81 protein-coding genes (2 of these 81 only partly in view) are annotated in these 115343 nt (G+C 69.4%); 29 read left to right on the plus strand and 52 right to left on the minus strand.

Going from position 1 to position 115343, the window contains the following annotated elements; translation table 11 throughout:
- Together J5226_RS17910 and cueR are read left to right on the plus strand one after the other, a co-directional pair.
- Positions 1–1588: the 3' portion of a heavy metal translocating P-type ATPase gene (locus J5226_RS17910; RefSeq protein ID WP_215835782.1), read on the plus strand. It extends 893 nt beyond the left edge of the window; only the last 1588 of its 2481 coding nucleotides appear in the window; its start codon lies off the left edge, out of view; the stop codon is at positions 1586–1588.
- A 35-nt stretch (positions 1589–1623) separates the two neighbouring features.
- Complete coding sequence (cueR, locus tag J5226_RS17915; RefSeq protein WP_215835783.1) at positions 1624–2088, plus strand: Cu(I)-responsive transcriptional regulator; 465 nt, start codon at positions 1624–1626, stop codon at positions 2086–2088.
- Between the two features lie 165 nt (positions 2089–2253).
- On the opposite strand, the gene J5226_RS17920 is transcribed toward cueR, so the two are convergent.
- The 5 genes from J5226_RS17920 to J5226_RS17940 are packed head-to-tail and all read right to left on the minus strand — an operon-like array spanning position 2254 to position 6894.
- Positions 2254–3009, minus strand: coding sequence for an SDR family oxidoreductase (locus J5226_RS17920; RefSeq protein WP_215835784.1), 756 nt, complete (start codon positions 3007–3009; stop codon positions 2254–2256).
- 12 nt (positions 3010–3021) lie between these two features.
- A complete protein-coding gene (locus tag J5226_RS17925) occupies positions 3022–3747 on the minus strand; it encodes a histidine phosphatase family protein (RefSeq protein WP_215835785.1) in 726 nt (241 codons plus the stop codon).
- Positions 3744–4823 (minus strand): phosphotransferase family protein, encoded by a 1080-nt coding sequence (locus tag J5226_RS17930; protein WP_215835786.1) that lies wholly within the window; start codon positions 4821–4823, stop codon positions 3744–3746. Before J5226_RS17930 ends, J5226_RS17925 begins: the two co-directional genes overlap by 4 nt.
- Positions 4820–5653 carry an SDR family oxidoreductase gene (locus J5226_RS17935; protein WP_215835787.1) on the minus strand — a complete coding sequence of 278 codons (834 nt, stop codon included), beginning with the start codon at positions 5651–5653 and terminating at the stop codon, positions 4820–4822. The genes J5226_RS17930 and J5226_RS17935 overlap by 4 nt, the downstream gene beginning before the upstream one ends.
- Positions 5650–6894, minus strand: coding sequence for an acyl-CoA dehydrogenase family protein (locus tag J5226_RS17940; protein WP_215835788.1), 1245 nt, complete (start codon positions 6892–6894; stop codon positions 5650–5652). Before J5226_RS17940 ends, J5226_RS17935 begins: the two co-directional genes overlap by 4 nt.
- Positions 6895–6987: 93 nt before the next feature.
- On the opposite strand from J5226_RS17940, the gene J5226_RS17945 reads away from it, so the two are divergent.
- The gene (locus J5226_RS17945) at positions 6988–7914 is read left to right on the plus strand and encodes a LysR family transcriptional regulator (protein WP_215835789.1); all 927 of its coding nucleotides are present in this window, start codon (positions 6988–6990) and stop codon (positions 7912–7914) included.
- A 393-nt stretch (positions 7915–8307) separates the two neighbouring features.
- Here J5226_RS17945 and J5226_RS17950 read toward each other — a convergent pair whose 3' ends face one another.
- A complete protein-coding gene (locus J5226_RS17950; RefSeq protein WP_215835790.1) occupies positions 8308–9090 on the minus strand; it encodes a TorF family putative porin in 783 nt (260 codons plus the stop codon).
- Between the two features lie 381 nt (positions 9091–9471).
- On the opposite strand from J5226_RS17950, the gene J5226_RS17955 reads away from it, so the two are divergent.
- The 5 genes from J5226_RS17955 (at position 9472) to J5226_RS17975 (ending at position 14425) form a co-directional block, all read left to right on the plus strand.
- The gene (locus J5226_RS17955; protein ID WP_215835791.1) at positions 9472–10623 is read left to right on the plus strand and encodes a polyamine ABC transporter substrate-binding protein; all 1152 of its coding nucleotides are present in this window, start codon (positions 9472–9474) and stop codon (positions 10621–10623) included.
- A 4-nt stretch (positions 10624–10627) separates the two neighbouring features.
- On the plus strand, positions 10628–11782 hold the full coding sequence (locus tag J5226_RS17960) for an ABC transporter ATP-binding protein (RefSeq protein ID WP_215835792.1): 1155 nt from the start codon (positions 10628–10630) through the stop codon (positions 11780–11782).
- A gap of 196 nt (positions 11783–11978) precedes the next feature.
- Positions 11979–12836, plus strand: coding sequence for an ABC transporter permease subunit (locus J5226_RS17965; protein ID WP_215840485.1), 858 nt, complete (start codon positions 11979–11981; stop codon positions 12834–12836).
- Positions 12833–13648, plus strand: a complete 816-nt coding sequence (locus J5226_RS17970; RefSeq protein ID WP_255322842.1) for an ABC transporter permease subunit — start codon at positions 12833–12835, stop codon at positions 13646–13648. The genes J5226_RS17965 and J5226_RS17970 overlap by 4 nt, the downstream gene beginning before the upstream one ends.
- Before the next feature lie 291 nt (positions 13649–13939).
- The gene (locus tag J5226_RS17975) at positions 13940–14425 is read left to right on the plus strand and encodes a hypothetical protein (protein WP_215835793.1); all 486 of its coding nucleotides are present in this window, start codon (positions 13940–13942) and stop codon (positions 14423–14425) included.
- 130 nt (positions 14426–14555) lie between these two features.
- On the opposite strand, the gene J5226_RS17980 is transcribed toward J5226_RS17975, so the two are convergent.
- The 11 genes from J5226_RS17980 to J5226_RS18030 all read right to left on the minus strand — a co-directional run bounded on the left by J5226_RS17980 (position 14556) and on the right by J5226_RS18030 (position 37961).
- Positions 14556–15923, minus strand: a complete 1368-nt coding sequence (locus J5226_RS17980) for a substrate-binding domain-containing protein (RefSeq protein ID WP_215835794.1) — start codon at positions 15921–15923, stop codon at positions 14556–14558.
- An 815-nt stretch (positions 15924–16738) separates the two neighbouring features.
- Positions 16739–28705 (minus strand): filamentous haemagglutinin family protein, encoded by an 11967-nt coding sequence (locus J5226_RS17985; protein WP_215835795.1) that lies wholly within the window; start codon positions 28703–28705, stop codon positions 16739–16741.
- 227 nt (positions 28706–28932) lie between these two features.
- Positions 28933–29364: a hypothetical protein gene (locus tag J5226_RS17990; RefSeq protein ID WP_215835796.1), complete on the minus strand. Its 432-nt coding sequence runs from the start codon at positions 29362–29364 to the stop codon at positions 28933–28935.
- The gene (locus J5226_RS17995) at positions 29361–30041 is read right to left on the minus strand and encodes a hypothetical protein (RefSeq protein WP_215835797.1); all 681 of its coding nucleotides are present in this window, start codon (positions 30039–30041) and stop codon (positions 29361–29363) included. The genes J5226_RS17990 and J5226_RS17995 overlap by 4 nt, the downstream gene beginning before the upstream one ends.
- A 15-nt stretch (positions 30042–30056) precedes the next feature.
- A complete protein-coding gene (locus J5226_RS18000; RefSeq protein WP_215835798.1) occupies positions 30057–31778 on the minus strand; it encodes a putative porin in 1722 nt (573 codons plus the stop codon).
- A 57-nt stretch (positions 31779–31835) separates the two neighbouring features.
- Positions 31836–32504, minus strand: a complete 669-nt coding sequence (locus J5226_RS18005) for a TonB family protein (protein ID WP_215835799.1) — start codon at positions 32502–32504, stop codon at positions 31836–31838.
- A 19-nt stretch (positions 32505–32523) separates the two neighbouring features.
- Positions 32524–32928, minus strand: a complete 405-nt coding sequence (locus tag J5226_RS18010) for a biopolymer transporter ExbD (RefSeq protein ID WP_206413124.1) — start codon at positions 32926–32928, stop codon at positions 32524–32526.
- Positions 32925–34745, minus strand: a complete 1821-nt coding sequence (locus J5226_RS18015; RefSeq protein ID WP_215835800.1) for a DUF2341 domain-containing protein — start codon at positions 34743–34745, stop codon at positions 32925–32927. Before J5226_RS18015 ends, J5226_RS18010 begins: the two co-directional genes overlap by 4 nt.
- A 154-nt stretch (positions 34746–34899) precedes the next feature.
- Entirely contained in the window at positions 34900–36495 is a 1596-nt protein-coding gene (locus tag J5226_RS18020) for a ShlB/FhaC/HecB family hemolysin secretion/activation protein (RefSeq protein WP_255322843.1), read from the minus strand.
- A gap of 489 nt (positions 36496–36984) precedes the next feature.
- Positions 36985–37134, minus strand: a complete 150-nt coding sequence (locus J5226_RS18025; RefSeq protein ID WP_215835801.1) for a hypothetical protein — start codon at positions 37132–37134, stop codon at positions 36985–36987.
- 83 nt (positions 37135–37217) lie between these two features.
- Complete coding sequence (locus J5226_RS18030) at positions 37218–37961, minus strand: SapC family protein (protein WP_215835802.1); 744 nt, start codon at positions 37959–37961, stop codon at positions 37218–37220.
- Positions 37962–38252: 291 nt separating this feature from the next.
- On the opposite strand from J5226_RS18030, the gene J5226_RS18035 reads away from it, so the two are divergent.
- Positions 38253–38516: a hypothetical protein gene (locus J5226_RS18035; RefSeq protein ID WP_215835803.1), complete on the plus strand. Its 264-nt coding sequence runs from the start codon at positions 38253–38255 to the stop codon at positions 38514–38516.
- A gap of 125 nt (positions 38517–38641) precedes the next feature.
- Here the strand turns inward: J5226_RS18035 and J5226_RS18040 are convergent, their stop codons facing one another.
- Complete coding sequence (locus J5226_RS18040; protein WP_215835804.1) at positions 38642–39043, minus strand: CrcB family protein; 402 nt, start codon at positions 39041–39043, stop codon at positions 38642–38644.
- A 226-nt stretch (positions 39044–39269) separates the two neighbouring features.
- A complete protein-coding gene (locus J5226_RS18045) occupies positions 39270–40562 on the minus strand; it encodes a replication-associated recombination protein A (protein ID WP_215840488.1) in 1293 nt (430 codons plus the stop codon).
- Positions 40563–40964: 402 nt separating this feature from the next.
- Between J5226_RS18045 and J5226_RS18050 the strand changes: the two genes are divergently transcribed.
- From J5226_RS18050 to J5226_RS18060, 3 genes are all read left to right on the plus strand, one after another.
- A complete protein-coding gene (locus tag J5226_RS18050; RefSeq protein ID WP_215835805.1) occupies positions 40965–41489 on the plus strand; it encodes a glycosyl hydrolase 108 family protein in 525 nt (174 codons plus the stop codon).
- Positions 41490–41642: 153 nt separating this feature from the next.
- Positions 41643–42116, plus strand: coding sequence for a GNAT family N-acetyltransferase (locus J5226_RS18055; protein WP_215835806.1), 474 nt, complete (start codon positions 41643–41645; stop codon positions 42114–42116).
- A gap of 604 nt (positions 42117–42720) precedes the next feature.
- Positions 42721–43107 carry a hypothetical protein gene (locus J5226_RS18060; RefSeq protein ID WP_215835807.1) on the plus strand — a complete coding sequence of 129 codons (387 nt, stop codon included), beginning with the start codon at positions 42721–42723 and terminating at the stop codon, positions 43105–43107.
- A gap of 71 nt (positions 43108–43178) precedes the next feature.
- On the opposite strand, the gene lolA is transcribed toward J5226_RS18060, so the two are convergent.
- Complete coding sequence (gene lolA / locus J5226_RS18065; protein WP_255322844.1) at positions 43179–43814, minus strand: outer membrane lipoprotein chaperone LolA; 636 nt, start codon at positions 43812–43814, stop codon at positions 43179–43181.
- A gap of 166 nt (positions 43815–43980) precedes the next feature.
- Between lolA and J5226_RS18070 the strand changes: the two genes are divergently transcribed.
- The gene (locus tag J5226_RS18070; protein WP_215835809.1) at positions 43981–44211 is read left to right on the plus strand and encodes a DUF6289 family protein; all 231 of its coding nucleotides are present in this window, start codon (positions 43981–43983) and stop codon (positions 44209–44211) included.
- Positions 44212–44310: 99 nt separating this feature from the next.
- On the opposite strand, the gene J5226_RS18075 is transcribed toward J5226_RS18070, so the two are convergent.
- Together J5226_RS18075 and J5226_RS18080 are read right to left on the minus strand one after the other, a co-directional pair.
- Positions 44311–46695: a DNA translocase FtsK gene (locus J5226_RS18075; RefSeq protein ID WP_215835810.1), complete on the minus strand. Its 2385-nt coding sequence runs from the start codon at positions 46693–46695 to the stop codon at positions 44311–44313.
- A gap of 282 nt (positions 46696–46977) precedes the next feature.
- Positions 46978–48048, minus strand: a complete 1071-nt coding sequence (locus J5226_RS18080) for an alanine dehydrogenase (protein WP_215835811.1) — start codon at positions 48046–48048, stop codon at positions 46978–46980.
- Positions 48049–48511: 463 nt separating this feature from the next.
- Between J5226_RS18080 and trxB the strand changes: the two genes are divergently transcribed.
- From trxB to infA, 5 genes are all read left to right on the plus strand, one after another.
- Positions 48512–49465 (plus strand): thioredoxin-disulfide reductase, encoded by a 954-nt coding sequence (trxB, locus tag J5226_RS18085; RefSeq protein ID WP_215835812.1) that lies wholly within the window; start codon positions 48512–48514, stop codon positions 49463–49465.
- 105 nt (positions 49466–49570) lie between these two features.
- On the plus strand, positions 49571–50026 hold the full coding sequence (locus J5226_RS18090) for a GNAT family N-acetyltransferase (RefSeq protein WP_255322845.1): 456 nt from the start codon (positions 49571–49573) through the stop codon (positions 50024–50026).
- Positions 50027–50049: 23 nt separating this feature from the next.
- Positions 50050–51249, plus strand: a complete 1200-nt coding sequence (locus tag J5226_RS18095; RefSeq protein WP_215840490.1) for a GNAT family N-acetyltransferase — start codon at positions 50050–50052, stop codon at positions 51247–51249.
- Positions 51246–52013, plus strand: coding sequence for a leucyl/phenylalanyl-tRNA--protein transferase (gene aat, locus J5226_RS18100; RefSeq protein ID WP_215835813.1), 768 nt, complete (start codon positions 51246–51248; stop codon positions 52011–52013). The genes J5226_RS18095 and aat overlap by 4 nt, the downstream gene beginning before the upstream one ends.
- A gap of 144 nt (positions 52014–52157) precedes the next feature.
- Positions 52158–52376, plus strand: coding sequence for a translation initiation factor IF-1 (infA, locus tag J5226_RS18105; protein WP_031372296.1), 219 nt, complete (start codon positions 52158–52160; stop codon positions 52374–52376).
- Between the two features lie 238 nt (positions 52377–52614).
- Here infA and J5226_RS18110 read toward each other — a convergent pair whose 3' ends face one another.
- Together J5226_RS18110 and J5226_RS18115 are read right to left on the minus strand one after the other, a co-directional pair.
- Positions 52615–52833, minus strand: coding sequence for a hypothetical protein (locus J5226_RS18110; RefSeq protein ID WP_215835814.1), 219 nt, complete (start codon positions 52831–52833; stop codon positions 52615–52617).
- Between the two features lie 165 nt (positions 52834–52998).
- On the minus strand, positions 52999–53205 hold the full coding sequence (locus J5226_RS18115; protein ID WP_215835815.1) for a hypothetical protein: 207 nt from the start codon (positions 53203–53205) through the stop codon (positions 52999–53001).
- Positions 53206–53922: 717 nt separating this feature from the next.
- On the opposite strand from J5226_RS18115, the gene J5226_RS18120 reads away from it, so the two are divergent.
- Positions 53923–54279 (plus strand): DUF6491 family protein, encoded by a 357-nt coding sequence (locus J5226_RS18120; protein WP_215835816.1) that lies wholly within the window; start codon positions 53923–53925, stop codon positions 54277–54279.
- Positions 54280–54518: 239 nt separating this feature from the next.
- Here J5226_RS18120 and clpA read toward each other — a convergent pair whose 3' ends face one another.
- Positions 54519–56801 carry an ATP-dependent Clp protease ATP-binding subunit ClpA gene (gene clpA, locus J5226_RS18125; RefSeq protein WP_215835817.1) on the minus strand — a complete coding sequence of 761 codons (2283 nt, stop codon included), beginning with the start codon at positions 56799–56801 and terminating at the stop codon, positions 54519–54521.
- Between the two features lie 91 nt (positions 56802–56892).
- Entirely contained in the window at positions 56893–57213 is a 321-nt protein-coding gene (gene clpS, locus J5226_RS18130; RefSeq protein WP_215835818.1) for an ATP-dependent Clp protease adapter ClpS, read from the minus strand.
- Between the two features lie 161 nt (positions 57214–57374).
- On the opposite strand from clpS, the gene J5226_RS18135 reads away from it, so the two are divergent.
- From J5226_RS18135 to hflD, 4 genes are read left to right on the plus strand one after another with little or no spacing between them, the layout of a single operon-like run.
- The gene (locus J5226_RS18135; protein ID WP_215835819.1) at positions 57375–58031 is read left to right on the plus strand and encodes a hypothetical protein; all 657 of its coding nucleotides are present in this window, start codon (positions 57375–57377) and stop codon (positions 58029–58031) included.
- 1 nt (position 58032) lies between these two features.
- The gene (locus J5226_RS18140) at positions 58033–58530 is read left to right on the plus strand and encodes an NUDIX hydrolase (protein WP_255322846.1); all 498 of its coding nucleotides are present in this window, start codon (positions 58033–58035) and stop codon (positions 58528–58530) included.
- 5 nt (positions 58531–58535) lie between these two features.
- Positions 58536–59672 carry a tRNA 2-thiouridine(34) synthase MnmA gene (gene mnmA, locus J5226_RS18145; protein WP_215835821.1) on the plus strand — a complete coding sequence of 379 codons (1137 nt, stop codon included), beginning with the start codon at positions 58536–58538 and terminating at the stop codon, positions 59670–59672.
- Complete coding sequence (gene hflD / locus J5226_RS18150) at positions 59672–60280, plus strand: high frequency lysogenization protein HflD (RefSeq protein ID WP_215835822.1); 609 nt, start codon at positions 59672–59674, stop codon at positions 60278–60280. The genes mnmA and hflD overlap by 1 nt, the downstream gene beginning before the upstream one ends.
- Positions 60281–60820: 540 nt before the next feature.
- Here the strand turns inward: hflD and J5226_RS18155 are convergent.
- From J5226_RS18155 to J5226_RS18170, 4 genes are all read right to left on the minus strand, one after another.
- Positions 60821–61378, minus strand: a complete 558-nt coding sequence (locus tag J5226_RS18155; RefSeq protein ID WP_215835823.1) for a hypothetical protein — start codon at positions 61376–61378, stop codon at positions 60821–60823.
- Between the two features lie 174 nt (positions 61379–61552).
- The gene (gene acnB / locus J5226_RS18160; RefSeq protein WP_215835824.1) at positions 61553–64138 is read right to left on the minus strand and encodes a bifunctional aconitate hydratase 2/2-methylisocitrate dehydratase; all 2586 of its coding nucleotides are present in this window, start codon (positions 64136–64138) and stop codon (positions 61553–61555) included.
- A gap of 92 nt (positions 64139–64230) precedes the next feature.
- Complete coding sequence (locus J5226_RS18165) at positions 64231–64629, minus strand: type II toxin-antitoxin system VapC family toxin (RefSeq protein WP_215835825.1); 399 nt, start codon at positions 64627–64629, stop codon at positions 64231–64233.
- A 4-nt stretch (positions 64630–64633) separates the two neighbouring features.
- Complete coding sequence (locus J5226_RS18170) at positions 64634–64858, minus strand: AbrB/MazE/SpoVT family DNA-binding domain-containing protein (protein WP_215835826.1); 225 nt, start codon at positions 64856–64858, stop codon at positions 64634–64636.
- An 808-nt stretch (positions 64859–65666) separates the two neighbouring features.
- On the opposite strand from J5226_RS18170, the gene acnA reads away from it, so the two are divergent.
- A complete protein-coding gene (gene acnA, locus J5226_RS18175; RefSeq protein ID WP_215835827.1) occupies positions 65667–68435 on the plus strand; it encodes an aconitate hydratase AcnA in 2769 nt (922 codons plus the stop codon).
- 375 nt (positions 68436–68810) lie between these two features.
- Positions 68811–69404 carry a hypothetical protein gene (locus J5226_RS18180; protein WP_215835828.1) on the plus strand — a complete coding sequence of 198 codons (594 nt, stop codon included), beginning with the start codon at positions 68811–68813 and terminating at the stop codon, positions 69402–69404.
- A 73-nt stretch (positions 69405–69477) separates the two neighbouring features.
- Here the strand turns inward: J5226_RS18180 and J5226_RS18185 are convergent, their stop codons facing one another.
- The 6 genes from J5226_RS18185 to J5226_RS18210 form a co-directional block, all read right to left on the minus strand.
- Positions 69478–70677, minus strand: a complete 1200-nt coding sequence (locus tag J5226_RS18185; RefSeq protein WP_215835829.1) for a VWA domain-containing protein — start codon at positions 70675–70677, stop codon at positions 69478–69480.
- On the minus strand, positions 70667–73057 hold the full coding sequence (locus J5226_RS18190) for a DUF5682 family protein (protein ID WP_215835830.1): 2391 nt from the start codon (positions 73055–73057) through the stop codon (positions 70667–70669). The genes J5226_RS18185 and J5226_RS18190 overlap by 11 nt, the downstream gene beginning before the upstream one ends.
- Before the next feature lie 7 nt (positions 73058–73064).
- Positions 73065–74147 carry an AAA family ATPase gene (locus J5226_RS18195; RefSeq protein ID WP_215835831.1) on the minus strand — a complete coding sequence of 361 codons (1083 nt, stop codon included), beginning with the start codon at positions 74145–74147 and terminating at the stop codon, positions 73065–73067.
- A 40-nt stretch (positions 74148–74187) separates the two neighbouring features.
- Positions 74188–75702 (minus strand): DUF5691 domain-containing protein, encoded by a 1515-nt coding sequence (locus J5226_RS18200; protein WP_215835832.1) that lies wholly within the window; start codon positions 75700–75702, stop codon positions 74188–74190.
- Positions 75699–77039, minus strand: coding sequence for an SWIM zinc finger family protein (locus J5226_RS18205; RefSeq protein ID WP_215835833.1), 1341 nt, complete (start codon positions 77037–77039; stop codon positions 75699–75701). The genes J5226_RS18200 and J5226_RS18205 overlap by 4 nt, the downstream gene beginning before the upstream one ends.
- A 163-nt stretch (positions 77040–77202) precedes the next feature.
- Entirely contained in the window at positions 77203–77727 is a 525-nt protein-coding gene (locus J5226_RS18210; protein ID WP_215835834.1) for a nuclear transport factor 2 family protein, read from the minus strand.
- Between the two features lie 222 nt (positions 77728–77949).
- Here J5226_RS18210 and J5226_RS18215 point away from each other — a divergent pair, with 222 nt between their 5' ends.
- Together J5226_RS18215 and J5226_RS18220 are read left to right on the plus strand one after the other, a co-directional pair.
- Entirely contained in the window at positions 77950–79629 is a 1680-nt protein-coding gene (locus J5226_RS18215) for a long-chain fatty acid--CoA ligase (protein ID WP_215835835.1), read from the plus strand.
- Positions 79630–79829: 200 nt separating this feature from the next.
- The gene (locus J5226_RS18220) at positions 79830–80693 is read left to right on the plus strand and encodes a crotonase/enoyl-CoA hydratase family protein (protein WP_215835837.1); all 864 of its coding nucleotides are present in this window, start codon (positions 79830–79832) and stop codon (positions 80691–80693) included.
- Positions 80694–80718: 25 nt separating this feature from the next.
- Here the strand turns inward: J5226_RS18220 and J5226_RS18225 are convergent, their stop codons facing one another.
- The 16 genes from J5226_RS18225 to J5226_RS18300 all read right to left on the minus strand — a co-directional run bounded on the left by J5226_RS18225 (position 80719) and on the right by J5226_RS18300 (position 113253).
- Positions 80719–82917: an ATP-binding protein gene (locus J5226_RS18225; protein WP_215835839.1), complete on the minus strand. Its 2199-nt coding sequence runs from the start codon at positions 82915–82917 to the stop codon at positions 80719–80721.
- Between the two features lie 7 nt (positions 82918–82924).
- Positions 82925–83983, minus strand: a complete 1059-nt coding sequence (locus J5226_RS18230) for a two-component system response regulator (RefSeq protein WP_215835840.1) — start codon at positions 83981–83983, stop codon at positions 82925–82927.
- Positions 83984–84378: 395 nt separating this feature from the next.
- A complete protein-coding gene (gene lysS, locus J5226_RS18235; protein WP_215835842.1) occupies positions 84379–85896 on the minus strand; it encodes a lysine--tRNA ligase in 1518 nt (505 codons plus the stop codon).
- Positions 85897–86191: 295 nt separating this feature from the next.
- A protein-coding gene (gene prfB / locus J5226_RS18240; protein ID WP_215835849.1) for a peptide chain release factor 2 occupies positions 86192–87320 on the minus strand; the annotation gives its coding sequence in 2 pieces (ribosomal slippage) (positions 86192–87244 and positions 87246–87320; 1128 coding nt in all).
- Positions 87321–87610: 290 nt separating this feature from the next.
- Entirely contained in the window at positions 87611–90592 is a 2982-nt protein-coding gene (locus tag J5226_RS18245) for a VIT domain-containing protein (RefSeq protein ID WP_255322847.1), read from the minus strand.
- A gap of 293 nt (positions 90593–90885) precedes the next feature.
- The gene (locus J5226_RS18250) at positions 90886–93495 is read right to left on the minus strand and encodes a glycoside hydrolase family 2 protein (protein WP_215835851.1); all 2610 of its coding nucleotides are present in this window, start codon (positions 93493–93495) and stop codon (positions 90886–90888) included.
- Positions 93496–93869: 374 nt separating this feature from the next.
- Positions 93870–96737, minus strand: a complete 2868-nt coding sequence (locus J5226_RS18255; protein WP_215835853.1) for a TonB-dependent receptor — start codon at positions 96735–96737, stop codon at positions 93870–93872.
- 188 nt (positions 96738–96925) lie between these two features.
- Positions 96926–99319: a family 20 glycosylhydrolase gene (locus tag J5226_RS18260; RefSeq protein ID WP_215835855.1), complete on the minus strand. Its 2394-nt coding sequence runs from the start codon at positions 99317–99319 to the stop codon at positions 96926–96928.
- Positions 99320–99435: 116 nt separating this feature from the next.
- The gene (locus tag J5226_RS18265) at positions 99436–101910 is read right to left on the minus strand and encodes a GH92 family glycosyl hydrolase (protein WP_215835857.1); all 2475 of its coding nucleotides are present in this window, start codon (positions 101908–101910) and stop codon (positions 99436–99438) included.
- Positions 101911–101979: 69 nt separating this feature from the next.
- Positions 101980–104904, minus strand: a complete 2925-nt coding sequence (locus tag J5226_RS18270) for a TonB-dependent receptor (RefSeq protein ID WP_215835874.1) — start codon at positions 104902–104904, stop codon at positions 101980–101982.
- Between the two features lie 443 nt (positions 104905–105347).
- On the minus strand, positions 105348–105659 hold the full coding sequence (locus tag J5226_RS18275) for a hypothetical protein (protein WP_215835876.1): 312 nt from the start codon (positions 105657–105659) through the stop codon (positions 105348–105350).
- 4 nt (positions 105660–105663) lie between these two features.
- Complete coding sequence (locus J5226_RS18280; protein WP_215835878.1) at positions 105664–106401, minus strand: copper homeostasis protein CutC; 738 nt, start codon at positions 106399–106401, stop codon at positions 105664–105666.
- A gap of 182 nt (positions 106402–106583) precedes the next feature.
- Complete coding sequence (locus tag J5226_RS18285) at positions 106584–107618, minus strand: N(4)-(beta-N-acetylglucosaminyl)-L-asparaginase (protein WP_215835880.1); 1035 nt, start codon at positions 107616–107618, stop codon at positions 106584–106586.
- Between the two features lie 173 nt (positions 107619–107791).
- Positions 107792–110086 (minus strand): hypothetical protein, encoded by a 2295-nt coding sequence (locus J5226_RS18290; RefSeq protein ID WP_215835881.1) that lies wholly within the window; start codon positions 110084–110086, stop codon positions 107792–107794.
- Between the two features lie 96 nt (positions 110087–110182).
- Positions 110183–112018, minus strand: a complete 1836-nt coding sequence (locus tag J5226_RS18295; RefSeq protein ID WP_255322848.1) for an ATP-binding protein — start codon at positions 112016–112018, stop codon at positions 110183–110185.
- 137 nt (positions 112019–112155) lie between these two features.
- Positions 112156–113253, minus strand: coding sequence for a polysaccharide biosynthesis/export family protein (locus J5226_RS18300; RefSeq protein WP_215835890.1), 1098 nt, complete (start codon positions 113251–113253; stop codon positions 112156–112158).
- 658 nt (positions 113254–113911) lie between these two features.
- Here J5226_RS18300 and J5226_RS18305 point away from each other — a divergent pair.
- Positions 113912–114340, plus strand: coding sequence for a low molecular weight protein-tyrosine-phosphatase (locus tag J5226_RS18305; protein ID WP_215835907.1), 429 nt, complete (start codon positions 113912–113914; stop codon positions 114338–114340).
- A 97-nt stretch (positions 114341–114437) separates the two neighbouring features.
- Positions 114438–115343, plus strand: the beginning of a protein-coding gene (locus tag J5226_RS18310; protein ID WP_215835919.1) for a polysaccharide biosynthesis tyrosine autokinase. Its footprint extends 1314 nt past the window's final position; 906 of the gene's 2220 nt are visible here — the first part of the coding sequence; it begins with the start codon at positions 114438–114440; its stop codon lies off the right edge, out of view.

The following is a 115343-nucleotide window of genomic DNA, read 5'->3' on the forward strand; positions in this document are numbered from 1 at the left end:
GCTGGAAGCGCGGGCCAAGCGCCAGACCACGGCCGCGATCCGCGCGCTGCAGGCGCTGCGGCCGGCGCGGGCGCGGGTGCTGCAAGACGGCGTCGAACGCGAGATCGCCATCGCCCAGTTGCGCGTCGGCGATCTGGTCGTGGTGCTGCCGGGCGAGCGCATTCCCGCCGACGGCCGCATCCGCGAGGGCCGCACCCACGCCGACGAATCGCTGATCACCGGCGAATCGCTGCCGGTGGCGCGCGGCGAAGGCGACAAGGTCACCGGCGGCGCGGTCAACGGCGAAGGCCGGATCGTGGTGGAAACCCTCGCCGTCGGCGCGGAAAGCGCGCTGGCGCGGATCATCCGGCTGGTCGAGGACGCGCAGGCCAAGAAGGCGCCGATCCAGCGTCTGGTCGACCGGGTCAGCGCGGTGTTCGTGCCGGTGGTGATCGGCCTGGCCTTGCTGACCTTGATCGGCTGGGGCGTCTACAGCGGCGATTGGAGCCAAGCGCTGCTGCACGCGGTCGCGGTGCTGGTGATCGCCTGCCCCTGCGCGCTCGGGCTGGCCACGCCGACCGCGATCATGGCCGGCACCGGCGTGGCCGCGCGCCACGGCATTCTGATCAAGGACGCCGAAGCGCTGGAGAACGCGCACCGCATCGGCATCGTCGCCTTCGACAAGACCGGCACGCTGACCGAGGGCAAGCCGGTGCTGGCCGAATGGATCGCCGGCGACGGCGACCGCGGCGGCCTGCTGGCGCGCGCCGCCGCGCTGCAATCGGGCAGCGAACATCCGCTGGCCCAGGCGGTGTTGAACGCGGCCGCGAGCGAAAACGTCGTCGTCGCCTCCGCCGCGCAGGTGCGCGCGGTGCCGGGACGCGGCGTGCGCGGCAACGTCGCCGGCGAGGCGCTGGCGCTGGGCAGCACGCGCATGCTCGAAGAGGCCAGCGCCGAGTTCGGCGCGCTGCGCGCGCAGGCGCAGGAGCTGGCCGGACGCGGCCACAGCGTGTCGTGGCTGGCGCGCGAGCGCCTGGGCGCGGCGCCGCAAGTGCTCGGCCTGCTCGCCTTCCGCGACGCCCCGCGCCCCGGCGCGCGCGCCGCGATCGCGCGCTTGCACGCGCTCGGCCTGCGCACGGCGATGATCTCCGGCGACCACGCCGGCGCCGCCAACGCGGTGGCGCAACAGCTCGGCATCGACGACGTGCGTTCGGACGTGTTGCCCGAGCAAAAGGCCGCCGCGGTGACCGATCTCGCCCAGGGCGGCGCGGTGGCGATGGTCGGCGACGGCGTCAACGACGCGCCCGCGCTGGCCGCGGCCGACGTCGGCATCGCCATGGGCAGCGGCACGGATGTCGCGATGCAGGCCGCCGGCATCACCTTGATGCGTACGGAGCCGGCCTTGGTCGCCGACGCCATCGCCATTTCCCGCCGCACCACGCGCAAGATCCGCCAGAATCTGTTCTGGGCCTTCGGCTACAACGTCGTCGGCATCCCGCTGGCCGCGTTCGGCCTGCTCGATCCGGTGTTCGCCGCCGCGGCGATGGCGTTTTCCAGCGTCAGCGTGCTCGGCAATACCTTGTTGCTGCGTCGCTGGAGGCCGGCATGAACGCCGCCGCGCCCACCTTCAGGAGTTCCAAGCCGATGAACCGCCCTCTGTCCGCCCCCGAACTGGCCCAGGCCAAGGCCGAAGGCCTGCACAACATCGGCGAGGCCGCGCAGCTCAGCGGCGTCAGCGCGAAGATGATCCGCCATTACGAGAGCATCCGCCTGATTCCCGAAGCCGGCCGCAGCGTCGCCGGCTACCGCCTCTACAGCGACGCCGACCTGCACCGGCTGCGCTTCATCAAGCGCTCGCGCTCGCTGGGGTTTTCGATCAAGCAGATCGAAACCTTGCTGGGCTTGTGGGACAACCGCTCGCGCGAGAGCGCCGAGGTCAAGCGGCTGGCGCTGGATCACGCCGCGGAGCTGGCCGAGAAGGTGCGCGAGATGCAGACCATGCAGCGCACGCTGGAGGAGTTGGCGCGCAAATGCCATGGCGACGATCGGCCGGATTGTCCGATTTTGGAGGATTTGGCGGCGGAGTGTTGCGGCAGCGGGAAGGCGTAAGGACGCAGTTCGCGCGGGCGCCGAGCGTTGGAAAGATTCGCCGTAGTTGGGTTGTCGCGGTCGCGGCTCGCGCCGCTCTACAGGGGCTGCGGATGGTTCGTTTCCGACTGTAGGAGCGGCGCGAGCCGCGACCGCGACAACGCAACTACGACGCTACCCCCGTCGTCAGTTGAGCTTAGCCACCCAACTCAACGGCGCCCGCTTCATCCACCACCCCACCAGCGCCCACGGCCACCACGGCACGTAGGCCTTGTTCTTCTCCGTCTCGATCGCCCGCGCCAGCAAGCGGCAGCCGGTCGCCTCGTCGATGATGAAAGGCGTGTGCGCCGCCGGCGCGCCGTCGTTCATTTCGGTGCGGATGTAGCCGGGGAAGATCGTGCTGACCCGGATCGAAGGCTTGCGCAGCATGTCGGTGCGGATGCCCTCGGCCAGCGCGGCGACGCCGGCCTTGCTCGCGGCGTAGGCGGTCAAGCCGCCGCGCAGGCCGCGCATCGCGCTCATCGAGGAAATCAGCACCAGGTGGCCCTGGCCCGCGGCGCGGAAGATCTCCATCGCCGCTTCGCACTGCGCCAACGCGGCGAGGAAGTTGGTTTCGACGATGGCGCGGTTCAGCGCGAACTGCCCCTTGCCCACCGGCGCGCCCTGGCCGATGCCGGCGTTGACCACGACCCGGTCGAGGCCGCCGAGTTCGTCGCGCAGTTCGCCGAACACGCGGAACACCGCGGCGTGATCGGTCACGTCCAGGCTGCGCAGGGCGACGCGGATGCCGGGGTGTTCGGCTTCGAGTTCGGCCTTGAGCGCCTCGAGCCGGTCGACGCGCCGCGCGCACAGCGCCAGATCGCGGCCGGCGCGGGCGAATTCGCGGGCCATGCCGCGGCCCAGGCCCGAGCTGGCGCCGGTGATGAGGATGCGCTTGCGCATGACGGACGGCCCTCAGCGGTAAGTGATCAGGCCGTCGCGCGCGTACAGGTGCGCGTGGCCGTTGAAGGTGGACAGGCGCAGGCCGCCGCGGGCGGCGTGCACCTGGGTGTGGCTGGCGTTGACCAGGGTCCAGCTCAGGCGCAGCGCCTGCGCTTGCGGCGCGTCGAGCAGCGCTTGGGTTATCGCCGCGATGGGACCGCCGGAGGTGAAGATCCAGACGTTGCGCGCGCCGCCGGCGGCATCGGCCGCGGCCTGCGCGGCGGCGAGGCAGCGCGCGCGGAACGCGGGCCAGGGCTCGTCGTAGTCGCGGTCGAATTCGCCGCCGGCCCAACGCTGCATCGCCGCGGCGAACAGGGTTTGGAAGGCGCGGTGCGGATCGTTTTCGGCCTTGAGGTCGGCGCGCAGGCGCGCGTGGTCGGCGTATTCGGGACGATGACGGGCGAGGATCTGGACGTGGTCGAATTCGTTCCAGCGTTCGTCGCAAGTCGGGGCCATCGCGCCGCTCGCCCTCGCGGCGGACTCCGCCTGCGGCGACGCCATCGCGCCCAGACATTCCTCGGCGGTTTCGCGATGACGGCGCATGCCACCGCAAATAGCCAGATCGCCCTCGCCCGCCAACGGCGCCAGCGCCGCACCGAGCAGGCGCGACTGTTCGCGGCCGAGCTCGCTCAAGCGGTCGTAATCGTCGGAACCGAACGCGGCTTGGCCGTGGCGGATCAGATGCAGCGTCGTGGTCATGCGCCGCGCCCCTCGCGCGCGATCGCGCGGCGGCAGCGCCAATGCAGGTAGTTCACCGATAGCCAGAAGCGCTTGAACGCCGGGTTGCGGGTCTGGCCGTGGTGATAGCGGTAATAGATTTGCTGGGCGATGGCCGAGAGCCGGAACAGCCCGTACACCTCGTAAAACGCCCAGCTGCGCGGCCGCCAGCCGGTGCGCTCGCTGTAGTAGTCCATCGCCTCGCGCCGGGTCGGCATGCCGGGCAAATGGGTGGGCTGGCGGCGGGTGTCGCGGGCGATGAAGTCGTCGTCGGCCTGGACCCAGTAGGCCAGCAAATTGCCCACGTCCATCAGCGGATCGCCGAGCGTGGCCAGTTCCCAGTCGAGCACGCCGATCACCCGGGTCGGATCGGCGCGGTCGAGCACCACGTTGTCGAAGCGGAAATCGTTGTGGGTCAGGCGGATGGTTTCTTCGCGCGGCAGGTTCTCGCGCAGCCAGGCCATGATCTTGTCGCCGCGCGGAACGTTCCAGGTGCGCGCGTCGCTGTAGCGCTTGCTCCAGCCCTCGATCTGCCGCTGCGCGTAGCCGGCGCCCGGCGCGAGCCCGTCCAGACCGGCGGCGCGGTAATCCACCCGGTGCAGCGCGATCAAGGTGTCGAGCACGTTGTGGGCGAGCGTGGCGACGCGCTCGCGCGACAACTCGAAATCGGGCGGCGGGTTCTTGCGCAGGATCAGCCCATCCAGCCGCTGCATCACGTAGAACTCCGCGCCGATCACCGCCTCGTCGGCGCAGTGCGCGTACATCCGCGGCACGAACGCGAACACCGGCCGCAGCGCTTGCTGGATGCGGAACTCGCGGCCCATGTCGTGCGCCGACTTGGCCTTCTTGCCGGCCGGCGGGCGGCGCAGGATCAGATCGTCGTTGGCGTAATGCAGGCGATACGTCCAGTTCGACGCGCCTCCAGCGTATTGGGTGATTTCCGGCAGCCCTTGCAGATGCGGCAGACGCGGCTTGAGCCACGCGTCGACCGCGGCCGCGTCGAGTTCCTCGCCCGCGCGCACCGGCCGCGCGTCGTCGCGCGCGCCCGCCGCGCTCATGCGGGCCCGCTCGCCGGCTGCGAGCGCGTGCGCCCGCGCCCGCCCGCGCGGCGCATCGCCGCTTCGAACGCGCGGTACGGCAGGAAGCGCTTGAGCAGCCAGAACCGCTTGGCGTCGGGATGGGTGAGGATGCGGAACTCGCCGCGCGCCACGCCCTCGCGGATGCGCGCGGCGACCCAATCGGCGTCGACCTTGGCCTCGGCCACCAGCTTCTTCATCCAGCGCGCGAAACGCGGATCGCGGGTGCGCAGGCTTTCGCCGAGATTGGTGCGGAAGAACGCCGGACAGGCGACGCTGACCTGCACGCCGTCGGGTTCCAGCTCGGCCTTGAGCGTTTCCGACAGCGCCACCACCGCGGCCTTGGTCGCGTTGTAGGCGCCGGCGAACGGCGGATGCACCAGCCCGGCCATCGAGGCGATGTTGAGCAAAGCGCCGCCGCGCTGGCGCTTGAACATCGGGATGAAGGCCTTGCAGCCGCGCACCACGCCGAGCAGGTTGATCTCGACCATCCACTGCCAGTCGGCCAGCGGCATCGATTCGACCGGCCCCATGTCGGCGACGCCGGCGTTGTTGATCACCAGATCGGCGCCGGCCCAGTTCGCCTGCATCCATTCGGCCGCGGCTTGCAGGTCTTCCTCGCGGGTCACGTCGCAATGCAGGTAATAGGCTTCGGCGTTCAGCGCGCGCAACGCCGCCAGGGTTTCCTCGCCGCGCGCGGCGTTGACGTCGCCGATCAGCACCCGCGCGCCGTCGCGCGCATAGCCTTCGGCCAGCGCGCGGCCCAGGCCCGAAGCGCCGCCGGTGACGAAGACCCGTGGCCGCGCGCTCATGCCGCCTCCTGCTTGCGGCCGAAGCCGTACTTCGCCAGTTCCACCCGCGCCACCATCGCCCGATGCACTTCGTCGGGGCCGTCGGCGATGCGCAGCGCGCGCGCCAGCACGAACAGGCCGGTCAACGGCGCGTCGTGGGACACGCCGGCGCCGCCGTGGATCTGGATCGCCTGATCGACGATCTCCTGCAGCATGTTCGGCGCGACCACCTTGATCGCGGAGATTTCGCTCATCGCCTGTTTCACCCCGAAGCGCTCGATTTTCCAGGCAGCGTACAAGGTCAGCAGGCGCGCCTGATCGATCGCCATGCGCGCCTGCGCCACCCGTTCCAGATTGCCGCCCAGGCGCAGGATCGGTTGGCCGAAGGCCTCGCGCCCGGCGCCGCGGCGGATCATCAGTTCCAGCGCCCGCTCGGCCGCGCCGATCGCGCGCATGCAGTGGTGGATGCGGCCCGGGCCGAGCCGGCCCTGGGCGATGGCGAAGCCCTGCCCCGGGCCTTGGATCAAGTGGTCCAGCGGCAGGCGCACGTGGTCGAAACTGACCTCGCCGTGGCCGTACGGCGGGTCGTATTCGCCGAAGGTCGGCAGCATGCGTTCGATCCGCACGCCCGGCGCGTCGAGCGGCACCAGCGCCATGCCGTGGCGCGCGTGCGGCGCCGCATTGGGATCGGTCAGGCCCATGAAGATCGCCACCCGCGCGTCGGGATGGCCGATGCCGGTGGACCACCATTTGCGGCCTTCCACGACGATTTCGTCGCCCTCGATGCGGATCTGCGCGCGCATGTTGGTCGCGTCCGACGAGGCCACGTCCGGCTCGGTCATGCAGAACACCGAGCGGATCTCGCCGTCCAGCAGCGGCTTCAGCCAGCGCGCTTTCTGCTGTTCGCTGCCGTAGTGGTAGAGCACTTCCATGTTGCCGGTGTCGGGCGCGTTGCAGTTGAAGAGTTCGGCGCAGAACTCGTAGCGGCCCATCGCTTCGGCCAGCGGCGCGTAGTCGAGCACCGACAGGCCGGCGCCGAGTTCGGCGTCGGGCAGGAACAGATTCCACAGCCCGGCCTCGCGCGCCAACGCCTTGAGTTCGGCGATGCGCGGATGCACGCGCCAGCGGCGCCAGTCGGCGCCGGCGTTGAGTTCGGCGTTCTCGCGCCGGTAGTGCGCGTCGAACGGGGCGACGTGTTCGTCGATGAAGGCTTGCAGGCGGCGCAGATAGTCCTGGCTGCGCGCGCTGGGGGCGAAGTCCATGGCGGAGGGCTTCCGGGCGCCGGGACGCTCCGGCCGCCTTCATCCTAGGCGCGCGGCCGGCATGAATGAAGTGATCTTTGCTAACGTTCGCCTATGAACCAGATTCATGCCCGTAGCGAGCAGCTCGACCTCAACCTGCTCAAGGTGTTCGAGGCGGTCTCCCGCGAGCGCAATCTCAGCCTCGCCGCGCAGGCGCTGTATCTGACGCCGTCGGCGGTCAGCCATGCGCTGGCGCGGCTGCGGCGCCAGTTCGACGACCCGCTGTTCGTGCGCGACGGCCGCCGCATGAGCCCGACCGCGGCCTGCCAGCGCCTCGCGCCGCCGCTGCTGGAAACGCTGGCGCGGCTGCGCGAACTGCTGCAGCACCGCGACCGTTTCGAGCCGGCGTCGAGCCGGCAGTCGTTCCGTATCGGCATGCCCGAGGCGACCGAGACCGTGCTGCTGCCCGCGCTGATGCGGGCGCTGCGCGCGCAGGCGCCGGGCGCGACCTTGGCCAGCGTGGCGCTGCCGCGCCGCGACCTCGGCCGCGAACTGGCCGCCGGGCAAGTCGATCTGGCGGTGGACGTGGCTCTGCCTGTGCGCGATCCGGTGCGGCATCGGCCGCTGTTCCAGGACGGGTTCTGCGTGGTCCTGCGCGCCGATCATCCGCTGGCGCGGCGCTTGAGCCTGAAGCAGTACCTGCAAGCGCGCCACGTCGCGGTGTCGGCGCGCGCGACCGGACAGGTGATCGAGGATCTGGCCCTGCTCAACCTCGGCCTGCAGCGCGACATCGCGCTGCGCTGCCGCAGCTATCACGCCGCCTGCGCGGTGGCCGCGCACTCCGACGCGCTGCTGACCTTGCCCGAAAGCCTCGCCGCGCGGATCGCGCCGGACGGCGGGCTGGCGCGGGTCAAGCTGCCGTTCGCGCTGCCGGCGGCGCAGTTGCATTTGTATTGGCACGCGAACAGCGAGGCGGACCCAGCGAATGCGTGGTTGCGCGGGTTGGTGAGCGCGGCGTGCGCGGATGCGTTGGGAGAGTGAAGCGCTGGCTGCGGCTTCGTTCGCTGCGCGTAGGAGCGGCGTGAGCCGCGACTGCGGCATGACGGCTGCGACGGGCTTTCGACGTGATCGCGATGGCGCGGTCGCAGCTTGCGCCGCTCCTACAAGGGGCTGCGGCTGGAATCGTTTGCGGCTGTAGGAGCGGCGTGAGCCGCGATTGCGGCAACAAAGCTACGGCGAAACTTTCGTCGTGACCGCGATGGCGCGGTCGCAGCTTGCGCAGCTCCTACAGGGGCTTCGGTTAGTTTCGTATCCGACTGTAGGAGCTGCGCGAGCTGCGACCGCGGCAATCGGCTACGACGCAACTTTCGCAGTCGTCGTTTTGGCGCGGTCGCGGCTTACGCCGCTCCTACCCACGTCGAAAGCCGCGCGGGCTCAGAACTTCCACCCCACCGACACCGCGACCTTGTCGTCGGCCAGCTTCTTGTCGTCCAGGCCTTCGGAAATATTCGGGCCGTAGCTGGAGGTGGTGGTGTATTGCAGCTCGGCGTGGAACGGGCCGAAATCGCGGGTCACCGCCAGCAGGTAGTCGTTGTAGCTGTCGCCGAGCGGGTCTTGCAGGTCGTAGTAGCCGACCTGCACCTTGAGCCCGAAGCCGCTCTCGCCCAGCGGCCATTCGCCGCCGACGTTCCAGTAATAGCCCTTGCCGCCGAGGCCGAAGATGTCCGGCGAATAGGCCAGACCGACGTGGTAGTGCTCGGCGAAGCTCAGCGTGCCTTCCAGTTCGGTGTAGTCGTAGTCGAAGCCGCGCTTGGCGCCAGGATAGGCGGCGCGGGTCAGGACCACGTCGAGGTCCAGGCCCGGGCGCAGTTCGCCGGCCCAGCCGACATAGCCGTCGAGTTCGTAGTGGACGCCGTCGTTTTCCTCGCCGGGCGCGGTGAAGTCGATGCTCGAACCCCACAGGCCGGCGTAGAAGCCGCTGCGGTGCTCCAGGTTGATTTCGGCCTGCAGCGCCGGGTCTTCCTGCGTCTGGGAGACGCCGCGCCAGATGTAGTCGCTCATCAAGGTGACGCCGCCGCGCACGTTCCAGTCGCGCTCGCTCTCGCTGGCCCGGTCGCCAGCGTCCTGCGCGGCGGCCCAAGGCGCGGTGACGGCCAAAACGGCGGCCAGCAGCAGTCGGCAGGCGCGCGGGCGCGGGTGGAGGCGGCGGTCGGACATGGGGAATCTCCCTGAAAAAACGCTGGTTGCGGCGAAGCGGCGGCGGCGGATGAGGCGGCTGGAACGGCCGGCGGCCCGGGCGGGGCCGGCGGGTCGGAGCGCGACGATACAGCATGGGGCCAGGAGATAGCGGATAGGAGGTAGGAGATAGCCAAAGCCGCGCTTCCGCTACCTTCTACCTCCTACCTCCTACCTCCTACCTCCTATCCGCTATCTCCCAGCCCCAAAACCGTCGCGGCCGCGTGAAGGCCCACGCCGCCCGCGACGAAAACGCCGTGAAAATCCCCCGACGCGTTGACACCGCGCGGCCCGCCTTCGAACATTCCCGCCTACGCCCTGCCCCGCGCTCCGCCCGCGGGCCTGCTTTCCTGGAGATTCGCCGTGACCCTGCGCCTCGCCCCGCTCGCCTGCGCCGTCCTCATGCTCGCCGCTTGCGGCGGCAAGCCCGCCGCCGACGCCAACGCCCCCGCCGCCAAGCCCGGCGCCGAGGAGAAGGTGCTCAACGTCTACAACTGGTCGGATTACGTCGCCGACGACACGGTCAAGAACTTCGAAGCCGCCAGCGGCGTCAAGGTCAACTACGACGTCTACGACGCCAACGAAACCCTGGAAAGCAAGCTCAGCGCCGGCGCCTCGGGCTACGACGCGGTGTTCCCCTCGGCGCGTCCGTTCGCCCAGCGCCAGGTCAAGGCCGGCCTGTACGCCAAGCTCGACAAGAGCAAGCTGCCGAACTGGAGCCACCTGGATCCGCAGTTGCTGCAGAACCTCGCCTCGATCGATCCGGGCAACGAGCATCTGGTGCCGTACATGTGGGGCACCACCGGCCTGGGCCTGAACCTGGACAAGATCAAGGAAGCGCTCGGCGACAACGCGCCGCTGGATTCGTGGTCGCTGCTGTTCGATCCGGCCAACGCGGCCAAGCTCGGCAAGTGCGGCATCACCGTGCTCGACGACGATCAGGAAGCCTTCGGCGCGGCGCTGATCTGGCTCGGCCGCGATCCCAACGCCGGCGCCGCCGACGAGATCGACGCGGTCAAGAAGGTCTACGCCGCGATCCGCCCGTTCGTTCGCACCTTCAACAACGCCGAATACAAGGACGCTTTCGCCAACGGCGACGCCTGCATCGTGATGGGCTATTCCGGCGACATCGCCCAGGCCAGCACCGCCGCGTTCGACGCGGCCAAGAAGGCCGGCAAGCCGGCGCCGAACCTGCGCTTCGTGATTCCGAAGGAAGGCGCGATCCGCTGGGTCGACGTGATCGCGATCCCCAAGGACAGCAAGCACATCGGCAACGCCCACGCCTTCATCGATTACCTGCTCGATCCCAAGGTCGCCGCAGCGATCAGCAACCACGTCGCCTACGCCAGCGCCAACAAGGACGCCGCGCCTCTGGTCGATCCGGCCATCGCCCAGGACCAGGGCGTGTACCCGCCCGAGGCCGTGCGCGCCAAGCTGGTCGATCCCAAGTCGCTGCCCGAGGACGTGCAGCGCCAGCGCGTGCGCGCCTGGACCAGCATCAAGAGCGGGCACTGAGCGCGTGAGCGTTCCCGCCCGCAGCCCCGCGCTGGAACCCTGGCGCGATCCCGCCGCGCAGCCGTTCGTGCGCATCGAAGGCGTGACCAAGACCTTCGGCAAGGTCTACGCCTGCGACGACATCTCGCTCGACGTGTACCGCGGCGAATTCTTCGCCCTGCTCGGCGGCTCGGGCTCGGGCAAGAGCACCCTGCTGCGGGTGCTGGCCGGGTTCGAATCGCCCGATCGCGGCCGCGTGCTGATCGACGGCATCGACGTCACCGACCTGCCGCCGTACCAGCGGCCGGTCAATATGATGTTCCAAAGCTACGCGCTGTTTCCGCACATGAGCGTGGCCCAGAACATCGCCTTCGGCCTCAAGCATTCCAGCGGCGGCGCCAAGCCCGGCGCCGGCGAGATCCGAGACCGCGTGCAGCAGATGCTGGAACTGGTGCGCATGCCGCAGCTCGGCAACCGCAAGCCCGACCAGCTCTCCGGCGGCCAGCGCCAGCGCGTGGCGCTGGCGCGCGCGCTGGCCAAGCAGCCCAAGCTGCTGCTGCTCGACGAGCCGCTGGGCGCGCTGGACAAAAAGCTGCGCGAGCACACCCAGTTCGAGTTGGTCAGCATCCAGGAACGCGTCGGCACCACCTTCATCATGGTCACCCACGACCAGGAAGAAGCGATGACCATGTCCTCGCGCATCGCGGTCATGGACGCCGGCCGCATCGTCCAGGTCTCGACCCCGGCGGTGTTGTACGAGTATCCGTCCACGCGCTTCGTCGCCGAATTCATCGGCGGCATCAACCTGCTGGAAGGCCGCGTGCTCGGCCAGGACGGCGACGGCGACCTGCGCATCCAATGCGACGGCGTCGGCGGCGAACTGCTGGCGCGCCATCCCGATCCGTTGCCGGAAGGCACCTCGGTCGGGATCGCGGTGCGGCCGGAGAAGATCGACGTGCACGAGACCAAGCCGGAAGGCTTCGACAACGCCGTGGCCGGCAAGGTGCGCGACATCGCGTATCTGGGCGACGTGTCGATCTACCACGTGCAGACCGAGGCCGGCGCGGTGCTGCGCGTGCAGGAGACGCACGTGGCGCGCAGCTCGGAGCCGCATTACGACTGGGACGATACTTTGTGGCTGTCGTGGGATGCGGCTAGCGCGGTGGTGTTGACGTCGTGAGTGGCGGACTTACGCATTCGGCGTTCCTCAGCGCTGCGCCGGCGGAGGTGCTGTCGTGAGCGCGCAGGAGCAAAAACGCGGCTCGGGGATTTGGGGTTTCTGGGGGGATGTCGTTGATAATCTCTTCGGTTGGTTCCGCTCGGTAGGCGACGAATTCCGCACCCGCCGCGGCCGCCTGCTCGTCACCGCGATCCCGATGCTGTGGCTGGCGCTGTTCTTCTGCGTGCCGTTCCTGATCGTGCTCAAGATCAGCTTCGCCCAGTCGGTGTTCGGGCAAGTACCGCCGTACACGCCGCTGCTGGAGACCGCCGAGAACGGCGGCACCACCCTGCGCCTGCACGCGGCCAACTACGCCGCGCTGCTGGCCGATCCGCTGTACGTGGCCGCGTACCTGAAGTCGCTGCTGTTCGCCAGCGTGTCCACGCTGTGCTGTTTGCTGCTCGGCTATCCCATCGCCTACGGCATCGCCCGCGCGCCGCGGCTGTGGCGCCTGCTGCTGTTGGTGCTGGTGATCCTGCCGTTCTGGACCAGCTCGTTGCTGCGCACCTACGCATTGATCGGCCTGTTGCGCGCCAACGGCTGGCTCAGCCAGACCCTGGTCGGCCTGGGCCTGCTCGAACCCGGGCAGGCGGTGCTGCACACCAACCTCGCCGTCTACATCGGCATCACCTACAACTACCTGCCCTTCATGATCCTGCCGCTGGCGGCGACGCTGATCCGCCTGGACTTCACCCTGCTGGAAGCCGCCGCCGACCTCGGCGCGAAGCCGTGGCAGGCGTTCCGGCGGGTGACCTTGCCGCTGTCGTTCCCGGGCATCCTCGCCGGCAGCTTGTTGGTCTTCATCCCCGCGGTCGGCGAGTTCGTGATTCCCGACGTGCTCGGCGGCCCCGACGCGCTGACCATCGGCCGGGTGCTGTGGACCGAGTTCTTCACCAACCGCGACTGGCCGCTGTCGGCGGCGATCGCGGTGGCGATGCTGTTGCTGATCGTGCTGCCGACCTTGCTGTTCGAGTACATCGAAAACCGCCGCGTCGCGCGCGAGGCCCAGTCGTGAAGCGGCGGCCGTTCGCGCTGTACACGATGATGGCGCTGGGCTATGCGTTCTTGTACCTGCCCATCGTCTCGGTGATCGTCTATTCCTTCAGCGGCTCCGACCGCGCCACCACCTGGGGCGGGTTCTCGCTGAAGTGGTACGCGGCGCTGGCGCAGAACGAACAGATCCTCGAAGCCGCGCAACGCAGCCTCATCATCGCCGCGATCTCGGCCACCGCCGCGGTCGCGCTGGGCACCGCCAGCGGGCTGGCGCTGTCGCGCTTCGGCAAGTTCCCGGGCCGCGGCATCCTGAGCCTGATGAACTCGGCGCCGATGGTGATGCCCGACGTCATGCTCGGCCTGTCGTCGCTGCTGCTGTTCGTCGGGCTGCAACAGCTGTTCGGTTGGCCCGAACGCGGCATGATCACGATCACCCTCGCCCACATCACCCTGACCGCGTGCTACGTCACCGTGGTGGTGCGCTCGCGCATGACCTCGATGGACGCGAGCCTGGAAGAAGCGGCGATGGACCTGGGCGCGAAACCGTGGCGGGTGTTCTTCGTCATCACCCTGCCGCTGATCGCGCCGGCGCTGCTGGCCGGCTGGCTGCTCGCCTTCACCTTGTCGCTGGACGATCTGGTCATCGCCAGCTTCACCTCCGGCCCGGGCTCGACCACGCTGCCGATGCTGGTGTATTCCAAGGTCAAGCTCGGCGTCACCCCCGAGATCAATGCGCTGACCACGATCATCGTGGTGCTGGTGGCGATCGGCGTCAGCCTCGCCGGCGTGCTGATGCACCGGCGCGAGCGCAAGCTCGCGCGCAGCGCGAACTGAGACTCGCCCATCGCCGCGCCGCGTGCGCGGCGACACGCGCATTCATGCGCGCGTTCACACCCGTGCAACCGGCGCGACACGTGGCTTTGTTCTCCTAGCACGCGGGGAACGAGCGCGTCGCGACGCTGCGCATCACCCGGCCGACGCCACCGGCGCGATCCGGCCAACTGGTCTTTCACCTGCACTCTCACCCGGCCGCGCGATGCGGCCGTTGCCGTACGCCGTACGTCCGAGTTCCCCCGGATGCTCCGCATCCGCGCCGGTTCCATTCAACCTTCAAGGAGACAACTCATGGACTACGCAATCCGCGCCAAGGCTTTCGCCGCCGCCCTCGCGCTCGGCCTGGGCCTGCTGGCCGCTCCGCACGCCGACGCCGCCAGCCAGTGCAAGACCGTCAAGCTGCTGCCGGGCGTGGTGCAGGTGTACGCCACCGTCGACGCCACCGCCGCCGCCGATACCGCGTTCTGCACCGCCGACTTCGCCTGCCCGACCGGCTCGAACAAGGTCGAAGTGTTCGGCACCGCGCTGTCGACCAGCCGCGACGCCGTGGTCGCGGTCGACAACACCGCCAACCTCAGCAGCGGCGAGCAAGTGTCGGCCAACTGCATCGGCAACCAGGTCGTCAACGGCAAGAGCATCGTCGTCAGCACCTGCAACGCCAAGGCCGAAGCCCCCGCGAACAAGGGCACCGCCGACACCTCGGCGTGCTCGGTGTACGCCGAAGGCCCGGCCGGCAGCCGCACCGGCGCCAACGCCACCTGTTTCTGCGGTACCTGATCCAACGCGAACGCTGGGCCTCCGGCGCGAGCCGGAAAAGAAAAAGCTCCCCGATGCGACCGGGGAGCTTTTCTTTTATGCGACCGCTCCTGCGCGGCGGCGGCTTTCCGTGCCGCCGCCGCGCCCGCGATCAGTTGATGCAGCTGTTGATCGAACCGACCGCCGAGCTGCGGAACAGCGAGTTGCCGTCGATGTAGGCGTAGCCGGTCGGCAGCGCGACGCGCAGATCGGTGCCCGAGGGAACCGGAGCATAGAACTGCTTGAACAGGTTCTTGAGCGCCGTGGCCTTGGCGCCGTTGCCCGAGTAGTAGGCGCCGACGTAGGTCACCGCGGCGATCGGATAGGCCGACGAGATCACGGCGTTCGGCGCGACCAGACGCAGGCAGTTGCGCTGCGGAGCCGGGATGGTCGAGGAAACGTCGGCGACGGTGGCGCCGTCGAGAACCTTGGCCGACAGCAGGCTGGTCGGGGCGATGCTGACCGGAGCCGGAACCGTGTTGCCGTTGACGACGGTGGTGCCGAACTTGGCCGGGTCGTAGCCGTTGACCGCGGCGTACATCACGCCCTGGCTCAGCACTTCGGCGATGTCGGCGTAGCCGAACGCGTCGGTGGTGCTCTTGACCTTCGACACCACGCCGTTGTTGCCGGCCTGGGCCGAGGACGCCGAGTAGTTCGGCAGGGCCAGCGCGGCGGCGGTGGCGTAGCTCTGGTTCGGCTTGAAGAAGTCGGCGGCCAGGCCGAACTTGCCGTTGCACTGCGCGGCGAGGTAGCTGGTGAAGGCGAACGAGGTGCCGCTGCCTTCCGAACGGTAGACGATGGTGATCGGGTGCGAGCCGGTCAGCGACAGGCCCAGACGCGAGTCGGTCCAATCCTTGATGTCGCCGGCGAAGATGCGGCACACCTGCTCGGTGTTCAGCGCGACCGAGGTCAGGCCGCCGACGGTGTCCTTGAACGGCAGGGCGATGGCGCCGGCCAGGGCCGGGATCTGCACGATCGCGCTGCGGGTCGAGGACATATTGGTGATGAAGGTGCTGTAGTCGGCGGTGCTGATCGGCGCGTCGGTGCCGATGAAGTCCGGAGCCGACTGGCCGGTGGCGGCGCTGAAGCCGGCGATGCCGGCCGGCGAGCAAGCGCCGTTGGCGAACACGCCGTCGTTGTTCAGCACCTTCTTGCCGGTGCCGCTGCCGGTCTGGCAGTAGGACACGCCGTCGGTCCCGTAACGGGTCAGGAAGTCCTTGAACACCGGGGTCTTGCCGCCGGTGGAGTTGCCGAACGCGGCGACGCTGAAGGTGACCGCCGGGAAGGTGCTGGTGGTCGGGGTGGCGGTTTCGCGCGACAGCTTAGCGACCGGCGAGGTGCTGTTGTACAGGTCGCCGACGTAGGCCGGAGCCGGGAAGGTGGCGCCGCCGCCGTACAGATCGGCCGCGTTGGCCGAACCGGCGAAGACCAGGACAGCAGTGGCGGCCAGCAGGCCGGCATGAAGCTTGTTGCGATGCACGAGACGTCTCCTTTGAGGTTGCGGGCACGGCGCCCGCGGGATCAATCCGATCGATTCCTATGCAATGCGCCGACGCGCGGCTCGAACGAGGCGGTGTCGGAGCGGCGCCAGGATGGGCGCGGCGTGTGCAAGCGCAACGACCATGCGGGTAAGTATTTATTACATGCCTCAAGTGATTCAGCGGCGTGGATTTAGCTCGATGTCAGTCGTGTTTTCGTAGTCGATGCGAAGGTTTTGTGTCGGTGCGAAGCGCATCGATTACATAGATGACAGCGCTGTCGCGCACTGCGTCACGGCCATGAACGATGAGTCCATGACGGCGTTGCGACGCGTTTCAACTGTCATGTGCGGCGAAATGCGCGCAGGTTTCGTGTGCGCATCGACGGCGCGAAGGGCTCGCAATCGGCATTGCGAAAGTCGTGCGTGGTTCTCATCGGTTCGCAGCGTCGTGGAGACTCTTCGACATTAGAGATCGATGCGGCGATGCGCGCGTTCGTCTTCACCTTGCTTAGTGCGCGAACAGCGGCGCGCCCGCGTCGGGCGATACCGGAAGAAAATCGCTCGCAGCGCATGGCGCGACATCCGCGCTCCCCGCGCTGGATGCGCGAGCCGCATGCGAACTGAAGACGCTAAACGGCCGACGGTCGAACCGACGCGCCGAAGTCGTCGGAGCTCCGCGTCGTTCGGGGGACGGCATTCATCGATGCGAGGGCGATTCGTGAGACTCGGCGTCCTCGCCCCGCACGCATCGCCCCAAAACGAACGGGGCGGCCCAGCGGCCGCCCCGTTCGACTGCGATCCTGCTCAACCCTTCGTCAAGGCGCGTTCGCGCACCGCGGGTCGTTGACGCCGCACTGACCGAACCCGATCACCTGCACCGAAATCACCGCCGGCAGATCGCGCCCGCCCATCGCCGGACGTTTCTCGGCCATCTGCTCGGCCACCGAGTTCACCCCCGCGTTCGCCGACGAGGCCGCGCTCAGCGCGCCGGTGTCGACGTTGCGCGCGACCGGGATGCCGAGGGATTCGCCATCGACCTGGATGTTGTCGGCGTTGGCGATGGTCTGCGCGGCGACGATCAGGTTGCCGCCGATGCGGATGCCCGCGTCGCCGGCGTCGATGGTGCCCCGCGGCGCCACCAGCACCGCGTCGCCGGCCTTGCCGCCGGTCGCGGTCTGCAGGGTCGCGATGCCGGCGCCGGTGACGAGGCCGCGCGCGTCGATGCGGCAGTACTGGTCCACGTCGCAGACGTAGCGCACCGGCGGTTTGTCCGAAGAAGTCTTGGCGCCCTTGCCGGCGTTGATGTCGCCGTTGGAGCTCCAGATCGTCAGATCGCCGCCGCGCTGGGTGAAGATGCGGCTCTGCGCGAGCAGCACGCTGCGGTCGGTGAAGATGCCGATGTCGCCGACATCCAGCGTCAACACGCCCTGCTGGTTGGGGCCGATCACGGTCTCGCCGCGGTTGTTGGTCACCAGCGGCGGCGCAGCCACGCTGCCGACCAACAATTCGCCGCCCGGCCCGAGGATGCGCACGTCGCCGCCCTGCTGGGTCTGCAAGGTCGAACCGCGCATGTCCAGGCGGCCGGTCGCCACCGGCGCATCGGCGCCGTTGGCGCCGCCGTCGAGGCGATTGGCGGTGTAGCCCAGCGCCGACGGGAACAAAGTGTTGATCGCGCGATAACCGGCGGCGTACTTGCCGAACTCGGGGCTGGCCGGGTTCTTGTTGTCGCGGCCGGCGCGTTCGAGCAGGTCCAGGAACACACGGTCGGCCAAGCGCTGCTGCACCGCTTCGGGCAGCTGCGCGAACTCGGCCCAGGCTTGCTGCGGCGACAGCTCGCCGCCATCGCTTCCGGCGTCGCGGCGCTGCTGGCGCACGTAGTCGGCCAACCAGGCGCGATACGCCGCCGATTCCTCGCCGGCCGGATCGAGATAGCGCGCGGCGAACGCGCGCGTGTCGATGCCCGGCGCCACGCCGAAGCGCACCACCAAGTCGGCGCCGTCGTAACCCAATCCCGCGTTGTCGCGATTGCCGATGGTGCGGATACCGCCGCCCTCGGCGCGCAGCTGGTTGAACGCGTAGGCCTCGTTGGCCGAAGTGAACGGCCCCAGGTCGCGCCCGGCCTGGATTTCGAAGCTGCCCGGCCCGCCCAGTTCCAGCCAACCGTAGCGGCTGACCCGCCCGGAAATGCTGCGGCCCAGCGGACGGTCGTACAGATCGCGCCCGGCCAGCACGCGCGTGGCGTCGCTGGCGCGATAGTTCTGCCCGCGCAAATCCAGATCGACGATGTCGCGGCCGGCGCGGATCGTCGCCGGCTTGGGCAGATCCAAGGTCAGCGTGTTGAAGCTCTGCCGCTGATCCGGCAAACCGTTGACGATGTCGCCGAGCGCGTAGATCCGCACCGGCTCGCGGTCGTCGCGGTGCAGGTTGGCGCGCTGGTCGCGGCCGGGCGCGAACACGTCCACGCGCGAGAAATCGAACGCGGTCGCTTCCGGCAGGCTCGACAGCGGCTGCAGCGGCGACGGCATCCACGACGGATCGATATCGAGCAGCCGCAGCGTATCCAGGCGCGGGTACTGCTCCGAATACAGCAGCACGTCGCCGCCCGCGAGCAGGCTCAAACCGCCGGTGGCCGAGGGGAACAGTTGCCCGCCGTTGCGCACGCTGACGTCGCCGGCGATCGCGATCAGGCTGACCGAACTCGGCAGCACCTGCGCGAACAAGGAGTTGCTGCCGATGTTGTACGGCGACTGCGGCCGCCCCGCATCGCGCGCGCCGTAGCCGAACAGCGCATCGCCCAGCGACAGGCTGCCGAGCTGCACGTCGCCGGTGACCGAGGTCGCCGCGAACGAGGCGTTCGCGCCGAAGCGCTGCGAATCGACTTCGCGTTCGCTCAGGCGCGCGTACGACGGGTTGAGCACGCGGCCGATATCGACGTCGCCGGCGGCGCTGGCGCGCCATTGCGCGTCCTGCATCGCCAGGATCGGCGCTACCGACGAGGTCATCGTCGAGACCGAGGTCGAAATGTTCTCGATGTACACCGGCACGCTGAGATCGTAGGACGAGCCGATGCGCCCGCCGGCGGTGAGCGCGCCCGCGCCCTTGGACACGAAGAAGTCGCCGCCGAGCACGTCGCGCCCGGCGTTGGCGATCAAGTCGCCGCCGCCGAACTGGCGCAGGCCGCCGGCGCCGTCGCGCATCCACGTGGTCGGCGAGGACGCCGACACTTCGATCAGATCGCGCCCCGCATCCAGGCGGATGTCGCCGCCGACGCTGAGCAAGCCCTGGGCGAAGGCGCCGAAATTGATCGAGGTCGACAGCGTGCGCCCGTCGTCGGTCGAGATCGTGTTGCCGGTCTGCATCCACGGCCACCAGTACTGGACCAGATAGGTACCGGCGACGCCGCTGCGGCGGCCGTCGCTGTCGCGGATCTGACGGTTGCCGACGATGTCGCGGCCGGCGCGCAGGCTGAGGTCGCCGGCCGCTTCCGGCGTCACCGCGCCGGTCACCGCGATCAGCGCGCCGTTGAGGTTCTGCGGCGAACCCGCGCCTTCCACGCGCGGCCGCGAGGTGTCGGCGCGGGTGCCCTCGCCCGGACGGCCGGCGGTGTAGACGCTGGCCGGCGCGTCGCGGTCGGCGAAGCGCACGTCGCGCGCGGCGACCAGTTCGATTTCGCCGGTGCCGGTGCGCAGCACGTTCGGCAGCAGCAGATCGCTCTGGCCGTTCTTGCGCAGCGTGGTGTGGCCGTCGAAGACGATGTCGGCCGCGCCACTGCCGGCGCGGTCGGGCGCGACGCTGGCGAAATCGGCGCCGGCGACGAAGCGATAGCGGCTGCTATCGCCGCCGAACAGTTGCTGTTCCAGCCACGGCGTCGGCCGCTCGGCGCTGGCTTGCAGGCTCGGCGTGCGGTCGGCGGCGGGCGGCACAGGGCCGAGCACCGGCAAGTACGGCGTCCACGTCATCGGCGGCAGCTCGCCGTTGGCGACGCGGTTGGCCAGATCCAACACGTAGCCGCGATAACGTTCCAGATAGCCGGCGTAATCGCCCGGCCCGGTCGGCGGCGCCGGCTCGGCGATGCCCGCGTCGCCGACGCCGGCGATGGAGATCAGCAGATCGATGAAGCCCATCAGCGAAGTGCCCGGGCCGACGATGCCGTCGAGCGCGCTGTCGGGACGGGTCATCATCCCGAACAGTTCGTCGTACTGGCCGTAGTACTGGCCGGATTCGTCGTTGGGATCGTACTGCGGCGGCTCGGGCAGGAACGCCAGCGAATCGGGCATCGACGGCGGCGTGTTCTGCAGCCATTGGTTGCGCGCGCCGACCGAACCGTCGTAAGTGCCGACCGCGCCGCTGCCAGCGGCGTTGTAGTTGTAGAAGCCGTCGCTGATGCTGGCGGCGATCTGCAGATCGCCGGCCGCGCGCAAGGTCAGCACCGGCGCAGCGCCCTGGTAGCGGAAGTCCGGCGCGTTGCGGTCGCCGGAGTTCAAGTTCCAATTCGTCAGCACGCGGATCGCGCCGCCGTCGCGGGACGCATCGGGGTTCTGCAACTCGATGCCCGGACGCGCGCGGAAATTGGCGATGCCGGCGAACCGCTCGCCGAAGGCGAAGCCCGGATTCTGGGCGAAGCGCATCAGCGTGCCGGCTTCGTGCTTGACGCCGTCGCCGTCGATGTAGCCGTAGAAGCCCTGGTGCGCGGCGTTGGCCGCGTCCGGGGTGAAGTAATGGGTCTTGAGGTAAGTCGCGAGTTGCTCCGGCGTCTGCGGCGCGGCCAGTTCGGCGCCGCTGGCGTCGCGCCACGTTCCGGCCACCAGCTTGCCGTCGGCGCCGTACCAGCCGGCCGGATCGACGATGCCGTCGAAATGGCGCTCGGGATGCGCGGGATCGACCGCATCGGCCGCGCTCCACACCGCATAGGCTTCCAGGCCGACTTCGCGCGCGCCGACGATCGCGGCGGGACTGTCGATCACGACGTTGACGTCGCCGCCGACCAACAGCGGCGCGCGCAGCTCGACCTTGCCGCCCGACAAGCCGCCGGCGCTGCCGCCGCGCACGTCGATCAACGCGTCGCGGCCGATGCGGATGACGCCGGCCGCGTCGCTGAGCACGTTCTGATAACCGTAATCGGCGTTGAGCGTGCCGTCGCTGCGCCCGCCGGTGCCGATGCGCACGGTGCCGCCGCGCTTGTCGGCGGCGCTGCCGTTGGCGAGCAGGCGGCCTTGCAGCTCCACGCCGTGGCGGCCGTACAACTCGATGCGGCCGCCTGCGCTGCCGGAGGCGTCGATGTCGCCGAGCACGCGCACGTTGCCGTTGGCCGCGTCGCGCAGCAGCGCGTCCGCGCCGCCGTCGGCGATCAGGCTGACCTCGCGCGCCTTCAGGGTTTGCCCGGCGCTGAGCTGCAAGTTGCCGGCGCGGCTGCGCACCGAGACGCTGCGGTCGATGCCGCTTTGCGCCAAACGCTGCGCCAGCGCGTCCAGGTCCAGCGCCGAGCCGCTGTCGAGTTCGATCCGGCCGCCCTGCCCCTTCGGCGCCGCGCCCTTGAGCGTGCCGTCGAGCGCGATCGCGCCTTGCGCCGCGAGCAGGCGCAGTTCGCCGGCATCGCCGCCGCCGGCCGCGGCGGACACGTCCAGGCCCGCGCCGGAGGCCAGCGCGATCCCGCCGCGTTCGGCGCGCAATTCGATGCGGCCGCCCGGCGCGTACACCGGCTGATCGAAGATCGCCTTCGGCAGCGCCGACACGTCGATAGCGCTGCCGGCGTCCAGGCGCACGTCGCCTTGGGTCGCGACCAAACTCGCGCGGCCGGAGTTGGCGCGGATCAGCGCGCTGCCGGTCACGCTGGCGCCGCGCAATTCCAGCGCGCCGCCTTGCGGCCGCGCCGCGTCGCCCGCGGCCTCGCCCACGCGCGCCAACACGATCGCGCCGCCGCTGCGCAGGCTTTGTTCGGCGCCGCCCTCGGCCTGGATCAACGGCGCTTGCAGGCGCAGATCGGCGGCGCCGAAATCGACGCTTCCGCGACCACCGGCGGAAATCTGCTTGCCGGCGTCGACCGACACCTTGTCGAATCCGGCGAACTGCGAATCGCCGCCGGTGAAGGCGACCGCGTCGCCGCGCAGTTCGAGCGCGCCGGCGCCGGCCGGCGCGTCGCCGGCCGGGCCGCCCTGCACGCCCAATTCGTTGCCCAGGCTCAAACGCTGCGCGCGCAGGCGCACGCGGCCGCCGTCGCCGCCGAAGCGGCGCGCGCTGAGGTTGAGTTCGCGGTCGCTGTCGACTTCGATGTCGCCGTAGAACGCCATTTCGCCGTAGCTGCGCAGGCTGACCCGCTGCGCCTGACCGAACTGCGCGAGCGTGTTGCGGCCGACCACGAAGCCGTCGTAGTCCGCGTTCGGATCGGCGCTGAACACCACGCGCCCGCTGCTGGCCTGGATGTCGCGGCCGGCGAGCACCGCGCTGGCGTCGACGCGGGCGTTGCCCGAAGCATCGAGCATCAGCGCCGCGCCGCCGTCCACGCGCGCGCCAGCGCCGATGTCGAGCAGGCCGCGCGATTGCGCGAACGCCGGCAAGCCGCGGCGCTGCAGCGTCGCCGCGCCGGCGTTGGACACGCGCAGCAGCGCGCCGTCGCCGCTGATCGCCGGGCGGTTGCTGGCGGCATCGGCGTTCTGGCCGACGCTGAGTTGCAGATCGCCAGCGCCGGCCAGCGCGCCGCGCGCCTGGATCACGCTGCCGTCTTCCAGGCGCACGCCCTGGCTGCCGTCGCCGGCTTTCGCGACCAGCACGATTTCCGGGCCTTGCAGCGGCGAGGCGGCGTCGTTGGACACCAGCACGTCGCGCGCGCGCACCGAGATCGCGGTGCCGTCGCTACCGCGTTCGCGCACGCCGCCGATCAACAGGCTGCCGGCGCCGAGCGCGCTGAGCTGGCCGGCGTCGAGCTGCACGTAGCCCTCGCGCGCGGCTTGGTTGCGGCCGCGGATCTGGATCGCGTCGGCGACCAGATCGATCTGCGCGGCCGCGCCGCCGTCGGCGGCGGCCACGTCCAAACGCGCGGCCAGTTCCAGCGCGCGCTGCGCGCTGAGCACCAGCTGGCCGCCGTCGCGCGGCAGCTGCGGCGCGAAGCGCCCGGCCTTGCTCGCTTGTTCGGAGAAGAACTTGTTGGCGCGGCTGAGCTGGTACTGCGAGTACTGGCCCCACACCGCCGCCGACTGCACGTCGAACAGTTGCGAACGCGCCTCGCGCGCGCCGCTGAGCGCATCGACGTAGTAACCGGCGACGCGGTGGGTGCCGTCGGGCGCGGTCAGATTCTGGCTCGCCAGCGCGTCCTGGCCGCCGCTGCGCTGGACCACGCGGAACGCGCCCGGCAGGGTCGCGTAACGGCCCGGCAGCAAGGTGTAGACGCCGTCGGCCAGCCCCGGCACGCCGGACAGATACACCGACTTGCCGACTTGCCCGCCGCCCGCGCCTTGGCTCAGCAGCGGATCGCTCGCCGCCAGCGGCGACTGCGCGCCCGGCACGATCGCGTAGACCTCGCGCGCATCGGGATACAGCGAGGCGCGCGTGCCGCTGCCGCCGTCGGCGTAGCTGACCGCGTAAGTCGACAACAGATCGCGGCTGCCGCCGGTGCCGGCCACCCATTCGAAGGCTTGCAGATCGCCGCCGCCGGACAGATCGACGCGCGCGCCGTCCTGCAGCGCCAGTTCGGCGCCGTCGAGCGAGATGCGCTTGAGCGGCGGCGCGGTCAGGCGCTGCTCGACGTCGTTGCCGTCCCACTGCAGCGAATCCACGGTCTTGCCGTAGGGCAGCACGCGGCCGTCGAGCGAGACCGAGGTGAGGCTGCCCGGCGCCAGCGTCACCTTGCGGGTCGGGGTCAGCGCGAGCTGGTTGAACAGCGCGCGCGTGGCCGGGTCGTCGGCGTTGGCCGCGCCGAGCACGATCTGCCCGGCCGGCGCGCGCAGGGTGCCGGCCTGCTCGATTTGGGTCGCGTCCAGCAGCAGCTGGCCGCCGGCCGACAGCGGCAGCGCCGCCGCGTTGCCGTTGCCGGCGATGCGGATCGAGGTATCGGCGCGCTGGCCGCCCGCGTCCTTGGCGCCGAGCGCGCGCACGATGAAGGTCTCGCCGGTGGCCGGATACAACTGCGCGGCGCGGAACGACAAATCGCCGCCGGTCAACAGTTCGCCCGGCACCCGCCGCACTTCGTTGGCGATGGTCGCGCTCTGGTATTCGTTGGGCGTATGGAAACGGATGTCGCCGCGGCTGTCGAACGAGGCGTCGGCGAAATTGCGCAGCGCCACGCGGCCGCCGATGTCGATGAAGCCGGCTTCGACGCTGAGCGTCGCCGCGCCGGGCTGGCCCGGCTCCGCCAGCGCGACCGCGGCGTCGCCGCCGAGCCCTTGCAGCGAGACATAGGCCGAACGCAGGCGCGCCGCGCCGCGCTCGCCGCCGGCCTGGAACGCGCGCGCGTTGATCATCAGCGCGCGCGCCGGCGACAGCGTCACCTCGCCGTCGAACACCACCGGTACCACGCCGGGGCCGCGGATCAGGCCGTCTTCGCCGATCCCGACCAACACGGTGTCGATGCCCGAACCGTCGAGTGCATCGGCCTGGAAATGCATCGTGCCCGAAGGCTGGCTGCGTCCCGGCTCGATTACGCCGCCCGCGCGCGCGGCCGCGTCGAGCCGGCTGCCGCTTTGATAGAACACGATCTGCGACGTCGCCAGCGGCGCGCGGCCGCCGCCGAGATCGAGCGGCCGCACGCTCTGCGCGGTCAGCAATTGCACGCTGCCGCCGCGCGCCTGCGCGTCGCCGCCGGCGGCCTGGATGCGGCCGTCGAAGAACAAGCCGCCCGCGGCGGCCAGCACCAGCTCGCCGCCGTCGCTCCAGACCGCGCGCGGCTGCAGCGGCGCTTGTCCCAGCGAGCCGCCGTCGGCCGGCAGATCGAACATCGCGCGGCCGCCGGACAGATCCAGACGCGCGCCCTGCTCCACCACCACGTAACCGCCGTCGTTGCTCAGGCGGATGCGCCCGCCGTCGAGCACCTTGCCGTCGCGCGGCGCGGCGCCGCCGTTCGGCAGCGGCGTCTCGAACGGATTGAGCAAGGCGACGCCGGACACGTCGAGCACGGCGTCCGCGCCGACCCACACCGATTTGTCCGCGCGCCAGTAATCCACTTGCGAGGGGCTGTGCGACGGCGACAGCGCGTTGCTCGAGGTGTCGCCCGACAGATCGATGCTGCCGCCGTGCGCGACCACCGAACCCAGCACGGTGAGCTGCCCGCGCGAGCCCAGGCGCACCGCGCCGCCGGCGTCCACTTGCACCTGCGCGCCGCGCCCCAGAGTCAACGTGTCGCGTATCGCGTCCACGCCCGGCACGTTCTGCAAGGTGCGGCCGGTCGCCGCGCCGGCTTCGAGGAAGAAGTCGGCGGCGTCGCGGTGGTAATCGTCGAGCCGGCCGAACGCGCCGTAGCGGCCGGCACCGCTCGCGTCGAGACCGGCGTAGAGATCGCCGCCGCTGCGCAGTTCGCGCAGCGCGTCGAGGTCGGGCAGGAAGTTGCGCTGCGACACGCTCAGCGGCGTGCCCGCGAGGATGCGCGCGTCGTGACGCGCGACCAGATCGTAGGCGCCGAAGTCGCCGTCGCGGAAGAAGCCCGCGTCCAGGCGCAGGGTGCGCGCATCGGCGGCGAGCGCATCGCCCGCCGCTGCGCCGATCAGGATGTCGCGCGCGTGCAGGCTCAGCGTGCCGCCGCCGGCGAGGCCGCCGCCGCGCAGGTTCTGCGCGCTGAAGCGCAACTCGCCCGCGCCGGGTTCGGCGTCGAACTGCGAGGCCGGCAGGAACGGATTGAGGGTCTGGCCGCCGTCGCGCGGCTGGTACAGCTTCAACGCGATGTCGCCGCCGCGGCCGAGCGGCACGCCGTCCTTGGCCGCGAGCTGGCCGTTGGGCAGGATCCGGCCGCCGCCGGACACGTCCAGCAGCGCGCCCGGATCGAGCACGATCGAACCGCTGGCGTCGCGGCCGGCGCCGTCCAGGCGCGGGTACTCGGACACGCTCAGGCTGATCTTGCCGCCGTCGATATGCGCGCCGCCCTCGCGTTCGTCGGCGACGCGGTCGCGGTCGTTGACCCACTGCCCGCGCGCGAGCAAACGGCCGCCCGAACGCACGGTGATGCCGCGGCGCGCGCCGGCCTCCAGCGCGGGATCGTTCTCGCTGGTCGCGCTGAGCGCGATCTCGCCCGAATCGGCCTGCAAGGTCCCGGCCACGTCGACGCGCGCACCGCTCAGCGCGATGCGGCCGCCGGCGTCGACGCGCAGGTGCGCGTCCTGCGCCACGTCGATGCGCGAGAGCCGGTCGTTGAGTTCGACCGTGCCGAAGCCGGCGCGGTCGAGCGCCTGGGTCGACAACACTCCGCCCTGCCCCTGCGGCAAGCGCTGCTGCATGGAGAAATCCGCGGCCACGTCGGGCACCGCGCCGGCTTGCAGCGTCCACAGGCCGTAACCGCTGCCGGCGACCGACACGCTGAGCTTTCCGCCCAGCGCCGGCGCGCCGCGCGCGCGCTGGTCGCGGCCGGATTCGGCGTTGGCGCGCAGATCGCCGGCCAGCACCAGCCCGGTGTCGACGCGGGTCGCGTCGCTGCCGGCGTCCTGGCGCAGAGTGATGTTGAGCTGGCCGCCATCGCCGCCCTGGGCGTAATCGGATTCGTAATAGCGGTCCGAGCGCCCGAACGACGACAAGAAATACTCGCGCACGTTCCAACGCTGGTGATCGAGCGAGAACTGCCCGGCGAAACCCTGGTACGACTGCGACGGATCCGCACCGGCCAAGCGATAGGTGCGGCCGTCCGCGCCGATCACCCGCGGCGTTTCGACCATGCCGCCCTGGTAATGCAGGAAACCGCCGCTGACGTCGATCACCGAACCGCCGCGGGCGACGAACTCGCGCGCGCTGACGTTGATGGTGCCGCCGTCGATCAGCAACTGGTCGATCCCGCGCGGACGCTGATCGGCGTAGCCGGCGGCGTTGAACAGCGGGCTGCCGACCCAGGCGCGGCCGTCGTCGGTCACGCCGCGCTCGCGCGCGTCGAGCACCACTTTCTTGCGGTAGAACGCGCCGCCGCGCAGCAGCGGCGAATCGGCCAGTTCGTTCTCGCCGACGCGTTCGATGGTGATGAAGTTGTCCGACATCGGCCGCAGCACGTCGGCGAGGCCGGCGACGTTGATCTGCGCGCCGCGGTCGATCTGGATGCGCGCGACTTCGGGTTTGTTGCTGCCGTCGCGCAGCGGTTCCATGCCGACCAGATCGAGCTTGGCGCCGGGCATCAGCAGCAGCGAGTTCTCCTGCATGCGCATCTGCGCCGCGGCCAGCACCGCGCTCGGCGGCTGGAAGGCCTTGTCGGCGGTCGGCGCGGAGGTGGTCGTCTCGCCGTCGCTGTCGGGCAGGATCGCGGTGACCGAGCCGTTGCCGAAGCTGAGCTTGCCGCCGGTGCTGCCGCTCAGATCGCCCGGGCGATCGACGCCGGCCGAACGCGCGTGGTTGGCGGCGACGATGGAAATGCGTCCCGGCCGGCTGACCGAGGTGGTGGTGCCGACGTAGCCGTCCTGGTGCAGGTCGTAGCCGGTCAGCGTCACCGCGCCGCGGCGGCTGGCAACGATGCCGGTATTGTCGAGTCGGCCGTAACCCGCGTTCGGCGCGCTGGCCTGCGGCGCGACGCCGCTGTAGCGCAGGCTCAGCTCGTTGCCGTTGCCCGACGAGGCCGGCGTGGAGAACGCGCCGACCACCGCGGCCAACTGCGCGTGGCCGTCCTCGGCGATCACGCTGCCGGCGTTGCTGAGATTCGGCGCGGCGACCAGGGCGAAACCGCCCGAACCGGTCTTGAGCTGCGCGCCGGCCTCGATGCGGATGTCCCCCGAAGCCTGCGGCCGCGCGGCGCTGCCGCCGGCGAATTCGGCCAGTTCCGACGTCAGCACCGCCACGTCGGCCTTGGCCCGGCGCACACCTTCGCCGATGAAGACGCGGTTGCTCTGGGCGATGTCGTTGCTGAAAAGATTGAGCGAGGACACCAGCAGCGAACGGGTGTTGACCTGGCTGGTGCCGCCGAAGATCACGCCGTTGCGGTTGAGCAGGTACACGCTGCCTTCGGCCTTGATCTGGCCGAAGATTTGGCTGGGCCGGCCGCTGGGATCGTCGACGCGGTTGAGCGCGATCCAGTCGTTGCCGCCGCCGGTCTGGTTGCCGCCGCGCTGGTCGAAATGCACCGTGGTGCGGCGGCCGACGTTGAAGCTCTCCCAGCTCAGGATCGCCTTCTTCTGGGTTTGCTCGATGGTGACGGTGACGTTACCGCCCGCATCGTTGTTCTGGGTCGGCCCCTTGGCGCCGAGCCACAGCTTGGACTGGTTCAAGCGCGGGTCTTCCACCGCGATCGCGCCGGGCTCGAAGCGCACGCCGGCGGCGACCTTGAGGCCGCCCTGGACCAAGCCGTCGGGCACTTGATTGGCCGCGGCCGATGCCGCCGCCGCGGCGCGCGCGGCGACTTGCGCGGCGTCGAGCGCCGAGCGCACCCGCGCGGCCTGGGCGAAGGCGTCGAGCGAGCGCTGCGCCATCTGCTGCGCCTGCACCGATTGCAGCCCTTGCTGCTGCACCGAACGCGCGGCCTGTGCGGCCGGATCGGCGCTGCGGCGCGCGAACGGATTGGGATCGGCGTGCGCGGCGCCGCCGACCAGGGCCAGCGAGATCGCCGCGCTCAGCGCCAACCGGCGCAGGCGCGAAGGACGGCCAGAATCGTTGCCGGCGAGGGGCTTGCGGGTCATGACGGCTTCCTTTGCGCGGGTAGCGGCGACGCGGCGGAGGCGTCGCTGTGGGCGACGCGGTGGAATGAAAGGTGCGTGGTACGGGCGGCGACGGCGCGGCGGCCGTCGCGTGTTGCTGCTTCATCGCCGCGCGGGAGCGGCGCCAGGAACAGCGTTCGCGCCGGCGCGAACGCGCCTTGCGCTGTGGCGCTTTCTGAGGCGTCGTCGGCCGCTCGTGCGCGCATCGTTCAATGCCCCGGCGGCCGCGACAGCGGCGTGGCGGGGAACACGCGTTCGGGGCGCTGCGGCGTGATCGACTTTCCGTACTGATTGCCGAGCCGCTGCCGCGTCGCCGCGGGCACGGCCAGCCCCTGCCCGATCGGCGCCAAGCGCTCGCCGGGCGAATCGGCGGCGTTGTTCGGCGCGACCTTGTCGACTTCGGACTTGATCGCCTCGTTGATGCAGTCCCAGCGTCCGGCTTCGTCGTGGCCGATGCGCACCTGCACGCACGGCGGCGGCGCGGGTTTCGACGCCGGCAGGATCCGCCGCTGCGCCGGCAGCGCCGCGGCGAAACCGAGCAACGCCACCGCCAGCGCCGCGCGCGCGAACGCGCCACGCGCGCCCGCCCCGCGCGAAGCCGCGCGGCGGGCGACGACGGCGCGGGCGCGCGGGTCGCTCATCCGCCGTTCGACGCGGTGCCGGCGGTGCGCGCGGCGGCATCGCCGGCGCCGCATTGGGCGGTCTTGGCGCGCTCGTCCTCGAGCGTGTTCTCCAGCTCGCGCGCGCGGTTCTCGCGTTCGACTTGGCCGAAGCCCAGCAGCGTCACCCGCCGGCCCTTGGCGTAGGCCGGATCGCGGTACAGCTGCGCCAGTTCGCGCCCGGCCTGATACAGCGCTTCGCTGCCGGCGGCGCAATCGGCCGCGCGCGCTTGCGCCGCGTCCAACCGCTTAGCCAGTTCGGCGCGCTCGCGTTCCTTCTGCTGGGCGCTGTTCGCGGCTTGTTCCTGCGCGCTGCGCCACTTCTGCGCTTCGCCGCGCGCTTGCTCGGCCGAAGCCGAGGCTTGGCCCAGGCGCTGTTGCAGCGCCGCCAGTTGCGCGCCGTCGGCGGCCGGCGCCGGCTTGGCCGCGCGGTTCTTGAGTTCGTCGCGCTCGCGCTCGGCCGCAGCGGTGGCGGCTTGTTGCTGGGCCAGCGCGGCCTCGGCCGTGCGCAGGCGCGAGGCGGTGTCGCGCAGCGCGTCGCGCAGGCGGGTTTCGTTGGCGCTCTGCGCGTGCGCGGCGGAGGCGGCGAACCACAGCGCCGCGAGCAGCGGCGCGCTGCGCAGCGCGGCGTGGCGGATCGAAGGCAGGGGCAGGCTCATGTCGGCGCTCCGCGATCAGAACTGGGTGTTGAGGTCGAGTTGAACGACATCGACCGAGTACGGCTGGCCGGTGACCTCGTTCGCGCTCAGCCAGCGCAGCCCCAACCAGGTGTTGCGGGCCAGGCCGAGCGAACCGCCGACGATGAAGCCGCGCGCGTTGGTGCCGCCGAGGTGGAAGTCCGAATCGGTGAACGCGTCGGGCACCGCGTCGGTGTCCACGCGCTTGTAGCCGATGCTCGCGTTCCAGTCCCAGGCCTTGGCGATCTTCGGCTGGCCGACCAGCAGGTTGATGTAGTAACCCATGTCGCCGCCGTCGAAGATCGCGGTGGTGTCGGCCGGGTCGAGCGTGGGCTTGAAGTTGTTGAGCGGGCCCAGCGCGCGGATGCGCTTGGCGTCGTACTTGAGGTTCTTGACCACATCGGCTTCGAGCACGATCTTGACCGGATCGAAGCGCGCGATCTCCAACTGCGCGTGCAGGTTGGCCACGCCGAATTCGCTGGCGTAGCCGAAGTACTGCAGCTGCGGACCGTTCGGCGCGCCTTGCGCCGGCACGATGTTGCGGATCGCGAACATGGTGTTGCCGAACTGCTGGAACTGCGGACGCGACAGGTCGGTGTCGCACACGTCCTTGGAGGTCGGCGCCAGGCACGGCGAGGAGAACTGGCCGTTGAGCTTGTCGAACAGGAAATAACCCAAGCCGACCTTCAGCGACATGTCGTCGGCGAAGCCCCAGTCCACGCCGGCCTGCGCGCCGTACAGCCACTTGTCGCGGCTGCTTTCCTTGTCGCGTTCCTGGGTCGAACCGAAGTCGAAGTCGGTGTTGAACACCGGGAACGCGCCGACGTTGACGAAGCTCTTGAACTGCGGGCTGTGCTGGAACGAGGCCTGCGCGGCCACGCCGTCGAAGTTCAGATCGTTGTCGAACAGCAGCTCGCTGGTCCAGAACGGATTCGGCGTGCGGCCGAAGTCGGCGCTGAGCCAGCTGGTCGGCTTGAGCCGGATGTAGGCGCGATCCAGCCACAGCGAATACTTGGACAGGTTGCCGCCGGCGCCGAGGCTTTGGTTGGTCGAGACCGGGCTGCGGTCGCTGCCGGTCGCCAAGCGCAGATCGGCTTCGACCCAATCGGAAATCTGCGCGTGCATGCCTAAGCGCGCGCGCAAACGCATGCGCGCGCGGTTTTTGGTGGTGTTGACGTACGGCACCGGGTTGGCGACCGGGTCGGCCACGTCGTAGCCGCTGCCGCTGTTGAGCGCGGCGAAGCTGGGGAACTCGCGGTAGTTCTCGCCGTCGTTGAGCACGTCCTCGGCGCGCGCGCGCAGGTCGCCGTAGAAGCTGATGCGCTGGGTCCATTCCGGCAGCGCGTTCGGCGCCGCCCAGCCTTCGCTCTTGGCCTGCTGCACCACTTCGGCGCGCAGTTCGTCCTTGATCTGCTGACGCACCACCTCCGGCACGTAGGGCACCACCACCGCGCCCGGCGCGGTCTGGTAGGCCGGTTGCGCGGCGGCGACCGGATGCGCCGCCGCGCTCGCGCTGGCCTCGGCGATCAGATCGTCGGCCTGCCCGCGGGTCAGCACGCCCTTGGCCACCAGCAGGTCGATCAGCTTCAGCGTCACTTCGGGGCTGATCTTCGCGGCGTCCACCGGCGCCGCCAGCGCCGGCGCGGCGCAGGCCGACAGCAGCGCCAGGGCCAGCGCGCGGAAGCGAAGACGGCGGAGCGGTTGAGTCGAAGCGGTCATGCGTTGCGTCCCTAAAAGATGCGTAGCCAAAAAGAAGTCGTAGCGGTGCGCGCCGCCTCAGCCCGGCGACACCGCGCCGATGCGCAGGTTGATCGGTTGCGGCATTTCCGCCGGCGGCGCCTGCGGCAGCGAGCGGCCTTGCAGCGCGGCGACGATCGCCGCGTCGAGCTCGGGCTTGCCGGTGGTGCCGACGATCTGCGAGCGCTGGATGGTTCCGTCCGGGTTGAGCCACATCGCCACCGTGGCGCTGTAGCGGCCCTTGCGGGTTTTCTCGCCTTGCTGCAGGTACTGCTGCACGGTCCGCTGCACCATCGCGGCATAACCGGCATACGGATTGCCGCCGCCGCCCTTGCCGCCGATGCGCGTGCCGCCACCGCCGGTGCCGGCCTGCAGGCCGAATTCGTTGTTGCCCGGCCCGGCGTCGGCGGTCAGTGGGTCGCCGGGCGGCTCGGCCGATTCTTCCTTCGGCGGCTCGATCGACTCGAACGGCGTGTTCTCCACCGGCTTGGGTTCTTCCATCGTCTTCTCCGGTTCCGGCGGAGGCGGCGGCGGTGGAGGCGGCGGCAGGATCACCTGGGTGATGCGCGGCGCTTGGCGTTTCGTGGTCGGCCCGGCGCCTTGCATCAGCGACCACACCAGCCACGCCATCACCGCGACGACGCCGACGACGCCGAGCGCGCCCCACAAGCGCGAGAACTTCGAGCCGCGGCCGTAAGTAGCGGACACGTCTAAGCCCCCCGCCCGCTCAACCTTGGCCCTGGCGCTGCGAGGCCAGGCCGATGGACGAGATGCCGAGCTTGCTGCACAGATCCAGCACGGCCATGACCTTGTCGTACTGCACCGCGCGGTCGCCGCGCAGGATCACCGGCAATTCGGCGTCGTTGGCCAGCGCGTTGCGCAATTGCTGCTCCAGCTCGCTCATGCTGACCGGCACCGCGTCGATGCTGACCTGACCGGCGTTGTCGATGGCGATGACCTTGGTCTTGGGCTGCGACAGCGGCTGCGCCGCGCTGGCCTTGGGCAGGTCGACCTTGATGCCCTGCACCGCCGCGGTGGTCATGATGATGAAGATCACCAGCAGCACGTAGGCCAGGTCCAACATCGGGGTGATGTTGATGTCGTCGTAAGGCTTCTTGCCCTGGACCTTCACGGCAGCGTCTCCGTCGACACGCTGCGGGCCAGATGCGCCGGCAGCGGCGCGTCGCCGGCGTAATCCTCGGCGATGCGCTTTTCCAGTTCGTCGACGAACACCTGCATGTCCGCGCCGATGGCTTCGGTGCGGCTGAGCAAGTAGTTGTAGCCGAACAGCGCCGGGATCGCGACGGCGAGGCCGGCGACGGTGGCCAGCAGCGCCGCGGCGATGCCGGGCGCGATGGCGTTGATGTTGACGTCGCCGGCCGCGGCCACCGCGGCGAAGGTGATCATCACGCCGACCACGGTGCCGAGCAGGCCGAGGAACGGGCCGCCGGAGATCGCGATGGTCAGCAGCACCATCATCTTGTTGAGGCGTTGGCCCTCGCGCACCGCGGCGGCGTCGAGCGCGGAGCGGATCGCGGCGATCGACTGCGGCCGCACCACCGAACGCCCGCCGCCCGCGGCGACGCGGTTGCGCAGTTCATCCAGGCCGATGGCGAGCAGACGCGCGAGATTGGACTTCTCGCCGTTCAACGGCCCATCGCCCTCGGCCGCGCGCACCCAGGCCGGATCGTGCAGCGGATACTCGCCGGCGTGCTTGCGGAAGGCCTGCAGGAAGCGTTCGTTGGCCTTGGACGTGGTGTTGACGAACAAGCCCTTGCCGATCATCACCCACCACGAGATCGCGGCCATGAAGCCGAGGATCACGATCACGATCCAGGCGTCGACGGTCAGCGCGCTGAACAGAATGCCGAAGTAGTTGTGGCCGCCGTCGCCGGAGCGCTGCTCGACCGGCTGGAAGGTCAGCAGCTTGGCGTCCAGGCCCTGGCTGTGCGCGGCGGCCTGGATCAGGCCGACCGGGCGCGCGACCTTGGACAGCTGCAATTCGTCGATCTGGCCGATGAAGTTCGGCCGCGCCGCGCCGTCTTCGCCGCCGATCCACAAGCCGGCGTTCGCCGCCGGCAGCGCCGCCGCGGCTTCGCCGGCCGGCGCGCCGTTGACGTAGACGCTGAGCTTGCCGGCGTCGGCGCGCACCGCGACGTGCGCCCAGCCTTCGCCGACCAGCGGCGCGCCGGCGGAGGTGCGCACGCCGGCGGCTTCGGCGTAGATCACGCCTTGTTCGATCGACAGCGTCAGCGCGCCCGGCAAGGACGCGATCACGCCGCTGGCGTTGGCGCCGGCCGGCTTGATCCACGCGCTCAGGGTCAGCGGCTGCGCGGCGGCGAGATTGAGCGAGGCCGAGGCCGGCACCTTGACCGGCGCCTTGCCGTCGAGCTGCAGGCCCGCGCCGATCAGCGCGGTGTCGGCCAGGGTCAACGGCGCCTGCGCGTTGTTGGCGTAGGCGGTGGTGTCGGTGCCGGCCGCGCCCTGGTTGGCGAAGTGGAACACCGCGATGCTGTCGGCGTCGTAGCTGCCCTTCGGATCGCCGCCGGGCGTGGCCTCGGGATTGCCGAAATAGACGTAGACCGAGGCCGCGGCGTTGGCGTCGAGCTTGGGCACGTCCACCCACGCCAGCGCGACCTGATCGACCAGGCCGTCGTATTTCTCGAAGTGGTACTTCAGCGGCGTGCGGTCGTCGGCGGCGATGAAACGCACATCGCTGCCGTCTTCCTTGGCGTCGGCGAAGTTGAAGTTGCCCGAGTGCAGGCGCACCAGCACTTGCGCGCGTCCGCCCGGCTCGGTCACCGCCGCGCCGGTGGAGGTGGTGTTGAGATCGATCTTGGCCCGGTAGTTCCACTTGCCGTCCCACCACGAGGCCGCCGCGGCCGGAGCCGACAGCAGCGAGAGCAGCAGCAACAGCGAACAGGCCAACAGCACGCGCAATTGAGTCACGACACTTTCCCCGGAAATGTTCGGTACGGCTTACTGAGTGCTTGCCATGGGAGGGCGTTCGGGCCCGGCATCCGTCGCCGCAGCCGCGATGCGTCCTGCGATGCGCAACGACTACGTCGGGGCTCGCGCCCCTCCCACACGTCTTCGGACTTCGTCAGAACTCGCCCCACAGCCGCACGCCCACCTCGACCGAGTCGGGTTTGCGTTCGCGTCCGCCGGGGCTGGACAACGGATGGGCCACGTCGATGGAACCGTTGAAATGGCCGAAGGCCTTGACCGTCGCGCCGATGCCGGCGCTGACCAAGGTTTCGCTGCGCGACTGCTCGGGCAGCGGATCGTTGAGGCGGATGTAGCCGGCGTCGACGAACGCGCGCAGGCGCAGTTCCTGGAACGCGTCGCCGAGCGAATCGGCGAACGAGGGCGTGCGCGCTTCCAGCGTCGCCGCGCCGCCGAGGTCGCCGAGCGCCTCGGATTCGTAATAGCCGCGCACGCTGTCGAGGCCGCCGATGCTGAATTGCTCGTTGCTGATCAGCGGCTCGCCGGCGAACTGGGTCTGCAGGCGCAGCATCAGCTGCGCGTCGCGTTCGGACTTCCAGGTGTAGGAGCCGCCGGCGCGCAGATAGAAGAAGTTCGGCTGGGCCTGATAGCGCTTGGCGTCGAACGCCGCGCGCCCGTCGCCGACGCCGCGCAGGTTGAACACCGCCGACAGCGCCAGATCGGCGACCGAGCGTTCCTTCACCCAATCGGCGTTGTAGTTGACGCTAAGCGGGAAATACTCGATCGGCACGGCGCCGCGGTCGGCGCCCTGGATCAGCGATTCGGTGAAATCCTTGTAGTCCACGCCAAGGCTGAGCGAGTGGTAGAAGCCCTCGCCCGCGGCGAAGGAGCGCATCAGCCGCACGCCCGCCAAGGTGCCGTTGCCGATCACGTTGAGATCGCCGACCACGGCGATGTCGCTCTTGCTGCGCACCGCATAGCCCAGCAGCGACCACGGCGAGGCGCCGAAGCGGGCCAGATACGAGGCCGAATACACCTTGGCGTCGCTGCTGCGCTCCGGCGCGATCTGCACCGACACGCTGGCGCTGTGGCCGCGCTGCCACAGATTGTCGTAGCGCAGGCTCGCGGCCAGTCGCTGATCGGTGGTGTTGGCGCTGTTGCGGTTGTTGAGTTCGAGCGAGCCGTGCAGCGGCAGCTTGTCTTCGACGTTGAGATCGACGTCGACCGTGTTCGGCGTCGCGCCGGCCTTGATTTCCGGGGTGACGCGGCGGTCGGGCAATTGATTGAGCGCGACGATGTCGCGCTGCACATCCTTGAAGTTCGGCACCGCGCCGCGCGCCAACGAAGGCGCGGCGCGCTCGATGTCGTCGGGCGAGAAATAGTCCGCGCCGTTGACGCGCAGGCGGCCGATCTTCTGTTCGTTGACTTGCAGCGTCACCAAGCCGGTGGACACGTCCTGTTCGGGAATCACCACGCTGACGGTGGGAAAGCCGCGGCTGTCGTACAGCGACTGCAGCGCGGCGCGCGCGTTCTCCACGTCCTCTTCGCCGCGCTTGGGGCCCAGATGCGGATACACCACTTTCTCGATATCGAGATTGCTGAGCTGGCTGTTGCCCAGCACCTGATAGGCCAGGATGTCGAAACGCGGCGCGGCCGCCGCCGCGGCGCTCGCGTGGGCCGGCGTTTCCTGCGCATGGAGAACCGCCGGCCCGAGCATGGTCAGACCGGCGGCTGCGATGAGGCGTAGATGCATCGACCCGAAACCATCCCTGTTGCGCCGGTCCGGCGAAGGCGGACGGCAGACCGCGCCAAGGTAGGTTCGCTATGTGACGATGTTTGAACTACTACATGACAAGGCACATGGAAGACGCTTCGAATGTATCGCGCGTGCAACGCGATCCTCACAAGTCTGACGAATGACGCGCGAACTACGCGCTCGATCACGCGACATCTCAAGTGTATTTGAGCGGTATCACACAGGTAAGAAATGCGGCGATTTGTAGTTGCGTTGTGCAGCGCCTCGAACCGTCTCAGGCGATGTGGATTCGTTGTCGGCGCGATGCAAAGCCGCGCAATCGCGAGACGCTCGCAGCGCATTGCGAGAACGCCTGGCGGCTTCGCGCCGCTCGATGTGATTTTGCGTCGCGCGCCACGCACTCGCGCCGCGCGTTCTCGCGCAGCGCGCATGCAAGCCGAACGCGCGCATACGCCGCGAGGCGACGATGACAATGCCCGCCGCGGTTCAAGCGTTCGCGTCGAACGCTGAGAAACGCGGCGATACCCATCGCACTCGCGCCGCCGCCGGGATGTTGCTTATCGAAAACACGTCGCCGCGCGCGGCGACGTCTTCGGGCGCGACGCGGTTCTCCGCGAACGCCGCGACTTGAGACATCGCGCAGCTCTTTCGCCGCCGCGCAAAAAGAAAGAGCGGCCCGAAGGCCGCTCTTTCGTTCGATGCTTGCGACCGGCGCCGGCTCAGTTCACCGCGCCCGCCGCCTCGCCCTTGTCTTCCTGCTGGGCCAGTTCCGACAGCCGCTCCAGATTGCGCATCGACAGCAGGTGGGTGTAGATCAGGCCCAGCGCGCCGGTGCGGAACAGTTCGGGGATCTGCGCGTCGTCGAGCTTCATCAGCTTCTCTTCCGACACCGCGTACACGCCGTTCAATTCGGCCTGCGGCTGCTCGCCCGCGCCGAAGCGGATCACGCGCTCTTCCAGCAGGTCCAGTTCCTTGAGCTTGGCCGCGAACATCGCGGTGCGCTTGAACTCGTTGTGCAGGTCCTGCAGGAAGCCCATCGCCCGGGTCAGGCTCTCGGTGTCGGCGCCGTCGTCGCCGAACAGCGGCTCGCCCTCTTCCTCGGACAGGCCGTCGTAGGCCATGTCCACGCACACCGTGACCGTGCCGCTGTCGCGGTCCTCGGCCAGCACGAACGGGTACTGGCGCAGGAACGCCGGCACGTAGCCGCGGCGCCAGCGGGCGTTGTCGTCCACGTACAGGTTCTGCTGATTGCGCAGGCCCACCAGCACCGCCGGCAGGAAGTCGCCGTTGGCCAGCTTGGCGAACACGATCGCGTACTCGGTCGCCGCGCTAGGGAACTCGGCGGTGGCCACCGGCACCGAGTTGAGGCTGGCGGCGAAACGGGCGTTGTGCTCCGAAGTACGGATGCGCAGGCGGCGATGGGTGTCGCGGTTGAGCGGGACGACGCGGTCGTAGATCAGCATGGAGTTCCGATTCCTGGTGGCGGCGGCCGGCGGAAAGCCGCCGGCGTGAGCGGCGAAGATGCGCCATCGGCGTGACAGTTACAACGCGTCCGGCCGCCGGGCGGCCCGGCGCGCCGGGCTACCGTACTCCGGCGCGGGTGTGAACGCCACTTTCACGCGCGCCGGCGCCAGTCAAAAATGTCATCACATGCCTTCCCATATCGTGATTGCAGGCACACACAAAGCACTACGTGCCGGGTGCGACGGGGAGTGGCAGTTTTGTTCAAAGTGTCGTTGCGAGAACACGCTCTGTTGAGCGTCCTGGTCGGTCTGCAGCGCGGGGTGCAGCCGGAAACCAGCCATATGAAGCATGCGCTGATCGAAGACGGGCTGGCGCTGAGCGCGGACGGCCGGCTGAGCCTGTCCGACGCGGGGCAGACCTTGCTGCAGGCCTTGCAGCACATGGTGTGGGCCGAGGTGGAGTCGCTCCAGCAAGTGCTGGCGAACAAGTCGGCCCAGCCCAGCGACGAGGTGCTGCGGATGTCGCGGCTGCCGGTGGCGCCCGGGCCCGAATAGCCCGGAGCCCCCTGGTAGGAGCGGCGCGAGCCGCGACTGCGGCAACGCAACCATTGCGTAGGTTTCGGCGTAGTTGCGTGGTCGCAGTCGCGGCTCGCGCCGCTCCTACAGGAAGCCCGCCCGGCTCACCCGCGAGTGGGCCAGATCCCCTGCCCCAGCTTCCACCCCAGCGCGATCGCCGCCAGTCCCAGCCCGACGTGCAGCAGCACGGTCAGCGCCAGCCATTCGTAGCGGGCCGCGCGCAGCATCGCCAGCAGGTCGACGCCAAAGGCCGAGAACGTGGTCAGCCCGCCGAGCACGCCGGTCAGCAGCACCGCGCGCCAGAAGTCGGCGTCCTGGCGCTGGCCGAGCCAGACCAGCAGCAGGCCGGCGCAGAAGCAGCCGGCCAGATTGACGGTGAGGGTCGACAGCGTCGGCCACGGCGCCGGCAGGCGCGGCAGCAGCAGGTTGGCGCCGTGGCGCAGCAAGGTGCCGAGGGCGCCGCCGAGGGCGACGGCGAGCAGTTGCAGCAAGGCGGCGCGGGTCATGCGGCGGAACCCAGGCAGCCGCGGCGTCGCTCGCGGCGGCGGCCTTTGCGGTCGCGGACACAGCCGGCGTTCGCGTGCGGGATTTCGGTACCGGCGCGCCCGCGCCGGATCACGACGACCGAAAAGCAAAGCGTCGCGGCCGAAGTCCCAGTCGTAAAAGCCGAAGCGCCGGCCCCAAGCGCGGGGCCGCCTTGCGCGGAAACCGAGTCCATCGCCGCTCCAACGCTCATTCCGCGTCCTCCGCACCGCCGCCCTCGCCGCGCGCCTGCGCGCGCTGCGCCCGCAACCGCTGTAGCTTCTCGCCGAGCTTGATCTCCAGCCCGCGCGCCACCGGTTCGTAATACACCCGCTCGCCCATCGCGTCGGGGAAGCCGGTCTGATCCAAGGCCACGCCGCCCTCGGCGTCGTGGTCGTATTGGTAATTCTTGGCGTAGCCGAGCTGCTTCATGAGCTGGGTCGGCGCGTTGCGCAGATGCAGCGGCACGTCCTGGGTCCCGTACTCGACCACGTCGCGCTTGGCCTGATTGAACGCGGCGTAGGCGGCGTTGGACTTGGCGGTGCTGGCCAGATAGATCACCACCTGGGCCAGAGCCAGATCGCCCTCGGGGCTGCCGAGGCGGTCGTAGGTCTCCCACGCGTCCACCGCCATCTGCAGCGCGCGCGGGTCGGCCAGACCGATGTCCTCCACCGCCATCCGGGTCAGCCGGCGCGCGAGGTAATGCGGATCGCAGCCGCCGTCGAGCATGCGCGCGAACCAGTACAGCGCCGAATCGGGATTGGAGCTGCGCACGGATTTGTGCAGCGCCGAGATCTGGTCGTAGAACTGCTCGCCGCCCTTGTCGAAGCGGCGGGTGCGGTCGGCCAGCACCTGCGCCAGCGTCGCGGGCGTGATCTCGCCGTCCTCGTCCTGAGCCAGTTCGGCGGCGATTTCCAGCAAGGTCAGCGCGCGGCGCACGTCGCCGTCGGCGGCGGTGGCGATTTGCAGCAGCAGTTCGTCGTCGGCGCGCACGCGCTGCGCGCCGAGGCCGCGTTCGTCGTCGTCGAGCGCGCGGCGCAGGGTCACCCGCACGTCCTCGGGCGAGACCGCTTCCATCACGTGCACGCGGCAGCGCGAGAGCAGCGCCGAGTTGAGCTCGAACGACGGGTTCTCGGTGGTCGCGCCGACGAAGATGATCGTGCCGCGCTCGATGTGCGGCAGGAACGCGTCCTGCTGGGTCTTGTTGAAGCGGTGCACCTCGTCGACGAACAGCACCGTGCGCCGGCCCTGCTCGAAGCGCTGCGCGGCCGCGGCCAGCACCTGACGCACTTCCGGCAAGCCCGACAGCACCGCGGAAATGGCCTTGAACTCGGCGTCGGCGTAATGCGCCAGCAGCAGCGACAAGGTGGTTTTGCCGCAGCCCGGCGGCCCCCACAGGATCATCGAATGGACCCGCCCGGATTCGACCGCGCGGCGCAGCGCCGAGCCCGGCGCCAGCAAGCGGCGCTGGCCGACCATCTCGTCGAGGGTGCGCGGGCGCATGCGCTCGGCCAGCGGGCGCAGCGCGGAGCCGGCCTCGCCCGCGGCGGAGTCGGTGTCGTCGGCGCCCCGCGCGGGGCTGAGCAAATCGCGGCCGGGTTCGGCCTGGGGGGCGGTGCGGCGGGCCAAAACGGAAAACGCTCGGGTGACGGAGGGACACGATAACAAGAACCGCCCCGGCGCGAGTCCGCGACGGCGGCGGCGCGGCGGCTGCGGCGGCAGCGGGCAAAGTCCGGCGCGGGCGCGGCATGCGCTGCCGGGCTGACGCGGCCGACGGGTTCGCTCGTTCGCACTTCCGGCCTCCCTGCCGCCACCGCGCTCCGCGCCAACCGCCCCCGCCCTCACAACCGCCCTCGCCCGGCGTTGGTACCGGCGCGGCGTTCCGCCCGCGCCAACGCTTCCGCCATGGCCGACTTCTCGCTGTACTTCCCGCAGCTGCTGATCTTCGAAGGCGGCTACGTCGACGACCCGGCCGATCCCGGCGGCGCGACCAACCGCGGCATCACCCTGGCCGTGTTCCAGGCCAACGCCCGCGCCCTGCTCGGCGTGGCGCCGACCTTGGACAACCTGCGCGCGCTGACCGAACCGCAGGCCGCCGCGCTGTACAAGGCGCTGTACTGGGACCGCATCGACGCCGACGCGATCGCGCTGCAGCCCTTGGCCGAGATCGTGTTCGATTTCTACGTCAACGCCGGCTTCCACGCGATCGTGCTGCTGCAGCGATTGCTCGGTCCGCCGCTGGCGAGCGACGGGCTGTTCGGGCCCGACACGCTCAAGGCGCTCGAGGAGGCGGATCAGGCCGCGCTGTACCTGCGTTACCGCCAAGGCCGGATCGATTACTACACCGAACTGGCGACGGCGCATCCGATCCTGCAACGCTTCCTCGCCGGTTGGTTGCGGCGCGCGGAGTGGTTTCCGGCGCAGGCTTGAACATCGCGTGTGCGGCCGCTGCGCGGCGCGTCGCCGCTCCGGCCGGCGACGCCGCGCCGCGCGGTTCCCGCCGCGGGTTCGGGCATCGCGCGCGATTGCCGCATCGCGGCGCGGCGCCGACAATGCGCGCAGTCCCCCGCTCACGCCGCACCGATGTCCGACGCGCCCCGCATCCGCCCGTCCCGCCCCGACGACCGCGCCGCCGCGCTCGCGCTGCTGGCGGAAACCTTCGCCGACACCTGGCGCCCGCAGCTCACGGCGCAAGCCATCGCCGCCTACCACGACAACCGCGTCGCCGAACGCTACATCGACGCGCAACTGCCGCAGTTGCTGATGGCCGAACTCGACGGCGCCGTGCTCGGCTTCGCCGGCCGCGACGGCGGCTTCGTCGATTCGCTGCACGTCGGCGCCCGCGGCCGCCGCCGCGGCATCGCACGCGCGCTGATGCGGGCGCTGGAGGATGCGATGCGCGCCGAAGGGCTGACGCAAGCGAGCTTGGAGACCGACACCTTCAACACCGGCAGCCAAGCCTTGTATCTGGCGCTCGGGTATCGCGAGGTGGCGCGGTATCCGGATGAGGAATGGAACAGCGGGTTGACCACGATTCGCTACGAAAAAACCCTCTAAGCGCGACCTGCCGCGCCGTCGCGACACGCGACGGCAGCAGCGGCGTAAGCCGCGACCGCGATCCTTCCGATCGCCACCGACCTCCGACTCCCCGCGCAAAAGCGGCGCAAGCCGATCGCGCCGCCTTCGTTCGCGCCGAATCGCTCGAAATGCACAAGGCGATACTTCGCCACAATCGCCATAACGCGCTCGCGGCTCGCACCGCCACTAAAATCGGCGCGCGCGATGTGCCGAAACATCATTCGCAGCACGCTGTCAAACCACTAGCGTCCGCCGTGCGCGCAAGAGAGGCCGGTGCATCCGATACGCCTGCTGCTTTGGACGTGTGCCCACGAACGTAGTGGCAGCACACGCGTTATGCCGAATTTCCAATCGGTTCCCGACACGCTCCCGAATCTTCCGCCGGCGTCCGTGTTCGTGCCCCGTTTCGCCCTGTACTCGCGCCGCGCCACGACGCAGCTTCGTCGCCGACCGGATCGCCGCGCCCCCTGTGCAACGGACGCGGCGAGACCCCAACCGACCCGCCGCGTCCGGTCCGCGCTGCGATGCGGACGCGACAGCCGCGCTGTCCGTCCGCGCAAGGTCATCACAAGGAGACGATCCCATGAAGCACACCCACGCCCTGCTGTCCGCCGCCCTGCTGTGCGTCGCCCAACTCGCCGCCGGTTCCGCGTCGGCCACCTGTTACGAACACCAAGGCACCGCCACCGGCGATGCCCGCTGGGTCGTCGGGCTCGACGGCGTCGGCGGCACCGCCGACGACGGCTCGCTGCAGATCGACAACGCCCTGATGCGCAACATCCGCCCGGCCGAATGCTCGGGCACTTACGGTTGCGACATCATCGCCTACCGCATCCAATGGTTCGGCGGCGGCTGGAGCGATTCGTTCATTCCCGGCCACAGCGATTTCCACAAGCGCGGCGACAACAGCTTGGTCAAGGGCTGGTCGATGCTCAACGACCACAGCTACAAGATCCTGTTCTGCAACTGAGCGCGAACACCGCCGAAAAAAAAGCGGGCCCGACGGGCCCGCTTTTCCGCGCAGAAGTCGACGCCCCGCGCTCAGCCTTCGCCGATCACATCCACGCCCTTGCCCGGCGCGTACTTGAACGTGTTCGCCGGGAAGCTCGGATTGCGCTTCAAGCCCGAGAAGCTGATCTCGGTCTTCTGGCCCAGCGCGTCGACGATCTCCATCTTGCTCAGGGCGCCGCCGCTGAAGCCCAGGCGCGCGCTGCGGAAGCTGGCGTCGCCCGGGTTCTTGGGAGTCAGCAGCAGCCAGTTCAGGCCGCCGTCGCCGCCGACTTCCTTGACCGCGAACATCGCATCGAGCTTGCTCGGGTCGATCAGCGCGGCCAGCGGGCTGTTCTGCTCCTCGGCGCCCTGCGCGCGCACGCTGACCTGCTGCAGCTCCGGCTCGTACACCCACACCTTCTTGCCGTCGGCGACGATCAGCTGCGGATAGGGCTTGGCGTATTCCCAGCGGAACAGCCGCGGCGCCGACAACGCGACCTGCCCGGTCGAGGATTCCTTGAGCTTGCCGTTGGAATCGTAGACCTGCTGGGCGAACTGGCCGTCCAGGCCCTTGAGGCCGCGGGTGAAGGCGTTGAGGTCGTCGCGCGCGCCGGCGCTGGCGGCACCGGCGAACAGGGTCGCCGACAGCGACAACGCGAGAGCGGCTTGGCGGACGAAACGGTTCACGGGGGCGACTCCTGGGTGAGAGGCTGGCAGTGTGCCGGGGCGAAACTGAACAGGCTCGCGACAGCGGAATATAGGTTCGCGCCACATTTTGCCATGCCGGCCGGCGCTACTTTCCCTGAGCCGCACCCGCAACGACGCCTTCCTTCCAGAACCCAACGGAGCCCGCATGCGCCTCAAGAACGTACTGACCGTCGCCGCGGTCGCCGCCGGCCTGCTGATCGCCGGGGCCAGCTTCGCCGACGCGCCGCCCTACGGCACCGAGCAATTCGAGGAATGGTTCGACGCCAACGGCCAGTTGGTCGGCTATGTGCATTGGACCTGCGACGGCCGCCGCGAAACCTGGGGCAGCCGCAGCGGCCGCCTCGAAGTCAGCCAGCGCGCCTGCCCGGAACCCTGAGCGTCGCGCGCCGCAGACGGCACGGGCCGGTCGCGCATCGCGGCCGGCCCGTTTTTCGTTCGATGGCGGCCAACGCGACGGCCGCCGCTTCGCGCCCCGCTACTTCGGCGGCGGCGGCGCCAGCACGCTGCGGTCGCCGTTGTGTTCCGGCGGCGTGACCACGCCGGCCGCTTCCATCGCCTCGATCAACCGCGCGGCGCGGTTGTAGCCGATCTTGAGCCGGCGCTGCACGCCGGAAATCGACGCGCGGCGGGTCTCGGTGACGATGCGCACGGCTTCGTCGTAGAGCGGATCGGACTCGTCGCCGCCCGAGCTGGGCGCTTCCGGCAGGCCGGTCGCGCCGACCACGGTGCCGTCGCCCATGGTCTGCATTTCGTCGAGCACGCCTTCGATGTAATCCGGGCCGCCGCCGATCTGCTTGAGGTGTTCGACCACGCGGTGCACTTCCTCGTCGGACACGAACGCGCCGTGCACGCGCTCGGGCATGGCCGTGCCGGGCGGCAGGTACAGCATGTCGCCGTGGCCGAGCAGCGTCTCCGCGCCGGACTGGTCGAGGATGGTGCGCGAGTCGATCTTGCTCGACACCTGGAACGCGATGCGGGTCGGGATGTTGGCCTTGATCAGGCCGGTGATCACGTCCACCGACGGACGCTGGGTCGCCAGGATCAGATGGATGCCGGCCGCGCGCGCCTTCTGCGCCAGCCGCGCGATCAGCTCTTCGACCTTCTTGCCGACGATCATCATCATGTCGGCGAATTCGTCGATGAAGATGACGATGAACGGCAGCGTCTCCAACGGACGCGGCACTTCGCCGAGTTCGGCGTTGGGCTTGAACAGCGGGTCCATCATCGGCTGCCCGGCGTCCTGCGCGTCCTTGACCTTCTTGTTGAAGCCGGCGAGGTTGCGTACGCCGACCATCGACATCAGCTTGTAGCGCCGCTCCATCTCGGCCACGCACCAGCGCAGGCCGTTGGCGGCTTCCTTCATGTCGGTGACCACCGGCGCGAGCAGATGCGGGATGCCCTCGTAGACCGAGAGTTCGAGCATCTTCGGGTCGATCATCAGCATCCGCAGGTCCTTCGCGGAGGCCTTGTAGAGCAGGCTCAGCACCATCGCGTTGACCGCGACCGACTTGCCCGAACCGGTGGTGCCGGCGACCAGCAGGTGCGGCATGCGCGCCAGATCGGCCACCGTCGGCCGGCCCGCGATGTCCTTGCCCAGCGCCAGGGTCAGCACGCTGCCGGACTTGTCGTATTCCTTCGAGCGCAGCAGCTCGGACAGGAAGATCATCTCGCGCGAGGTGTTCGGCGTTTCCAGGCCGATCACCGACTTGCCCGGGATCACGTCGACCACGCGCACCGACTTCACCGACAGGCCGCGGGCGATGTCCTTGTCGAGCGAGGAGATCTGGCTGACCTTGACGCCCGGCGCCGGTTCGATCTCGAAGCGGGTGATGACCGGGCCCGGGTAGGCGCCGACCACCTGCGCGTCGATGCGGAAATCCTTGAGCTTGAATTCGATCTGCCGCGACAGGGTTTCCAGCGTCTCTTCGCTGTAGCCCTTGGGCTGCGGCTTGGGATCGTCGAGCAGCGCCAGCGGCGGCACGCCGCTGCCGTCGGCGGTGTGGAACAGCGGAATCTGAGTCTCGCGCTTGGCGCGTTCGCTCTTCTCCACCACCGGCGCCGGCGGCGGTTCGATCTTGACCTTCTCGCGCTTGGCGCGCAGTTCGGTGTCGGCCTTGCGCGCTTCCTCGCGCTCCTCGCGCATGACCTGGGTCTGGCGCCATTCGGTCGCCTGCTGGCTGCCGCGGCGGAACAGCTTGCTCACGACCGGGCCGAGGGTCAGCACGCGCTGGCCGATCCAGTCCATCACCGCGAACCACGACACACCGGTGGCCAGAGTGAACGAGATCAGCAGCAGCGCGGCCAGGAACAGATTGCCGCCGACCGGGCCGAAGCCCGAATACAGCGAACGCCCGACCAGCTGGCCGAGGATGCCGCCGGCGCCGGCGGAGAAGTTCTCGACCGTGCCGGCGCGCAACTGCAGCAGGCCCGCGGACGAGACCAGGAAGCCGACGATGCCGACCAGGCGCAGCGCCGGGCCGAGATCGGCTTCGCCGTCGCCGTCGGTGTCCATGCCGAACAGCGCGATCCAAGCGATCGCGCCGAGCATGAAAGGCAGCAGGAAGGCGACATAGCCGCACAGGTACAGCAGCACGTCGGCGATCCAGGCGCCGACCCGGCCGCCGAGGTTGTGCAGCGGCGCGGTGACCGAGCCCGAATGCGACCAGCCCGGATCGCTCGGCGAGAACGTGAACAAACTCGCCAGCAGATACAGCAGCAGCGGCGCGATCACGATCAGCGAGATGTCGCGCATCAACCGCTGCCGCTTCGGCGACGGCGGCGACGACGCGGCGCCCGCGCGCGACTCGGCCTCGGCCGGAGCCTTGGCCTTCTTGCGACTGGCTGTGGGAGCGGACGCCACCGTGATGTGCTGCCTTAGGATGGTTTCGTTAGTGCTTGAATATACGGTAAAAGCGGGGAACGGGGAATGAGGGGGCGGGAATGAGGGGAATGGCGGGTTGCGGGGGGATCGGGGGCTTTCGGCGGCGGACGGGCGCAAATAAAAAGGCGGTGGGCGAACGGTAACACCCTACGGGCCCGCTCTTCCCACCGCCTCCCGGGGAATAAAGCCACGGCGCGGGCGCCCAAACCGGCGCCCCCGCCATTCCCTATTCCCCGCTTTCCCGCCTTGCCTGTTCCCGCCTTACAGCTTCATATCCTGCAACGCCGGATGCACGATCTTCCCGCCCTCGACGTTGATGCCGCGCACCAGCGCCGGGTTGTTGCGCCACTCGGCGCCGGCGGCGAGCTTGTTGACCCACGGCAGGATCGCCGCGCAGATCGCCTGCGACGAGGTCTGCGGCACCGCGCCGGGCATGTTGGTCACGCAGAAGTGGGTCACGCCCTCTTCCACGTAGGTCGGCTCCTTCCAGGTGGTCGGACGCGAGGTCTCGAAGCAGCCGCCCTGGTCGATGGCGATGTCGACCACGACGCTGCCGTCTTCCATCTCGCGCAGCATCTCGCGGGTCATCACGTGCGGGGCCTTGGCGCCGGTGATCAGCACCGCGCCGATGACCAGATCGGCCGAGGCGACTTCGCGCGCGACCACGTCGTGGTACGGGTACAGCGCGGTGACGTTGTTGCCCAGGCGCATCATCTCGTCCATGCGGTCCTGGCGCATTTCGAACACGGTCACGTTGGCGCCGGCCGCGGCGGCCAGCGCGGCGGACGCGCCGCCGGCCTTGCCCGCGCCGAACACCACGACCTTGCCGCGCTCGGTCGACGGCAGGCCGCCGAGCAGCTTGCCCTTGCCCGACATCGGCTGGTGCAGCAGATGGGTGCCGACCTGCACGCCGATCTTGCCGGCGATGACCGACATCGGCGCCAGCAGCGGCAGGTCGCCGTTGGGCAGCTCGACGGTCTCGAAGGCGACGCCGGTCAGGCCGATGTCGAGCAGGTGCTTGGTCAGCGCCGGCTCGGCGGCCAGATGCAGGTAGCAGAACAGCAGGTGGTCCTTGCGCAGGTGCTGCAGGTCGCCGGCGATCGGCTCCTTCACCTTGACGATCAGTTCGCCCTTTTCGTACAGGGCCGCCGCGTCCGGCGCGATCTTCACGCCCAGACGGGTGTAGTCGGCATCCTTGAAGCCGCTCTTGACGCCCGCGTCCTGCTCCAGCCAAACCTCGTGGCCGCGCTTGACCAGATCGCCCGCGGCGGCGGGGACGAGCGCGACGCGCCCTTCGAGAGTCTTGGTTTCCTTCGGTACGCCGATACGCATTGCTGTCTCCAGTGCGGCCCAGAAAAAACGCCGCATTCGCGGCGCGCCGAGCCAGGTTGTGTTTTTTGTGAGCGGTGTTGGTGGAACGTTCGGAACGTGGCGAATGGGTGACTGATCTTGCGTGGCGATGTGCGGCGGCGCACCATCCGCGACCGTTCGGAGCGCACCCGTGCAGCGCCTCCGTCCGGCGGGTCCGGCCCGCACACGCGGCTTTGTACTCCCACCGCCGCCGCAGCGCCAGCTTCGGTTTGGCGGTTCGCGCCGCGCGCCGCGCCGCGCAACGTTGCGTCCGCGCGCCATGCCTTGTTTTGCCGGGACGGCGCCTCCAAGCTATGCCCTGCTCCGGAATCTTCTACACGCCGGCGTATGGCCGGATCGACATCGGACCGGCCAAAACCGCGCGAACGTCGAACGGATTCCTTAACTGCGCGCAGCGCATTCCCTACAGCCCGCGATTATATACATGAGCCCAACCAAGCACTCCCGCGTCGTCATCCTCGGTTCCGGCCCCGCCGGCTGGACCGCCGCCGTCTACGCCGCCCGCGCCAACCTCAAGCCGCTGGTGATCACGGGCCTGCAGCAGGGCGGCCAGCTGATGACCACCACCGAAGTCGACAACTGGCCCGGCGACGCGCACGGCCTGATGGGCCCGGACCTGATGACGCGCATGCAAGCGCACGCCGAACGCTTCGACACCGAAGTGCAGTTCGACCACATCCACACCGCCGACCTGTCCAAGCGCCCGTTCCGGCTGATCGGCGACAGCGGCGAATACACCGCCGACGCGCTGATCATCGCCACCGGCGCCACCGCCAAGTACCTGGGCCTGCCCTCGGAAGACGAATACAAGGGCCGCGGCGTGTCCGCCTGCGCGACCTGCGACGGCTTCTTCTATAAGGACCAGGACGTGGCCGTGGTCGGCGGCGGCAACACCGCGGTCGAGGAAGCGCTGTACCTGTCCAACATCGCGCGCAAGGTCTACCTCGTGCATCGCCGCGACACCCTGCGCGCGGAGAAGATCATGCAGGACAAGCTGCAGGCCAAGATCCAGGCCGGCAAGATCGAGCCGGTGTGGCACCACACCGTCGACGAAGTGCTCGGCAACGACGCCGGCGTCACCGGCCTCAAGCTCAAGTCGGTGCAGGACGGCTCCAGCCGCGAACTGGCCATCCACGGCCTGTTCGTCGCCATCGGCCACACTCCGAACACCAGCTTGTTCGAGGGCCAGCTGGAGATGAAGAACGGCTACCTGACCATCCGCACCGGCCTGGACGGCAACGCCACCCAGACCTCGGTGGAAGGCGTGTTCGCCGCCGGCGACGTCGCCGACCAGGTCTACCGCCAGGCGATCACCTCGGCCGGCTTCGGCTGCATGGCCGCGCTGGACGCCGAGAAGTTCCTCGACAAGGACGCTTGATCGCGCGCTGGGCGCGCAAGGCCGGGCGGACCCACCGCTCGGCCGCCGTCCCCGCCGCGGCGATCGCGGCGGGACGTTAGGGCGACTGTCGGATCCTCCACTCTCATGGCCGCAACGATGCTGAGCTTCCGCGACGACGCCCTGTCCGATGCCGATTTCGCCGTCGTCCACGGTTTTCTCTCGCAGACCTACTGGGCCGCGGGCATTCCCGCGCAGACCTTGCGCCGCGCGCTCGACGGCTCGCTCTGCTATCGCGGCTACCTCGACGGCGAGCTCGTCGCCTTCGCCCGCGCGATCACCGACCAGGCGACCTTCGCTTATCTGGCCGACGTGTTCGTCGCGCCGGAACGGCGCGGCCACGGCTACGGCCGCGCGGTCGTGGAAGCGCTGATGGCCGACCCGCGCGTGCAAGGCCTGCGCCGCTGGCTGCTGGTCACCAGCGACATGCAGCCGCTGTACGCCAAGCTCGGCTTCACCGCCTTGCCCAAGCCCGAGCAGCACATGCAGAAGCACGATCCCGACGTGTACCTGCGCGCCGCCGGGATTTCGTCCGCGCCGTGAGCGCGACCGGCGACGCGTTCTCGATCCGCCTGCTGGGCGCGCTGGCCGAAGTCCCGGCCGCGCACTGGGACGCGCTGCACGACGGCGCCAACCCTTTCGTCGCCCACGCCTTCCTGCACGGGCTGGAAGCCAGCGGCTGCGTGCGCGCCGATTGGGGCTGGACGCCGCATCACCTCACGGTTTGGCGCGACGACGAACTGATCGCGGCGATGCCCGCGTACCTGAAGCAGAACTCGCACGGCGAGTTCGTGTTCGACCACGCCTGGGCGCGCGCCTACGACCAGCACGGCCTGGATTACTTCCCCAAGTGGCTGGCCGCGGTGCCCTACTCGCCCGTGACCGGCCCGCGCCTGCTCGCGCGCGAGCCCGAGCATCGGCGCCTGCTGCTGCGCGCGATGGCACAGCTGTGCGCGCGCCAGGCGCTGTCGTCGGCGCACGTCAATTTCCACCTCGAAGACGAGGACGCCGCCTTCGCCGCCGAAGGCGACGCCGACTGGCTGGCGCGCGTGGACGTGCAATACCACTGGCGCAATCCGCCCGACGCGCACGGCCATCGTTGGCGGGATTTCGATCAGTTCCTCGCCGCGTTCGACCATAAGCACCGCAAGAACATCCGTCAGGAGCGCGCCAAGGTCGCGCGCGCCGGCGTGCGTTTCCGCACGGTCGAAGGCGCGGATGCGAGCGAGGCGGATCTGGCGACGATGTACGGGTTTTATCGCAACACCTTCGACCAGTACGGCAACCACGCCGCGCTCACGCTGGAATTCCTGCAGCACCTCGCGCGCGCGATGCCGCGCGCGCTGGTGATGTTCTTCGCCGACTACGAGGGCGAACCGGTCGCCGGCGCGCTGTGCCTGCGCGGCGCCGACACGCTCTACGGCCGCTACTGGGGCGCGCGCGCCGAGTTGCCGGGGCTGCATTTCGAGACCTGCTACTACCAAGGCATCGAGTACTGCCTGCGCGAAGGCCTGCACGCGTTCGAGCCCGGCGCCCAGGGCGAGCACAAGATCGCGCGCGGCTTCCTGCCGACCGAAGTGCGCAGCCGCCACTGGATCGCCCATCCCTCGTTCCGCGACGCGCTGCGGCCGTGGTGCCGCGAAGAAGCGGCCTCGGTGCGGCGCTACGCGCAGACCTTGCGCGCGCATTCGCCGTTCAAGGCGGCCGCCTGCGACGACGGCGGTCACGGCGCCGCGGCGGCGGATTCGCCATCGTCGGACGCATGAACCGCCTGCCGTTCCTGCTGGCCAAAGACCCCGAGGCGCCGTTCCCGCCGGGCGACCGCGCCCTGGACGATCCCGACGGCCTGCTCGCGGTCGGCGGCGACCTCAGCCCGGCGCGCCTGCTCAACGCCTACCGCGCCGGCGTGTTCCCATGGCCGAGCGAGGGCTACCCGCTGCTGTGGTGGTGCCCGGACCCGCGCACGGTGTTCCGCACCGACGCCGTGCATCTGGCGTCCAGGTTCCGCCGCGACCTGCGCCGCAGCGGCTGGACCGTGCGCGCCGACACCGCGTTCGAAACCGTGATCGCCGCCTGCGCCGCGGCGCCGCGCCCGGGCCAGGACGGCACCTGGATCGTGCCGGAGATGATCGAGGCCTACACCCGCATGCACCGACTCGGGCACGCGCATTCGGTGGAAGTGTTCGACGGCGAGGCCTTGGTCGGCGGCATCTACGGCATCGCCATCGGCCGCATGTTTTACGGCGAAAGCATGTTCAGCGCGGTCTCCGGCGGCTCCAAGGCGGCGCTGGCGGCGCTGGCCCGGCGTCTGCACGGCTGGGGCCGGCCGCTGCTCGACGCCCAGGTCGAGAACCCGCACCTGCTGAGCCTGGGCGCGGTCTCGATGCCGCGGGCGCAATTCCTGGCCGAGGCCGCCGAACTGGCCGCCGCGCCGGGTTTCGAGCCCGGCCCGTGGACCGAACGCTTCGGCGAACGGCCCGCCGCGGAACTGGCCGAACCCTTGCCCGGCGCGGGTTCCGAGCCCGGCTGAGCCGCGTCCTGGCGCCCGCGAGCGGCCGCATTAACGGATTTTTTGCTCCTGAGCCGCTCCCGTGGCAAAATGCGCGGCTTCGCGGGCGCGCGACGCCCAACACCCGACTCCAGGACTCTGCGAGTCCACCTTCCTGGGAAGCACATGGCAAAAGACGACGTGATCGAATTCGAGGGCACGGTGGCGGAAACCCTTCCGAACACCATGTTCCGCGTGCGTCTCGAAAACGGGCACGAAATCATCGCCCATATCTCGGGTCGCATGCGCAAGAACTACATCCGCATCCTGACCGGCGACAAGGTCAAGGTCGAGATGACGCCCTACGATCTGACCAAGGGCCGCATCACCTACCGCATGAAGTGAGCGCGGTAACTGTTTGAAAAAAGGCGGCCATTGGCCGCCTTTTTTGTGGTTGCGCGATTGCGGCCTCGCCTGCTGGCCAACCCCCGCCCGACCCAACGCACGCTCGCGGAGGCCGGATTCGTCCCGGCCCCTCGCCGCCGTGCCTCTGCGCTTCCCTGCCGGGAGCGCCCCGGCCGACGTGCCGCGCTCGCGAATCGAACGCGGCCGCGCCGGACCGAACACGCCGCTCGGCCAGAAATCAGGTCGCTGCGTCGGACTTCAGCAAACAACCCGCCTTGAGCTGGCAGTAGAAATAAGGACCGTCGCAGTCTCCGGGATGCGGAACTTCCTGACAGCGCTGGTACTTATCGGTGCACTCCTGACAGGGATCGACCGGCGGCGTACCCGCGACCACGGCGGCCGAGAGCGAGAACACGAAGGCGGCCAGCGCCGAAAGCGCGATGCGGCGGTGTTTCATACGAACTCCTTTTCTTTCTTGCGGCGGTGAAGGGAAGCGCTCGAAGCCGAACTTACCGCCGATGATCGCGGCGGCGGCAACGGCCGGCGGCCGGGACGACGCCGGCGGCGTGCCGGCGCTCGCAGTTCCGCAGATGCGCGGCCAGACCGCCGCGGGCGTCGATCCTTACTCCAGCGGACAGCCCGCCCAGATCAGGCAATCGCTGAACGGCGATTCGCAGTCGCGGGTGCCGTCCCAGCCGCCGTTGTTCATGCACCACTGGTACTCGGCCCGGCACTGCTGGCACGGACCCAGCGGCGGCGCGGCCGAGGCGGCGACGGTGGCGGCGGAAAACACGAACGCGGCCAAGGCCGCCAGAGAACGCTTGCTCATCGAATCGGACTCCTCTTCCTGGTGAAGACGGCCGCGACGGCCGCCGCCCGCGATCCACGGGCCACTGGAACGTAGCAGCGACAGTCGGCCGTATTGGCGCGGGCTGGCAGAAACGACAGGACGCGCGCCGCCGCGCACGCCGCGCTTGCGACGCAGCGCGCGTTTCGCGCGGGTGCGGGCGCAAGGCGTTCCGCGATGCAGCACGCGCTCGCGGGCAGCGACCGGCGGCGGCGCGGCGAACGTGATCCAACACGAAAACATCGAAGGCGGATCCGAATCCTCGTGCGCGTCGCGCGCCTGCGCGCCGGCGCACCCGCCTGCGTACGCACGCGCCGGCAGGACGCGCGGCCGCGAGCGTGCGCATGTGCACGATGTCTCGCCGCATCGCCCCGCATCGCCCCGCATCGCATCGCTTAGACGCGGCGCGACCGACCTCGATGCGGCACATCGCGAAAAAATCGCCGGCGCGCCGCTGCAACCTTTTCGCACGCGAGCGCATCTACGCATCGAATCGAACGCAGCCCGCATCGCCATCGCGTCGCGCCTCCGCGCGGCGACGGCCTCGTGTTGCCGCGTCGCTCCCATCCAAGCCGCCCGCGACTAGGCCGGAGGTCACGCGTGACGAATGTCACCGCTACTTTCTTCAGATTTGTCCGCGCGCTGCCGTCGTTAGATTGCCCACACGCTCCGCCCTACCCCACGTCCGAGGATGCAAGCATGAAGCTGTTGTCCGCCATCGCCATCGCCATCGCCGCCGCGCTTACCGTTACCGCCGCGCCCGCGTTCGCCGCCGATCCGTTGCAAGACTGCGTCGAACTGAGCGCTCAGCACGTGGTGCGCCGCGCCGGCGACGGCGCCGTGGCGGTGCGCGACGGCGATCAGTACTACCGCGCCGAAATGCGCTACGGCTGCAACGACCTGGGCTATTCGGCCAAGCTCAAGATCTCGACCGACAAGCAGGAAAACCGGCTTTGCCCGCAGGGCTCCAAGTTGATCACGCAGCGCGATTACTGCGCGATTTCGCGGGTCGAAAAGATCGACGAACAAGCCTTCAAGCGTTACATCAAGCGCTGAGCCGTCGATCGCGGCGCCGTTCGCTCACGGCGTCCGCACTGGGCGGCCCGAACCGCGCCGCGCGCGTCCCCCGCGCGCGCGACGCAACGGTTTTCCGCTGTTCCGCATGCGGCCGGTCCGCATGCGGCTTCTTCGCGGCATCGTTCGCGAACCGATAAACGCAAGCAACCCAACCACGCGAACGAAAAAGGCGGCCCGAAGGCCGCCTTTTCGCCGTGCCGCGCGAGCGGCGCCGAGGATCACACCGTCGCCGGCAACAAACGCTCGGGTTCGGCCTGCGCATCGACCACCAGCTGATCGTCGCGCACATCGATGCTGACCCGGCCGCCGCCGACCAGCTTGCCGAACAGCAGTTCGTCGGCGAGCGGACGCTTGATCCGATCCTGGATCACCCGCGCCATCGGCCGCGCGCCCATCAGCGGGTCGAAGCCGTGCTGGGCCAGCCAGTCGCGCGCGGCCGGCGTGGCCGACAGCGACACGTTCTTCTCGTGCAACTGGGTTTCCAGCTCGATCAGGAACTTGTCCACCACGCGCAGGATGTGGTCGAAGCCCAGCGCCTGGAACTGCACCACCGCGTCGAGGCGGTTGCGGAATTCCGGCGAGAAGCTCTTGCGGATCACTTCCATCGCGTCGGTGGCGTGATCTTGCTTGGTGAAGCCGATCGAGCGCCGCGCCGCCTGCGCCGCGCCGGCGTTGGTGGTCATCACCACGATCACGTTCTTGAAGTTGGCCTCGCGTCCGTTGGTGTCGGTGAGCGTGCCGCGGTCCATCACCTGCAACAGGATGTTGAAGATGTCCGGGTGCGCCTTCTCGACTTCGTCCAGCAGCAGCACGCAGTGCGGGGTCTTGACGATCTTCTCGGTCAGCAAGCCGCCCTGGTCGAAGCCGACGTAGCCCGGAGGCGCGCCGATCAAACGACTGACCGAATGCGGCTCCATGTACTCGGACATGTCGAAACGCACCAGCTCGATGCCCAACTGCAGCGCGAGCTGCTTGGTCACCTCGGTCTTGCCCACGCCGGTCGGGCCGGCGAACAGGAAGTTGCCGATCGGCTTGTCCGGATTGCCCAGGCCCGAGCGCGCCAGCTTGATCGCCGAGGCCAGGGTCTCGATGGCCGGATCCTGGCCGAAGATCACCATCTTGAGGTTGCGTTCGAGATTGCGCAGCACGTCCTTGTCGCTGGCCGACACCTGCTTGGTCGGGATGCGCGCCATCTTGGCGACGATCATCTCGATCTCTTCGATGTCGATCAGGCTCTTGCGCACGCTCTCCGGCAGCAGGCGCTGGCGCGCGCCGGCCTCGTCGATGACGTCGATGGCCTTGTCCGGCAGCAGGCGGTCGCCGATGTGCTTGACCGACAGGTCGACCGCGGCCTGCAGCGCGTCGTCGGCGTAGGTGACGCCGTGGTGCGACTCGTACTTGGGCTTGAGCCCCTGCAGGATCTGATAGGTCTCGCCGACCGTGGGCTCGACGATGTCGATCTTCTGGAAGCGCCGCGCCAACGCGCGGTCCTTCTCGAAGATGCCGCGGTATTCCTGGAACGTGGTCGAGCCGATGCAGCGCAGCTCGCCGGAGGACAGCGCCGGCTTGATCAGGTTGCTGGCGTCCATGGTGCCGCCGCTGGCCGAACCGGCGCCGATGATGGTGTGGATCTCATCGACGAACAGGATCGACTCGGGCTGCTTCTTGAGCTGGGCCAGCACCGCCTTGAGGCGCTTCTCGAAATCGCCGCGGTACTTGGTGCCGGCGACCAGCGCGCCCAGGTCGAGGGCGAAGATGGTCGCGTTGCGCAGCACCTCGGGCACCTCGCCGTCGACGATGCGCTTGGCCAGGCCTTCGGCGATGGCGGTCTTGCCCACGCCGGCTTCGCCGACGTAGAGCGGGTTGTTCTTGCGCCGGCGGCACAGCACCTGGATGGTGCGCTCGACTTCGTCGGCGCGGCCGACCAGCGGGTCGATCTTGCCTTCGCGCGCGAGCTGGTTGAGGTTGCTGGCGAACTCGGCCAGCGCGTCGGACTTGCCCTCGCCGTCCATGCCTTCCGGCGGCTTGCTGGACTCTTCCTCGTGGTGGGCGTGGCCGTCCTCGCCGTTGTGCTTGACGATGCCGTGGGAGAGGTAGTTCACCACGTCCAGGCGGGCCACGTCCTGCTGGTTGAGGAAGTAGACCGCGTGCGAGTCCTTTTCGCCGAAGATCGCCACCAGCACGTTGGCGCCGGTGACTTCCTTCTTGCCCGAGGACTGGACGTGGTAGACCGCGCGTTGCAGCACGCGCTGGAAGCCCAGGGTGGGCTGGGTGTCGCGGTCGACGTCGTCGGGCAACACCTGGACCGAGGTCGCGATGGCCTGTTCCAGGTCGCTGCGCAAGCGCGCGAAGTCGACGCCGGTGGCCTTGAGGACGGCCTCGGCGGACGGGTTGTCGAGTAGTGCGAGCAGCAGGTGTTCGACCGTCATGTACTCGTGGCGCGCCTCGCGGGCGCGCTTGTAGCACTGGCCGATGCTGTATTCGAGATCCTTGCTGAACATGGGGCGGAGCCTCCAGGACGTATGCACGCTACGTGGGGGCGCTCGCCGGCTTTTCCATGCCCCGCCCCACAGGGGGTGCTTCAGCTCCCTTTTAGGCCTTTTCCATCGTGCACAGCAAGGGGTGCTGATGCATCCTTGAAAATTCGTTCACTTGCGCTACCTTCGATTCGGCGACTTCGCGCGTGAAGACGCCGCATACGCCGCGGCCGCGGGTATGCACGTGCAGCATGATCTGGGTGGCTTTTTCGACGTTCATCGGGAAAAAACGCATCAACACCTCGACGACGAAGTCCATCGGGGTGTAGTCGTCGTTGAGCAGCATGACGGAGTAAAGCGGAGGACGGGCCAACTCGGGTTTGCCGGTTTCCACCAGCACCCCGTGGCTATGTTCGTGATCGGTCTGTTTGGCCATGCTCGGATTATAGACCCCTGCCCCCGCCGGTCGCGGGAGACGTGAAGCGGCGGCGCGGCGTGGACGCGTGCACGGCCGCATTGCAAAATGCCGCAGCGCCGCCATCTGTAGCGGTGCCGTCGGTGCAGATTGCGCCGATGCCGAAGAATTCAAGGACCCGCATGCGCCTCGCTCCCGGCTTTCCGACCGGCTCCACGTTCCGTCTGGCCCGCACCGCGCTGCTGCTGAGCGCGCTCGCCGCCGCGCCCGCGTGGGCGGCCGACGCCGCGGCGGCCAAGACGGCGGCCAAGGTATCGGCCGACGCCGGTCCGGCGCTCGACGCCAAGCCGCCCGTCGAAGCCAAGCCGGCGGCCAAACCCGGTCGCGACGGCGACTCCGCCGGCGCCGCCCAGGCCGCCGTCTCCAAGAACGGCGATCCGCAGGTCCGCGCCCAGCTCGACGCGCTGGGTTACAAGTATCAGGTCGACGAGGACGGCGACTTCGTCCTCACCTTCGGCCTGGACGAAAAGCGCAGCCAGATGGCCTACGTGCTGTCGCGCACGCAGCGCTTCGGTTCGCTCAAGGTGCGCGAGATCTGGTCGCCGGCCTACCGCACCGCCGACGGCGGCGCGCTGCCGGCGCCGATCGCCAACCGCCTGCTCGAGGACGGCCAGCTGAGCAAGCTCGGCGGCTGGGTCAGCCAGGACGGGGTCGCGGTGTTCGTGGTCAAGATCGACGCGGACGCGCCGAACCACACCCTCGACGATGCGATCGACTACGCGGTGCGCGCGGCCGACCAGATGGAAGCCGAACTCACCCCCGGCCAGGACGATTTCTAACGTGAGCTACCGCGAAGGCCGTTTCTGGCAACCCGACGTGACCGTGGCCACCGTGGTGGTCGACGGCGGCCGCCTGTTGATGGTCGAGGAGACCGTCGGCGGGCGCCTCGTGCTCAATCAGCCGGCCGGGCATCTGGAGCCCGACGAGAGCCTGATCGAGGCCGCGCTGCGCGAGACGCTGGAGGAAACCGGCTGGCACGTGCGCCTGACCGCGTTCGTCGGCGCCTACCAGTGGAAGGCGCCGGTCGCCGCCGACGGCAGCGGCGGCCGCCATTACCTGCGTTTCGCCTTCGCCGCCGAGCCGGTCAGCCACGACCCGGCGCGCCCGCTCGACGAAGGCATCGTGCAGGCGCTGTGGATGACCCCGGCCGAGTTGCAGGCGCGCGGCGATCAGCACCGCAGCCCGCTGGTGTGGCGGGTCGCCGCCGACTACCTCGGCGGGCGCCGCCATTCGCTCGATCTGGTCCAGCATTTCGCGGACGCCGCCGCGCCGGTGTGACGGTCATGACGAGGTCGGCGGACACCATCGTGGGCATGTCGGGCGGGGTCGATTCGTCGGTCGCCGCGTTGCTGCTGCGCGATTCCGGGCAAGCCCTTTCGGGTTTGTTCATGCAGAACTGGGCCGACGACGGCAGCGGCGACTGCCGCGCCGAGGACGACCGCCGCGACGCGGTCGCGGTGTCCGGCCGGCTCGGCCTGCCGATCCACTTCCGCGATTTCTCCGGCGAGTACTGGGCCGGCGTGTTCGAGCACTTCGTCGCCGAGTACGCGGCGGGCCGCACGCCCAACCCGGACGTGCTCTGCAACCGCGAGATCAAGTTCAAGCATTTCCTCGACGCCGCGCGCGAGCTCGGCGCCGATTACATCGCCACCGGCCATTACGCCCGGGTCGATGCCGTGGACGGCCGCTTCCGCCTGCTCAAGGCGCTGGACCGGAGCAAGGATCAGAGCTATTTCCTGCACCAGCTCGGTCAGGCGCAACTGCGCGCGACCCGCTTCCCGCTGGGCGAACTGCTCAAGCGCGACGTGCGCGAGATGGCGCGCTCGGCGAACCTGCCGACCGCGGCCAAGAAGGATTCCACCGGCATCTGCTTCATCGGCGAGCGCGATTTCCGCGAATTCCTGTCGCGTTACCTGCCCGCGCGCGAAGGCGAGATCCGCACGCCCGACGGCCGCGCCGTCGGCCGCCATCCGGGCGTGTTCTATTTCACCCTGGGCCAGCGCGAAGGCCTCAACATCGGCGGCGTGCGCGGCTTCGAGCAGGCGCCGTGGTACGTGGTCGGCAAGGACGTCGCCGGCAACGTGCTGTACGTGGACCAGGGCAGCGACACGCCGTGGCTGCGCTCGCAGGCGCTGACCACCGAGACCGCGCACTGGATCGCCGGCAGCGCGCCGGCGCGCCGCTTCGCCTGCTCCGCGCAAACCCGTTACCGCCAACCCGACCAGTCGTGCGAGGTCGAGGTGGGCGATGACGGTACCCTGTCGGTGCGCTTCGCCGAACCGCAGCGCGCGGTGACGCCGGGCCAGTCGCTGGTGCTGTACGCCGGCGAGGAATGCCTCGGCGGCGCGGTGATCGCCGCCACCGACGCAGCAACGCCCGGCGCCGGCGCGACTTCTCCTTTTTCGACGACGAATCCGTAATGGCCGAACTTTCCGAACGTGTCCTCGCCCTCGCCGGCCTCGCCCAGGCCTTGGCCCAGGTGCGGCGCATCGCCGATACCGGCCAGGCCAACGCCAGCGTGCTGCAGACCGCGCTGGACTCGGTGTTCCGCATCGACGCCTCCTCGCCCTCGGCGGTGTACGGCGGCGCGGCGCAGCTGCGCCCGGGCCTGATGCTGGCGCAGGACTACTTCAGCAGCCGGATCAAGGACGAACACCTGCCGCGCCTGGGGCTGGCGGTGCTGCAACTGGAGCGGCGCTTCGTCCAGGACGCCGAGATGACCGAGAAGGTGCTGCGCGGCATCCGCGATCAGGCCGACAACGCCCAGCGCCTGGGCAGCAGCCACCCCGACGTGATCGCCGCGCTCGGCACGCTGTACGCCGACACCTTGAGCCACCTGCGCCCGCGCGTGCTGGTGCAGGGCAATCCGCATTACCTCGGCCAGCCCGGCGTGGTCGCCGAGGTGCGCGCGGTGCTGCTCTCGGCGGTGCGTTCGGCGGTGCTGTGGCGGCAGCTCGGGGGCAGCTATTGGGACTTCATTTTGCGCAAGCGGGCGATGGTGGATTCGATCGATTCGCGCTTGGATTGAGCGCGGGCGATGGGAGCGCGGTGGTCGCGCGGGGGTTCGCTTCGCCTGTGGCTTCGTGCTTTCGCCGGCGGTTGAGGTTTCGCGGTCGCAGCTTGCGCAGCTCCTACAGGAGCTCCATGCCGGAACGTAGCGACGGGCGCCCCCTGTAGGAGCGGCGCAAGCCGCGACCGCGCCAATGAAACGGCTGCGCCGATCCGAAGCTGAGCGACTCTGGACAGCCCCGCGGCTTCATGCTTTCGCCGGCGACTGCGGGTTTCGCGGTCGCAGCTTGCGCAGCTCCTACAGGAGCTCCATGCGGGAACGCGGCGGCGGGCGTCCCCTGTAGGAGCGGCGCGAGCCGCGACCGCGCCAGTTAAACGTTCGCGCCAGTTCGGAGCTTCGCGGCTTCGTGCTTTCGCCGGCGTCTGCGGTTTCGCGGTCGCAGCTTGCGCAGCTCCTACAGCAGCTCCATGCGGGAACGTGGCGGCGGGCGAGCCGCGGCCGCGCCAACGGGGCGGCCGGCGTCGGCCCGCAGACGCGCGCGCCTGCGGGCAACCCGCCTCACCACACCATCTTGTACTCGCACCCCACCATCGTCTTGCCCGGATGGCTGGTGATGGTGCTGACCGTCTGCGTGACCGTCGTGTCGATGCCGTCGCCCAGGGTTTCCCGGCTGATCTCGCGCACGCGGATGTGCCGGGCCAGCGGTTCGTCGCTGGCCTTGAGCTTGAGTTGCTTGGACAGCGCGTCGGCGACGTCGCCGTCGACCACGGCGAGCAGGCCTTCGCCGACCATCATCACCTGCTTGGTGGAGTGGCCGTAGACCGTGATCGCTTCGGGCATGTCGAAAATGGTCACAAAGGTGTTCGCGTCCTTGGCCTTGCGCCATCCGGCCAGCGCGGGCTGGGCCGGCTTGTCGTAGTACAGCGGCGTCAGCGCGTTGCCCACGCGCATGAATTCGTCGCGCTTGGCCTGGCAGGTCAGGACCTTGACCAGTTCGGCGCGCACCTGCGCGCCGTCGCGGTAGGGTTCGTCTTCGGCGGCGGCCGCGGCCAGCGGCGCGCCCAGGGCCAGCGCCAATGCGGCGGTCGCGGCGAAACGAAGCGGCGAAATATTCATGACTGGAAGTCCTTGTCTGTGTTTCGTTGAAGACGAGCGAAGGCGGGGCTACCCCCACCCTTCATGGTGTCGCACGCGCGACGCGGGCTTTCGATGCGTTGCGCGCGCGGCCGTGCGGAAAAGAAAACCCCGGCTCGCGCCGGGGTTTTCGGGTTGCGCGTGTTACGGCCGGAATCAGGCGGCGACGGTGTCGGCGACCTGCTTGTAGTCGGCGATCTGATCGAAGTTCATGTAACGGTAGATCTTGTCGCCGTTGGCGTTGATCACGCCGATGTCCGCCATGTACTCCTCGCGGGTCGGGATGCGGCCCAGACGCGAGCAGATCGCGGCCAGTTCGGCCGAACCCAGGTACACGTTGGTGTTGCGGCCCAGACGGTTGGGGAAGTTGCGGGTCGAGGTCGAGAACACGGTCGCGCCCTCGCGCGCCTGCGCCTGGTTGCCCATGCACAGCGAGCAGCCCGGCATTTCCATGCGCGCGCCGGCGGTGCCGAAGGTGCCGTAGTGGCCTTCCTTGGTGAGTTCGGACGCGTCCATCTTGGTCGGCGGCGCGACCCACAGGCGGGTCGGGATGTCGCGCTTGCCTTCCAGCAGCTTGGCGGCGGCGCGGAAGTGGCCGATGTTGGTCATGCACGAACCGATGAACACTTCGTCGATGACCGCGCCGGCGACGTCGGACAGGGTCTTCACGTCGTCCGGGTCGTTCGGGCAGGCGACGATCGGCTCGACGATCTCGTTGAGGTCGATCTCGATCACCGCGGCGTACTCGGCGTCGGCGTCGCCTTCCAGCAGCTGCGGGTTGGCCAGCCACGCTTCCATCGCCTTGATCCGGCGCGACAGCGAGCGCGGGTCGGCATAGCCTTCGGCGATCATCCACTTCAGCAAGGTGATGTTGCTGTTGAGGTACTCGACGATCGGTTCCTTATCCAGCTTGACCGTGCAGCCCGCGGCCGAACGTTCGGCCGAGGCGTCGGACAGCTCGAACGCCTGCTCGACCTTCAACTGCGGCAGACCTTCGATTTCCAGGATGCGGCCGGAGAAGATGTTCTTCTTGCCCTGCTTGGCGACGGTCAGCAGGCCCGACTTGATCGCGGCCAGCGGGATCGCGTTGACCAGATCGCGCAGGGTCACGCCGGGCTGCATCTCGCCCTTGAAGCGGACCAGCACCGACTCGGGCATGTCCAGCGGCATCACGCCGGTGGCCGCGGCGAACGCGACCAGACCGGAGCCGGCCGGGAACGAGATGCCGACCGGGAAGCGGGTGTGCGAGTCGCCGCCGGTGCCGACGGTGTCGGGCAGCAGCATGCGGTTGAGCCACGAGTGGATCACGCCGTCGCCCGGACGCAGCGCGATGCCGCCGCGGTTGCTGATGAAGGCCGGCAGCTCGTGGTGGGTCTTGACGTCGACCGGCTTCGGATAGGCCGCGGTGTGGCAGAACGACTGCATCACCAGATCGGCCGAGAAGCCCAGGCAGGCCAGATCCTTGAGCTCGTCGCGGGTCATCGGGCCGGTGGTGTCCTGCGAGCCCACCGAGGTCATCTTCGGTTCGCAGTAGGTGCCCGGACGGATGCCCTGGCCCTCGGCCAGACCGCAGGCGCGGCCGACCATCTTCTGCGCCAGCGAGTAGCCCTTGCCGCTGTCGGCCGGGTTCTGCGGCAGGCGGAACAGCGTGGACGGGGCCAGACCCAGCGCTTCGCGCGCCTTGGCGGTGAGGCCGCGGCCGACGATCAACGGAATGCGGCCGCCGGCGCGGACTTCGTCCAGCAGCACGTCGGACTTGAGCGCGAACTCGGCGATCAGTTCGCCGTTCTTGAACGCCTTGCCTTCGTACGGACGCAGCTCGACCACGTCGCCCATGTCCATCTGCGACACGTCGAGTTCGATCGGCAGCGCGCCGGCGTCTTCCATGGTGTTGTAGAAGATCGGCGCGATCTTCGAGCCCAGGCACACGCCGCCGAAGCGCTTGTTCGGAATGAAGGGGATGTCTTCGCCGGTGAACCACAGCACCGAGTTGGTCGCCGACTTGCGGCTGGAGCCGGTGCCGACCACGTCGCCGACGTAGGCGACCAGGTGGCCCTTGTCCTTCAGCGATTCGATGAAGGCGATCGGGCCGCGCTTGCCGTCTTCTTCCGGCTCGATGCCGTCGCGCTTGTTCTTCAGCATCGCCAGCGCGTGCAGCGGGATGTCCGGGCGGGTGGTCGCGTCCGGCGCCGGCGACAGGTCGTCGGTGTTGGTTTCGCCGGTCACCTTGAACACGGTGACGGTCATGCTCTGCGGCACTTCCGGCTTGCTGGTGAACCACTCGGCGTCGGCCCAGCTCTGCAGCACGGCCTTGGCGTGGGCGTTGCCCTTCTCGGCCTTTTCCTGCACGTCGTGGAAGGCGTCGAACATCAGCAGGGTGTGCTTGAGCGCGTTGCCGGCGACCGCGCCGACTTCGGCGTCGTCGAGCAGCTCGATCAGCGGATGGATGTTGTAGCCGCCGAGCATGGTGCCCAGCAGTTCGGTGGCGCGGGCGCGCGAGATCAGAGCGTTCTTCTCCGTGCCGAAGGCGACCGCGGCCAGATACGAGGCCTTGACCTTGGCGGCGTCGTCGACGCCGGCCGGCACGCGGTGGGTGATGAGATCCAGCAGGAACTCGCCCTCGCCCGCCGGCGGGGCTTTCAGCAGTTCGATGACCTCGGCGGTCTGCTGGGCGGTCAGGGGCAGCGGCGGAATGCCCAGCGCGGCGCGCTCGGCAACGTGGTGGCGATAGGCTTCCAACATAAAAATTCTCCGCGTGGATCTGGTGGTGTGGGGCGCAAAAAAACGGATGTAGGTCGTGCGTGCGGCTCGGCCCGAAGGCCGCGCCGGCGGGCTCAGGCTTGCGGCACGATCAGCTTCAAGCCCTTGAAGTAGTCGCGATAAAACGTGTCGTTCCAGGTGATCAGGCCGTCGCACTGAAGCAAGGCGTGGGCGCCGGTCAGGAACGCGCCGAAGCCGCGCGACGCGCCGCCGCGCTGGCGGTGGCGCCGGTGCATCTCGCCCGCGCGCAACGCCGACTTGGCTTCCAGCGCGCTGAAATGGATGCCCATTTCCTCCAGCGCTTCCTGCGCCTGCGCGCCGCCGCGCAGCGCCGCGCAGATCTCGGCCAGGCTGACGTCGCAGACGACCACGCGGCCGCCGACCAGACTCTGGCGCAGGCAGGATTCGACCGCGTCGGCTTGCGGGCCGTCGCTCAGCAATTCGATCAGGACCGGCGAATCGACCGCGATCACCGGCTCATTCCTCGTCGCGCATCGCGCGCGCGGCGTCTTCGCCGGACTCGAAGCCGTCCAGGGCGAACTTGCCCCGGGCCTTGGAGATCGCATCGTCCACGCTCTTGCGCAGGATGATGCGGCTGCCGTCCAGCTCGACTTTCAGCAGCGTGCCCTTGGTCAGGCCGAGCGCATCGCGCACTGCCTTGGGCAGGGTGATCTGGCCTCGTTCGGCGACGGTCGCTTCCATGAGTACGCTCCAGAAAGTATGCGGGCATTATACATACCTGAGGCCCTCCCTGGGCGCCGGGACAGCGGCGGGGAGCCTCGTGCCGGGAAGCGAAAGGTCCGGCACGGGAATCGCGTTTCAGGGATTAAATTCATATTTTTCAATTAGTTGAAATCACGTCAGCCGGACGGTTGCGGGGGCGCCGTCATCGCTACGCCCGGATCCTCCGACCGTAGCCGTTCAGCCATACGTACCGGCAAGTCAGGCCCTCGCCGGCGCCCCGCCCCTTCCGCACCGCCGCCGCCCTAGCCGTCCTGGCCGCGGCGGACGGCATCGCCGCGGCCGGTCGGGCTCGCAACGCATCGCCACGGGCCTCCGCCACGCACCCCGGCCGCCGCGCCTTCTGCGCAAAGCCGATGCGCGACGCGATCGCCCCGAACCCCGACGGCGACTTCGCGCCGCGCGCCCGCCGACTCGCCGAAGCGAAACAAAGCGCGGGCATCCTCGCCCGATGCGCGACGGCGCGGCGCGCGACCCATCGCTCGCCGCGCCCGCGCATTCCGCGCAACGCTGTGTTGTCGCCCGCACGGGACCGGCCGCCAAGCGGCGAGCGAAATACGCGACAAAAGCCGCGCGACCGGCCGGAAACGCGGAACCGCCACCGCCGTCGCGGTCGCAGCGCCTCGACACCCTATGCACATCGGGCCATCGGCAACTGGTGGATAATCCGGCCACAGACCCCGCCACGCACTGCGCCGCACGGTCCATCGCAAGCCGATCCTCGCCCGGCGCGAGGCGCGAGCCAGCACTTCATACAGGAGTTCACCGCATGAGCGACTCGTTTTCCACCCGACGCCAGCTGTCCGTCGACGGCCGCGACTACACCTACTTCAGCCTGCCGGCGCTGGGCGAGCGCTTCGACATCGCCCGCCTGCCCTACTCGATGAAGATCCTGCTGGAGAACCTGCTGCGCCACGAAGACGGCGGCGCCACGGTCGGCAAGGAGCACATCGAGGCGGTCGCGCAGTGGGACGCCAAGAAGGAGCCCGACACCGAGATCGCCTTCATGCCGGCGCGCGTGGTCCTGCAGGACTTCACCGGCGTGCCCTGCGTGGTCGATCTGGCGGCGATGCGCGACGCGGTCGGCAAGCTCGGCGGCAACGCCAAGCAGATCAATCCGCTGATCCCCTCCGAACTGGTCATCGACCACTCCGTGCAGGTCGACGTGTTCGGCCGTCCCGACGCGCTCGACCTCAACGGCAAGATCGAATTCGACCGCAATAAGGAACGCTACAGCTTCCTGCGCTGGGGCCAGAAGTCGTTCGAGAACTTCAAGGTGGTGCCGCCGAACACCGGCATCGTCCATCAGGTGAACCTGGAGAACCTCGCCCGCGTGGTCATGGGCCGCGAGGTCGACGGCGAGCTGCAGGCGTTCCCGGACACCGTGTTCGGCACCGACAGCCACACCACGATGATCAACGGCATCGGCGTGCTCGGCTGGGGCGTTGGCGGCATCGAAGCCGAGGCGGCGATGCTCGGCCAACCGTCCTCGATGCTGATTCCGCAGGTGGTCGGCTTCAAACTGACCGGCAAGCTGCCCGAAGGCAGCACCGCCACCGACCTGGTGCTGACCGTCACCCAGATGCTGCGCAAGCACGGCGTGGTCGGCAAGTTCGTCGAGTTCTACGGCGACGGCCTGCAGCACCTGCCGCTGGCCGACCGCGCCACCATCGCCAACATGGCGCCCGAGTACGGCGCGACCTGCGGCATCTTCCCGATCGACGCCGAATCGCTGAACTACCTGCGCCTGTCCGGCCGCGGCGAGGATCAGATCGCGCTGGTCGAGGCCTACGCCAAGGCCCAGGGCCTGTGGCACGAGCCGGGCCAGCCGCACGCGCAGTACTCGGCCACGCTCGAACTCGACCTCGGCGACGTCAAGCCGTCGCTGGCCGGCCCCAAGCGCCCGCAGGACCGCGTGCTGCTGGAGAACGTGCACGCCAACTTCCAGGACAACCTCGGCCCGCTGGTCGCCAACCGCAAGCCGCGCGGCGTGGGTTGCGCGATCGAGGAACTCAACGGCGAAGGCGGCAATCAGCCGCAAGCGAGCCAGCTCGCGGCCAAGCCGGTGTCGAAGATCCGCATCCAGGACCAGGACGCCGAACTCTCCGACGGCTCGGTGGTGATCGCCGCGATCACCTCCTGCACCAACACCTCCAACCCGGCGGTGATGCTCGGCGCCGGCCTGCTCGCGCGCAACGCCGCACGCCTGGGCCTGAAGTCCAAGCCGTGGGTGAAGACCTCGCTCGGCCCGGGCTCGCTGGTGGTCACCGATTACCTCAAGAAGGCCGGCGTGCTCGACGATCTGGAGAAGCTCGGCTTCTACGTGGTCGGCTACGGCTGCACCACCTGCATCGGCAACTCCGGCCCGCTGCCGGACGAAGTGTCGAAGGGCATCGCCGAGAACGAACTGGTGGTCGCCTCGGTGCTGTCGGGCAACCGCAACTTCGAAGGCCGCGTGCATCCGGAAGTGAAGGCCAACTACCTCGCCTCGCCGCCGCTGGTGGTGGCGTACGCGATCGCCGGCACGGTCAACATCGACTTGACCCAGGAACCGATCGGCAAGAGCAGCGACGGCCAGGACGTGTTCCTGCGCGACATCTGGCCGTCGAACAAGGAAATCGGCGACACCATCGCCGCGACGGTCGGGCCGGAACTGTTCGCGCAGAACTACGCCGACGTGTTCAAGGGCGATACGCGCTGGAACCAGATCGCCTCGCCGGACGGCGAATCGTTCCGTTGGGACGAGTCCTCGACCTACATCAAGAACCCGCCCTACTTCGACGGCATGACCATGCAGGTCGGCAGCATCGACGACGTCCACGGCGCGCGCGTCATGGGCCTGTTCGGCGATTCGATCACCACCGACCACATCTCGCCGGCCGGCAACATCAAGAAGGACTCGCCCGCGGGCCGCTTCCTGATCTCGCGCGGCGTGCAGCCGGTGGACTTCAACAGCTACGGCTCGCGCCGCGGCAACGACGACGTGATGGTGCGCGGCACCTTCGCCAACATCCGCATCAAGAACCTGATGTTCGGCGGCGAAGAAGGCGGCAACACGCTGTACTACGGCAAGGACGGCGCGCAGCCCGAGAAGCTGGCCATCTTCGATGCCGCGATGAAGTACAAGGCCGACGGCGTGCCGCTGGTGGTGTTCGCCGGCAAGGAATACGGCACCGGTTCCTCGCGCGACTGGGCGGCCAAGGGCACCAACCTGCTCGGGGTCAAGGCGGTGATCGCCGAGAGCTTCGAGCGCATCCACCGCTCCAATCTGGTCGGCATGGGCGTGCTGCCGTTGCAGTTCAAGGACGGCGAGAACGCGCAGACCCTGGGGCTGGACGGTTCCGAAGTGGTCAGCGTGACCGGGCTGGACGACGGCAAGGCCAAGACCGCGACGGTGACGGCGAAGAAGGCCGACGGCGGCGAGACGACGTTCGAGGCGAAGGTGTTGCTGTTGACGCCGAAGGAAGTGGAGTACTTCCGGCATGGCGGCATTCTGCATTACGTGCTGCGGCAGTTGGCGGCGAAGAAGGCGGCGTAAGCCAGACCGTGGTTTGCGAAGGGCCCGGGCGTTCGCTCGGGCCTTTTGCTTTTTGGGCAACCGAAAATCCCCTACGCCCCGCGTTTCGTGGCCTGAGCCGTCTGCGCTGCCGTTGTGGGCGAAAGCTAGCCGAAGCGGCGTAGCACGGCCACATTCTCGATGTCGTGCAACTCCAACACCGTCATTCCGGCGAAAGCCGGAATCCATTTTGACTTTGCCGTCGCCTTAGCCGTTTCTTTTTGCCTTGACGCCTCCCCACCCGAGGCCCACGCCCCAAAGCCCCGGAGGGCGCGCGCATGGATGCGCGCGTGCGCCGTAGGGGCTTGGATGCCCCTTACGGCGCAGCCCCGCGCCCGGTGCTGGACCTAGTGGCTCTTGATTCGAAAACAAGGAAAGCGCCTTTCTTTGGTTACTTTCTTTGGCAAGACAAAGAAAGTAACTCGGCCGCTTGCGGACGAAAGCTTTAAGCGTTTGATCTTCGCTTGTCGTCGTGCGCTCTTGCGAGCGGAAGCGGAAGCAACATCAAAATGGGTTCCGGCTTTCGCCGGAATGACGGTGGGCAGGGTGTCCGCCATCGCCACCTGCGAGAAGCGCAGCTCACACTCCGTCATTCCGGCGAAAGCCGGAACCCATTTTGACTTTGCTGTTGGCTTTGCTCTTTCCGAAGCAACGAGTGACGACAAGCCTCAATCCAGAGCGTTCCGTCCGCAAGCGGCCGGGTCACTTTCTTTGTCTTGCCAAAGAAAGCAACCAAAGAAAGGCGCTTTCCTTGTTTTCGAATCAAAAGCCACTAGGGCTCATAGCGGCGCGGGGCCGCGCCATAAGGGTCATCCTGACCCATGGCGCGCGTGCGCATCCATGCGCACGCCCTTCGGGGCTGCGGGGCGTGGGCTTTGCTTGGGGATGCGTCAAAGCAAAGAGAAACAGCCAAGGCAAAGTCAAAATGGATTCCGGCTTTCGCCGGAATGACGGGTCGGGGAGGACGACGCAGTGGAGTGGCGAGACCTGAGATTGCATCCATTCGCATTCTCCCCGCCCCGCTTTATCCCTCCGCCCGCGTCGGCACCAACCCGTTCCCCGCCGCCCACTGATTCACGTCGTCGCGCCGGATCGCCGCCGCCATTAACCCCGGAAACGCATCCGGCGTGCACGCGAACGACGGCACGCCCAGCGCCGCCAGTTTCGCCGCCAGCGCTTGATCATAAGCCGGGCGGCCTTCGTCGCTGAGCGCCAGCAGCACGATGAACTGCACGCCCGCTTCGACCAGTTCCTGCGCCCGCGCCAGCAGCTTGGCTTCGACGCCGCCTTCGTACAGATCCGAGATCAACACCAGGATGCTGTTGCGCGGTTCGCGGATCAGGCTCTGGCAATAAGCGACCGCGCCGTGGATGTCGGTGCCGCCGCCGAGTTGCACGCCGAACAACAGGTCGACCGGGTCGTCGAGTTGTTCGGTCATGTCCACGACCGCGGTGTCGAACACCACCAGCCGCGTCGCCACCGCCGGCAGCGAAGCCATCACCGCGCCGAAGATGCTCGAGTACACCACCGAGGCCGCCATCGAGCCGCTTTGGTCGATGCACAGGGTGATCTCGCGCTGCGGCCGCCGCGACTTGCGGCCGAAGCCGATCAACTGCTGCGGAATCACGGTCTTGTACTGCGCCTGCCAATGCTTGAGGTTGGCGCGGATGGTACGGTTCCAGTCGATCTCGGCATGCCGCGGCCGGCGCGTGCGGCGGGCGCGGTCGAGCGCGCCGGTCACCGCCGAGCGCATCGGCTCTTCGAGCTTGCGCATCAGTTCCTCGACCACGCGCCGCACCACCATGCGCGCGGTGTCCTTGGTCTCGGCCGGAATCACGCCCGACAAGGACACCAGATTGGCGACCATGTGCACGTCGGGCTGCAGGCCTTCGAGCATTTCCTTTTCCAGCAGCATCTGGCGCAGGTCCAGGCGCTGCAGCGCGTCGCGCTGCATCACCTGCACCACGCTGGTCGGGAAGTATTTGCGGATGTCGCCGAGCCAGCGCGCCACGTTCGGCGCCGAACCGCCGCGGCCGCCGCGCCGCGACAGGCCGCCGGGGCCGGAGGGTTCGTACAGCGCGGCCAGGGCCGCGTCCATCGGCGACAGGCCGGCGCCGAGGCCGCCGCAGCTGTCCTGCGCCTCGCTGCCGAGCACCATGCGCCAGCGCTCCTCGCGCGAGCTCGGCACGGCCGCGTCGGCGGGCGGATTCGTTTCAGCGCTCATGCGCGTCTCCCACGGCGCTCAGGCCGAACAGTTCGCGCAGCAGCGGCAGCGCGCGCGCCGCGCGGGCGGCGTCCCAGGACGATTGCGCCGCCGACGCGGGCGCCGCGCCGACCGGACGCTTGACCCGCACGCCGAGGTCGCGCCGGTCGGCGGCCTCGAATTCGGCGAAGCTGCGCCGCAGCAGCGGCACCACGCGCAGGAAGTGCTCGTGGCCGAGGTTCGAGATCCAGCCGTCGATCAGCGCCCACACCGCGTCGTCGTGCAACAGCACCGCGGCGTTGCGGTTGAGGAAGCCGTCCAGCCACTGCGCCGCCTCCAAAGGTTCGGCGCCCAACGACAGGTTCAGGCTCAACTCGCGCGCCACCGCTTCGCCGTCGAACGCGCCGGCGTCGAACAGCAAGCGCGTGGCGAGACCGCGCAGCAGCGGCGTGGCGCTCAAAGCCAGCGCGATCTGACGCAGCGCGCCGCGCCAGGTCGCGGTCTGAGTGTCCTCATCGCGCAGTTCGACCGCGCGGTCGGCGGCGAGCAGGGTTTCGCGCGCATCGCTCGCGGCGGCTTCGTCCAGGCCGCCCAGCGCGAGGGTCAGGCCGATGCAAGCGCGCGCGAGCATGCCGTCGAACAGATGCCGCACCTGCGCCGCGTCGGTGTTGCGCACGTTGCCGTAGCGCTGCACGTTGGCCAGCGCCGGCAGCGCGGCCAGCAGCGACAGCGGATCGGCGTCGACCGCGGCGCGCGCCTGCAGCTCGGCGGCGACCGCTTCGACCGCGCCGGGCAGATTCGCCAGCAGCACGCGGTCGATCAGGCGCGACAGATCCGGCAGACGCTCGGTCTGGCGCGCGCGCTCGATCGCGCGCGCGGTCGCGGCCTGCTCGACGGTCTGGCCGTAGCGGCTGGCGACGATCAGTTCGATCTCGAACGCCGGCTGCCACGCCAGCTCCCACACTTCGCGGAAACTGCCGCGCGAACGTCCCGCACCGCCGAGCCGGCCCCAGCCGATGTCGAGCAGCAGCAGACGGTGCAGCAGTTCGCTGCGCTGCAGGTCGGTGTCGTTGCGCAGGTCGAGTTCGAGCGGCTTGCTCAGCGCCTCGGGCTTGAGCCGCAGGCGCTTGCGCTGGGCTTCCAGGTCGCGCTGCAGCGGCACGGTCGGCACCGATTCGGGCACCGAGCCGATCCGCTCGCCGATCATCAGCGATTGCTCGATCAGCCGCATCGGCGCGTCGTCGCCGTTGCACAGGATGCTCAGGGTGGCTTCGTTGAGTTCGTCCAGGCTCGGCGCCGGGCGCTCGCGCAGCGCGGCCAGGGTGTCGGCCAGACGCGCGGCTTCGATCAGGTGCGCGGACGAGCAGTCCAGCGCGTGTTCGCGCAGCACCCGCGCGACCCGTGCGAACCAGCCTACGGTGCGGCCCTGGCTGCCGCCGTGCCGCCACAGATGTTCGTACCAACCCGGCGAATCGATGCCGGCGCCGTAGCCGCTGGCGCTGCTGAGATGTCGATACGTCCACGGCACCCAGGTCGCCGCGGCCTTGAGTTTGGGCAGTTCCTTGAGCAGGGCTTTATCGGCCGCGGCGGTGGCCTTGCCGGTCAGCGCCGGCACGTGCCAGGCGCCGCAGACCACGGCGATGCGGGCGAAACCTTGCTTGACCGCGTCGCGGATGCCGCTGCGCATATGCGCTTCGCGCAGCAGTTCCTCGCGCGGGTCCAGGCCGTTGCGCAATTCGGCGTTCTCGCGCAGTTCGCCCATCGCCGCGGCGATGGCTTCGAACAGGCCTTCGCCGTCGCCGCGCTCCTCGACCATGTGGTTCCACCAGCTCTCGCCGTCGGCGTAACCGGCGGCGTGAGCGAGCCAGTCGAGCGGGTCGCGGTGGTGCGCGTGGACGGCGTCTTCGGCCGCTGCGGTCTCGGAGGAAACGTCCGCTTCGGCGGGAACCGCATCGACCCGCGCCGCGTCGTCGGCGAGTTCCTCGGGCGGCGATGCCGCCTCGCCCTCGCCCTCGCCCACGTCCGCGTCCGGCGCGGCCGCAACCGCACCGAACGCCTCGCGCCGCGCGCGCTGCCAAGCCAGACTGGCCCCGGCCGGCACGTCGATGAAACGCAGTTCGGCGCCGCGCTCCACCGCCCAGCGCATCGCCTGCCATTCCGGCGAGAACTCGGCGTACGGATGGAACACCGCCAACTGCGGATCGTCGACGCCGTAGGACAGCAGCGCCACCGGCGGCTGCAGCTGCGCATCGCGCAAGTGTTCGACCGCCAGCGCTTCCGCGCCGGCCGGTCCTTCGATCAGCACGCAATCGGGCTGCAACGCGTCCAGCGCCTTGCGCAGGCTGCGCGCGCAGCCCGGGCCGTGGTGGCGGATGCCGAAATAACCGAGCGTCGCGCTCATGCCGCGCTCAGAGCTGTTCGCGGAAGGCGCGATACAGATCCTTCCACTCGGCGCGCTCCTTGACCACGGTTTCCAGATACTCCGTCCACACCACTTGATCCTGCACCGGATCCTTGACCACCGCGCCGATCATGCCCGCGGCCATGTCGGCCGGACGCAGCACGCCGTCGCCGAAGTGGCCGGCCAAGGCCATGCCGTTGTTGATGACCGAGATCGCCTCGGCGGTGGACAGGGTCGAACTCGGCGTCTTGAGCTTGGACTTGCCGTCCTCGGTCTGGCCGTTGCGCAGTTCGCGGAAGATGCGCACGATCCGCGCGACTTCCTTCAGCGCCGGCGGCTCGGCCGGCAGTTCCAGCGCACGGCCGAGTTCGTGCACGCGCTTGACCACGATCGAGACTTCCTCTTCCTCGCTCGACGGCACCGGCAGGATCACGGTGTTGAAGCGGCGCTTGAGCGCGCTCGACAATTCGTTGACGCCCTTGTCGCGGTTGTTGGCGGTGGCGATCACGCTGAAACCGCGCGCGGCCTGCACTTCGCTGCCCAGTTCCGGCACCGGCAAGGTCTTTTCCGAGAGCACGGTGATCAGCGTGTCCTGCACGTCGGCGGGAATGCGGGTCAGCTCTTCGACGCGGGCGATCTTGCCGAGCTTCATCGCGTTCATCATCGGGCTCGGCACCAGCGCGTTCTCGCTCGGGCCGTGGGCGAGCAGTTGCGCGTAGTTCCAGCCGTAGCGGATCTGTTCCTCGCTGGTGCCGGCGGTGCCCTGGATCAGCATGGTCGAGTCGCCGCTGATCGCCGCGCTCAGATGCTCGGACACCCACGACTTGGCCGTGCCCGGCACGCCGAACAGCAGCAGCGCGCGGTCGGTGGCGACGGTGGCGACCGCGATCTCCATCAAGCGGCGGTTGCCGATGTACTTGGGGCTGATCTCGAAGCCGTTGTCGAGCTTGCCGCCGATCAGATACGTCACCACCGCCCACGGCGACAGCTTCCAGTTGGCGGGACGCTGGCGGTCGTCGGCCTTGGCCAGTTGTTCGAGTTCTTCGGCGAACTGGATTTCGGCGTGTTGGCGCAGGACGGCGGCGGTCATCGGAACTCCGTGTAAAGGTGATGTGCGAAAGAAAGGCGGCTCAGGCGTGCAGCAGGCGGCGCGCGTCGGCGGTGCGTTCGAGCCCGGCGAGGCAATCGGCCAGCGCCGAGGTGTCGTCGGGCCCGCGCGCCGGCGCGCGCCAGCCGCGCAGCGCCTGCGGGTGCAGCACTTCGAGCAGGGATTGGGCGTTCTGGCGCAGGCTCCAGTCCTGGCGCAGGGTCTCGCCGGACTGCTCCAGGCCGGCGCCGATCAGGCGCGAATACTCCAGCGGCAGCCACTCGCCGGGCGCGCAGGCGCCGACCACTTCGTCGAAGCGGCCGCTGCGGCACAGCAACTCGAAACTGCTCGGCCAATGGCGTACGCGCTGCGCCGGCGGCAACAAGCCGAGCAAGCCGGCGTGATGGCCGTGGAAGGCGCGCCCGGGCGCGTCGAGCATCGCCGCGGCCCAGTCGCCGTCGTCGCGATGGATGCGTTCGAGCCAGCCGCGGTACAGCGCTTCCTTCCAATCGCTCTTGGCCGCCCAGGCCAGCAGCGCGGGCGCGTCCATGCCGGTGTGCTCGCGCCACCAGCTCAGCGGCACTTGCCGCACCAGCTGATACAGCCACCACGCGCGTTCGCCGAGCGCGTCGTTCTGCGGGCGAACGGTATCGATGGCGGCCGACGCCCATTCGGGATCGGCGGCTTGCGGCGCGTCGATGACCCAACGTTTGACCAGCAAGGCGCGTTCCTGGGTCACCCGCGGCGCCAGCCACGCGCGCAGCCGCAGCGCGTGCGCCGATTGCGGCAGCCGCGCCAGCAAGGCGGCGGCGAAGCGGCGCACCTCGCGGCCGCGGTCCTTGAGCAGGCCGGCCAGCAAGGGTTCGTCGCCGGCGCTCAGGCCGGTGTCGAATTCGGCGACGAACGCCGCGCGTTCCTTCGCCGGCAGCTCGCCCAACTGCGCTTGCAACAATTCTCTCGCGCGCGCCGGATCGGCCGCGCGCCACTGCGCGAACAGCGCCTGGCGTTGCTCGAAACTGCCTTCCTGCCAGATGCGCTCGGCCTCGGCGAACGGATCGGCCGGCTCGCTCGCGGCGGACGCGCCGCGGTCGGCGTAACGCCAATCGGGATTGAGCCGCGCCAGCCACAAACCGCGTTCGCCCAGCACCGGTAGCAACGCCGGGCGCAGGCGCGCGCGGCGCTGGCCGGCGTCGAGCGCGGACGCCAGCGCGCCGGCCGGCAGCGCGCGGCCGAGTTCGGCCAGACGCCGGCAGGCTTCGTGATGCAGGCGCTCGCTGTCGCCGCGGAAGATCGCGCGCAAGGCCGGCGCCAGCGGTTCGCCTTCGCCGAGCATGCGCGGGTCGGCGGGCGCGGCCGGCGGCGGTTCCGCCGCGGACGGGGCCACGTCCACCGCGGCCAGCCGGCACGCGGCCATCGCCGCGGCGCCGCGGGCGTAGCGCGCCAGCGCGTCGTCGTCGCCGGCTTCGTCGAGCAAGGCGCCGACCGGCGCGGGAAACGCCGTCGCGCGCGCGCCGTCGATGCCGATCAACGCCGGCTTGATCCAATCGGCGCCGCTCATGCCGCCAGACTCCAGTTCTGCGCCGCGTCTTCGCCGCGCCACGCGCTCAACGGCCGCAGCTCGCGGCCGTCCCATTCGCCCATCACCTGCAAGGCCGCGCCGCCGCTGTGGGCGAGCAGATTCCAGCCGGCCGCCTCGCCCAGCGCCAACGGCAAGCGCCCGGCCGGCGTATGCAGCCACCAGCGCTCGTTCTCGCGCAGCGGCACCGCGTCGGCGAGGCTCAGCGGCCACCACTGCAGCCACGGGTTGGCGGCGAAGGCTTGCGACGCGCGCTCGATCGCCTCCAGCGCCGGCTGCGACCAGCGCGGCGCCGGCTGCGCGGCGCCCTGCTCCAACGCCAGCGCGCGCAGCGGCGCGCTGCCGGGGAAGAAGCGCAGAGTCGCCTCGACGCTGCGCCCGTCCAGCCACTGCTGTTCCCAGCCGCGGCCGCCGTACGCGTAGTCGTGCAGCAGCGCGTCGCGGCCGCTGCTTTGCCCGCGCAACCACACGCGGCGTTCGAACAAACGGTCGTCGCGTTCGTCGATGCGCTGGCCTTGGACGATCCAGCGATCGCTCAGGCTTTCGCCGAGCGTGGCCAGATCGTCCTTGTCGTACCCCCAACCCAACGCGGTGCGCACGTCGGCCAGCCGCTGCGGCGACAGTGCGTCGCGCCGGGTCACCGCCTCGCACAGCAGCCAGATCAGGCCGAAGCGCTCGACCACCGCCTGCGCGCCGGCCACGCCCGCGGCCATCGCCTCGGTCGCCGCCAGCACCTGCGCCGACAGCGCCGGCGCCTGCGCATCGACCATGCGCGCGGCCATCGCCGTCCATTCGGCGCGTTGCTGCGGGCCGTACGAGGCCAGGCCGCGACGCAGTTGGTCGCCGATCCAGCGCTGCAATTCGGCGGTGCCTTGATCGATGCGCTTCCAGCGCGCGGCTTCGCGCTTGGCCGAAGCGGCCGCGGCGGCGTCGGGATCGGCCGCCTGCGCGGCGACGGCCTTGGCCGCGGCTTGTTCTTTCTTCTCGGCGCGGTCGCGGCGCGAGTTCAGCCATTCCTCCACCCACGCCGGCCGCGGCGCCGCGGCGATGCCGCCGCGCGCATGCATCAGCAGCAAGGCCAGCGCGTGCTTGCACGGAAATTTACGGCTGGGGCAGGAACAGCGCGTCACCAGCGCGGCCAGATCGACCTGGGCTTGATACGGCTTGGCGCCGCTGCCCTTGCATTCGCCCCACAGCGCATCGGCGTCGCCGCCGAGAGTCACCCAATGCCGATCGGACGCCAACCCGGTGGCGGCCTTGGCCGAAGCGCCGTCCGGCGCGAGCGCGAGCGCCTGTTCGGCGGTCAGTGCAGAGTCCATCGCGAACCGATCCCCATCGGTGGCGTCCTTGTGTTGCGGGTAAGCATAACGGATTGGGAGATAGCGGATAGGAGTTAGGAGATAGCGAAAGCCGCGCGCTCGACGCGCTGTCGCCGAGCCCTGCTTTCGCTATCTCCTAACTCCCATCCGCTATCTCCTGCTCCTAAAGCCGCGCCTTCCACTCCGCCGAAATCATCCGCCACTCGCCCTCGCGCAAGCGCCAGCCCGTGCGCACCTCGTACAACTGCGCGGCATCGGGCAGCGCGTTGCCGGAGCCGCCGCCGAGCGCGGCCTCGAACGCGACCGTGGCGCGGTCGCCTTGCACCTCGTAGCGCACCGCGCCGATGCGCAGCCACACGTCGCGGTAGCGCAGGAAGCTCGCCGCCGCCAATCGCCGCGCGCCGTCGCGGTCCAGGCCGTCGGGACCGACGAAATCCTCGGCCAGCCGCGCCTGCACCGACTTGGCGTCGCGCGCCTGGATCGCGGTCTGCAACTGTTCCATCGATTCGCGCAGGCGCTGTTCCGGCGTGCCGCCGCCGCACGCGGCCAAAACCAGCAGCGACGCCAGCACGATCGCGGCCCGCGCAGCGAAACGCCGCCCCGCCGCGCCGGTCTCGCGCCGCGCCCGTCCGCGCGATGGGCCGTCGCCGGCCCGCCCCATCCACCCGCCGAACATGACTGCGAACATCCTCGCTCCCCCTCGAAACCGCGCCGGGCAAGATTCGCACGACCGTTCGCCCGTGCGTTCCAGGCTCGATCCTGACAGGTCCGCCGCGCCCCCGGCAACGCCGCGGGGCACCGCCTTGCCACCCGATAGAGCCTATGCTCCAATCGAGAAAACACACCGTACGCCGGCGCACTTGCGCGGCCAGCGGGACAGAATCGACGAGCGATTAACGAGGGGATCGCGATGAGTTTGAACCGTCCGTGGCTTGCCCACTATCCGCAAGGCGTGCCCGCCCAGATCGATGTGGAGGAGTTTCCCTCCGTGGTCTCGGTGCTGGAAAACGCGATCGACAAATTCCGCGACCGTCCCGCCTTCCGCAACTTCGGCAAGACACTGACCTACGGCGACATCGATCGCCTCAGCGCGCAATTCGCCGCGTATCTGCTCGGCGAACTCAAGCTCAAGAAGGGCGATCGCGTCGCGATCATGATGCCCAACTGCCTGCAGTACCCGATCGCGACCTTCGGCGTGCTGCGCGCCGGGCTGACCGTGGTCAACACCAATCCGATGTACACCCCGCGCGAACTTCGGCATCAGCTCGAGGATTCCGGCGCGAAGGTGGTGTTCGTGCTCGACAACTTCGGCAAGACCGTGCAGGAGGTGGTCGCCGGCACCCAGGTGCAGCAGGTGATCGGCACCGGCCTGGGCGACATGGTCGGCGGGCTCAAGGGCCCGATCATGAACTTCGCGCTGAAGTACGTGAAGAAGATGGTGCCCGACTACGACATCCCCGGTTCGGTGCGCTTCCGCGACGCGCTCACGCTCGGGCAGATGCACAAGCTGCCGCAGATCGACATCGCGCCGAGCGACATCGCCTTCCTGCAATACACCGGCGGCACCACCGGCGTGGCCAAGGGCGCGATGCTCACCCACCGCAACCTCGTCGCCAACATGCAGCAGGCCGCGGCGTGGATCGGCACCAACGCGCGCATGGGCGAGGAAATCATCATCACCGCGCTGCCGCTGTACCACATCTTCGCGCTCACCGCGAACGGCCTGGTGTTCATGAAGTTCGGCGGCTTGAACCACATGATCACCAACCCGCGCGACATGCCGGCGTTCGTGAAGGAATTGCAGAACAACCGCTTCACCGCGATCACCGGCGTCAACACGCTGTTCAACGGCTTGCTCAACACGCCCGGTTTCGACCAGGTGGACTTCTCCAACCTGCACCTCACCCTGGGCGGCGGCATGGCCGTGCAACGTTCGGTGGCCGAGCGCTGGAAGCAAGTCACCGGCGTGACCTTGGTCGAAGCCTACGGCCTCACCGAAACCTCGCCGGCGGCGTGCATCAACCCGATGGATCTGGCCGAGTACAACGGCGCGATCGGCTTGCCGATCTCCTCGACCGACGCCTGCGTCAAGGACGAGGACGGCAACATCCTGCCGCAGGGCGAAGTCGGCGAGCTGTGCATCATGGGCCCGCAGGTGATGAAGGGCTATTGGCAGAAGCCCGAGGAAACCGCCAAGGTCATCGACGCCGACGGCTGGCTGCACACCGGCGACATGGCCAAGATGGACGAACAAGGCTTCTTCTATATCGTCGATCGCAAGAAGGACATGATCCTGGTCTCGGGTTTCAATGTGTACCCGAACGAAATCGAAGATGTGATCGCGTTGATGCCCGGCGTGCTGGAAGTGGCCGCGGTCGGCGTTCCGGACGAGAAGTCCGGCGAGGCGGTCAAGGTGGTGATCGTCAAGAAGGATCCGGCGCTCACCGCCGAGGACGTCAAGGCGCACGCGCGCGCCAACCTCACCGGCTACAAGCATCCCAAGTTCGTCGAGTTCCGCAAGGAATTGCCCAAGACCAACGTGGGCAAGATCCTGCGCCGCGAGCTGCGCGACCCGCCGGCGGCGGCGTGAAGACGCGTGAGGATGCGTAGGCCCGGCGGCGGGTAAAATGGCCGCCGCGACGCACCCGATCCCGTGCAAGCCCCTCTCCGGAGGGGCTTTTATTTTTGCGGCGGGAACGGGGTGTAGCATCGATGCGTGGGCTCCCAAAATCGCCGCTCGCGGCCCACCGCACCCTGCCCTGCGGGCGGCAATCGCCGAGGACCGCATCCATGAGCTCTATCGAAAAACTGCACCGCGTACGCGCCTATCCCACCCTGCGCATCGAGTCCTCGCCGGACGATCTCGCACACTGGATGTACATGCACGAGGACATCGGCCTCGGCGTGCGTCCGTGCTTCCGCACCGAATTGATGGAAGACATGTGGGGCTTCCTGTCCTCGATCACCCTGCGCGATGCGCACGGCGAGCCCGGGCGCCTGCGTCATGTGGTGTTGGCGTCGTCGGCGCCGGCGTTCAATCTCGGCGGCGATCTGGAGCTGTTCTCGCGCCTGATCCGCAGTCAGGATCGCGAACGCCTGCTCGCCTACGCGCGCCGCTGCGTCGACGGCGTGCACCATATCCATGGCGGTTTGGGCGGCGACGTGCACACCATCGCGCTGATCCAGGGCGATGCGCTGGGCGGCGGCCTGGAGCTGGCGCTGTCGTGCCACACCATCGTCGCCGAGGAAGGCGTCGATATGGGCCTGCCGGAAGTGGTGTTCGACCTGTTCCCGGGCATGGGCGCTTACACCTTTTTGTGCAAGCGGGTCAGCCCGCGCGTGGCCGAGAAGCTGATCATGGACGGGGCGATGCTCAGCAGCGAGGAAATGCACCGCCTGGGCGTGGTCGACGTGCTGGTGCCGCGCGGCCAGGGCGAGGCGGCGGTGGCCGACCTGATCCGCCGCCAGCAGCGCTCGCCGCATTCGCAGCTGGCGATGAACAAGATGCGCCAGATCGCCCAGCCGGCCAGTTACCAGGAACTGATGGCGATCACCGAGCTGTGGGTGGACACCGCGCTGGCCCTGCCCGACAAGGCGCTGCGGACCATGGACCGGATCGTGCGGGCGCAAGAGCGTCGCGCCGTGGCCGCATAACCGTCATGCCCCCCTCGACGGCGTTTCAGGGGGAGCGCTCGTCACCTTCGCGCGCGTGGCGTTGCCGCTCGCGTGCATCGAGCGCTTCCCTGCCCTGGGCCAACCGCTCGTTCAACGAACCCTGCCGGGTCCGCCACTCGGCGGCGACCTGCCAGTCCGGCAGGCGCATCAGTTCGCCGGCCGCGCTCGCCAGCTTGACCAGCCCCAGGTTGCTCGCCACGCCTTTGAGTGCGTGGGCGTGCTCGCGCACGCGTTCCCACTGGCCGCGTTCGCCCGCGTCGGCCAGGGCCACGATGCAGCCGTCGGCGTCGCGCAGGCATTGGGCGATGAACTCGCGCTCGAAGCCTTCGCCCATGCCGAGGCTGCCGAGTTCGTCCAGCACCGAAGGATCGAAAGCGCTGTCTTGGGCGCCCGCCAGACCCGCGCCCTCCGGCCGCGCCGGCGCCGCGGACGCCGCTGCCGTAGCGGCGATGCGCACGTTGGCCGCGATGTCGGCCAGGGTGTCGAGCAGGCGCACGGTCGAGACCGGCTTGGCCAGGAACGCGCGCGCCCCGGCCTGTTGGCAGGCTTGGATCGAATCGGGCGTGACGTCGGCGCTGAGCACCACGACCGGAGTGCGGCGGCCGCCGCCGGCCTCCATCACCCGCAGCTCGCGCAGCAAATCCAGCCCGCTGATGCCGGGCATGTGCAGGTCGGCGATGACCGCGTCGTAATCGCTCACCGCCAGCGCATTGAGCACTTCCTCGCCGCCGTCCACGCAGACCGCGCGGTGGCCGGCCTTCTGCAACAGCCGCTGCAGCACCATGCGGTTGGCGGCGTGATCGTCGGCGACCAGCACCTGCAGGCTGCGCACCCGCGCGCGATGGCGCAGGAACGGGTCGGAGAAGGCGATGACGTTTTCCGGATCGTTGCGCGGCGTGGCCTCGACCGCGTCGGCCCCGGCCAGCGCCGGCTCCGGCGGCACCGCCACGCGCTGGAACGGCAGTTCCACCCAGAACCGGCTGCCGCGCTGCTCGGTGCTTTCGAAGCCGATGCTGCCGCCCATCGCCTCGGTCAGGCCCTTGGCGATGGTGGTGCCCAAACCGGTGCCGCCGTAACGGCGCGCCAGGCTGACGTCGGCCTGCTCGAACGCTTCGAACAGGCGCTGGCGCATCGCCAGCGGAATGCCGATGCCGGTATCGGTCACGGTGAAGCGCAGGCGCACGCCGCTGTCGACCGAGCCGACCACGCCCAGTTCCAGCCGCACGCTGCCGTGATCGGTGAACTTGACCGCGTTGCCGGTGAGGTTGAGCAGCACCTGGCGCAAATGGCCGACGTCGCCGCGCAGCAGCGGCGGCACCTCGGGCGAGACGCTGGATTCGTACTTCAACTGCTTGGCCCGCGCCTGCGGCTGCAGGATCAGGCCGATGCCGTCGATCAGCTCGCGCGGCGAGAACTCGGCGAGGTTCAGCTTGAGCTTGCCGGCCTCGATCGCCGAGATGTCGAGCACGTCCTCGACCAGCGCCAGCAGGCTGCGGGTCGAGGCCTGGATGGTGTTGAGGCATTCGCGCTGCTCGGCGTCCAGGCGCGTGGTCGCCAGCAGTTCGGACATGCCGGCCAGGCCGTTGAGCGGGGTGCGGAACTCGTGGCTCATGTTGGCCAGGAACCGGCTCTTGGCCTCGTTGGCGCGCTTGGCTTCGTCGGTGGCGCGGGTCAGCGCGCGCAGCAGGCCGGTCAGGTACAGCGGGATCGCCGCCAACCCCAATTCCAGGCCGATGCCCAGCACCGGGTTGGCGCGCCAGTAATCGTTGAGGCCGATCACCGAGCCGAAACTGGCCAGGGCCATGGCGACCGCGCCGAACAGATAGCCGGTGCCGAAGCGCAGGCCGTTGCCGATGGTCACCCACATCAGGATCACGTAGACCCAGGCCAGCGGCTCGCCGATGTGGATCATCGCCGCGGCCATCAGCCCGTAGTCCGAGCACATGCCGATGATCCGGCGCAGGTGCGAGCGCCCCGGCGCGGCCAGGATCCAGCCGATCAGGGCCACGCCGACGCTGAAGCCGGTGACCACCATCAGCAGCACGTTGTTGTACTGATACACCGGCATGCTGCCGCCGCTGCCGCGGGCCAACATGTAAGCCAGCACCACGAACAGCACGGCGATGCGGACGAAGGCCTGGCCGTGCTCGCTGTCGCCGCGTTGCGACAGCGTCGACCGGAACCAGTTCAGCAGGCGGATCATGGGGGATTTACTCCAGGCCGGGCCTGTTCGGTACCGTCGAGTACCGGGTGCACAACTCGTCCAGGCGGGTGCGGCTGCGGATCAGGGCGTCGACGCAACGCGGGTCGAACAAGCGGCCGCGCTGGGCGTACAGGTAACCCAGCGCCGCGTCCACGTCCCAGGCTTTCTTGTACGGACGCGGCGAAATCAGCGCGTCGAACACGTCGGCTACCGCCACGATACGCGCTTCCAGCGGAATTTCCTCGCCGACCAGTCCGTCGGGATAGCCCGAACCGTCGTAGCGTTCATGGTGGCGCAGGGCGATCAGCGCGCCGGCCTGGATGAAACGGTTCTGGCTGCCGCTGAGCAGTTCGTAGCCGATCTTGGGATGGCGGCGCATGATCGCCGTCTCGTCCTCGGTCAGCGGGCCGGGCTTCATCAGCACCGCGTCGGGGATGGCGATCTTGCCGATGTCGTGCAGCGGCGCGGCCATCTCGATGACCCGGATCTCGTCCTCGAACATGCCCAGCTGTTCGGCGATCAGCCCGGCGATGTGGGCCATGCGTTCGAGGTAGGCGCTGGTGCCGGCGTCGCGGAACTCGATCGCCCGCGCCAGCCGCGACAGGGTCTCGCGTTCGCGCTCCTCGACCTCGTGCATGCTCGACAGCAGCCGCTGCTCCAGCGACAGCGCGCGCTGTTTGACGTTCTCGGACTGCTGGCGCAGCGCCAGCAGGTTGCGGCAACGCGCGCGCAGTTCGCGCGGGCGCACCGGCTTGACCAGGAAGTCGATCACGCCGGCTTCCAGCGCGGCCTGCCGCACCGGCTCGTCGCCGACCACGGTGACCAGGATGATCGGAATGTCGCGGTGCATCGGCAGGCGGCGGAAGCGGCGGGCGAATTCCAGGCCGTCGATGCCGGGCATGCGGTAATCGAGCAGGAGCAGATCGGGCTGATGGCTTTCGCACCAGGCCAGCGCGGCTTCGGGCTCGCCGAAATCGTGCACCTGCAGCTCGGACGCAATGTCCTCGATGATGTGGCGCAGCATCGTCCTTGCGGACGCTTGGTCATCGACGATAACGACGTTCACTCAGCGGTATCCGATCCGTAGTGAGGCCGCCCCCTGCGGCTGCCGACTTGCGAGCATACTCCGCCGCGTCGCCCCGGGGCAGCTGCCGAAAGTCCCAAGGCCCCCGGCGTAGGCCGTCATTCACGTGAAAACCGGGCGCAATGCGCGGAGTTCATCACGTTTTGTACGCAAACCCGACTGAGCAACGGCCAACGCGAACGGGCCGTCGCCGACGATGCGCGACGTTGCGGCCGCGAGCCCTGGGCCCGTCGGGGCGCAGTGCGCGAACGGCTGCAGTGTGCCGCATCGCGGTCGCGCCGGTTGCGACCGGCGCGGCCGCCCTGCCCGCGCATCGCCGATCGCGCGCGCGACGCAGCGCGACGGCTGCGGCGCGGCTACCTAGCGCGGTCGTCCGCTCAGTTGCCCGCTTCCGGGCGCATGTACGGGAACAGCAGCACGTCGCGGATCGAGGACGAACCGGTCAGCAGCATCACCAGGCGGTCGATGCCGATGCCCAGGCCGCCGGTCGGCGGCAGGCCGACTTCCAGCGCGCGGATGTAGTCGGCGTCGAAGTGCATGGCCTCGTCGTCGCCGCCGTCCTTCTGCGCCACCTGGGCCTGGAAACGCGCGGCCTGATCCTCGGGATCGTTGAGCTCGGAAAAGCCGTTCGCCAATTCCTTGCCGCCGACGAACAGCTCGAAACGGTCGGTCAGTTCCGGATCGAGGTCGTTGGCGCGCGCCAGCGGGCTCACCTCGACCGGGTGGTCGGTGATGAAGGTCGGCTGGATCAGGGTGTGCTCGACGGTCTTCTCGAAGATCTCCAGCAGCAGCTTGCCCCAACCGTAGGACGGCTTGACCCCGACCTTCAGGCGCGCGCAGTGGGCGCGCATCGCGGCCAGATCACGCAGTTCCTCGCGCTTGATCTCCGGATTGTGTTCGAGCACCGCGTCGGTCATCGACCAGCGGCGGAACGCCGGGCCCAGATCGATGGGGTTGCCGTCCCACTCGACCTGGGTCGTGCCCAGCACCGCTTGCGCGGCGTCGCGGATCACCGATTCGGTCAGGTCCATGATCTCGTTGTAGGTGGCGTAGGCCTCGTACAACTCGAGCATGGTGAACTCGGGGTTGTGCCGGGTCGACACGCCCTCGTTGCGGAAGTTGCGGTTGATCTCGTAGACGCGCTCCAGGCCGCCGACGGTGAGGCGCTTGAGGTACAGCTCCGGCGCGACGCGCAGGTACAGCTGCAGGTCGAGCGCGTTGTGGTGGGTGACGAACGGCTTGGCCGCGGCGCCGCCGGGGATGTAATGCATCATCGGCGTTTCCACTTCCAGGAAGCGGCGCGCGTCGAGCCAGGCGCGGATCGCGCGGATGATCTTGGAGCGCTTGACGAACACCTCGCGCGATTCGGGCGAGACGATCAGGTCGACGTAGCGCTGGCGGTAGCGTTGTTCGACGTCGGCCAGGCCGTGGAACTTGTCCGGCAGCGGACGCAGCGCCTTGGTCAGCAGGCGCAGCGATTCGGCCTTGACCGACAGCTCGCCGGTCTTGGTCCGGGTCAGCGGGCCTTCCGCGGCGACGATGTCGCCCGCGTCCCAGCCCTTGAACTTGTCGTAGGTCGCGCCGAGCACGTTGGCCTGCAGGAACAGCTGGATGCGCCCGGATTCATCCTGGATCTGGACGAAGCTGGCCTTGCCCATGCCGCGCTTGAGCAGGATGCGGCCGGCGATGGCGACGCGATGGCCCTTGGCGTCGAGCGCTTCCTGGGTCCACTGCTCCGCATCGGCGTACTGCGCCTGCAAATCGCCGGCGTAGTCGCCGCGGCGGAAATCGTTCGGGAACGCGATGCCCTCGCCGCGCAGCGCCGTGAGTTTCGCCCGGCGCTCGGCGATCAGGTGGTTCTCGTCGATGGGCGGCAACTGGGTTTCGTCGGTCATGGTCTTGGCGATGGGGTGGAGATGCGTGAGGGGGCAGATTACTTAAGTCCGGCGACGCTTGCGCGAAGAGCCGGCGCCGGGCGGCCGCAGCGGACGCGCAGATCGGCGATGGCGGCGGCGGCGCGATGGAGCCCTGGGTTCCCGCGTTCGCGGGAACGACGTCGGGACGGACGCCAGCCGAGCGCGAGAGAAGAAAACGACCGGGGCGACGCGGGAAACCGGCGGGCGCCGCGGGCGCGCGGCGGCGCCCGGGGCCGGGCCGGAAGCGGCGTGGCGTCGCCTCCGGCCGCGCGGCTTACACCGCGTCGGAGCGTTTCGAGCCCACTTGCAGGCCGGCCTTGAGGCTGGCCTCGACGAACTCGTCGAGATCGCCGTCGAGCACTTTCTGGGTATCGCTGCGCTCGATGCCGGTGCGCAGGTCCTTGATCCGGCTCTGGTCGAGCACGTAGTTGCGGATCTGGCTGCCCCAGCCGATGTCGGACTTGGTCGCCTCGACCGCGTCGCGCTCGGCGTTGCGCTTCTGGATTTCCAGTTCGTACAACTTCGCCGCCAGCATCTTCATCGCGCGGTCGCGGTTGGCGTGCTGGCTGCGCTCGGTCTGGCAGGCCACCACGATGCCGCTGGGGACGTGGGTGATGCGCACCGCCGATTCGGTCTTGTTGACGTGCTGGCCGCCGGCGCCCGAGGAGCGGTAGACGTCGGTCTTCAGATCCGCCGGGTTGATCTCGATATCGATCTTGTCGTCGACTTCCGGCGACACGAACACCGAGGTGAAGCTGGTGTGGCGGCGGTTGTCGGAGTCGAACGGCGACTTGCGCACCAGACGGTGCACGCCGGTTTCGGTCTTGAGCCAGCCGTAGGCGAAATCGCCTTCCACGCGGAAGGTCGCCGACTTGATGCCGGCCACGTCGCCGCCGCTGACTTCCATCAGCTCGGCCTTCCAGCCGCGCGATTCGGCCCAGCGCAGGTACATGCGCAGCAGGATTTCCGCCCAGTCCTGGGCTTCGGTGCCGCCGGCGCCGGCCTGGATGTCGACGAACGCCGAGGCGCCGTCCATCTGCCCGGAGAACATGCGGCGGAACTCGAGCTTCTCGACTTCCTTGCCGTAGCGGTCGACGTCCTCGACCACCGCTTCGGCGGTGGACTCGTCGTCTTCCATTTCGGCCAGTTCCAGCAGCTCCAGGCCGCCGAGCAAACCCTCGGTGAGGGTGCGGATGCCGTTGACGACCTTTTCCAGCGCGGCGCGCTCGCGGCCGAGGTTCTGCGCCCGTTCGGCGTCGTTCCAGACGTCGGGGCTTTCCAGCTCGCGGTTTACTTCTTCGAGACGTTCGACTTTGGCGTCGTAGTCAAAGATACCCCCTCAGCGAATCCAGCCGGCCCTTGAGGTCGGCGATTCGCTGGCGGACGGGATTGAGTTCGATCATGTCCGGGTGTGTGGCTGTGCGGATGAACCGGCGATTCTAGCAGGCCGAGAGGCCCGGCGTGGCGGCCGCCGTCCCGCCCGCAGAAGCGACGCGGGCCGCGAACGCGCCCTCGCCCGCGGCGCCCTCGCCCGCTGCGGCGCGCCGGTCGCGAGCTGCGGGCGACCGGCGCGGTGACGCGAGGGCGCCCGGGGGACACAGGATCGGACCTCGGGCGTTCGACGCGGCGGCGGTGGCGCGGTCGCGGCTTGCGCCGCTCCTACAGGGCGGCACCGCCGCTGCGTCGCGGCGGGTTATTTCACTTCGAACTCGCCCACCAGCACCGTGTCCTTGGCGTCGCGCAGCCGCAGGGTGACCTGGCGGTCCTGCTGCCCCGCCGCGCCGAAACCGGTGCTCAGCCACAGGTGCACGGTGGTCGCGCCGGTCACCAGTTGCTGGTGCTCGCCGTAGAAGTTGGCTTCGATCTTGTACTTGCCGGGCTTGGGCTTGCGCAGGGCGAATTCCTCCGGGCCGTAGCCGCCGGTGAAGTCGTCGGTGATGCGGCCGCCCTGGTAGGTCAGCCGGTTGCCGTAGTAGCACTTCTCGCCGTTGGGGTCGGTGACCCACAGGTCCATGTCGGAGTCGTCGCTATCCCAGCTCAACACCGCGCGCAGACCCACCGGCAGGTTGCGGCGCAGGCGCGGGTCGACCGCGCTCAGATCGGTCTGCTGCGGATGCGCGGCGGCGATCGCGTTGAGCTCGGCCACGGCGATTTCCTCGATGCCGGGGAAGCGTCCGTCCCAGTTGCGCACGGCCACCTCATACAAATGGTCGACCGCCAACTGGTAGCGGCCCGCCGCGGCCTGCGCCAAGCCCAGATCGCGGAAGCTCTGCGGCTCTTCCTCGGCCATGCGCAGCACCCGCTCGAACACCGACACCGCCAGTTCCGCCTGCCCGGCCTGCAGTAGGCGGTAGCCGAGCACGCGCAGGACGTGGCGGTTTTCCAGGTCCAGCTCGGCGAGATTCGACAGCACCCGCAGCGCCAGCTCGCGCTGGCCTTTCTCCTCGAGCACGTCGGCCACGTCGAGGTAGAACGCGGTGCTGGCGGCGTGCGAGTCGCGCTCGTCCAGGTACAGCCGGTAGACCTGCGCGGCCGGCGCGGCGCGCAGGCGACGGGCATACGGCGAATCGGGCTGCCAGGGCTGCAGGGCGATGCTGGCCTGCCGGTACTCGGGGGGAATGCGGCTGCCGGTGACGCTGATCGCGTCCAGTTGCGGCTGCGCTTCGGCCATGGGCTCCGCCGGCGCCGGCGCCGGCGCCGATGCCGCCGCGGGCGCGGCGACCGGCAGGGCCACCGAATCCAGCGTGGTCGCCTCGCGTCGTTCGCGTTGCGCCCGCTCGGCCTTGGGGAGCGGCATCGCGCCCTTGGGCCAGTCGCGCTGCCACCAGTCGATGCGCTGCCGGTACGACGCCACGACCTCGTCCAGGCTGTCCTTGCGCGCTTGCTCGCGCTCGGCCTGCTCTTCGGCCTTGAGCCGGCGGTACTCGTCGGACTGGCCCGGCGGTTCGATGCCGTAGCGCACGTAGTCCTGCATCTCCTCCAGCACGATCAGCGAGGTTTCGGCGGTGACCACGCCGAAGCGCTGGCCCAGGCGCGCGATCGCGGCGCGGTTGAGCTCCGGTTCGGCTTCCAGCGCGGCGATCGAGTAGCGCGCCCACATCCGCGCCGCGAACGGGCTGGCCGCCGCGCCGGCGGGAACCGCGTCGATCGCCACCCGCTCGCTGCGCTCGCCGCCGCCGTCGCGCAGGCGCAGGGTCAGTTCGGCCTTGCCGTCGCGCAGGCGTCCGGCGATGCGCAGCAGGCCGTCGTCGGGGAACGGCGACTGCGCCACGGCCTGGTCGGCGCCGAGCGCGTCGACGCCGAGCAAGCGCGGGCCCTCGTCGAGCAGTTCGGCGGCGGCGCGGTCGAGTTCGCCGGCGCGCCGCCAGCTCACCAGCCGACCGCCGTTGGCCTGCGCCAGCGCGCGCAGGCGCGCGCCGTCGGAGGCGGCGCCGGCCGAGTCGAGCGCGTACAGGCGCTGGCCCGCCGCGAGCTTGGGAAATTCCTCGGTGCCGTAATTGAACAAGCCGTCGCCGAACAGCAGGTACTCGCCGACGCCGGCCTGCGGGATCCAGCCGCCGGGCGCACTGGCGCCGTCGTAGACGGTGCTTTCCAGCTCGCGCCGCAGCGCCGACCAGTCGCCGCCGGCGACCCGGAACGCGCGCGCCGGCTCGGCCCGGTCGCGCAGCCGGATCAGGCTCACATCGACCTCGCCGGCGCGGCGGAAATAGCGGTCGAGCAAGGCCAATTCGCTGCCGATGTCGCGCTTGCGCGCCGAACCCGAGCTGTCCCACAACAGGCCGATCGACTTGGGCAGCGCGCGCGGCGCGGTGGCGCCGCTGACCGGCACTTCGGCGAGGAAATAGCGCTCGCCGGCGTAGTCCTGCACGTAGCTGCGGGCGGCGGCGGCCGCGGGCACGCTCAGCGCCAGCGCGCCGCCGGCCGGCGCGCGGCTCAGGCTCAGCACATGGCCGCCGCCGCGCGCGTCGATGCGCGCCCCGCCGGCAAGCCCTTCCACCCGCGGCTTGTCGGCGCTGCGCAGTCGCAGGGCGAAGTCCCGCGCCGGCGCGGCGAACGCCAGCGGCAGCTCGAAGCGCCAGCGGCCGTCGATGCGGCGCAGCGTTTCGCGCAACTCCAGCCGCACCCGGCGGGTGCCATGGGCGGGGATCGGATAGACCCGCAATTTGAACTGGTTGCCGGCGGTCTGCTCCAACAGGCCCGGATCGACGCCGCGGCGCTTGATGTCCTCGAACACCGCGCGGCCCTTGGCCTTGGGCACCGGCACCGCCGGACGCATCGCGCCGTCGATGTCCAGGGCGAAGCCGTCGATCTGCTGGCCGTCGCGCAGCGGGAACTGCAGCGCGCCTTCGAGCACGCGGTCGCCGGGATTGCGGAACACCAGTTCGATCGCGGTGTGGGCCAGACCGCCGCTGAGCTCGGCGTCGATGCGCGCCGATTCGAGCCGGACCGGGCTGTCGGCCTTGCCGGCGAGCAGCATCACCGGCGGGTCGTCTTGCTCGCCTTGCCCGTCGGGGATCGGCGGCAACGGCGGCAAGGACGGCGGCGGCACGACCTCGACCGGCGCCGGAGTCTGCGCGGACGCCGGCGCGGCGTCGGGCGCCTGGGCGATGGCGCTCAAGCCGATGGACACGGCCAGCAGCAGGCCGGCGCAGGCAAGGGGAAGGCGATAGGTCACCGGATGCGTCCTTGTCAGTGGGCGATGAGGCTGTCAACGCGCGGAGGTCCGCGTCGGGGTCAGCCAGTCCTTTCGCACAGCCTCGAAGAATCCGCGCCGCGAGGCAAGCTCGGCCGCGGGTACGCGGCCGCGCGGCGGTGCGGCCTGCGGGTTCGCGCGCGAACCGCACTCGCCGGCACGCATGCGGCTCGGCGCTCCGGCCGGCGGCAGCTGCCGCGGACGCGGCGACGGCCGCCGGCGCAGCGGGCTCGGCCGCTCCCTGCGGCGGCGCATCGCGCGCCGCCGCGGCCGCCTCAGCGGCGGTACAAGGAACGCAGGTTCAGCGCGCTTTGCAAGCGCTCCAGCCCGGCCTGCGACTTCAGCGCGATCTCGACCGTCTCGCCCGGCAACAAGGTCAGCGCGTTGTCGCCGAGCTCCGCATCGTTGTCGCCGAAGTCCACCCACACCGCCCGCGCCAGCGCGTCGGCATGCAGGGTCAACTTATACGCACCGCCCTCGCGGCGCAGCGTCGCCCGCAGTTTCGGGTCCTGCCACGCCAGGGTTTTCGCTTCGCCGAAATACACCACGTTGCGCGACACCGCGCGCCCGCCGACGATCAGCTCGAACACCGCCGCGGTGCGGGCCGGATCGGCGCCGCGCAACAACTCGGCGTCGCTCCACGCGCCGGCCCGGGCCGCGCTCAACGGCGCCAGCGTCGTCTTCTTGCGCTGCTCATAGCGCAGCGTGCCGTCGAAGTCGATCACCCGCAGCCGCCACTCGCCCTGCACCGGCGTCTGCCGGTCGGAGATCAGGCTCAGCTCGGTGCGCTGCTGGCCCGGGCGGCGCAGTGCCGCGACCGCCAGTTCGGCGAAGAAGCGCTTGGCGTGGAAATGCAGCGGTTTCCAGCGGCCGAAGTAATCCAGGCTCGACCAGGACGCGCCCGGCCAGACATCGTTCAATTGCCAATACAGCGAGCCCATCGTGCGCGGCCGCGAAGCGCGGTGATGCAGCGCCGCCAACTCGATGCCCTCGGCCTGGACCTGTTGGCTCAGATACACGAAGTCGGCGAAATCGCGCGGCTCGCCGTACTCGCCGCGCACGTACTTGAGCAAGCGCGTGTTGCCGTCGCCGGCGAGGAACTTCTGGTGCGCGCGGATCACCGGCGCATCGATGCCCTGCTCCTCGGGCTTGGCGAACGCGCCGATGGTCCGCAGCGACGGCCAGCCCTGCAGGCCGTACTCGGACATGAAGCGCGGGGTTTCGTCGAGATAGGCCGTGGCCGGCAGCGCCGGGCCGCCCCACACGTCCCAGTAGTGCTTGTCGCCGTTGTTGGAATCGTTGGCCTTCTCGCTCAGGTCGTTGCTCGGCGAGCTCGACCAGTACGGCACGCCGGCGCCTTCCTGCGCGACGACTTCGCGCAAATCCTTGCCGAACAGCGCGACATAGCCGTTCCAGACCTCCTCGGCGAACTTCGGGTCGGCTTCCTTGAGCTTCTTGCCGTGGCCCCAGTCCTTCCACGCGGTCTCTTCTTCGTTGTTGCCGCACCACAGCACGATGCTGGGGTGGTTGCGCAGCCGGCGCACGTTGTCGCGCGCCTCGGCGACGACGTTGGCGCGGAACTGCGGATCGAAGCCCGGCGGCATGCCGCCGCCGAACATGAAGTCCTGCCACACCATCAGGCCGAGTTCGTCGGCGAGGTCGAAGAAGTCGTCGGATTCGTAATAGCCGCCGCCCCAGTTGCGCAGCATGTTCATGTTGGCGTCGCGCGCGGATTGCAGGTCGCGGCGCAGGCGCTCGCGGGTGACCCGCGCGGGGAAGGCGTCGAAGGGAATCGCGTTGGCGCCCTTGGCGAAGATCTCGATGCCGTTGACGACGAAGGCGAAGCCCTGCCCGCTCGCGTCCTTCTCGCGCTTGAGCTCGACCCGGCGCAGGCCGGTGCGGCGCTGGGCCTGGGCCTGCACGCCGTCGGCGTCGCTGAGCGTGGCCTTGAAGGTGTACAGCGCTTGCTCGCCGTAACCGACCGGATACCACAGCCGCGGCCGCTCGATCGCCAGCGGCAGCGCGATGCGGTTGCTGCCCGCGCGCAGCTTGACCGGCTGGCGCAGCGTCGCCGGTTGGCCGCCGGGGCCGGCGTATTCGATTTCCAGCGTGGCGGTGCCGGCGTCCGCGCTGTCCACTTCCACCGCCACCTCGCCCTTGGCGAGCTCGCGGTTGACCGTGTGCGGCTGCACGTGCAGATCGGCGATGCGCAGGCGGTCCCAGCTTTCCAGGCGCACGCCGCGCCACAGGCCGGCGGTGACGTAGCGCGGGCCCCAGTCCCAACCGTAGTGGTAGCCGGGCTTGCGCGCGAAGTTGCCGGTCATCGCGTCCTTGGGCTCGTCGCCGTAGGGCGAAGGATAGTTGCCGGCGATCTTGTTCGGCATCGCCAGCACCCGCGGCAGCAGCTTGCGGATCGGCGATTCGAACACCACCCGCAGCTCGTTGCCGCGTTCGCGCAGGCGGCCGTCGGCCGGCACCCGCCAGGTGCGGAAGAAATTGTCGGCGCGCAGCAGTTCGCGGCCGTTGAGGTAGACGGTGGCGAAGGTGTCCAGGCCGTCGAACACCAGTTCGTTGCGCGCGCGCTTGAGCGTGGCGGCATCGACGTCGAAGGTGGTGCGGTATTCCCAGCCGGCCAGCCCGATCCATTGCAACTGCGCTTCGGCCGCGCCGACGTAGGGATCGGCGATCAACCCGGCGGCGAACAAGTCGGTGTGGACGTGGCCGGGCACGCGCGCGCCGTGCCACTGGGTGGCGTCGCGATGCGCGGCGGCCTCGGGATCGTCGGGCAGCAGGCGGAACTGCCAGCCCTGGTGCAGGTCGCGGCTGGCCAGCGGCGCGGCCTGGACGGCGGCGGCGCACAGCAGCAATGCGAGGACGGCGAGCATGCGCCTGAAGGACGGGGGCCGTGCGGTCTGGGGCATGGGGTCACCTGTCTGGAGCGGTCCGCGGCGGCCGCCGCGGGCGCGGAAGGGATCTGTTTGCGATGAACGCGGCCGGGCCGCGCGGCCGCCGGCGATGGGTTCGCCGACGGCGCCGGAAAAAGACGGGAGCGCGCATTCCCGCGCTCCCGTTCCGATTCCCGGAGAAGACCTCGCGGCACGCATTCCGAGGGTGACCGCGAGGGTGTACACCGCCTTGCCCGGGAGGTCCGCCGCCGCGCCGGAACGCGCCACTGGAGGGGGCGCGCGCCGGCCCGGCCGCGGGGTGCCGCCGTCCGCGCGGGCCCGGGCGGCCCGCGCGTCCGATACCGATGTCGCGATCAGTCGAACTTGTAAACGAATTCCGCCGAGATTTCACGGCCCACGCGCTGGAACACGCGCTCGTTGGCGTACGCGAAGAACTTCTTGTACGGATCCTTGTAGTCGGCCTCGTCGAACAGGTTGTCGACGTACAGATTGACCCGCGCCTGCTCGGTCAGCTGGTAGCCCGCGGTCAGGTTGAAGTACACCGGCGCCTTGAGCTTGCCAACCATGTGGCAGGTGGTGTCGGTCTGGCCCGGCAGGATCGGCGCGCACTCGTTGTAGCTGTCGCCGTTGACGTGGCCGATGCGGTTGGCGAACAAGGTCGCGTTCCACGGGCCGCGGCTCCAGCTGGCGCTGGCGCGGGCGAAGGTGCGCACTTCCTTGTCGCGGTTCTCCTGCATCGGCGAACCCGGGTCGCGCTGCTCGTTGTTCTTGAGCTGGTTGGTGTAGTTCAACTGGAAGCTGAAATCGCCGAAGCGGGTGTTGGGGATCTTGTAGCGCGCGGTGAAGTCGACGCCGGCCACTTCGCGGTAGGCGATGTTGATCGGGCCGCTGAACACCGACACCACCTGGCCGAGCGGATAGTTCGGATCGGCCGCGCCGAAGGCGTTGGTGCCCGGCGCGCTGCGGGTCACGCGCGAGATGATGTCGCTGCAGGTCGACGAGCCCGGGGTGACCTGCATGCGGTCGCTGGCGCGGCGGGTGCGGCCGTTGCGGCACTGGCTTTCCAGGTCGAGGATGTCGGCGATGTCGAAATCGCGGACCTGGTTGTCGATGTTCATGCGCCAGTAATCGAGGCTGAACGACAGGTTCTCGGCCGCGTCCCACACCACGCCGGCGCTCCACGACTTGCCGGTCTCGCTTTCCAGCTTGAGGTTGCCGGTGCGGGCGATGTTGTGGCGGTAGTACAGCGCCTGCGAGCTGCAATCCGGGCCGAAGCCGCGGTTGATGCAGGTCGCCACGTCGGCGTCTTCCTGGGTGCCGGTGCCGCTGGTGGCGAACAGGTAATGCATGTCCGGCGCGCGGAAGGTGGTGTTGTAGGCGCCGCGCACCAGCAGGCTCTGGATCGGGCGCCACTCGATGCCGGCGTTCCAGGTGAAGTTGCTTTCCTTGCGCGCGTCGTCGTCGTAGCGGTCGAAGCGGCCGGCGGTGGTGACGTTCAAGGTCTTGAACACCGGCACCTTGAATTCGACGCCCACGGCGTAGCGCTTGCGGTCGCCGCCGCCCTGGTTGGTGCCGCCGGGCTGGTCGTAGAGCTTGTTCGGGCCGAAGGTCTGCGGATCGGGGCTGAGGCGATAGCCCTGCGAACCGGCTTCGATCACGCCGGCGAAGCCGACCGGGCCGGCCGGCAGATCGAACAGGTCGCCGTTGACCGAGAACTGCGCCTGATTCATCCACGACTCGGCGCTGCTCTTGCCGCGCGTGGTGAGCTGGCGGAAGGTTTCCGGCGTCATCGGGCTCCAGAACTTGCCCTGATCCAGCGCGTACACCGGCAGGCCGTTGTTGGTGCCCAGCTGCGGGCCGAGGAAATAGCTGTCGACCGCGCTCTGCAGCATGCCCGGGAAGCTGAAGTCGACCTTGTACTCGGTGCGGCCGACCGTGGCGTCCCAGTTGAAGCGCTCGCCGAAGCTGCCGCGCAGGCCGGCGGCCAGATCCCAGGAACGCTCGTTGGTGTTGAACAGGAACGGATCGCGGCTGCCGGCTTCCGGCACGGTGAACGCGCGGCGCGCCTGATAGGTGCGGCCGGTGTTCTGGTCGTAGAACACGCCGCCGCGGTTGAGCTCGAAGCGCAGCGCTTCGTCCTGGCGCGACTCGCCTTCGCTGTCCCAGACCGAGGCGCTGACCCAGGCCTGCATGCCGTTGGCGAAGTCGTAGGTGAAGTTGCCGAAGCCCGAGCGGTTGTCGGAACCGTTGCGCAGGCTCCACAGCGCGTTGCCGCGCGACTGCGAACAGCTGTAGCCGGGGAATTCCGGCGCGTTGCCGTCGTTGCCGAGGAAGTTGTGCTGCGGCAGATCCTGGAAGCGGTCGCAGGCGCCGGCCGGCGGGGTGACGCGGCGCTTGGCGCCGGCGTCGATCAGCTCCACGCCCCACACCCACGGCCACGGATCGTTGACCAGCGGCTTGACCGTCGCGGCCGGCTCCAGGTCGGAGGCGAGAAAGCCACGCTGGCCGGCGAAGATGGTTTCGCGGCCGCTCCACTGCACGCCGTAGGTCGCGCTCCAGTTCTGCCCGGTGCGCCCGCCGGTCCACGACAGGTCGAACGAATCGCCGCCGCCGCGGGTGGTGGTGCCGCCCTTGATGCGCACCTCATCGCCATTGAAGTTCTTCTTCATGATGATGTTGATGACGCCGGCCATCGCGTCGGAGCCGTAGATCGCCGAGCCGCCGCTGGCGAGCACTTCGATGCGCTCCACCGCCGACATCGGGATGTTGTTGAAGTTGGCGAAGTTGCCGCGCCCCTCGTACGGCAGCGGGTAGTCGGCGACGCGGCGGCCGTCGATCAGCAGCAAGGTGCGGCCGGGGCCGAGGTTGCGCAGGTTCAGCGGGCTGGCGTTGGGCGTGGGGCCCTTGTTGACGTCGGCCTGGACGGAGCCCGTGACTTCGGTCAGCGAGCTCAGCGCTTCGTACACGTTGGCGAAGCCTTCGCGCTTGATCTGCTCGGTGCTGATGACCGTCACCGGCGCCGGGCCTTCGAGTTCGGCGCGCTTGATGCGCGAACCGGTCACGGTGATCTTGTCGACGGTCTTGGCCTCGCCCTGCGGCGCGGCGTCCTGCGCCTGCGCGGCCAGCGGCAGATACAAGGCGGCGAGCATGGCGGCGCTGAGCGCGTTGCGGCGTGCGTCGTACCGGCGGCGTTGCGACATGCGGTCGTGTTGCTGAGTCATTGGCTACCCCTCCCAATCGCGGCCGGATCGACGGCCAAGGTTTCGTTTTTGTGATGTGCCCGGTCCGTTGCGTGCGGCCGTGCGTGGTTTTGTTGCAAGACTAGCGGAATCGTCGGTTTGGATCGATCTAAATCAACGGCAAAAAAAATCCCTGGCTACGCTCGCGCCGGTCCGCGCGCGAGCGGCGTTCAATGCGCCACCTCGCGCGCGTCCAGCGCCTTCCATTCCTGCCCCGGCGCGGCCATGCGCAGGCTCAGACTCATGCCGCCCTCGCGCTGGTACCAGTCCAGGCGCAGGCGATGCCAGCCCGCGCGCAGCGGCACCGCGGCCTCGAGGGTGCGGTCGTAGGTGTCGTTGCGGATCGCGCGCTCGCCGTCGATGGACAGCGCCGAGCGGTCGTCGCCCTGCAGCGCGAAGCGGTAGACGCCGTCGGCCGGCGCGCGCACGTAGCCTTCGAAGCGCACGCCGTAGCGGCTGCGGCGGCCGAAGCGGGCCAAGTCCAGCGAGTCGGCCGCGCCCTGCGCCGCCGGCGTCTTGGCGGCGGCGAATTCGTCGAGATTGGCGAACAGACCTTCGTACACGCGGTAATCCCATCCGGCGGAAGTGCGCTGCGGCGGCTTGATCGCCGGCAGATAACTGCGATAACGCAGAACGGCGGCCTGCACCCCACTGCGGCGGCCGTCGGCGAGCACGGTGACCGTGCGCAGCTGCACCGGCTTGTCGAGTTCCAGGACGACCTCGATCGGCGCGGCATAGGTCGCGGCGCCCTCGCCCGGGTCGCTGCCATCGAGTGTGTAGCGGATCGTCGCGCCGGGCACGGCCGGGGTCAGCGTCACCGTGTGGCGGTGCCGGCGCGCGTCGCCCTGCTGCACGATCAGCGCGTCGTCCAGCCCTTGCGGCGCGGGAATGCGGTAGCCGATCGCGTCTTGGTCGAGCTGGGCGAACTGTCCGCCCAGGCGGCGCTGGAAGTCCGGCCAGGCGCGCTGCGCCTGCGGCGTCCACGCCACTTCGGCCAGCGCCAGCAAGCGCGGGAACACCATGTACTCGACCATCGCCGGGGTCTTGAGGTGCTCGGTCCAGACATTGCCCTGCACGCCGAGCACATGCCGCGCCTGCGCCGCGTTCAACGCCGCCGGCACCGGGTCGTAGGCGTAGACCTTGTCCAGGCTCAGTTCGCCGCCGAGGTTCCACTGTTCTTGCTCGGCCGGGCCTTGGCCGTAGTCGAAATAGCAGCACTGGGTCGGGGTCATGATCACGTCGTGGCCCTGCTGCGCGGCGGCGATGCCGCCGGCTTCGCCGCGCCACGACATCACCGTCGCGTCCGGCGCCAGCCCGCCTTCGAGGATCTCGTCCCAGCCGATGATGCGCTTGCCGCGCGAGTGCAGGAACTTCTCCATCCGCCGGATGAAGTAGCTCTGCAGCTCGTGTTCGTCCTTCAAGCCTTCGCGGCGCATCACCGCCTGCGCCTCGGCGCTGGCCTTCCAGCGCGGCTTCGGCGCTTCGTCGCCGCCGATGTGCACGTACGGCGCGGGGAACAGCGCGACCACTTCGTCGAGCACGTTCTCCAGGAACTTGAAGGTTTCTTCCTTCGGGCAATAGATGTCGTCGTACACGCCCCAATTGGTGCCGACCTCGAACGGGCCCGGCGTGCAGGCCAGTTCGGGGTACGCGGCCAGCGCGGCCAGCGAATGCCCCGGCATCTCGATTTCCGGGATCACGGTGATGTGGCGAGCGCGCGCGTACGCGACGATCTCGCGCACCTGATCCTGCGTGTAGAAACCGCCGTAGGGCGTGCCGTCGCCGACGTACGGGTCGATGTTGCGCCCGACCACGGTTTCCTTGCGCTGCGAACCGACACGGGTGAGCTTGGGATAGCGCTTGATCTCGATGCGCCAGCCCTGGTCCTCGGTCAGGTGCCAGTGGAAGGTGTTGAGCTTGTAGCGCGCCATCTGGTCGAGATAGCGCTTGATGAAATCGAGCGGGAACAGATGCCGGCCGACGTCCAGGTGCATGCCGCGATAGGCGAAGCGCGGCGCGTCGTCGATCGCGGTCGCGCCCACCCGCAGCGGCGGCGCGACGCGTGCGGCCGGCAGCAGTTGGCGCAGGGTCTGATAGCCGTAGAACAAACCGGCCGGCGGACCGGCGAGGCGGATGCCGCGCGCGGTGACTTCCAGGCGATAACGCTCGTTGGCGCCGGCTTCGTTCTTGCTCGCCGCCGGTTCGGCGACGAACTGCACGTAATGCGAGGGCTCGACCTCGCCCTTGCCCGGCTTCGGCGCGCCGCTGCGCAGCGCGAGCGTCAAACCTTGGCGGCTCGCGAGTTCCTCGCGCAGCAGTTGGGCGACGGCGCGCGCTTCGGCGTTGTTGGCGTAGATCGTGGTGCCGCCGTCGAGCGCGAACGCGCCCTCGCCCGGCTGCACGCGCGCGGGCAACGGCACGAGTTCGGGCGCGAGCGCGGCGGCCGGCGCCGCGGCGCGTTCGCCGGCGTTCGCGGCCGGGGCGAGGCCGATGGCCGCGCCGACCAAGCCGAACAGCGCCAACGGCAGGCGCGCGCGGGTCATTTTCGCCAGGGTGCGTTTCATCGGGCGGTCTCCGGCAGCAACGGTGCGGCGGTGTCGCGATCAAGCCCTGGATCCGCGCTTTCGCGGGGACGACGGTCGGTGGCGATGTCGGCGGCCCAGGGTGTCATCGGCTCATCTCACTTCGGCGCCGCGCACGCGGACGCCGGCAGCGCCGAGGCTTGCGTGCCCCACCCGCCCGTCGCCGGCTGCTTGCCGAGCTCGAAGCGCAAGGTTCCGCCGTTGCGCAGCGCGTTCCAATCCAGCCACACCTTGTCCTGCGGCTTGCCGTCGAAGGTCGCGCTTTGCACGTACTGGACGCCGCGCCCGTCCGCGCCCGGCGCTTCGATGCGCAGCGTCTTGCCGTTGCCCAAATCCATCTCGACTTTCTCGAAACGCGGCGCGTGCAGCAGCAGTTCGCCGGTACCCGGCACCGCCGGATACAGGCCGACCGCGCTGAACAGATACCAGGCCGACATCGTGCCCAGATCGTCGTTGCCGGTGACGCCGTTGGGCGCGTTGGTGAACAGCGTCTGCGCCGCGCGCAGCACGGTCGCGGTCTTCCACGGCTGGCCGATCAGCGTATACATCCACGGGCTGTGCAGATCGGGTTCGTTGTTCGGGTTGTAGCGGTATTGGTTGTAGTAGCTGTACGGCCCGACCACCCACTGCTTGCGCGCGGCGCCATTCGGATCGGCCAGCAGCGCGTCGTAAGCGAAGAACGCGTCCAGGCGCTTGCCGGCCTGTTCCGCGCCGCCCATCGCCGCGACCACGCCGGGCACGTCCTGCTGGGTCAGCCACTGGTACTGCCACGCGGTGCCTTCGTGGAAGCCGTGGTGCGAGCGCGGGCTGTAGCTGCCGTCGGTTTCCGAGTAGAACGCGCCGCCGTCCAGGCGCGGACGCGGGAAGCCGCGGAAGCCCAGTTCCGGATCGGCCGCGTCCTTGTCCCACACGCGGGTCCAGTTGCGGCCGCGTTCGCGCAGCGTCGCCGCGTCGTCGCTCTTGCCCAGCGCCTGCGCCATCTGCGACAGCGCGCAATCGCCGAGCGCGTACTCCAGCGTGGACGAGCCGCCGTGATGCGGATCCACGTCCATGCTCTTGGCCGGGAAGCCGCGGTCGTATTGGACGAAGCCGTTCTTGAGGTAGCTCGGATTGCCGGCGCGGCCCTGGCTGCGCACCAGCGCCGGCGGCACGCCGTACGCGTTCTCGCGCAGCGCCGCGTAAGCCTGCTGCTCGCGGCCGTCGAGCGCGCCGAAGCGCCACAGGTCGACCATGAAGGGGGTGACCGGATCGCCGGTCATCACGTTGCTGTCGAAGTTGGCGTAGCCCCAGCGCGGCAGCCAGCCGTTCTGCTCGTGGATCTTCAGCAGCGACTGGCCGATGTCGCGCGCGCGCTGCGGCCGCAGCATCGCCAGCAGCTGGTTCTGCGAGCGATAGGTGTCCCACAGCGAGAAATACTCGTAATAGGTCCAGCCTTCGGCCTTATGGATCTCGGTGTCGTAGCCGCGGTAACGGCCGTCGCTGTCGCTGCCGGTCAAGGGCTGCAGCAGCGAGTGGTACAGCGCGGTGTAGAACACGGTGCGGTCGTCGCCGCTGCCGCCGCTCACCCGCACCGAATCGAGTTCCTTGCGCCACGCGTCCTGCGACTGCTTGCGCATCGCCTCGAACGCCAGCGGCTTGCCGCCGCGCGCGCCCTCGTCGCGCAGGTTGCGGCGCGCGCCTTCGATGTCCACGTGCGAGATCGCGCTGACCGCGGTCACCGCGCGCTGCTTATCGGTGTCGAAGGTGAACCATGCGCCGTGCGGGCGGGTGTCGCCCTGCATGCTCGAGTTGCCGCCGGGGTGCCCGCCGGTTTCGTCCCAGGTGCCGTGGCTGGCGAAGGGACGGTCGAATTCCATGCGGAACCAGGTCGTGTACTGCTGGCCGCCGCAGAAGCTCTTGGTGGTGATGCGGCCTTCGACCGCGCGGTCGCCGACGACCTCGACGGTGCTGCCGACCACCAGATGGCGCTCGTTGGCCTGCCCGGTGTTGACCAGGATCGTGCCCTGCTTGGCGCCGGCCGGGAAGGTGTAGCGCTCGGCCGCCGCGCGCGTCAGCGCGGTCGCCTCGGCCTCGATCGGGCCGGCGGCTTCGCCGGTCAAACGCACTTTGTAATAGCCGGCCTCGCCGACCTCGCCGTCGTGGCTGTAGGCCGAGCCGTAGACCTTGTGATCGAAAGACTTGGGTTCCTTGGTGTCGAAGCGCTTGCCCGGACCGATCTCGCCCGTGGTCGGCAGCACCGACAACTGCCCGCCCTGCTCCCAGCAACCGGCGCCGGACAGGAACGAGTGGCCGAAGCCGCGGATCTTGGGATCGTCGTAGCGCCAGCCGGTGTAGTGCTCGCCGATCGGGCTGACCTGGATCAGGCCGAACGGCGCCGACGCGCCCGGGAAGGTGTTGCCGTCGTCCTTGCTGCCGATGAAGGTGTTGACCTCGCGCGCCGGATCCTTCGCCGGCGCGGCCGCGCCGGCGGCGCCCGCGATCAAGGTCAGGCACACCGCCGCGGCCAAGGGCCGCAGCGCCGCTGCCGCCGTGAGTACCGAAGTGCGCGTGCGCCGAACCGTTGTGCGAGCCATCGTTGGTCTATCCCTCAAAGGTGGTGATGAAGCCGCGGCGGCGGACGCGCCGCCGCGGCCGGGCTTGGCTTACTTCAGATCCAGCACGTACTCCACCGCGATCTCGCGGCCGACCGGGCTGAAGATGCGGTCGGCGATGAAGGCGAAGTCGCGCTTGTACGGATCCTTGTCTTCGTTGACCTCGTCGAACAGGTTGCTGACGTAGACGTTGACCCGGGCGTTGTCGGTGATGCGGTACCCGGCGCTGACGTTCCAGGTGATCGCAGGACCCACGCGGCCCCAGTACTTCTCGGTCTTCTGGCCGAAGGTCGGGCTGGCCGGATCGGTGTCCACGCAGTTGTCCGAGCTCGGCGCATAACCGTCGGCGAAACCGCGGCAGCCGCGGAAACGCACGCTCGGCACGCTGCCGACGCGGTCGGCGTAGACGGTCGCGGTCCAGCGGTCCTTCTGCCAGTTCACGCTGCCGCGGAACTTGCTGCGCGGCTCGTCGGTGCGCTTGTCCTGCATCTGCTCGCTGCTGTCGGTGCGGGTCTCGAGCTTGAGCAGGTTGGTGTAGTTCAGACCGAGGCTGAAATCGCCCCAGCGCGCGGTGCTGAAGCGGTACTTCAGCGACGCGTCCACGCCCTGCACGTTGCGCGCGGCGCGGTTGATCGGGCCGGTGCGGATGTCGGTGACCGGGCCGAGCAGCGGGCCGGCGCCGTCCGGATCGGGACCGCGGGTGACGCGGCCGATCTGCAGGCGGCAACGGTCGGCGCTGGGCGCGCCCACGCGCGGCTCGCCGGTCGGGGTCTTGCCGGTCAGGCAGTAGGCTTCGTCGAGCAGCACGTCGTTGGCGCCGATGTCGTCGATCTCGTCTTCCAGCTCGATCCGCCAGTAGTCGGTCGACACCGACAAACCGTCGGCGATGTCCCAGACGAAGCCGGCGGTCCACGACTTGCCGGTTTCGTACTTCAGGTCCGGCGTGCCTTCGCGGGCGATGTTGGCGTCTTCGACCTTGTAGCCGGCGTCCCAGGTGCAATTGCCCTGCTGTCCTGCGCGCAGGCAGCCCAGGTAATCGGTCTGGTCGGCCACCGAGGTGCTCGGGGTCGCGTAGACGAAGTGCATGTCCGGCGCGCGGAAGCTGGTGGCGTAGGTGCCGCGCAGCAGCAGGTTGGAGAACGGACGCCACTCCAAACCGGCGTTGTAGGTGGTGGCGGCGTCGCCGGACACCGCGTCGTACTTGTCGTAGCGCGCGGCCAGCGACGCGGTCAGGGTGCGGTGCAGCGGGATCTTGAACTCGACGCCGGCGGCGTAGTGGTTGCGGGTGCCTTCGCCGCGGTCGAGGTTGGCGGTCTGGTCGTACAGCGGCGCGTCGCCCATCGTGTTCGGGTCGGGCGCCAGGCGATAGCCCTGCTTGGCCGCTTCCAGCTGGCCGGCGAAACCGATCGGGCCGGCCCAGCCCTCGAACAGATCGCCGCTGACGATGAAGTTGGCCGAGGTCAGCCACGACTCGGCGCGGTTCTTGCCGCGGGTGCTGATCGAGGCGTAGTCCTGCGGCGAGATCGGGTTCCAGAACCGGCTCTGGTCGAGGCGGTCGCGGTTCGCGCCGAGGAAGAAGCGGTCGGCTTCCGCGCGCAGGATCGCCGGGAATTTCTCGTCGACGCGGTACTCGGCGCGGCCGACGCTGAAGTCCCAGTCGAAGCGCTGGCCGAACTTGCCGCTGAGGCCGACGGCGACGTCCCACGACAATTCGTCGGAATGGGTGTAGCCGCTTTCGGCGCCGCCGATTTCCTGCGGGGTGAAGCTCTTGACCAGATCCAGATCGGCGTTGAGGCCGACGTCGTGATACGCGCCGTTGGAGCTCCAGCCCGGCATGAAGGTCATGTTGCTGCCGCGCGAGGACCACACGCCGACGCTGGCCCAGCCCTTCATGCCGTTGTCGAAGTCGTAGTTGCCGTACACGTAGCCGGAACGATCTTCGCTGCCGTTGCGCAGGGTCCAGTGCTGGAACACCGCGCTTTGCCCGCACTGCCAGCCGGTATTGGTGATCGCGCCGGTGTTGCGGTTGAAGGTGCGGCGGTTCTGCAGGAAGAACTCGCCGTTGTACTGATCGCAGGCGCCGGCCGGCGGCATCATGCGCTGGCCGGTGCCGGCGTTGAACATGCGGATGCCGACCGAGGGCAGGATGCCGACGGCGCGGTCTTGCGGGTTGAGCGACAGCGGCGGCGCGTCGAAGTCGGAGTCCATGAACTCGCGCTCGCCGGCCGGCAGCGCCTCGCGCTTGAAGTACTGCAGCGCGTAGGTGACGCTCCAGTTGTCGCCGCTGCGCCCGCCGGCCCAGGACAGGTCGAGGGCGTCGCGGCCGCCGCGGGTGGAGGTGCCGCCGCGGACCTTGATCTGGTCGCCCTGGTATTCCTTCTTCAAGATCACGTTGATCACGCCGGCGACCGCGTCGGAGCCGTAGATCGCCGAGGCGCCGCTGGCGAGCACTTCGATGCGCTCGACGATGGCGGTGGGAATGTTGTTGTAGTTGGCGAAGTTGCTCTTGCCCTGGTACGGCAGCGGGTAATCGACCACGCGGCGGCCGTTGATCAGCAGCAGGCTGCGGCCCGGGCCCATGTTGCGCAGGTTGAGCGGGCTGGCGTTGACGGTGTGCTGGCCCCAGGCGATGTCCGATTCCACCGTGCCCATCGCTTCGGTGAGCGTGGTGAGCGCGTCGTAGACGGTGTTGAAGCCTTCCTTCTCGATCTGCGCCGAGGTGATGGTGAACACCGGCGCCGGGCCTTCGATCTCGGCGCGCTTGATGCGCGAACCGGTGACGGTGACCTTGTCGATCTCGGTGGGCTTGCGGCCGCCGGTTTCGGCGGCGGCGGTCTCGGCGGCGGCGGGCGCGGCCTGGTCGGCGGCGGCGCCGTCGGGCGATTGCGCGGCTTGCGCCTGCGCGGCGACCGGCGCGCACAGGACCGACAACAGGGCGCAGGTCAGTGCGCTGCGCCTGAGGGTGGAATGGTTCATCGTGGCGGTGCTCCCCATGTAAGTGGACTGCAAAGAACGACCCGTCCCTGGTCCGGAATCTCGCGCTGGCGCTTTTCTATCGATCTAAGACCACGGCCCGGGAGGCCCCGACGGAACCTCCCGGTCTATCCAATCCCCACATTGGATCGATCTAAATTAAGCACGACCTCGCCGCCGGTTGCATGACGCGGCGCAGCAACATCGCTGTGCTAGCCCCGCTCGCGGCGAGGTTCCGGCGATGTGCCGAAGCTAAGTGTTTGTTTTGCCGAGGCTGGCGCGGCGGGCGCTGGCCGAGCACCGGCCTTCGACCGAACGCCGGCGTTTCGCGCTGCAACGTCCGTCGCGCGGCGGACGCGAAAAGGCGGCCGGGTCCGCCGCTTTCGTTTCGGGCCGTCGGCCGCTCGCCGCGATGGCGGCGCCCTGCCCCGGCCGACGGACGCGACTCAGAACGCCGCGGGCTCGCCGTCGTCGTCGAGGTAGCGCGCCCCGCCGAGCAACGCCGGCAGCGCGCGCAGGTCGGCGCGCACCCTCTCGGTCAGCGGCGTCATGCAGGCCAGCCGCACGCGGTCCGGCCCGAACATCAGCTGCACCTCGTCCCAGCCCTCCGGCGGACGATCGGGCGCGCACAGCCAGATCTCGAACGCGCCCACGCGGTGGTGGAAGCTCGGCAAGGCCGTCGCCGCCTCGACCAGTTGCGCGCGCCGGCGCCGATAGTCGTTCGGATCGTCGGGCACGGCGTCGTATTCGTAGCCCATCCGCTCAGCCCCGCAGCGCCGCGGCCAGCGCGCGCACGCGCTGCGCGTCGGTCTGGCTCCAGTCCGGCGACAGGCCGGCCAGCGCGTCGTTGCGATAGCGCATGGCCGAGCGCCGCGGCCCCTTGGCCGAGGCGTGCAGTTCGCGCACGCCGGCGCGCCGGGCCAGTTCGGCGATGTTCTCCGGCGTCACGCCGGCGCCGGCCATCAGCGCGATGCGCCCGGCCGATTGCGCGACCCAACCGGCGATGGAGGTCGCGCCGCTGTACGCGTCGGCCGCGCCGCCGGAGGTGAGGATGCGCTCGCAGCCCAGCGCGATCGCGGCCTCCAGCGCGCGGCCCCGGTCGCGCGCGGCGTCGAACGCGCGATGGAACGTCACGCCGAGCGAACCGGCCGCAGCGATCTGCTCACGGCATACCGTCGCATCGACTTCGCCGTCGGCGTCGAGCGCACCGATCACCACGCCGTCGCAGCCCAGCCGCACGCAGGCTTCGATATCGGCGAGCATCGCCGCGCGTTCGGCCTGGCCGTAAAGGAAATCGCCGCCGCGCGGGCGGATCAGCACGTACAGCGGAATGCGCAGCCGGTCGCGCGCGACCGCCAAGGCGCCGTAGGACGGCGTGGTGCCGCCCTCGGCGAGGTTGTCGCACAGCTCCACGCGGTCGGCGCCGCCGTCCTGCGCGGCCAGCGCCGAGGCCACCGAGCCCGCGGAAATTTCCAGCAAAGGTGTATCGAGCGCGTTCATGGTCTCTCGTCCGGATCTGTAGGTGACTTCGCTTCAGTCGCTTTTCCAGCGCGCGTATCGCCCATCGTCCGAGTGCGCATGCACGTTCCGGCCCACTGCGTTTCGGTCGCGGTCATGCGCTTGCGCCCCGCCTCTCGCGCAACTCAGGCCCGGGTTCATCCGGCGCACGCACGACCTCCGGCTCAGGTCTGCTCGGTCGCATACACCGAACGCGCATCCAACAAGGCATCGCGCTTGCCCGCATCGCACACCGCATAGACGAAGCCGCGATGCAACGCATGCGCGCCGACCTCGCCGTGCTTGTTGATCGCCAGGAAACACACCTGCAAGGTCTTGCTCGCCTGCGGGCGCTTGCGCACCACGCGCTCGATCGCTTCGCGGCAGGCCTCGTCGGGGCTGCGGCCCTGGCGCATCAGCTCCACCACCAGGAAACTCGCGGCGTTGCGCAGCATCTCCTCGCCCACGCCCGACGCGGTGGCCGCGCCGACTTCGTTGTCGACGTACAAACCGGCGCCGACGATCGGACTGTCGCCGACCCGCCCGTGCAGCTTCCAGGCCATGCCGCTGGTGGTGCAAGCGCCGGCCAGCTTGCCGTCGCGGCCGATGGCGAGGATGCCGAGGGTGTCGTGATTGTGTTTGTCGCCGGGCTTGGCCTGGTCCAGACGTTCGGCGTTGATGACCGGCTGGTACTTCGAGGTCTTGCGCCACTCGTTCCAGGCCGCGCGCGCCTTGTCGGTCAGCAGCGGCTCTTTCGGAAAGCCTTGTTCGAGCGCGAACTGCTGCGCGCCCGCGCCGGCCAGCAACACGTGCGGCGTGCGCTCCATGACCCGGCGCGCGACGCTGACCGGATGGGCGATGTCTTCCAGCGCGGCGACCGCGCCGCAGCGGCCGTCGCCGTCCATGATGCTGGCGTCGAGCGTCAGCACGCCGTCGCGGTCGGGATTGCCGCAGCGCCCGACCGTGCTGTTGCACAGATCGGCCTCGGCCCAGCGCGCGCCGGCCTCGACCGCGTCCAGCGCCGCGCCGCCCTCGCCCAACACCTTCCACGCCGCCTGATTGGCGCCGACGCCGAAATCCCAGGTCGACACCACGCGCGCGCCGTCGATGGCCTTCGGCGCCGGCGGCGGCGCGGCCGCGGTGTCGGCGGCGAACGCGGGCAACGCGGCGGCGCCCGCGGCGAGCAGCGAGCTGTGCAGGAAACGGCGGCGAGAGGTCATGGCGGCGGCCCGGAGTGCGGTGGCGAGGACGGAGCGAATCGCCGACACGCTAGCCGCCGGGGGACGTAGGCGCAACAGGCCGAGGAGATAGAGGATAGGAGTTAGGAGATAGCAAAGGCAGGAGCGGAGACAGCTTTCGCTATCTCCTAACTCCTATCCGCTATCTCCTAGCCTCAAAGCCCGTACGCCTCGATCACCGCCTCATGCCGCGACACGTCCGCCCCGGCCTGCTCGGCCAGCTGCGGCCAGCTCAGCGGATGCGCCCAGCCGGCGGTCAGTTCGTGCAGACGCCGGTCGACCTCCAGCGGCGCCAGCTGCGGCGGCGTGGCGAGGAAGAAGTACACGCCGGGCAGCGCGCCCTCTTCCTCGCTGGCCGGATCGCGCACGCGGTAGTCGTCGCCGCTGCGCACCCACAGCGACCAGTCCAGCGCCTCGACCGCTTCGCGCAGCGCCTCGAACGCCGGCTCGCCGGGATGGGCGCCGTCGACGAACCAGCTGCGGTAATCGGCGCGGTGCGCGGTGTGGACCACGCGGAACGGCGCCAGCCAGCGCTCGCGCTCGGCTTCGTCGTCCGGCGCCGGTTCCAGCGGCGCGGCGTCGAACACCACTTCGTCGCGCACGTGCTGGGTGCGGCCCGGCGGCGCCACCGTCGCCACCTGCGCGGTCACCGGGCCGGTGCGGCGGGCCAGGCAGTCGTAGCTTTCGCCGTCGCGCTCGTAGCGCACGCGCACCCAGCCCCAGGCCTCGCGCACCGGGCCTTCGCTGTCGCTCAGTTCCATGCCCAGGCGCGCGGCGGCGCGGCGCACCGCGTCCCAATCGCCGGCGGCGCTGGCGGCCGACATCAGGTCCCAATCGTCGCCGCCGGGTTCTTCCGAGCGCTCCGCCAGCCCCGCGTACAACGTCACGGCCTGGGCGAAATCGCGTTCTTCCATCGCCGCGCGCGCCCACAAGCGGCGCGCGCCGTTGGCGTCGGGCTCGGCGTCGAGCAAGCGCCGCACGTGCTCGCCGACCTCGCGCCAGCGCGAATGACGGAACGCGAGCTGCGCCCGGCACCAATGCGCGAACGCCGGGCGCGCCGGTTGCAGCAGCGTCGCCAAACGCTCGATTTGCGCGGCCGCATCGTCGCTGTCGAGCAACTGTTCCAGCAACTGCGACGGCGGCGCATCCTCGGATCCGGGATGGCGGCCCACGTAATCCCACAGATGCGCCAACGCTTCCTCGCGCGCGCCGCAAGCCAGCATCGCCGAGGCCAGCAGACCGGCCAGCGGGCCGTCGTCGCGGCGCTGCGCGTAGGCGGCCTGCAGCAGCTCCATGTCCTGTTCGGGATCGGAGCCTTCGTTGCCGCGCACGTGTTCGTACACCTGCTCGGCCGGCATCGGCAACGCGAACTCGCCGCCCGCGGCGGCGTCCACGCGCGCGGCGAAATCGCCGATCAGCGCCGCGGCGCCGAGATCGGCGCGCAGCTTGGGCTGATGGCGGCGCGCCAGTTCCAACGCGCGGCGCGCGCTCCACGGCGCGTTGCGCAGCAGCGCCAGTTCGCCGTGGCGCAGCGCCAGTTCGATGCAGCGCCGGTGCGCGCCGACCTGATCCATGTGCGTCGCCATCGACATCAGCAAGCGGCCGAGCCGCCAGTGATTGTGCTCCGGCCGCGCCCGCGCGATCAGCGCGACGGCTTCCGACCAGCGCGGATACAGCAGCGGCACGATCAGCGGGCCGTACTCGGGCAGCGCTTCCCAGGCCTCGTCGATGCGCTCCAGGCTGGCCAGGATCAGCGCGCGGAAGGTCTGGCGGCTGAGCCGGTCGCCGTCGTCGTCGTCGGACATTTCGTCTTCGTCGATCGCCGCCAGTTCGGCCAACGCCTCGTCGAAGCGGCCGGCGCGGAACAGCGCCGCGGCCTGGGTCTCGCGATAGGCCACACCGGGCTCGGCGCCGTCGCGCAGCATGTTCTGCGCTTGCCGCTGCAGATAGTCGACGGCCTCGCCGGCGCGGCCGTCGTCCATCAGCGCCAGCGCGTACTCGCGGCTGATGCAGTCGTAGCAATTGCGGCTGGGCTCGATCCGCGCCAGCGTCTCCTCACTCACCGCCAGACGCTCGGGCACCCAGCCCGGGCCGTCGACGTTGCCGTAGCAGATCGCGATGTCCTGGGTCACGCACACCGACTGCGGGCACTGCTGGGTCTGGTCGCGATGGGCGAACTCCAGCAGCGACACCGCCTCGGGCAGCGCCTTCTCGCCCTCGGCGAGGTTGCGCATGCGGTTCTGCAAGCCCCAGTGGCGGAAGAACACTTCCAGCCACGGGTGTTGCAGCGCGCGCGCGGCGGCCAGCGCCTCCGGCAGCATCGCCTCGACCCGCTCGGGATGGTTCTCGTGCAGTTCGTGCGGAATGCGGTTGATGAGCTCGACCAGCCGGTACTGGCCGGCTTCGTTGAGTTCATCGCTGAGGTCTTCGATCCACTGGAAGATGTCCATATCGGGGTTCCCGTTTGGCTGTATCGCTTTGGCGAATGGGTTGGAAACGAAATTCGGCGCCGGCGCCCGCCCCCTTCGGGAACGCCGGAACCCGGATCAAGACGCCGCGGACTGCGGCAACAAGCGCAGCGCGCTTTCGCCGATGGCCGCGAGCGCGCCGTTGAGGCGCGGCCCCTGGCCGTCGGCTTCGCTGTGGCTGTCCATCAACTGCTTGACCGCGCGCAACAACCGCGCCGCCGGCAGCGCCGCGGCCGGATCGCGGCGCGCGACCTCGAGCAAGGCCACGATAGCGGGATTGTCGAGGTTGACGTACAAACGCGCCGGCGCCGAACCGTCGATGCCGGCGGTGAAGCCGCGCACCAAGCGCAGCGCGGTCATCGAGATGCGCTTGTCGGCTTCGTCGCTCTCGAGCCGGCGCTTGAGCTCGGCCTCGCGGTCGGGCACGGCCATCAGCGGCAGTTCGGCCGGAGCGAACCGCGCCGGCACCAAACGCTCGCCGTCGCCGAGCACCTCGCGCAGCCAATCCAGTTCGGACGCCGGCAGCGGCTGTTCGGTGAACAGTTGGCGGTTGCCTTGCTCGGTGCCGATCTCGATCAGCCGCCCGCCGTGGCGCTGGGTCCACTGGCGCAGGAACGGCAGCACCGCGTAGCGGTCGCCGCGCGCGACCGGAACGCCGAGCATGCGGAACAGCATGTCCTCGAAACCGCCGCTGCCCAGGCCGACGTGGATGACGCCATCGCGGCGCAGCGCGCCGGCGCGCAACTCGCCGTGCGAGCTGGGAATGCGCACCTCGGCCGCCAGCAGCTCGAACAAGCGCGCATCGCTCAGCGCGGCGCCGAGCAGCGCCTCGTTGTGCCGCGCCAGAATCCGCCGCCACGCCTCGGGCTGCTCGCGCGCCAGATTCGCCAAGCCGGTGATCAGCGCCTCGGCGATGGCGTGCTGGGCGACGCGGTACGCGTCGTTGCGCTGCAGGTCTTCGCGGCTGGCGGTCGGCATCAGCCGGCTGGATTCGACCACGCCGCCGGCGAAACCGGCCCAACTGGGCAGCAGTTCGCGCGCGTCGTCGTCGAGCAGCATGCCGCGCACGAACACCGACAGATTGCGGTTGTCGCTGTTGCCGTAGGTGCCGCCGTCCTGCACCCACAGCAGGCCGCGCAGATCGTGTTCGGGCGCGGCCACCGGCAGCGCGCAGATCGGCTCGAACTGCGATTCGAAGCGGCTGGCGAAACGCAGCTGGCGTTTGCGCGCCTGCACCGGATGCTCGCTGGCGCCGGCGTCGGGATCGCGCCACGGCGGCGGCTCGGGGTTGACCGGCTCGGCCGCGCCGCCGATATGGATCGGCACGCGCAGCAGCGCGCAGTAACGGCCGAGCACGCGCGCCAGATAGTCCTCGCCGGCCAGCCGCGCGTGTTCCGGGCGCAGCAGCAGTTCGACCACGGTGCCGACCTCGCGCGCCGGCGCCGAAGTCAGCGTGTACTGCTCGCCGTTGCTGGACTGATAGCGCCAGCCGCGCTGCGGCTGCTGGTACGAGGTGGTGTGCACGGTGACCCGCTCGGCGATCACGAACGCCGACAAAAAACCCAGGCCGAACATGCCGATCAGCTCGTCCTCGCCCGCGCCGGCCTGACGCAGGCCGCGGGTGTAGCCGACGCCGACCGTGGCCAGATACTGGTGGATCTCCGCGTCGGTGAGGCCGGTGCCGGTGTCGGTCACCCGCACCGTGCGCGCGGCGAGATCGCCGCCGACGGTGATGCGCGGCGCGGCCGGCGCGGCCGCGTCCTCGAGCCGGCGCCGCACGATCGAGTCGTGCGCGTTCTGCACCAGCTCGCGCAGCGCCACCAGCGGGGTCGAATACAGATGTTGGCCCAGCACGGTCATCAGACCGCCGAGGTCGACGCCGGCCGTGCGCAGTTGTGCGTGATCGCCTTCCAAGTCCCGCCGCTCCCTTTCGCGCACGTGTTCGGCGCAAGGCGGCCAAGTTAGCAGACAAGCGCGCGCCGCAGCAGCGCGCGCGTCGCCGCCGGGCGGCGCTCGCCCGGGACGACACACGCCGCAAAGCCGCCCCGCGGTCAGCGGTCCAGCAGGTCCTGGGTGTTGGCGGCGTTGTTGACGATGTTGGACAGCGGCAACAGCTGGTTGACGAAGCGGTTCCAGCGGGTCACGCCGGCCGGCCCGACGAACACCACATCGCCGGCGCGCACATGGAACTGGCTGCCCAGCGCGAACGCCGCCGGCGACTTGGCGCTGAGGTGGAAGATCTGCGCGGGCTGGTTCTTGAGGTTCTCCACGCCGCGGATCACGTACACCGCATCGCCCTTGGCGGTCAGCGGATTGAGCCCGCCGGCGCGGCCCAGCGCCTGGGTCAGGGTCAGGTCGGTGGTCTTGAAGGTCATCGCCTGCGGACGCACCACCTCGCCGACCACATAGACCTCCTTGCGGTCGTTGTAGGGCAGGAACAGGTGATCGCCGGCCTTGAGGTAGATGTCCTTGGCGACCGAACCGCCGCGGTTGAGCTCGTCGAGGTCGAGGTGGTATTGGCGGCCGTCGCGGGTCAGCACGAAACCGGCGAGGTCGGCGCGGATCGGATCGACCGTGGCCGCGCCGATCGCCTGCGCCAACGTCAGCGGCGTGGCGGTGATCGATTGCCGCTCGGTCTTGACGAACGCGCCCTGCAAGGTCACGCGCTGGCTGCCGTAATCGATGATGCTCACATCGACCTGCGGGCTCTGCACGTAATGGGCGATGCGCGAGGTGATCTGCGAACGCAGCTCCTCGATGGTGAGCCCCTCGGCGCGGATCATGCCGACGTAGGGATAGAACAAGGTGCCGTCGGGCCGCACCAGACGGCCGTTGGCCGCGGTCTGCTGCTGCGTGCCCGCGGGCGAGGTCAGCTCGGGATGGTCCCAGATGGTGATGTACAAGGTGTCGCCGCGGCCGATGCGGTACGCCTCGGGCTGGTACGACATCAATTCGATCGGCACCGAGGTCTCCACCCGCTCCTGCGCGGACAGGAACTCGGGCGTGATCGCCACCATTTCGATGTGGCCGTCCTGGGCGAGGCCGCTGCGGGCGAACTGCCCGGGCGAAATGAACTGGCCCGGCGCGAGCGCGCAGCCGCCGAGTCCGACGATGGCGGCCAAGGCCGCGACGCCCGAAATCTTGATCATGCGGAAAGAGTCTCTAAAGCGGAAACACGAAGGGAGCGCGCCGCGGCCGCCGCGAGGCGGCGCGCGGGCATGGACCGGCGCGGCCGCCGCGCATCGGCGCGGACGGCGCGTGCGGCGCCGGCGGGAAAAAGGTTTCGTGCGGAACCGCTACGCCCGATGCGCATCGGCGCGGCCGCGCCGCGAAGGCGGCGACGGCGGACAGCGGAGAAACGTCGATGCGGAATTGCGGCATGGGGGTCGTGAGCGTCGCGCAGTAAGTAATGGTCAAGCCCCCGTGCCGCGCAGTATAGCCAGCACATGCGCGTGGCTTCACGCATGCGGAGCGGAATCGCATCACGTTTCGCCGATGGCGGCGCATCGATACAGCTGTCGTTAGAACTACGCATCGCCGCGGATGCACGATGCGTGCCAACGACAACGCAATGGGAACTTTTTTTTAACGTCCGCGATGAAACCCTGGGTAAAACGCGCAGTGCTTGAACAAAACGACAAGCGGCGGAGTGATCCTCGTCACGACTTGCTCGATGCGCGCGGCGTTCGTGTTGACCGTGTCATGACCTGATCTATACATTGCCGCCTCGTCGCGGTCCGTCGGGGGGCGGAGTCGCGGCACGGCGCACAACGCAGCGCAAGACGGCTCAAACCACAGGTTTTACGTGTGTTCCGAAATGTTCTGGTGGTATGCGTCGGCAACATCTGCCGCAGTCCGACCGCGGAAGCGTTGCTGCGCCACGAGTTGAAAAACGTAACGGTCGCGTCCGCCGGGCTCAAAGCCCTGGCCGGTCATCCGATCGACGCCACAGCACAGGCCGTGCTGTCCGGACATGGATTGAGTGGGCAATCCCATGTCGCACGCCAGATAGACCGCTCGATGATCGACGCGGCCGATCTGGTACTGACGATGGAACCTTGGCACAGCGAGGCCTTGCTCCGTCTGACCCCACACGCGAGAGGAAAAACCTACTTGCTAGGCAAATGGCTGGACAACACCAGCATTCCGGATCCCTACCGGCAATCGCGCGAAGCCTTCGAGCGCGCCTACGAACTCATCGATTCGGGCGTGAAGCGCTGGAAGGCGTATTTCTGAGCGCGCGCCGCTGAGCGCGTCTTTCCAAGGCGCGGCCGTTCGCCCCTGACCGGGCGAGGCGGACGCGTCGCTCCACTCAATCAAGGCCCTCCCCCCAATGGCGGCAGTTACCACCACGTCCGGCGCGCGCCAGGACGCAGGCAACGACGAAATCGATCTGGCCGCGCTGCTGGGCACGCTGTTCGATCACAAGTGGCTGATCGGCGCGGTCACCGCGCTCGGCTTCGGCCTGAGCGCGGCGTACGCGCTGCTGGCCGCGCCGGTGTATCAAGCCAACGCGATGGTGCAGGTGGAGTCGAAGACGCCCACCCTGCCCGGCCTCACCGCGGTGTCGCAGGCGCTGACCGATTCGGCGCCGCAAGCGGTCACCGAAATGTCGCTGCTGACGTCGCGCACGGTGTTGGGCAAGGCGGTCGCCGATCTGCAGCTGGATCTGCAAGTCGAACCCGCGCATTTCCCCTTGATCGGCGCGGCGATCGCGCGCCGCTTTCAGCCGTCCACCGGCAACGAAGTCGCCTCGCCGTGGTTCGGCCTCAACCGCTACGGCTGGGGCGGCGAAACCCTCGACATCGCCGAGCTCGACGTGCCAGACGACCTGCTCGGCAAGCCGCTGACCTTGATCGCCGGCCCCGGCGGCAGCTACGAGTTGCTCGACGATCAGGATCAGCGCCTGCTCGGCGGCGACGCCGGCCAACTCGCGGTCGGCGGCGGCGCCAAGCTCAAGGTCGAACGCCTGCTCGCCAATCCGGGCATGCGCTTCGAGGTGACCAAGCTCTCGCAGCTGGGCATCATCGCCGCGCTGCAGAACAACCTCACCGCCAGCGAGAAGGCCAAGGACTCGGGCATCATCCAGCTCAGCTACGAGCTCGGCGATCCGGTCCTGGCCCAGGCCACGCTGGAGTCGATCACCCGCCAGTACATCCGCCAGAACATCGAACGCAACTCCGCCGAAGCCGCCAACAGCCTGGAGTTCGTCAACAAGCAATTGCCCAACGTGCGCCGC

The sequence above is a fragment of the Lysobacter sp. K5869 genome (assembly GCF_018847975.1).
Taxonomy (GTDB): Bacteria; Pseudomonadota; Gammaproteobacteria; order Xanthomonadales; family Xanthomonadaceae; genus Lysobacter.

Coding starts and splice junctions, on each gene's coding strand:
- J5226_RS18185 (WP_215835829.1), bottom strand. CDS start 70,677: ATGAGCGCTGAAACGAATCCGCCCGCCGACGCGGCCGTGCCGAGCTCG.
- aat (WP_215835813.1), top strand. CDS start 51,246: ATGAACCGCCTGCCGTTCCTGCTGGCCAAAGACCCCGAGGCGCCGTTC.
- J5226_RS18110 (WP_215835814.1), bottom strand. CDS start 52,833: ATGAAACACCGCCGCATCGCGCTTTCGGCGCTGGCCGCCTTCGTGTTC.
- J5226_RS18270 (WP_215835874.1), bottom strand. CDS start 104,904: ATGAACCATTCCACCCTCAGGCGCAGCGCACTGACCTGCGCCCTGTTG.
- J5226_RS18215 (WP_215835835.1), top strand. CDS start 77,950: ATGAGTTTGAACCGTCCGTGGCTTGCCCACTATCCGCAAGGCGTGCCC.
- J5226_RS17995 (WP_215835797.1), bottom strand. CDS start 30,041: ATGAGCCTGCCCCTGCCTTCGATCCGCCACGCCGCGCTGCGCAGCGCG.
- J5226_RS17940 (WP_215835788.1), bottom strand. CDS start 6,894: ATGGACTTCGCCCCCAGCGCGCGCAGCCAGGACTATCTGCGCCGCCTG.
- acnA (WP_215835827.1), top strand. CDS start 65,667: ATGAGCGACTCGTTTTCCACCCGACGCCAGCTGTCCGTCGACGGCCGC.
- J5226_RS18170 (WP_215835826.1), bottom strand. CDS start 64,858: ATGGAAGCGACCGTCGCCGAACGAGGCCAGATCACCCTGCCCAAGGCA.
- clpS (WP_215835818.1), bottom strand. CDS start 57,213: ATGGCCAAACAGACCGATCACGAACATAGCCACGGGGTGCTGGTGGAA.
- J5226_RS18225 (WP_215835839.1), bottom strand. CDS start 82,917: ATGATCCGCCTGCTGAACTGGTTCCGGTCGACGCTGTCGCAACGCGGC.
- J5226_RS18090 (WP_255322845.1), top strand. CDS start 49,571: ATGGCCGCAACGATGCTGAGCTTCCGCGACGACGCCCTGTCCGATGCC.
- hflD (WP_215835822.1), top strand. CDS start 59,672: ATGGCCGAACTTTCCGAACGTGTCCTCGCCCTCGCCGGCCTCGCCCAG.
- mnmA (WP_215835821.1), top strand. CDS start 58,536: ATGACGAGGTCGGCGGACACCATCGTGGGCATGTCGGGCGGGGTCGAT.
- J5226_RS18205 (WP_215835833.1), bottom strand. CDS start 77,039: ATGGACTCTGCACTGACCGCCGAACAGGCGCTCGCGCTCGCGCCGGAC.
- J5226_RS17945 (WP_215835789.1), top strand. CDS start 6,988: ATGAACCAGATTCATGCCCGTAGCGAGCAGCTCGACCTCAACCTGCTC.
- J5226_RS18285 (WP_215835880.1), bottom strand. CDS start 107,618: ATGACCTCTCGCCGCCGTTTCCTGCACAGCTCGCTGCTCGCCGCGGGC.
- J5226_RS18120 (WP_215835816.1), top strand. CDS start 53,923: ATGAAGCTGTTGTCCGCCATCGCCATCGCCATCGCCGCCGCGCTTACC.
- J5226_RS17935 (WP_215835787.1), bottom strand. CDS start 5,653: ATGAGCGCGCGGCCACGGGTCTTCGTCACCGGCGGCGCTTCGGGCCTG.
- J5226_RS18045 (WP_215840488.1), bottom strand. CDS start 40,562: ATGCGCCCGCGCACCCTCGACGAGATGGTCGGCCAGCGCCGCTTGCTG.
- J5226_RS17925 (WP_215835785.1), bottom strand. CDS start 3,747: ATGACCACGACGCTGCATCTGATCCGCCACGGCCAAGCCGCGTTCGGT.
- clpA (WP_215835817.1), bottom strand. CDS start 56,801: ATGTTCAGCAAGGATCTCGAATACAGCATCGGCCAGTGCTACAAGCGC.
- J5226_RS18030 (WP_215835802.1), bottom strand. CDS start 37,961: ATGCTGATCTACGACCGCGTCGTCCCGCTCAACCGCGACACCCATCGC.
- J5226_RS18070 (WP_215835809.1), top strand. CDS start 43,981: ATGCGCCTCAAGAACGTACTGACCGTCGCCGCGGTCGCCGCCGGCCTG.
- J5226_RS18195 (WP_215835831.1), bottom strand. CDS start 74,147: ATGACCGCCGCCGTCCTGCGCCAACACGCCGAAATCCAGTTCGCCGAA.
- J5226_RS18115 (WP_215835815.1), bottom strand. CDS start 53,205: ATGAGCAAGCGTTCTCTGGCGGCCTTGGCCGCGTTCGTGTTTTCCGCC.
- J5226_RS18060 (WP_215835807.1), top strand. CDS start 42,721: ATGAAGCACACCCACGCCCTGCTGTCCGCCGCCCTGCTGTGCGTCGCC.
- J5226_RS18250 (WP_215835851.1), bottom strand. CDS start 93,495: ATGCTCGCCGTCCTCGCATTGCTGCTGTGCGCCGCCGCCGTCCAGGCC.
- J5226_RS17975 (WP_215835793.1), top strand. CDS start 13,940: ATGGACTACGCAATCCGCGCCAAGGCTTTCGCCGCCGCCCTCGCGCTC.
- J5226_RS18265 (WP_215835857.1), bottom strand. CDS start 101,910: ATGGCTCGCACAACGGTTCGGCGCACGCGCACTTCGGTACTCACGGCG.
- J5226_RS18080 (WP_215835811.1), bottom strand. CDS start 48,048: ATGCGTATCGGCGTACCGAAGGAAACCAAGACTCTCGAAGGGCGCGTC.
- acnB (WP_215835824.1), bottom strand. CDS start 64,138: ATGTTGGAAGCCTATCGCCACCACGTTGCCGAGCGCGCCGCGCTGGGC.
- trxB (WP_215835812.1), top strand. CDS start 48,512: ATGAGCCCAACCAAGCACTCCCGCGTCGTCATCCTCGGTTCCGGCCCC.
- J5226_RS18155 (WP_215835823.1), bottom strand. CDS start 61,378: ATGAATATTTCGCCGCTTCGTTTCGCCGCGACCGCCGCATTGGCGCTG.
- J5226_RS18275 (WP_215835876.1), bottom strand. CDS start 105,659: ATGGGCTACGAATACGACGCCGTGCCCGACGATCCGAACGACTATCGG.
- J5226_RS18260 (WP_215835855.1), bottom strand. CDS start 99,319: ATGAAACGCACCCTGGCGAAAATGACCCGCGCGCGCCTGCCGTTGGCG.
- J5226_RS17985 (WP_215835795.1), bottom strand. CDS start 28,705: ATGACCCGCAAGCCCCTCGCCGGCAACGATTCTGGCCGTCCTTCGCGC.
- J5226_RS18280 (WP_215835878.1), bottom strand. CDS start 106,401: ATGAACGCGCTCGATACACCTTTGCTGGAAATTTCCGCGGGCTCGGTG.
- infA (WP_031372296.1), top strand. CDS start 52,158: ATGGCAAAAGACGACGTGATCGAATTCGAGGGCACGGTGGCGGAAACC.
- J5226_RS18300 (WP_215835890.1), bottom strand. CDS start 113,253: ATGATCAAGATTTCGGGCGTCGCGGCCTTGGCCGCCATCGTCGGACTC.
- J5226_RS18025 (WP_215835801.1), bottom strand. CDS start 37,134: ATGTCTCAAGTCGCGGCGTTCGCGGAGAACCGCGTCGCGCCCGAAGAC.
- J5226_RS18190 (WP_215835830.1), bottom strand. CDS start 73,057: ATGAGCGCGACGCTCGGTTATTTCGGCATCCGCCACCACGGCCCGGGC.
- J5226_RS17930 (WP_215835786.1), bottom strand. CDS start 4,823: ATGAGCGCGGCGGGCGCGCGCGACGACGCGCGGCCGGTGCGCGCGGGC.
- J5226_RS17920 (WP_215835784.1), bottom strand. CDS start 3,009: ATGCGCAAGCGCATCCTCATCACCGGCGCCAGCTCGGGCCTGGGCCGC.
- J5226_RS18210 (WP_215835834.1), bottom strand. CDS start 77,727: ATGTTCGCAGTCATGTTCGGCGGGTGGATGGGGCGGGCCGGCGACGGC.
- J5226_RS18220 (WP_215835837.1), top strand. CDS start 79,830: ATGAGCTCTATCGAAAAACTGCACCGCGTACGCGCCTATCCCACCCTG.
- J5226_RS18020 (WP_255322843.1), bottom strand. CDS start 36,495: ATGCATCTACGCCTCATCGCAGCCGCCGGTCTGACCATGCTCGGGCCG.
- lysS (WP_215835842.1), bottom strand. CDS start 85,896: ATGACCGACGAAACCCAGTTGCCGCCCATCGACGAGAACCACCTGATC.
- J5226_RS17990 (WP_215835796.1), bottom strand. CDS start 29,364: ATGAGCGACCCGCGCGCCCGCGCCGTCGTCGCCCGCCGCGCGGCTTCG.
- J5226_RS18055 (WP_215835806.1), top strand. CDS start 41,643: ATGTCCGACGCGCCCCGCATCCGCCCGTCCCGCCCCGACGACCGCGCC.
- J5226_RS18290 (WP_215835881.1), bottom strand. CDS start 110,086: ATGGACATCTTCCAGTGGATCGAAGACCTCAGCGATGAACTCAACGAA.
- J5226_RS18000 (WP_215835798.1), bottom strand. CDS start 31,778: ATGACCGCTTCGACTCAACCGCTCCGCCGTCTTCGCTTCCGCGCGCTG.
- J5226_RS18200 (WP_215835832.1), bottom strand. CDS start 75,702: ATGAGCGGCGCCGATTGGATCAAGCCGGCGTTGATCGGCATCGACGGC.
- cueR (WP_215835783.1), top strand. CDS start 1,624: ATGAACCGCCCTCTGTCCGCCCCCGAACTGGCCCAGGCCAAGGCCGAA.
- J5226_RS17965 (WP_215840485.1), top strand. CDS start 11,979: ATGCTGTGGCTGGCGCTGTTCTTCTGCGTGCCGTTCCTGATCGTGCTC.
- J5226_RS18255 (WP_215835853.1), bottom strand. CDS start 96,737: ATGACTCAGCAACACGACCGCATGTCGCAACGCCGCCGGTACGACGCA.
- J5226_RS18050 (WP_215835805.1), top strand. CDS start 40,965: ATGGCCGACTTCTCGCTGTACTTCCCGCAGCTGCTGATCTTCGAAGGC.
- J5226_RS17950 (WP_215835790.1), bottom strand. CDS start 9,090: ATGTCCGACCGCCGCCTCCACCCGCGCCCGCGCGCCTGCCGACTGCTG.
- J5226_RS18040 (WP_215835804.1), bottom strand. CDS start 39,043: ATGACCCGCGCCGCCTTGCTGCAACTGCTCGCCGTCGCCCTCGGCGGC.
- J5226_RS18135 (WP_215835819.1), top strand. CDS start 57,375: ATGCGCCTCGCTCCCGGCTTTCCGACCGGCTCCACGTTCCGTCTGGCC.